The 115,343-nt window shown below is 34.9% G+C and carries 106 protein-coding genes and 1 tRNA gene (1 of these 107 only partly in view); 42 read left to right on the top strand and 65 right to left on the bottom strand.

The annotated features are described in order from the left end of the window. Together dnaK and Y10_RS14185 are read left to right on the top strand one after the other, a co-directional pair. Window positions 1–1,898, top strand: partial view of a molecular chaperone DnaK gene (gene dnaK / locus Y10_RS14190; protein ID WP_281766069.1) — the 3' portion only. The gene continues 19 nt to the left of window position 1, outside the view; the window shows 1,898 of its 1,917 coding nt (coding positions 20–1,917); the start codon falls outside the window, past its left edge; it ends in the stop codon at window positions 1,896–1,898. 307 nt (window positions 1,899–2,205) lie between these two features. Beyond that, the gene (locus Y10_RS14185; RefSeq protein WP_281766068.1) at window positions 2,206–2,580 is read left to right on the top strand and encodes a hypothetical protein; all 375 of its coding nucleotides are present in this window, start codon (window positions 2,206–2,208) and stop codon (window positions 2,578–2,580) included. Window positions 2,581–2,666: 86 nt separating this feature from the next. Here the strand turns inward: Y10_RS14185 and Y10_RS14180 are convergent, their stop codons facing one another. Further along, window positions 2,667–3,533: an alpha/beta hydrolase gene (locus Y10_RS14180; RefSeq protein ID WP_281766067.1), complete on the bottom strand. Its 867-nt coding sequence runs from the start codon at window positions 3,531–3,533 to the stop codon at window positions 2,667–2,669. Between the two features lie 267 nt (window positions 3,534–3,800). Between Y10_RS14180 and Y10_RS14175 the strand changes: the two genes are divergently transcribed. Next, on the top strand, window positions 3,801–4,004 hold the full coding sequence (locus Y10_RS14175; RefSeq protein WP_281766066.1) for a hypothetical protein: 204 nt from the start codon (window positions 3,801–3,803) through the stop codon (window positions 4,002–4,004). Window positions 4,005–4,119: 115 nt separating this feature from the next. Here the strand turns inward: Y10_RS14175 and sucC are convergent, their stop codons facing one another. The 3 genes from sucC to Y10_RS14160 all read right to left on the bottom strand — a co-directional run bounded on the left by sucC (window position 4,120) and on the right by Y10_RS14160 (window position 6,909). Further along, window positions 4,120–5,313: an ADP-forming succinate--CoA ligase subunit beta gene (gene sucC, locus Y10_RS14170; protein WP_281766065.1), complete on the bottom strand. Its 1,194-nt coding sequence runs from the start codon at window positions 5,311–5,313 to the stop codon at window positions 4,120–4,122. 156 nt (window positions 5,314–5,469) lie between these two features. Then, window positions 5,470–6,288: a phosphatase PAP2 family protein gene (locus tag Y10_RS14165; RefSeq protein ID WP_281766064.1), complete on the bottom strand. Its 819-nt coding sequence runs from the start codon at window positions 6,286–6,288 to the stop codon at window positions 5,470–5,472. A 156-nt stretch (window positions 6,289–6,444) separates the two neighbouring features. Further along, the gene (locus Y10_RS14160) at window positions 6,445–6,909 is read right to left on the bottom strand and encodes an Lrp/AsnC family transcriptional regulator (RefSeq protein WP_281766063.1); all 465 of its coding nucleotides are present in this window, start codon (window positions 6,907–6,909) and stop codon (window positions 6,445–6,447) included. 162 nt (window positions 6,910–7,071) lie between these two features. Between Y10_RS14160 and Y10_RS14155 the strand changes: the two genes are divergently transcribed. Continuing rightward, the gene (locus Y10_RS14155; protein ID WP_281766062.1) at window positions 7,072–8,199 is read left to right on the top strand and encodes a 5-methyltetrahydropteroyltriglutamate--homocysteine S-methyltransferase; all 1,128 of its coding nucleotides are present in this window, start codon (window positions 7,072–7,074) and stop codon (window positions 8,197–8,199) included. 34 nt (window positions 8,200–8,233) lie between these two features. Here the strand turns inward: Y10_RS14155 and Y10_RS14150 are convergent, their stop codons facing one another. The 14 genes from Y10_RS14150 to Y10_RS14085 form a co-directional block, all read right to left on the bottom strand. Continuing rightward, entirely contained in the window at window positions 8,234–8,968 is a 735-nt protein-coding gene (locus Y10_RS14150) for an acetolactate decarboxylase (RefSeq protein WP_281766061.1), read from the bottom strand. Between the two features lie 207 nt (window positions 8,969–9,175). After that, entirely contained in the window at window positions 9,176–9,721 is a 546-nt protein-coding gene (locus tag Y10_RS14145) for an REP-associated tyrosine transposase (RefSeq protein WP_281766060.1), read from the bottom strand. A gap of 655 nt (window positions 9,722–10,376) precedes the next feature. Continuing rightward, complete coding sequence (locus Y10_RS14140) at window positions 10,377–10,805, bottom strand: hypothetical protein (protein WP_281766059.1); 429 nt, start codon at window positions 10,803–10,805, stop codon at window positions 10,377–10,379. Window positions 10,806–10,928: 123 nt separating this feature from the next. Further along, the gene (locus tag Y10_RS14135) at window positions 10,929–11,981 is read right to left on the bottom strand and encodes an NAD(P)-dependent alcohol dehydrogenase (RefSeq protein WP_281766058.1); all 1,053 of its coding nucleotides are present in this window, start codon (window positions 11,979–11,981) and stop codon (window positions 10,929–10,931) included. 18 nt (window positions 11,982–11,999) lie between these two features. Further along, window positions 12,000–13,028 carry an LLM class flavin-dependent oxidoreductase gene (locus tag Y10_RS14130; protein ID WP_281766057.1) on the bottom strand — a complete coding sequence of 343 codons (1,029 nt, stop codon included), beginning with the start codon at window positions 13,026–13,028 and terminating at the stop codon, window positions 12,000–12,002. Window positions 13,029–13,083: 55 nt separating this feature from the next. Further along, window positions 13,084–14,169: an L-dopachrome tautomerase-related protein gene (locus tag Y10_RS14125; protein WP_281766056.1), complete on the bottom strand. Its 1,086-nt coding sequence runs from the start codon at window positions 14,167–14,169 to the stop codon at window positions 13,084–13,086. A gap of 11 nt (window positions 14,170–14,180) precedes the next feature. Continuing rightward, on the bottom strand, window positions 14,181–14,831 hold the full coding sequence (locus Y10_RS14120; RefSeq protein WP_281766055.1) for a nitroreductase: 651 nt from the start codon (window positions 14,829–14,831) through the stop codon (window positions 14,181–14,183). Window positions 14,832–14,842: 11 nt separating this feature from the next. Continuing rightward, window positions 14,843–15,931 (bottom strand): RnfABCDGE type electron transport complex subunit D, encoded by a 1,089-nt coding sequence (locus Y10_RS14115; protein ID WP_281766054.1) that lies wholly within the window; start codon window positions 15,929–15,931, stop codon window positions 14,843–14,845. Continuing rightward, entirely contained in the window at window positions 15,928–17,190 is a 1,263-nt protein-coding gene (rsxC, locus tag Y10_RS14110) for an electron transport complex subunit RsxC (protein WP_281766053.1), read from the bottom strand. The genes Y10_RS14115 and rsxC overlap by 4 nt, the downstream gene beginning before the upstream one ends. Window positions 17,191–17,197: 7 nt before the next feature. Next, complete coding sequence (locus Y10_RS14105) at window positions 17,198–18,124, bottom strand: FAD:protein FMN transferase (protein WP_281766052.1); 927 nt, start codon at window positions 18,122–18,124, stop codon at window positions 17,198–17,200. Then, window positions 18,105–18,419 (bottom strand): hypothetical protein, encoded by a 315-nt coding sequence (locus Y10_RS14100; protein ID WP_281766051.1) that lies wholly within the window; start codon window positions 18,417–18,419, stop codon window positions 18,105–18,107. Before Y10_RS14100 ends, Y10_RS14105 begins: the two co-directional genes overlap by 20 nt. Before the next feature lie 121 nt (window positions 18,420–18,540). Continuing rightward, window positions 18,541–19,659, bottom strand: coding sequence for an aldo/keto reductase (locus Y10_RS14095; protein WP_281766050.1), 1,119 nt, complete (start codon window positions 19,657–19,659; stop codon window positions 18,541–18,543). A 25-nt stretch (window positions 19,660–19,684) separates the two neighbouring features. Continuing rightward, window positions 19,685–20,632 carry an aldo/keto reductase gene (locus Y10_RS14090; RefSeq protein ID WP_281766049.1) on the bottom strand — a complete coding sequence of 316 codons (948 nt, stop codon included), beginning with the start codon at window positions 20,630–20,632 and terminating at the stop codon, window positions 19,685–19,687. A gap of 20 nt (window positions 20,633–20,652) precedes the next feature. Further along, a complete protein-coding gene (locus Y10_RS14085; protein WP_281766048.1) occupies window positions 20,653–21,636 on the bottom strand; it encodes an aldo/keto reductase in 984 nt (327 codons plus the stop codon). A gap of 231 nt (window positions 21,637–21,867) precedes the next feature. Between Y10_RS14085 and Y10_RS14080 the strand changes: the two genes are divergently transcribed. Continuing rightward, complete coding sequence (locus Y10_RS14080) at window positions 21,868–22,719, top strand: AraC family transcriptional regulator (protein ID WP_281766047.1); 852 nt, start codon at window positions 21,868–21,870, stop codon at window positions 22,717–22,719. Here the strand turns inward: Y10_RS14080 and hisS are convergent. The 3 genes from hisS to Y10_RS14065 are packed head-to-tail and all read right to left on the bottom strand — an operon-like array spanning window position 22,709 to window position 25,425. Further along, on the bottom strand, window positions 22,709–24,082 hold the full coding sequence (gene hisS, locus Y10_RS14075) for a histidine--tRNA ligase (RefSeq protein ID WP_281766046.1): 1,374 nt from the start codon (window positions 24,080–24,082) through the stop codon (window positions 22,709–22,711). The genes Y10_RS14080 and hisS overlap by 11 nt on opposite strands. A 57-nt stretch (window positions 24,083–24,139) precedes the next feature. Beyond that, window positions 24,140–24,631 carry a hypothetical protein gene (locus Y10_RS14070; RefSeq protein ID WP_281766045.1) on the bottom strand — a complete coding sequence of 164 codons (492 nt, stop codon included), beginning with the start codon at window positions 24,629–24,631 and terminating at the stop codon, window positions 24,140–24,142. Window positions 24,632–24,666: 35 nt separating this feature from the next. After that, complete coding sequence (locus tag Y10_RS14065) at window positions 24,667–25,425, bottom strand: DUF3108 domain-containing protein (RefSeq protein ID WP_281766044.1); 759 nt, start codon at window positions 25,423–25,425, stop codon at window positions 24,667–24,669. Between the two features lie 103 nt (window positions 25,426–25,528). On the opposite strand from Y10_RS14065, the gene Y10_RS14060 reads away from it, so the two are divergent. The 6 genes from Y10_RS14060 (at window position 25,529) to Y10_RS14035 (ending at window position 31,168) form a co-directional block, all read left to right on the top strand. Continuing rightward, complete coding sequence (locus Y10_RS14060; RefSeq protein ID WP_281766043.1) at window positions 25,529–26,083, top strand: hypothetical protein; 555 nt, start codon at window positions 25,529–25,531, stop codon at window positions 26,081–26,083. 23 nt (window positions 26,084–26,106) lie between these two features. Next, window positions 26,107–26,832 (top strand): 23S rRNA pseudouridine(2604) synthase RluF, encoded by a 726-nt coding sequence (gene rluF / locus Y10_RS14055; RefSeq protein WP_281766042.1) that lies wholly within the window; start codon window positions 26,107–26,109, stop codon window positions 26,830–26,832. Between the two features lie 249 nt (window positions 26,833–27,081). Continuing rightward, window positions 27,082–27,390 carry a helix-turn-helix domain-containing protein gene (locus Y10_RS14050; RefSeq protein ID WP_281766041.1) on the top strand — a complete coding sequence of 103 codons (309 nt, stop codon included), beginning with the start codon at window positions 27,082–27,084 and terminating at the stop codon, window positions 27,388–27,390. Further along, window positions 27,380–28,606, top strand: a complete 1,227-nt coding sequence (gene dcm / locus Y10_RS14045; protein ID WP_281766040.1) for a DNA (cytosine-5-)-methyltransferase — start codon at window positions 27,380–27,382, stop codon at window positions 28,604–28,606. Before Y10_RS14050 ends, dcm begins: the two co-directional genes overlap by 11 nt. Then, the gene (locus Y10_RS14040) at window positions 28,606–29,775 is read left to right on the top strand and encodes a hypothetical protein (RefSeq protein ID WP_281766039.1); all 1,170 of its coding nucleotides are present in this window, start codon (window positions 28,606–28,608) and stop codon (window positions 29,773–29,775) included. The genes dcm and Y10_RS14040 overlap by 1 nt, the downstream gene beginning before the upstream one ends. Then, entirely contained in the window at window positions 29,768–31,168 is a 1,401-nt protein-coding gene (locus Y10_RS14035) for a Sau3AI family type II restriction endonuclease (protein WP_281766038.1), read from the top strand. The genes Y10_RS14040 and Y10_RS14035 overlap by 8 nt, the downstream gene beginning before the upstream one ends. A 381-nt stretch (window positions 31,169–31,549) precedes the next feature. Here the strand turns inward: Y10_RS14035 and leuB are convergent, their stop codons facing one another. Genes leuB through Y10_RS14015 form a run of 4 tightly spaced genes read right to left on the bottom strand, consistent with a single transcriptional unit; the run spans window position 31,550 to window position 35,827 of the window. Continuing rightward, on the bottom strand, window positions 31,550–32,671 hold the full coding sequence (gene leuB, locus Y10_RS14030; protein WP_281766037.1) for a 3-isopropylmalate dehydrogenase: 1,122 nt from the start codon (window positions 32,669–32,671) through the stop codon (window positions 31,550–31,552). Window positions 32,672–32,677: 6 nt separating this feature from the next. Next, complete coding sequence (gene leuD / locus Y10_RS14025) at window positions 32,678–33,259, bottom strand: 3-isopropylmalate dehydratase small subunit (RefSeq protein WP_281766036.1); 582 nt, start codon at window positions 33,257–33,259, stop codon at window positions 32,678–32,680. 1 nt (window position 33,260) lies between these two features. Continuing rightward, entirely contained in the window at window positions 33,261–34,646 is a 1,386-nt protein-coding gene (leuC, locus tag Y10_RS14020; protein ID WP_281766035.1) for a 3-isopropylmalate dehydratase large subunit, read from the bottom strand. Window positions 34,647–34,654: 8 nt separating this feature from the next. Further along, window positions 34,655–35,827 (bottom strand): 2-isopropylmalate synthase, encoded by a 1,173-nt coding sequence (locus Y10_RS14015; protein WP_281766034.1) that lies wholly within the window; start codon window positions 35,825–35,827, stop codon window positions 34,655–34,657. Between the two features lie 155 nt (window positions 35,828–35,982). Here Y10_RS14015 and Y10_RS14010 point away from each other — a divergent pair, with 155 nt between their 5' ends. Continuing rightward, window positions 35,983–37,527, top strand: a complete 1,545-nt coding sequence (locus Y10_RS14010) for a hypothetical protein (protein ID WP_281766033.1) — start codon at window positions 35,983–35,985, stop codon at window positions 37,525–37,527. A gap of 74 nt (window positions 37,528–37,601) precedes the next feature. Here Y10_RS14010 and Y10_RS14005 read toward each other — a convergent pair whose 3' ends face one another. Genes Y10_RS14005 through panB form a run of 4 tightly spaced genes read right to left on the bottom strand, consistent with a single transcriptional unit; the run spans window position 37,602 to window position 40,757 of the window. After that, entirely contained in the window at window positions 37,602–38,669 is a 1,068-nt protein-coding gene (locus tag Y10_RS14005) for a hypothetical protein (RefSeq protein ID WP_281766032.1), read from the bottom strand. A 58-nt stretch (window positions 38,670–38,727) separates the two neighbouring features. After that, window positions 38,728–39,432, bottom strand: a complete 705-nt coding sequence (locus Y10_RS14000; protein WP_281766031.1) for an RluA family pseudouridine synthase — start codon at window positions 39,430–39,432, stop codon at window positions 38,728–38,730. Window positions 39,433–39,434: 2 nt separating this feature from the next. Then, on the bottom strand, window positions 39,435–39,938 hold the full coding sequence (locus tag Y10_RS13995) for a cupin domain-containing protein (protein ID WP_281766030.1): 504 nt from the start codon (window positions 39,936–39,938) through the stop codon (window positions 39,435–39,437). After that, the gene (gene panB / locus Y10_RS13990; RefSeq protein WP_281766029.1) at window positions 39,939–40,757 is read right to left on the bottom strand and encodes a 3-methyl-2-oxobutanoate hydroxymethyltransferase; all 819 of its coding nucleotides are present in this window, start codon (window positions 40,755–40,757) and stop codon (window positions 39,939–39,941) included. A gap of 61 nt (window positions 40,758–40,818) precedes the next feature. Between panB and Y10_RS13985 the strand changes: the two genes are divergently transcribed. Beyond that, on the top strand, window positions 40,819–41,277 hold the full coding sequence (locus Y10_RS13985; protein ID WP_281766028.1) for a Cif family virulence factor: 459 nt from the start codon (window positions 40,819–40,821) through the stop codon (window positions 41,275–41,277). Between the two features lie 54 nt (window positions 41,278–41,331). Here Y10_RS13985 and Y10_RS13980 read toward each other — a convergent pair whose 3' ends face one another. The 3 genes from Y10_RS13980 to Y10_RS13970 form a co-directional block, all read right to left on the bottom strand. Beyond that, window positions 41,332–43,245 (bottom strand): endonuclease, encoded by a 1,914-nt coding sequence (locus Y10_RS13980; protein ID WP_281766027.1) that lies wholly within the window; start codon window positions 43,243–43,245, stop codon window positions 41,332–41,334. Between the two features lie 26 nt (window positions 43,246–43,271). Then, window positions 43,272–44,489, bottom strand: coding sequence for an RsmB/NOP family class I SAM-dependent RNA methyltransferase (locus Y10_RS13975; protein ID WP_281766026.1), 1,218 nt, complete (start codon window positions 44,487–44,489; stop codon window positions 43,272–43,274). A 126-nt stretch (window positions 44,490–44,615) separates the two neighbouring features. Continuing rightward, window positions 44,616–46,358: a T9SS type A sorting domain-containing protein gene (locus Y10_RS13970; protein WP_281766025.1), complete on the bottom strand. Its 1,743-nt coding sequence runs from the start codon at window positions 46,356–46,358 to the stop codon at window positions 44,616–44,618. 212 nt (window positions 46,359–46,570) lie between these two features. On the opposite strand from Y10_RS13970, the gene Y10_RS13965 reads away from it, so the two are divergent. Then, window positions 46,571–47,620: a WD40/YVTN/BNR-like repeat-containing protein gene (locus Y10_RS13965; protein ID WP_281766024.1), complete on the top strand. Its 1,050-nt coding sequence runs from the start codon at window positions 46,571–46,573 to the stop codon at window positions 47,618–47,620. 84 nt (window positions 47,621–47,704) lie between these two features. On the opposite strand, the gene Y10_RS13960 is transcribed toward Y10_RS13965, so the two are convergent. The 7 genes from Y10_RS13960 to Y10_RS13930 all read right to left on the bottom strand — a co-directional run bounded on the left by Y10_RS13960 (window position 47,705) and on the right by Y10_RS13930 (window position 54,725). Next, a complete protein-coding gene (locus Y10_RS13960; protein WP_281766023.1) occupies window positions 47,705–48,160 on the bottom strand; it encodes a hypothetical protein in 456 nt (151 codons plus the stop codon). Between the two features lie 7 nt (window positions 48,161–48,167). Next, entirely contained in the window at window positions 48,168–48,674 is a 507-nt protein-coding gene (locus Y10_RS13955; RefSeq protein ID WP_281766022.1) for a hypothetical protein, read from the bottom strand. 33 nt (window positions 48,675–48,707) lie between these two features. Then, window positions 48,708–49,253, bottom strand: a complete 546-nt coding sequence (locus tag Y10_RS13950) for an RNA polymerase sigma factor (protein ID WP_408733626.1) — start codon at window positions 49,251–49,253, stop codon at window positions 48,708–48,710. A gap of 360 nt (window positions 49,254–49,613) precedes the next feature. Then, entirely contained in the window at window positions 49,614–51,446 is a 1,833-nt protein-coding gene (locus Y10_RS13945; protein WP_281766020.1) for an ABC transporter ATP-binding protein, read from the bottom strand. Then, on the bottom strand, window positions 51,446–53,164 hold the full coding sequence (locus Y10_RS13940) for a phospho-sugar mutase (RefSeq protein WP_281766019.1): 1,719 nt from the start codon (window positions 53,162–53,164) through the stop codon (window positions 51,446–51,448). The genes Y10_RS13945 and Y10_RS13940 overlap by 1 nt, the downstream gene beginning before the upstream one ends. A 28-nt stretch (window positions 53,165–53,192) precedes the next feature. Beyond that, a complete protein-coding gene (locus tag Y10_RS13935; RefSeq protein WP_281766018.1) occupies window positions 53,193–54,167 on the bottom strand; it encodes a glycosyltransferase family 2 protein in 975 nt (324 codons plus the stop codon). Between the two features lie 33 nt (window positions 54,168–54,200). Next, a complete protein-coding gene (locus tag Y10_RS13930; protein WP_281766017.1) occupies window positions 54,201–54,725 on the bottom strand; it encodes a DUF4199 domain-containing protein in 525 nt (174 codons plus the stop codon). Between the two features lie 174 nt (window positions 54,726–54,899). Between Y10_RS13930 and Y10_RS13925 the strand changes: the two genes are divergently transcribed. Both Y10_RS13925 and Y10_RS13920 read left to right on the top strand, forming a co-directional pair. Further along, the gene (locus Y10_RS13925) at window positions 54,900–55,151 is read left to right on the top strand and encodes a type B 50S ribosomal protein L31 (protein ID WP_281766016.1); all 252 of its coding nucleotides are present in this window, start codon (window positions 54,900–54,902) and stop codon (window positions 55,149–55,151) included. Window positions 55,152–55,285: 134 nt separating this feature from the next. Further along, window positions 55,286–56,458, top strand: coding sequence for a GlmU family protein (locus Y10_RS13920; RefSeq protein ID WP_281766015.1), 1,173 nt, complete (start codon window positions 55,286–55,288; stop codon window positions 56,456–56,458). Here the strand turns inward: Y10_RS13920 and Y10_RS13915 are convergent. From Y10_RS13915 to Y10_RS13900, 4 genes are all read right to left on the bottom strand, one after another. Continuing rightward, window positions 56,440–56,733, bottom strand: coding sequence for a hypothetical protein (locus Y10_RS13915; RefSeq protein ID WP_281766014.1), 294 nt, complete (start codon window positions 56,731–56,733; stop codon window positions 56,440–56,442). The genes Y10_RS13920 and Y10_RS13915 overlap by 19 nt on opposite strands. Before the next feature lie 13 nt (window positions 56,734–56,746). Further along, a complete protein-coding gene (locus Y10_RS13910) occupies window positions 56,747–58,381 on the bottom strand; it encodes an ABC transporter substrate-binding protein (protein ID WP_281766013.1) in 1,635 nt (544 codons plus the stop codon). 71 nt (window positions 58,382–58,452) lie between these two features. Further along, window positions 58,453–59,844 (bottom strand): hypothetical protein, encoded by a 1,392-nt coding sequence (locus tag Y10_RS13905; protein WP_281766012.1) that lies wholly within the window; start codon window positions 59,842–59,844, stop codon window positions 58,453–58,455. A 339-nt stretch (window positions 59,845–60,183) separates the two neighbouring features. Further along, window positions 60,184–61,335, bottom strand: coding sequence for an ABC transporter ATP-binding protein (locus tag Y10_RS13900; RefSeq protein ID WP_281766011.1), 1,152 nt, complete (start codon window positions 61,333–61,335; stop codon window positions 60,184–60,186). A gap of 141 nt (window positions 61,336–61,476) precedes the next feature. Here Y10_RS13900 and mtaB point away from each other — a divergent pair, with 141 nt between their 5' ends. Together mtaB and Y10_RS13890 are read left to right on the top strand one after the other, a co-directional pair. Beyond that, window positions 61,477–62,814, top strand: coding sequence for a tRNA (N(6)-L-threonylcarbamoyladenosine(37)-C(2))-methylthiotransferase MtaB (gene mtaB / locus Y10_RS13895; protein WP_281766010.1), 1,338 nt, complete (start codon window positions 61,477–61,479; stop codon window positions 62,812–62,814). Between the two features lie 55 nt (window positions 62,815–62,869). Beyond that, window positions 62,870–63,619: a septal ring lytic transglycosylase RlpA family protein gene (locus Y10_RS13890; RefSeq protein WP_281766009.1), complete on the top strand. Its 750-nt coding sequence runs from the start codon at window positions 62,870–62,872 to the stop codon at window positions 63,617–63,619. A gap of 70 nt (window positions 63,620–63,689) precedes the next feature. Here Y10_RS13890 and Y10_RS13885 read toward each other — a convergent pair whose 3' ends face one another. Genes Y10_RS13885 through recF form a run of 3 tightly spaced genes read right to left on the bottom strand, consistent with a single transcriptional unit; the run spans window position 63,690 to window position 65,544 of the window. Further along, window positions 63,690–63,986, bottom strand: a complete 297-nt coding sequence (locus Y10_RS13885) for a DUF721 domain-containing protein (RefSeq protein ID WP_281766008.1) — start codon at window positions 63,984–63,986, stop codon at window positions 63,690–63,692. Further along, window positions 63,986–64,414 carry a hypothetical protein gene (locus tag Y10_RS13880; protein ID WP_281766007.1) on the bottom strand — a complete coding sequence of 143 codons (429 nt, stop codon included), beginning with the start codon at window positions 64,412–64,414 and terminating at the stop codon, window positions 63,986–63,988. The genes Y10_RS13885 and Y10_RS13880 overlap by 1 nt, the downstream gene beginning before the upstream one ends. Window positions 64,415–64,464: 50 nt before the next feature. Beyond that, window positions 64,465–65,544 (bottom strand): DNA replication/repair protein RecF, encoded by a 1,080-nt coding sequence (gene recF / locus Y10_RS13875; protein ID WP_281766006.1) that lies wholly within the window; start codon window positions 65,542–65,544, stop codon window positions 64,465–64,467. Window positions 65,545–65,674: 130 nt separating this feature from the next. On the opposite strand from recF, the gene Y10_RS13870 reads away from it, so the two are divergent. From Y10_RS13870 to Y10_RS13840, 7 genes are all read left to right on the top strand, one after another. After that, window positions 65,675–66,463 (top strand): tetratricopeptide repeat protein, encoded by a 789-nt coding sequence (locus Y10_RS13870; RefSeq protein ID WP_281766005.1) that lies wholly within the window; start codon window positions 65,675–65,677, stop codon window positions 66,461–66,463. Then, on the top strand, window positions 66,463–66,948 hold the full coding sequence (gene ribH, locus Y10_RS13865) for a 6,7-dimethyl-8-ribityllumazine synthase (protein WP_281766004.1): 486 nt from the start codon (window positions 66,463–66,465) through the stop codon (window positions 66,946–66,948). The genes Y10_RS13870 and ribH overlap by 1 nt, the downstream gene beginning before the upstream one ends. Window positions 66,949–67,119: 171 nt before the next feature. Next, a complete protein-coding gene (locus tag Y10_RS13860) occupies window positions 67,120–67,416 on the top strand; it encodes a hypothetical protein (protein ID WP_281766003.1) in 297 nt (98 codons plus the stop codon). Further along, the gene (gene mutL / locus Y10_RS13855) at window positions 67,409–69,322 is read left to right on the top strand and encodes a DNA mismatch repair endonuclease MutL (RefSeq protein ID WP_281766002.1); all 1,914 of its coding nucleotides are present in this window, start codon (window positions 67,409–67,411) and stop codon (window positions 69,320–69,322) included. Before Y10_RS13860 ends, mutL begins: the two co-directional genes overlap by 8 nt. A 10-nt stretch (window positions 69,323–69,332) precedes the next feature. Then, window positions 69,333–70,073: a rhomboid family intramembrane serine protease gene (locus Y10_RS13850; protein WP_281766001.1), complete on the top strand. Its 741-nt coding sequence runs from the start codon at window positions 69,333–69,335 to the stop codon at window positions 70,071–70,073. A 3-nt stretch (window positions 70,074–70,076) separates the two neighbouring features. Then, complete coding sequence (locus Y10_RS13845; protein WP_281766000.1) at window positions 70,077–70,982, top strand: rhomboid family intramembrane serine protease; 906 nt, start codon at window positions 70,077–70,079, stop codon at window positions 70,980–70,982. Window positions 70,983–70,994: 12 nt separating this feature from the next. After that, window positions 70,995–72,038 carry an endonuclease/exonuclease/phosphatase family protein gene (locus tag Y10_RS13840; protein WP_281765999.1) on the top strand — a complete coding sequence of 348 codons (1,044 nt, stop codon included), beginning with the start codon at window positions 70,995–70,997 and terminating at the stop codon, window positions 72,036–72,038. Window positions 72,039–72,046: 8 nt separating this feature from the next. On the opposite strand, the gene Y10_RS13835 is transcribed toward Y10_RS13840, so the two are convergent. The 8 genes from Y10_RS13835 to Y10_RS13800 all read right to left on the bottom strand — a co-directional run bounded on the left by Y10_RS13835 (window position 72,047) and on the right by Y10_RS13800 (window position 78,541). Beyond that, a complete protein-coding gene (locus tag Y10_RS13835; protein ID WP_281765998.1) occupies window positions 72,047–72,355 on the bottom strand; it encodes a DUF6122 family protein in 309 nt (102 codons plus the stop codon). Between the two features lie 2 nt (window positions 72,356–72,357). Beyond that, window positions 72,358–72,981, bottom strand: a complete 624-nt coding sequence (locus Y10_RS13830; protein ID WP_281765997.1) for a WbqC family protein — start codon at window positions 72,979–72,981, stop codon at window positions 72,358–72,360. Between the two features lie 9 nt (window positions 72,982–72,990). Beyond that, window positions 72,991–74,541, bottom strand: coding sequence for a signal peptidase I (gene lepB, locus Y10_RS13825; protein WP_281765996.1), 1,551 nt, complete (start codon window positions 74,539–74,541; stop codon window positions 72,991–72,993). Between the two features lie 29 nt (window positions 74,542–74,570). Further along, on the bottom strand, window positions 74,571–75,275 hold the full coding sequence (dapB, locus tag Y10_RS13820) for a 4-hydroxy-tetrahydrodipicolinate reductase (protein WP_281765995.1): 705 nt from the start codon (window positions 75,273–75,275) through the stop codon (window positions 74,571–74,573). A 2-nt stretch (window positions 75,276–75,277) separates the two neighbouring features. Then, window positions 75,278–75,880 (bottom strand): DUF5683 domain-containing protein, encoded by a 603-nt coding sequence (locus Y10_RS13815; RefSeq protein WP_281765994.1) that lies wholly within the window; start codon window positions 75,878–75,880, stop codon window positions 75,278–75,280. Next, a complete protein-coding gene (locus tag Y10_RS13810) occupies window positions 75,870–76,781 on the bottom strand; it encodes a ParB/RepB/Spo0J family partition protein (RefSeq protein WP_281765993.1) in 912 nt (303 codons plus the stop codon). The genes Y10_RS13815 and Y10_RS13810 overlap by 11 nt, the downstream gene beginning before the upstream one ends. Beyond that, complete coding sequence (locus Y10_RS13805) at window positions 76,782–77,555, bottom strand: ParA family protein (RefSeq protein ID WP_281765992.1); 774 nt, start codon at window positions 77,553–77,555, stop codon at window positions 76,782–76,784. A gap of 104 nt (window positions 77,556–77,659) precedes the next feature. Next, window positions 77,660–78,541 (bottom strand): SDR family oxidoreductase, encoded by an 882-nt coding sequence (locus Y10_RS13800; RefSeq protein WP_281765991.1) that lies wholly within the window; start codon window positions 78,539–78,541, stop codon window positions 77,660–77,662. A gap of 374 nt (window positions 78,542–78,915) precedes the next feature. Between Y10_RS13800 and Y10_RS13795 the strand changes: the two genes are divergently transcribed. The 9 genes from Y10_RS13795 to uxuA are packed head-to-tail and all read left to right on the top strand — an operon-like array spanning window position 78,916 to window position 92,355. Beyond that, a complete protein-coding gene (locus Y10_RS13795) occupies window positions 78,916–80,217 on the top strand; it encodes a BNR repeat-containing protein (protein WP_281765990.1) in 1,302 nt (433 codons plus the stop codon). A gap of 22 nt (window positions 80,218–80,239) precedes the next feature. Then, entirely contained in the window at window positions 80,240–81,472 is a 1,233-nt protein-coding gene (locus tag Y10_RS13790) for a glycoside hydrolase family 88 protein (protein WP_281765989.1), read from the top strand. After that, window positions 81,473–83,335, top strand: coding sequence for a glycoside hydrolase family 2 protein (locus tag Y10_RS13785; RefSeq protein WP_281765988.1), 1,863 nt, complete (start codon window positions 81,473–81,475; stop codon window positions 83,333–83,335). 4 nt (window positions 83,336–83,339) lie between these two features. Next, a complete protein-coding gene (locus Y10_RS13780) occupies window positions 83,340–84,320 on the top strand; it encodes a glycoside hydrolase family 43 protein (protein ID WP_281765987.1) in 981 nt (326 codons plus the stop codon). A gap of 19 nt (window positions 84,321–84,339) precedes the next feature. Then, window positions 84,340–86,937, top strand: coding sequence for an alpha-L-arabinofuranosidase C-terminal domain-containing protein (locus Y10_RS13775; RefSeq protein ID WP_281765986.1), 2,598 nt, complete (start codon window positions 84,340–84,342; stop codon window positions 86,935–86,937). 25 nt (window positions 86,938–86,962) lie between these two features. Further along, window positions 86,963–89,134 carry a family 43 glycosylhydrolase gene (locus tag Y10_RS13770; RefSeq protein ID WP_281765985.1) on the top strand — a complete coding sequence of 724 codons (2,172 nt, stop codon included), beginning with the start codon at window positions 86,963–86,965 and terminating at the stop codon, window positions 89,132–89,134. Between the two features lie 6 nt (window positions 89,135–89,140). Then, window positions 89,141–90,358 (top strand): DUF4861 family protein, encoded by a 1,218-nt coding sequence (locus tag Y10_RS13765; protein ID WP_281765984.1) that lies wholly within the window; start codon window positions 89,141–89,143, stop codon window positions 90,356–90,358. Beyond that, window positions 90,342–91,172 carry an SDR family oxidoreductase gene (locus tag Y10_RS13760; protein WP_281765983.1) on the top strand — a complete coding sequence of 277 codons (831 nt, stop codon included), beginning with the start codon at window positions 90,342–90,344 and terminating at the stop codon, window positions 91,170–91,172. The genes Y10_RS13765 and Y10_RS13760 overlap by 17 nt, the downstream gene beginning before the upstream one ends. A 1-nt stretch (window position 91,173) precedes the next feature. Beyond that, window positions 91,174–92,355 carry a mannonate dehydratase gene (uxuA, locus tag Y10_RS13755; protein WP_281766190.1) on the top strand — a complete coding sequence of 394 codons (1,182 nt, stop codon included), beginning with the start codon at window positions 91,174–91,176 and terminating at the stop codon, window positions 92,353–92,355. 6 nt (window positions 92,356–92,361) lie between these two features. Here uxuA and Y10_RS13750 read toward each other — a convergent pair whose 3' ends face one another. Continuing rightward, window positions 92,362–93,360, bottom strand: coding sequence for a GntR family transcriptional regulator (locus tag Y10_RS13750; protein ID WP_281765982.1), 999 nt, complete (start codon window positions 93,358–93,360; stop codon window positions 92,362–92,364). Window positions 93,361–93,584: 224 nt separating this feature from the next. Between Y10_RS13750 and galK the strand changes: the two genes are divergently transcribed. The 6 genes from galK (at window position 93,585) to Y10_RS13720 (ending at window position 100,284) form a co-directional block, all read left to right on the top strand. After that, window positions 93,585–94,769 carry a galactokinase gene (gene galK, locus Y10_RS13745; RefSeq protein WP_281765981.1) on the top strand — a complete coding sequence of 395 codons (1,185 nt, stop codon included), beginning with the start codon at window positions 93,585–93,587 and terminating at the stop codon, window positions 94,767–94,769. After that, window positions 94,750–95,808: a UDP-glucose--hexose-1-phosphate uridylyltransferase gene (locus Y10_RS13740; RefSeq protein ID WP_281765980.1), complete on the top strand. Its 1,059-nt coding sequence runs from the start codon at window positions 94,750–94,752 to the stop codon at window positions 95,806–95,808. The genes galK and Y10_RS13740 overlap by 20 nt, the downstream gene beginning before the upstream one ends. 175 nt (window positions 95,809–95,983) lie before the next feature. Further along, window positions 95,984–96,622 (top strand): YiiX/YebB-like N1pC/P60 family cysteine hydrolase, encoded by a 639-nt coding sequence (locus tag Y10_RS13735; protein WP_281765979.1) that lies wholly within the window; start codon window positions 95,984–95,986, stop codon window positions 96,620–96,622. A 253-nt stretch (window positions 96,623–96,875) separates the two neighbouring features. Beyond that, entirely contained in the window at window positions 96,876–97,511 is a 636-nt protein-coding gene (locus Y10_RS13730; protein ID WP_281765978.1) for a porin family protein, read from the top strand. 895 nt (window positions 97,512–98,406) lie between these two features. After that, window positions 98,407–98,468 (top strand) — tRNA-OTHER (locus tag Y10_RS13725). A gap of 712 nt (window positions 98,469–99,180) precedes the next feature. Next, window positions 99,181–100,284, top strand: coding sequence for a slipin family protein (locus Y10_RS13720; RefSeq protein ID WP_281765977.1), 1,104 nt, complete (start codon window positions 99,181–99,183; stop codon window positions 100,282–100,284). A 33-nt stretch (window positions 100,285–100,317) separates the two neighbouring features. Here the strand turns inward: Y10_RS13720 and Y10_RS13715 are convergent, their stop codons facing one another. The 10 genes from Y10_RS13715 to Y10_RS13670 form a co-directional block, all read right to left on the bottom strand. Then, window positions 100,318–100,938 (bottom strand): porin family protein, encoded by a 621-nt coding sequence (locus Y10_RS13715; RefSeq protein WP_281765976.1) that lies wholly within the window; start codon window positions 100,936–100,938, stop codon window positions 100,318–100,320. A gap of 28 nt (window positions 100,939–100,966) precedes the next feature. Then, window positions 100,967–101,977, bottom strand: coding sequence for a DNA topoisomerase IB (locus Y10_RS13710; RefSeq protein ID WP_281765975.1), 1,011 nt, complete (start codon window positions 101,975–101,977; stop codon window positions 100,967–100,969). Between the two features lie 130 nt (window positions 101,978–102,107). Continuing rightward, window positions 102,108–102,920: an SDR family NAD(P)-dependent oxidoreductase gene (locus Y10_RS13705; RefSeq protein ID WP_281765974.1), complete on the bottom strand. Its 813-nt coding sequence runs from the start codon at window positions 102,918–102,920 to the stop codon at window positions 102,108–102,110. 102 nt (window positions 102,921–103,022) lie between these two features. After that, on the bottom strand, window positions 103,023–103,409 hold the full coding sequence (locus Y10_RS13700; RefSeq protein ID WP_281765973.1) for a hypothetical protein: 387 nt from the start codon (window positions 103,407–103,409) through the stop codon (window positions 103,023–103,025). 4 nt (window positions 103,410–103,413) lie between these two features. Next, window positions 103,414–104,463 (bottom strand): nucleotidyltransferase family protein, encoded by a 1,050-nt coding sequence (locus tag Y10_RS13695; RefSeq protein WP_281765972.1) that lies wholly within the window; start codon window positions 104,461–104,463, stop codon window positions 103,414–103,416. Next, window positions 104,450–105,571: a phosphoenolpyruvate carboxykinase (ATP) gene (locus tag Y10_RS13690; RefSeq protein WP_281765971.1), complete on the bottom strand. Its 1,122-nt coding sequence runs from the start codon at window positions 105,569–105,571 to the stop codon at window positions 104,450–104,452. Before Y10_RS13690 ends, Y10_RS13695 begins: the two co-directional genes overlap by 14 nt. An 84-nt stretch (window positions 105,572–105,655) precedes the next feature. Next, window positions 105,656–105,856: a hypothetical protein gene (locus Y10_RS13685; RefSeq protein ID WP_281765970.1), complete on the bottom strand. Its 201-nt coding sequence runs from the start codon at window positions 105,854–105,856 to the stop codon at window positions 105,656–105,658. 62 nt (window positions 105,857–105,918) lie between these two features. Then, window positions 105,919–108,834, bottom strand: a complete 2,916-nt coding sequence (locus Y10_RS13680) for a lamin tail domain-containing protein (protein WP_281765969.1) — start codon at window positions 108,832–108,834, stop codon at window positions 105,919–105,921. Window positions 108,835–109,527: 693 nt separating this feature from the next. Then, entirely contained in the window at window positions 109,528–109,737 is a 210-nt protein-coding gene (locus Y10_RS13675; protein WP_281765968.1) for a hypothetical protein, read from the bottom strand. Window positions 109,738–109,813: 76 nt separating this feature from the next. Beyond that, window positions 109,814–113,554 (bottom strand): lamin tail domain-containing protein, encoded by a 3,741-nt coding sequence (locus Y10_RS13670; protein ID WP_281765967.1) that lies wholly within the window; start codon window positions 113,552–113,554, stop codon window positions 109,814–109,816. 316 nt (window positions 113,555–113,870) lie between these two features. Here Y10_RS13670 and Y10_RS13665 point away from each other — a divergent pair, with 316 nt between their 5' ends. Together Y10_RS13665 and Y10_RS13660 are read left to right on the top strand one after the other, a co-directional pair. Then, window positions 113,871–114,641 carry a helix-turn-helix domain-containing protein gene (locus Y10_RS13665; RefSeq protein ID WP_281765966.1) on the top strand — a complete coding sequence of 257 codons (771 nt, stop codon included), beginning with the start codon at window positions 113,871–113,873 and terminating at the stop codon, window positions 114,639–114,641. A 72-nt stretch (window positions 114,642–114,713) separates the two neighbouring features. Next, the gene (locus Y10_RS13660) at window positions 114,714–115,340 is read left to right on the top strand and encodes an NAD(P)-dependent oxidoreductase (RefSeq protein WP_281765965.1); all 627 of its coding nucleotides are present in this window, start codon (window positions 114,714–114,716) and stop codon (window positions 115,338–115,340) included. The last annotated feature ends 3 nt before the right edge of the window (window positions 115,341–115,343 follow it).

Here is a 115,343-nt window from a genome sequence, read left to right as displayed (position 1 = left end):
TAGATTTAGGGACTACCAACTCATGTGTATCTGTAATGGAAGGTAATGAGCCAGTAGTGATTCCTAATGCAGAAGGTAAAAGAACAACTCCGTCTGTAATTGCATTTGTAGATGGTGGTGAAATTAAAGTAGGTGACCCTGCAAAACGTCAGGCAGTTACCAACCCTCATAAAACTATTTATTCTATTAAACGTTTTATGGGTAACAAATTTTCTGAATCTCAAAAAGAGGCAGATAGAGTACCTTATGCAGTTGTAAAAGGAGATAATGATACCCCACGTGTAGATATTAACGGACGTTTATATACACCTCAGGAATTATCTGCAATGATTCTTCAAAAAATGAAGAAAACTGCTGAAGATTATTTAGGTACAGATGTAAGTGAAGCGGTAATTACGGTTCCTGCATATTTTAACGATGCGCAACGTCAGGCTACTAAAGAGGCTGGTGAAATTGCAGGTTTAAAAGTTCAACGTATTATTAACGAGCCTACTGCGGCTGCGTTAGCATACGGACTAGATAAAAAATCATCAGATCAAAAAATTGTTGTTTTTGACTTTGGTGGTGGTACGCATGACGTTTCTATCTTAGAATTAGGAGACGGTGTATTTGAAGTATTAGCTACTGATGGTGATACTCACTTAGGTGGTGATGATGTTGATGAGGCTATTATTAACTGGTTAGCTGATGAGTTTAATGCTGAAGAAAGCATGGACTTACGTAAAGATGCTATGGCATTACAGCGTTTAAAAGAAGCTGCTGAAAAAGCTAAGATTGAGTTATCTTCTTCTTCTCAGACAGAAATTAACTTACCTTATATTACTGCTACAGCTAGCGGACCTAAACACTTAGTGCGTTCTTTATCTAGAGCTAAGTTTGAGCAATTAATTCATGATTTAGTTGAAAGAACTATTGCTCCTTGTAAAAAAGCATTACAAAATGCAGGTTTATCTGCTAGTGATATAGACGAAATTATTTTAGTAGGTGGTTCTACTCGTATTCCTGCTGTTCAGGAAGCAGTTGAAAAATTCTTCGGTAAAAAACCTTCTAAAGGGGTTAACCCAGATGAGGTTGTTGCTGTAGGTGCTGCTATCCAAGGTGGGGTATTAACAGGAGATGTAAAAGACGTATTATTATTAGATGTTACTCCACTTTCTTTAGGTATTGAAACTATGGGAGGTGTAATGACTAAATTAATTGAGGCTAACACTACTATCCCTACTAAAAAATCGCAAGTATTCTCTACAGCTGCTGATAACCAGCCATCTGTTGAAATTCACGTGATTCAAGGGGAGCGTCCTATGGCTGCAGATAACAAAACAATTGGTAGATTCCACTTAGATGGTATTCCACCAGCGCCAAGAGGAGTACCTCAAATTGAAGTTACTTTTGATATTGATGCCAATGGTATTATCAACGTATCGGCTAAAGATAAAGGAACTAATAAAGAGCAAAACATTAGAATTGAAGCTTCATCTGGTTTAACAGAAGAAGAAATTGCTAAAATGAAAGCTGAAGCTGAAGCAAATGCAGATGCCGATAAAAAAGCAAAAGAAACAGTTGATAAACTAAATGAGGCTGATGGAATGATTTTCCAAACGGAAAAACAATTAGGTGAGTTTGGTGATAAATTATCTGCTGATAAAAAAGCGAACATTGAAGGAGCTTTAGAAGAGCTTAAAAAAGCATACGAAACTAAAGATCTAGCTACAATTCAACCAGCGTTAGACAAAATTAACGAAGCTTGGAAAGTAGCCTCTGAAGAAATGTATAAAGCACAAGCAGAAGCACAACAAGGTGCACCAGGACAAGACCCAACAGGTGGAGCTGGAGCCGGAGCAGGTGATGCTAACCAAGGAGACGACGTTCAGGATGTAGATTTTGAAGAAGTTAAATAATTCGTTTTTCGAAATTTAACTTTCTAAAATATATACAAAAGCCGATGATTTTTTCATCGGCTTTTTTTGTGTTTAAATTTCTGGTTTTCAGTTTTTTGTAATACGTGTTTGTTGGTAGGTAATAGTAAGGATTGTTTAAATAGGGTATTAATACGCTGTTAGTTTGCGTAGCAATGTTAGATATTTGAATAAGCAATAGAAACAAAAATATATATGATAAGTAGCTACTGTTTTGTTAGAGATTGTGAAAGGCGTAATCCGAAAAGCCTTTGTTAAACAGAGTAGGAATATCTAAAAACTAAACAAAATGAGTAATACTATTAATGTTACAAAATGTGACAATGAAGTTATTTTTGTCGCTTATCAATATGGAGCTAGTTTTGAATTGGCTAGAATAATAAGTGGAAATTCTAATCCTGTAGATGTTACCTTAAATATTGAGGCAGGAGCATATCAAGGTATGCCTTTTTTCAATGGCATATCAAATGCTTTGAAATCAGAGCAAAGTTTAAACCTGGGGTCGGGTGATTATAATTTGGTAGCTATTGGTATTAATTGGGGAGGTCCCCAAGAGTTTTCTTTTGATTTTAATGGAAAAAACTATTCACTGCCATTAGATAGCAATCCTTCTCCTGCTTCAGGAGTAGTTTGGAGTACAGAAGCTATCCCATTTTCGGTATAGATGATACCTAGTCAAATAAAAATACATGTTCTTATAAAGCCGATGATTTTTTCATCGGCTTTTTTGTTTTGATTCTTGTTAGTCTTTTACCAAAAAGAACCTCCTAAAAACTCTAATACTTCCGGGATGTCCGATCTCCAGAACTGCCATGTATGCGCTCCGTCTTTAATGCGCAATTGGTGATACACTTGTTTTTTGCTTAGTGCTAAATGCAGTAGCAGACTGCCTTTAAGTAAAAAATCTTGATCGCCACTACTAATACGGATTCTCACTTTTTCAAGTTCCGATTTTGGGGTTTCCTCTACAATGTTTAAAATGGAGTTTTGGTACCAGTATTTGTTGAGTCTTTTTTTAGCTTTAATGTCGTGACCAAAAATATCACCAAATACAATCTCCCATTTTTCATCATCATAAGTGATGATATCTTCGTCATCATGAATACCGGCACTCATAGGAGCTACGGCAACAAATAAATCGGGATATTTAAGTGCGTACAACATACAACCCCAACCACCCATTGAATGACCGGTAATGGCTCTACTATATTTATTTTTCTTAATACGGTATTGATTTTCTACTGCAGGGATAAACTCCTTAATAAAAAAATCTTCGTAGTTGTTGGTACCGTCATAATTGTTTACATACATGCTTACGCCAGCATCTGGCATTACAATAATCACCGGAGGTATTTTACCAGATTTGATGGCTTCATTGGCATAATAGGCAATGTTTCCTTTATCAATCCATGTGGTGTGGTTATCACCGTAACCGTGTAACAGGTAAATTACCGGGTACGAACGCTGGTCTGTATTGTAATTTTCTGGCAGATAAATGGAATACGAGACCGCTCTTTTAAGAAGGTTACTTTGAATACTGTCTTGCTTTATAGCTTGGGCATTCATAAGTGTAACCATACAAATGGTCATAAACAATAGTACGTGTTTAAACTTCATAAGGTATATTTATAGTTATTAGTAGAGAAGAGCATTCCCTATACCTTATAGCCCATAAAGTAATATAGTAGAATGGGCATTGGAGCAGCGGCTTTCCGATACTAAAAATGCTTTTCACTTGTAGATAGTTATATCCTACAATATAGTAAAAATACCCTGATATATTAAGTGAGTAATGTTGTTTATAATAGCTCTAAATTTATCTTAAAAGGACATTTGCTTTAGTAGTTTTTGCGTACCTTGGTGCATATTATAAATAACATTTTTATGAAAAGTATCTCATTTAATGCACATAAATTAGGAGTGCCATTTTTAGCCTTTATAGCAGTAACATGGTTGGCTGCTTTAACGGTATTGGTATTGCAAATAACAAAAATGTATGAGGTATTTAATACCCGTTATACATTTGTCTACGGTGTTTTCTTTGTGGTACTAACGCAGGTGTATGTTAGGTTGGTTAGAAAGAAGTAACTTAAGATTTTATGGTTTCCATTAGTAAGACGCTAGAAGAAGCACACAACAGCGATACCAAACAAAAAAAGGAAGCCAATTGGCTTCCTTTTCTATTTATATGTTGGTGTTTAGCTTATGCTAAAACCTCTTTTACTTTATCAGCAGCTTCTTGGAACATAACTGCAGAGTGTACTGCTAAACCAGAATTATCAATTAATTCTTTAGCAATTTCTGCATTGGTACCTTGTAAACGTACAATAATAGGCACTTTAATAGCGTCTCCCATGTTTTTGTAAGCATCTACAACCCCTTGCGCCACACGGTCACAACGAACAATACCACCAAAAATATTAATTAAAATAGCTTTAACGTTAGGGTCTTTTAAGATAATTCTAAACGCTTCTTCAACACGTTTAGCATCTGCCGTACCTCCTACGTCTAAGAAGTTAGCTGGCTCACCACCTGCTTGCTTAATTAAATCCATAGTAGCCATTGCAAGTCCTGCACCATTTACCATACACCCAACGTTACCGTCAAGGTCTACATAGTTAAGTCCTACTGCTTTTGCTTCTACTTCAATTGGATTTTCTTCAGTAATATCACGCATTTCAGCAATATCTTTATGACGGTAAAGTGCGTTATCATCAATAACCACTTTCGCATCTACTGCTAAAATTTTATCATCAGAAGTTTTTAAAACCGGGTTAATTTCAAATAAAGAAGAATCCGATTTTGTATAAGCTGTATATAAAGAGCTTACAAATTTCACCATTTCTTTAAATGCAGCACCGCTTAAACCTAAGTTAAAAGCAACTCTACGTGCTTGAAACCCTTGTAATCCAACAGATGGATCAATTTCTTCAGTAAAGATTAAGTGTGGAGTTTTCTCTGCCACTTCTTCAATATCCATACCACCTTCTGTAGAATACATAATCATATTCTTACCAGAACCTCTGTTTAATAAAACAGACATATAGAATTCAGAAGTTTCGCTATCTCCAGGATAGTACACATCCTCAGCAACCAATACCTTTCTTACGTGTTTTCCTTCTGGTGGAGTTTGTGGAGTAACTAAGTCCATACCAATAATATTACCGGCAATTTCTTCTACTTCCTGAAGGTTTTTAGCAAGTTTAACACCGCCACCTTTACCACGTCCTCCGGCATGTACCTGAGCTTTAATTACGTACCATCCGGTTCCGGTTTCGGCTGTTAGTTCTTTTGCTGCTGCAACGGCTTCTGTAGCATTGTTGGCTACAATACCACGTTGTACGCGTACACCGTAAGATGCTAGTATTTCTTTACCTTGATATTCATGTAAATTCATCTGTAGCTATTTTAAAAGTATTGTTTTTAAGATTGTTTTTATAAACGTTATCTACAAAAATAGAAAACAGAATGGTACTACACTAAATATTACGAAAAATTATGGTAAATATTTATACCTAAGGGAGATTCCTTAATTTTTTAATAAAAACAACGTCTAAAAACGATAGCTAATACCAAGGGCTTGTACGTTGTTTCCGTAAATATCAACCTCGGATGTGGGGTACAACCTTACCTTTCTATCTTTTTTATGAAGTGCTGGTACTGCATACCCGGTTAAGGCTCCTAAACCATATCCTAAAAGAACATCGGTTAAAAAATGTTGCCCTGCTTCTAAGCGGTAATACCCAACTGCTGCAGGTATTACTGCCGCACCTGTCCAAACAAAAAAGCGTGCGTTAGAGTTGGGGTGATAATCAGCAAATACTTTTGCAGCAAAAAATGTAGCAGTTGCCGTAGCGGCTACGTGTCCTGAAAAGAAAGAACGTTGCCCAGAACTAGAAGTTCTTTTTTCCATAGGTGCATTTTCACTATATACATACGGTCTGCTACGGTTTACCAAACCTGCCGAAATGGTATACATGGCAGCCGTAGTACTTAAACTTTCTATATACAAACCTATAATGGTTAACGACTCATCATTAATTTCATCATCTAAAAGCAGCGCAAAGGGCATGGCAAATGAGGCGTAAAATGGTAAATAGCTTGCCTTATCTGCATTTTCACTAAAGTTACCAGCAGCCCAGCTATCTATATCATTAATGTCATCAGGGTTTAAGGTTTCTAAATAACTTTCAGAAATTTCTTTTTTATTTTGAATAAGAACAAAACCGTATGCACTACCTCCTAAACCAGCTGCGGTCCACGGGCCGTCAATAGCCCAGTTCCAGTCATATACATCTGAACCACTTTCTTGAGCAGTACCTTTAAAATTTACACTCAAACAAATTAAAATAACAACGCATAATCTTCTCATAGCAAAAACTTTTCTTTCAAGGTATTTTGCTTGCGTTATGTTTTTGCCTTGTTTAACAGCTTGTTAAAACCTTTTTTAGAAGGGATTTAGATATGAAATTATAACATTATACTAATTTTAGTATAAAATAAGATGGGTTCTTAAAAAATTAAGGATTTAAAAAATTCCAATGCCATGCGTGTTTTTTATTTCAGACATTACAAAGGTACTATGTGTGCTACCAATACTTTTTACCGCTCCTAGTTTGTTAAAAACAAAATCTTGGTAATGCTTCATGTCTTGCGCATATACTTTTAGTAAAAAATCAAACTCACCTGAAATATTATAGCATTCTACCACTTCTTTAAGTTTTAAAATGTCGGCAACAAATTGGTTGCCCACTTCCTTGTCGTGTTTTTTCAATTTTATATTACAGAATACAATAAACCCTTGGTTTAATTTATCGGCATTTAATAGGGCTATGTATTTTTTAATATATCCTTTTTTTTCAAGGCGTTTTACCCGCTCAAATACAGGGGTGGGAGACAGGTTTACCTTTGCAGCAAGTTCTTTGGTAGTAAGTTTTGCATTATGATGTAGTGTTTTAAGTAGCGAAAGGTCAATAGTATCTAAGTTGTCCATAGAATATAGTTCTCATTTAAATATGCCAAACATAGGGTAAAGGTATAAAATTCTGTATTTATTAAAGGTGTAGATATTATATCTGTATTTATATGTGAGTTATTGCATTTTTATCTTTCGAGATAGCTTTGTGAGGTGTAAAATTCTAAATAATTATATGATATGTGTACATTACATAAGGCACCTTTTAGGGCAGATACAGTAGGAAGTTTTTTAAGACCTGAGCGTTTAAAACAGGCACGACTAGATTATAGCGCCAACCGTATTTCTAAAGAAACATTAATAAGTATTGAAGATGAAGAAATTCTAAAATTGGTAGCAAAGCAGAAAGAACTAGGACTTAAAGCTATAACTGATGGCGAGTTTAGACGCTCATGGTGGCATTTAGATTGTTTTTGGTTTTTTGATGGTATTGATAAAATAACCTTAGATGCGGGGTATAAGTTTCAAGGAGTAGAGAGTAGACCAGAGTCTGCTGTAGTAACAGGGAAAATTGGGTTTACAGCGCACCCGTTTGTAAAACATTTTGAGTTTTTAAAAACAGCCGTTGGCACAGACGACGCAGTGGCAAGGCAAACCTTACCAGCACCAGCACAATGCTATGCTGAATTATTTAGAGGTGACAATGCTAAAGCCGCGGCAAGTATTTATCCTATTATTGAAGATTTACAAGCTGATTTAATTGCGGCATATAAACAATTAATTTTAGCTCTATATGATGCGGGTTGCAGAAATTTACAATTAGACGATTGTACATGGGGTATGCTTTGCGATGCTAATTTTTGGACCACGATGGTTACTACAGAATACAATCCTGAGAAGTTAATAGATTTATATTTACATCTTAATAACTCGGTATTGGAAGGCTTACCAGAAGATTTAACTATAAACACGCATGTGTGTAGAGGTAACTTTAAATCTACATGGGCAGCTTCTGGCGGATATGACCGTGTGGCTAAAAAATTGTTTGGAGAAGAATTGGTGAATGCTTATTACTTAGAATTTGATACGGAAAGATCGGGAGATTTCGGTCCATTGAAGGAGGTAGCCCCTCATAAGAAAGTTGTGTTAGGCTTAGTAACTTCAAAAGATGCAACATTAGAAAATAAGAGCGCTATAATAAAACGAATACATGAAGCAGCAGAATATGTACCACTAGAGAATTTGTATTTAAGTCCTCAATGCGGATTTGCTTCTACAGAAGAGGGAAACTTACTTACTGAAGAACAGCAATGGGATAAAATAAAACTTATAAAAGAGATAGCGGACGAAGTTTGGGGAACTTTATAAAATACAGAGGGCAGTAATAAACTGCCCTCTATTTTTATTGTTTCGGAACATATAAGGTAAGGGCATCAATTTCTATGGCATCTAAATGTCCCATTTGTTTTTCATCTTTAGTAATAAGGTGCATGTGTACATAGGAGTCATGATGCGTAAATACTGCTTGGTGTTCGGTAGAAAAGAAACCTACTATAGTAACGGCTTTGTTGCTTATAGGGTACGTTACTTGTCCTTTATGAGCATCGGCACGTGAAGCTACTTTGGTACCGTCGGGTAAATTTTGTACGTGTATAGTAGCATTGTTTACAGTACCTTCTAATTTAAAAGGAAAAGGTCTTTTATAAGTGGTACTTATAGTATCAATAAAGTGTTCTAAGGCTTTACTATTTTTAATGGTATCTGGTACTGTAATAGTAGTCCAATCTGTGGCATTTGCATATACAAAAAAAGGTGCTGAAATAGTTGAATTTTTAGTAACACTCATAGTAGTGTCAGAGGTTACGGTAGCCACATAGCTATTTCCATTATTAACAAGTATCTCCCCTTTAAGATAGGCTACAGGACCCAAACCATATAAACCAGTTTTATTGCTTATAGTGTCTAATAATATGGTTCCTTGCAGTTGCCCCTTACGCATTACATTTTTCATAGCTCCTGAAATTTTTACTTCGGGTGGCGTACTGCTTCTTTCTTTCTTTTTATTTTCTGCGCATCCTATAATTGAATAACCAAAGAAGCTTAAAATGGCGATTTTTAAAAGTAGTATTCTGTTCATATAACGCAAGATAGTAGTTTTTTATTTTTAGGATATGTTTTTGATGTGAGTGTAAGAATGCTAGTGGTAGCCTTTGAGGTTAAAAAATGAGCGCTCCTGCTAGCGTCACGCTAGTAGCGGTACGAGTAAGAAGAGTATGTTTTGAGATTTGAAATGTAGCACATCACTAAATAAAAGATAATAGTCATAAGTTGACTAACTAAAGTGTTAATGAATATCAATTTCTAATACGGTATGATCTTCTGAGTAGTTTCTTGCACTACTGTATTTGTAATCTTCAGGTTTAACAACAAGTCCTGCCTCAACAGGATTTTGATGTATATAATTTAATTTTTGAGTGAAGACATGAGGGCTCCATATTTCAATTGGTTGATTGTGTTGCTGCCAAAATTGTTTGTTAGTTACGGTAGGGTTTTTGGAACCAGCTTTTTTCATCATGTATAAAAGCCATTCTTTTCTGCTTTCTTGAGGATTTTCTTTTATTACTTTAATAAGTTGTCTAGAGGTATAACCTTTAAAATCTCTTAGTAATTCGGATGGATTATCTTCAGTAGCACTGAATATTAAATGAATATGACTAGGCATAATACAATAAGCATATATCAACATACCCTTATTTTTCCGGCAATAAGTTAGACTTTTAGTTATTATATCAAAGTATAACGGTCTAACAAAAATATCTATCCAATAAACTGTGGCAAAGGAAACAAAATAACACCCGGAAGGGTTAAGAAATTTGTAGTTTCTACTCATTTAACAATACTTTTTAATTACATAATTAAGTAGAATTGAATTAGCTTTTTTACTGAATTCAGTAATTAAAAAGATTTATTTATGTACTTAACAGGTACGCCACTAGCTAGAAGCTAGCGGTAGCCTTTGAGGTTAAAAAATGAGCGCTCCTGCTAGCGTCACGCTAGTAGCGGTGTGAGTAAGTGGTATATTTAGTTAGTTTTTTAGTTTGAACATCTGGTACGCCACTAGCAAGATGCTAGCGGCAGCCTTTGAGGTTAAAAAATGAGCGCTCCTGCTAGCGTCACGCTAGTAGCGGTGTGAGTAAGTAGTATATTTAGTTAGTTTTTTAGTTTGAACATCTGGTACGCCCCTAGCAAGATGCTAGCGGCAGCCTTTGAGGTTAAAAAATGAGCGTTCCTGCTAGCGTCACGCTAGTAGCGGTGTGAGTAAGTGGTATATTTAGTTAGTTTTTTAGTTTGAACATTTGGTACGCCCCTAGCAAGATGCTAGCGGCAGCCTTTGAGGTTAAAAAATGAGTGCTCCTGCTAGCGTCACGCTAGTAGCGGTGTGAGTAAGTGGTATATTTAGTTAGTTTTTTTAGTTTGAACATCTGGTACGCTACTAGCTAGAAGCTAGCGGTAGCTATAGGCCTTGCCTTAAAATGAGTTTACTTTTAGCGCTTTGTATATTTAAAGGCAACTTCCGGATTTTTCTTTTCCCAGAAGTCTATCATTTTATCACGTAAATCACTAGACTCAAAAAATGTAAAAAATACTCTGCGCTCATAACCATGTTCTTCTATAAGGATGTTGTCATCATTAATACCAACTACTTTTGTATATTCAATGGTGTGTTTTTTATCTAACAATATGTGGTCTTCATTAAACCATATAGTTTTACTTTTTATAATATGGCTGATAATTTTAAAATATAGTACAATTATCACAATGCTCAATACAATAGCAAGCACTAATATTGCTGCGATGTAAGCATATATAGCAAAACCAATAAATCCGCAAAAAATGATTGAAAGTGTTATTTGAAATAGTAATCCTGTTGAATTTGGAATACTGTAGTAGTGTTGATTATTGTAGTGTATCATTTTTTAGGGCTTATATTTCATTTTAAACTTAAAGTCTAAATATAAAAAATACCTCACAATGAACTATAAAAAAAAGCCATCTTAAAAAAGACGGCTTTTCCTGCTATTAACAAAAATAGAAGCTTACGCTTCTTTTAACGATTTCATATCAATTACAAAGCGGTATTTTACATCTGCTTTCACCACTCTGTCCCATGCATCATTTATATTTTGCATGTCTATCATTTCTACATCCGATACTACATTATGCTCGCCACAAAAATCTAGCATCTCTTGTGTTTCTTTAATACCACCAATCATAGACCCTGCTATATTTTTACGTTTAGAAACTATTAAACCAGCATGCATTGAGTCTAATGGTTCTATAGCACCTACTAATGCCATTGTGGTATCACGTTTCATTAAGGTAATATATGGGTTTAAATCGTGACGTACTGGTATGGTATTTAATAAAAAGTCAAATGAATTAGCATGTTTTTGCATGTCTTCTTCACTGGTAGAAATTAAAACCTCGTCTGCTCCTAAGGCTGCAGCGTCATCGGCTTTGCCCGGAGATCTGGTAATCATTACCACATGACATCCCATAGCATGCGCAAATTTAATTCCCATGTGGCCTAAACCACCCAAACCAATAACACCTACTTTATCTCCTTTTTTTACATTCCAGTGGCGTAGTGGAGACCAAGTTGTAATCCCAGCACATAATAGTGGGGCTACTTTTTCAGTATCTAAGTTTTCGGGTACACTTAATACAAATTTTTCATCTACTACAACGCCTTCAGAGTATCCTCCAAAAGTATGTCCGCCAATGTGTTTATCTTCACTACCGTAAGTAAAGGTAGCACCGTTCTCACAATACTGTTCTAAACCTTCTTTACAAGAGTCACATGTTTGGCAAGAGTCTACCATACAACCAACCCCTACAAGGTCACCTTCTTTAAATTTAGTAACGCTTTCTCCGGTTGCGGTTACTCTACCAATAATCTCATGACCAGGAACTACCGGATATTTTGCCGGCCCCCATTCACTACGAGCAGTGTGTATATCACTATGGCATACACCACAGTAAAGAATATCAATTTTAACATCAGTGGCTAACACATCTCTGCGGTCAATACTTAGTTGATCTAAGTCTGCCGTAGCACTTTGTGCACCATACGCTTTAATTGTTTCCATGTTGTTTTTTTTAGAGTTTTATAGTAATGCTTTTTTAACTTGTGGTACTACTTTAGTACCGTATAATTCAATGGCTTTCATTAAGTCTTTATGACTTGGTCCGCCAACATCTATATGTGCAACCCATCTGGTTAAGCCAAACATTTCTATGGTATTTATAATTTTATCGGCTACCATATTAGGTTCTCCCATATATAAGGCTCCTTCCGGACTCATGCCTCCAAGAAATTGCATTTGAGAATACGGTGGCCAACCACGCTGTTTCCCAATTCTATTCATTTGAGCGGCATAGTACGGAAAATATTTTTCAGTTAAATCGTCTTTATTTTCAGTAAAAAAACTATGAGAGTGTACACCAATTTGCATTTTCTCTACATCGTGCCCGTGCTTTACATATTGTTCTTTATAAAATTCTATAAGCGGTTTAAATTGTTTTGGCATACCACCAATAATAGCAAAAATTATAGGTAAGCCTAAACGTGCTGCACGGTATACAGATTCTGGAGTACCCCCAACGGCAATCCATACATTTAAAGGTTGCTCTGGTCTTGGGTAAATGGTTTGACTATTTAAGCTGGGTCTAAACTTTCCTTTCCAATTAACCACCTCATTATCTCTTAACTGAAGTAATAAGTTTAGTTTTTCTTCAAAAAGCTCATTATAATCATTAAGGTTCTGACCAAAAATAGGGAATGATTCTGTGAAACTACCACGTCCGGCAATAAGTTCGGCTCTTCCGTTAGAAAGTAAATCTACTGTAGTGTAATCTTGGTATGCTTTTACTGGGTCGGCAGAGCTTAAAACCGTTACCCCACTGGCTAATTTTATATGCTTTGTAACAGAAGCTAAAGAGGCCAGTACAATTTCAGGAGTAGAAACCGCGTAATCGGGTCTGTGATGTTCTCCTAATACAAAGCTATCTATTTGTAGCTCATCTGCTAATTTTACTTGTTCAATCATTTGGTTCAATCGTTCTTGTGCCGATTGAAATTTACCTTCAGTTTCATTGTAGGTAAGGTCTCCAAACATTCCAATTCCTAATTCCATGGGTTAAGCGAATTTTGTTTTAAGTTACAAGAATTTCTTTTTGTTTAATATTAATTTAGGGTAATTTAACTTTATATACCTTGTACGGATATTCTGTGCGGTCTTTTCCGTTATTCCATTGCGGTAATCGTTGTAACTGCGAGCAAGAAAAATATAAATATCCATCTGTGCCAATGCCCAATGAGTCTGGCCATAGTAAGTTTTGGTCTTTAATAAGTGTATGCAATTTCCCATCTGGACTCATATATGTAATGGTGTATGATGTTGAGGTAGTTAGGTAAATATTACCTTTTTTATCTGCCACCAATCCATGAGTAATACCAACGGCTCCCATATCTTCTACCTTAGAAGCTAACTGGGTTTTTGTTAAAGTAGCATCGGCTAAATACTTCGTTTCAACTCTAAAAAGATTTTCCTTGTTGATAGGTTTAAAATAGAAGTATTTCATGTCATGGGTAAGCGCTATTCCATTTACGTTAGAGCTAAAGGGTTTACCATCTGCGTTTACCATAGGAGTTCCTTTGTAAGTAATGGTTATTTCGTCTGCCAAGGTAAAAGAAGATTCTTTTAACACCACACGACTTTTACCAGTTGTAAGGTCTAGTACTACAATGGCAGCTTGCCCGGGGTCTGATAAGTATGCAAGTTTATGATTGGTATCTACACGTACATCGTTTAATGCCGTAACCGATTTATCTAGGTCTTCAAAAAAATAGCTTCGTACTACCTTATTGGTTTTTGTGTCTATTTCTACCAACTTGAACAAACCATCTGCTTGTTTTCCATCTTCTCCAAAAATAGAGCTTTTAGAGGCAGGTTTGGTATCTAAAGCCCAAAGATGATTGTGGTTATCCACATACAAGTCTTGCACCCTCACAAAATGGTTTTTATAGTCTCCTTTGGTATTGTAACTTTTGTTGGGGTACGCGGTAGGTTGTCCGTTCTTGAGTTCAGTAAGTGTATATTTACCAGCTCCATCATAATTTGGGAACGCTACAAAAATTCGGTTGTCAGTAGTAACACTTACCCCAATAGGCATACTTTTGCCAAAGGTAGCTACGGTTTCTAGTTTAGGTTTCTTTTGGGCTTGTGCAGTAGTTAGTGTACACAAGCAAGTTAATAACATTAAAATCTTCTTCATAGTATCAATTTTTATTCAATTATTTTCACGCGTTCTGCGTAACGTTTAGGAGCTGTTGGTTGTTCAGCAGGGTATCCTAAAGCTACGTTAATAGCTACCTCATATCCTTCTGGGATGTTTAATAGCTCTAAAATATCTTTATTTTCTGGTAAGGTTAGTACAGGTACTAACGATCCTATAGGGCAAGTACCTAAATCCATGGCATGCGCACTTAATAGAATGTTTTGTAAAATTATACCACAATCTAACATACTGTAGCTGTTGCTACTATCTCTGGCAATAACAATGAGGGTAGGAGAGTTATGAAAAATGCTAAAACTAGGTTCTCTCCAACGGCTTGCGCTTCCTTGAAATTCTTTACCCTCAGCATATTTTAAAAATCGGTTATTAATTTCTGTTAATACTTCTTTATTCTGAATTACACGTACTTCCCAAGGTTGTTTATTTAAAGCACTTGGCGCAAAAATGGCACTTTTCATAATAGTGTCTAATAACTCTTTGCTTACTTGTTGATCTGTATATTTTCTAATAGATCTTCTGGTTAGTATATTATTTAGTATGGCTTCTTTTTGTGTTCCGTTATAGGTTACCTTTTCAACAGGTTTTTCTGAGCAAGCAGAAATAATAATAGCAGAAATAAGTAATATGAATAATTTTTTCATGGTATGATGGTTTATATCGGGTTCGTTATATTTTTTATAAATGAGAAATTAAATTTTAAAACTATGTAGGCTATATAGATGTATATAAGGTATGACACCATATCATAATAGTGTAAAGAAAGTATGGCTAGCGTACAACCTAAAATGGATAGGGTTAGATAAAAAATGTGTTCTACCCTTTTCTTATAATCTAGCTTTTCTCCCCAAACTTTGGGTCTAAAAACTTCGCTAATTTTATAGGAGAATCCGTTTAGTAACAGAATAGCGTACGACATATACTCATAGCTTACTTTTCCTATAATAAAGATGAAAGCCACCAAGCCTATCATACTTCCGTAATATAGTTTACCATAATTGTTGGTAGGGCTACTAGGCATATCGGTAGCCATAAATAGTGTGCCCAATAGTACACCTGCAATGGAATAGGAATAGTTTTGTCCGTTTTCAATAAACCAAAAACTACCAAAAAAGACCGCTAAAAGCGCCAAAGGAATATGCCAACTAATACGCTTTCTTAATAATAAGTAAAATCCGCCTAGAGCTATCAACGCAATGGAATATTCTCCCATAGCACCATTGGTTTTATAAACCAAGCCAGATAGATAGGAGGATAGATATTCATTACTTAATCCAGGGAATAGATTAGTAGCAGGAGTTTGTATATAATCTTTTGTAGCCCAAATACCAGCAGAGGTCATTACAACCGGGAAAAATACTGCCATAAATTCTCTTCCTATCAATGCCGGATTAAATCTGTTTTTACCGAGTCCGCCCCAAGTAATTTTACCAAATAATATGGCGGCTACAGCACCAAAAGCTACCATGTACCATGGGGTAATAGGCGATAAGGTAAAACAAAGTAACAAAGCGGTTACTATGGCAGAACCATCTAATGCCGACCTATACTGTTTAAGTAATAAAGCTGAAAAGATAACATCGGTAGCAAGAGCACAACCGCTGGCAATTAATAATAGCCACATAGCCTGCATACCATACGCAAAGTAACCTGCTATAACTAGGGGGAGTAAGGCTATAATAACATCTAACATAACAAAAGATGTGTTTCCTTTTTTAGGTTTTATGTACGGATTTAAACTCATAGGCTAGTGGCTTTTAAAAGTTCTTTACCCTTGAAAATACTGTTCATTAAGGGAACATCACTAGGGCATATATAGGCACAAGCACCGCATTCTATGCAATCATTTACATGGAAGTTCTTCAATTGTAGGATATCTTCTGTAGTGCTGTACCGGGCAAATTCCATGGGCATTAAGTGTTGCGGACAAACATCTACACAATAGCCACATTGTATGCAATTGTATCTTTTATTAGTAGGGTTAGGGATAATTAATATTCCACCTGAACCTTTATTAATTCCAATCTCAGGTTGTTGCACTGCTTTCCCCATCATAGGGCCACCTAGAATAACTGTTTGAGAAGTTGCATTCCAAGTAAGTCCAATGGTTTCTAAAATATAAGAAACAGGTGTGCCAATAGCTACTTCATAATTACCAATATTCTCCGCTTTTTCACCAGATATGGTAACTATTCTGTTCGTATAAGGTGTGCCTTTATAAAAAGCATTGTAAATAGCCCAAAGCGTACCCACATTGCTCACTACAATACCATAATTAGCAGGAATACTCCCTTTAGGTATTTCTTTTCCGGTAACCGATTTTATCAATTGTAATTCGCCACCTTGCGGATATTCGTTAGGTAATAGTTTTATTTTTACAGGTATGTCTTGGTTTTTAGCCGTTTGCAGTATGAGTGGTTTTAATTCTTTATGTTGTTTTTCTATGCCAAAAACAATAGCAGAAGCTTTGATAACTTTTTGCATGAGTTGTATCGCTTCGAGTAATTGTTTGGTATAGTTTTTTAATAAGGTATAGTCTGCTGATAAATAAGGCTCACATTCGGCGGCATTAATGATAAACGTATCAATAGGTTTGCTACCTGTATTGTATTTTGTGTGGGTTGGAAATTTAGCACCACCACTACCTTCTATACCAAAATCTAGTAACGTGCTTAAAATTTCATCTTCAGTTATGTTGTTAATAGTAAATTGCTTAGCAGGTATAGCAACTTCTTTAAAATCATTTTCTAGCATTAAATAGGATTGGTTATCAATATTAACCTCCCCTCTAATGTACCCAGAAGCAGGAGCATGAATACTAGAAGCAAAGACACCCTCTGATGCTGCCACTTTTTGATGTTTTTTTACATAAGAATCTTTTTCAACAATCGTGGATAATGTGCCCTTATAAGTAGTAAGGGGTAAATACAGCATATTGGGGGCAGCCAATTTTTGTATGGGTATTTTTTTAGTAGTGCTTTTTAGTGAGGGAATGTGAATCATATATTAATTACGAAGCATTATTAAAATTAAAATCATGGAATTTTTCATTACCATCTATTAGATAGGCTTTAAACAGGTAATGTTCAGCTAATTTTTTAGCGGTTGCTATGAACTCTTCTGGTGGTACACTAAAAAGTGCAGTTGATAATACATCTCCTATAAATGCATTTTCAGAAATAAGGCCAAGTTGTAAGTTGTCAGACGGATAGCCCGTTTTTGCATTTAAAATGTGTCCGTACTTTTTACCGTTTATGTTGATGTAGTTTTCATTTCTTGCAGATAATGAAAAACAACCATTACTTAACGTAATGGTTGCTTTTTGCTTATTGGTGTCGAAGGGGTGGGGTAAATTTATTTTCCAATTAGGGTGTGTATCATCTGTTAATGCTGCTATAGTACTGCCACCGGCATTTATAATAGCATCGGTTATTCCATGTTCTTTCAGTAGTTGTATTACACAATCTACAGCATAAGCCTTTATAAAAGAGCCTGTAATAATTTCTTGAAAGTTAGCAATTTTAACTTTATTTTCTTCTATTTCTATGTAATTATAATTAACACTATTTAGTGTGTTTTTAATTTGTTCTTTGGTAGGTATTTCTGTAGTAGTATTTTTATAGAACCTCCATAGTTTTATAAGCGGCATGGTTGTAATATCATAAACCCCGTTTGTGAGTTCAGCTACTTTTTTAAGTTCTTTTAATAGGTATATAGTAGTAGCGTCTACTTCAGTAAATGAACCTGCATTGGTGTTTATTTGATTGAAAAAAGATCCTTGTTGGTACGAATTATAGGTTTTGTCTATGTTCTCTAATAGATTGAATGCTTGGTTTAAAATAGCTTCACCATAGTGCATAGGTATTTTAACCTTGATATGGCAATAAAACAAAAAATGAGTTTGTGTTATGTAGCTTTTATTGACTGTCAGAGGCATTTTCATCATCATTTGTTTCAACGGTTGTTTTGCCTTTGTTCAATGTTTTGAAATTGAAATTCCCTAAGTTGATTACTTTAAAATAGTAATTAGGGTTTTTCCACTTACCAGTAGCAGCATCATATTCTAAACGTTGTGTTTCAAAACGTTTTGCTATACCATCATTCACGTGCTTTTTTTCGTCTTCAAGTTTTTCTTTTTTTCTAGATTCTTGAAGTTCATCCCAGAAATTTCTATTTCCAAAAACAAGCAAGCCTAATCCTATAATGTATAGTAGAATATATTTTAATTTCATTAAATAGTATTTAGTGCTAAGGTAACTCCTACATTTGTATATACAAATGTTAAAAAGTTAATACTAAGTTAAAGCCCATGTTAATTAACACGGGCTCTTTATAAATAAGTTTAATCTATAACTAAACAGGTGCATTTTGTTCAATTAATTTTGCGTCTTTTAATTCAGCCCACAAATCAGCTGGAACTTTTACATCAAAAGATTTTGCATTTGCAATAGCTTGTTCAGGTAAGCTAGCTCCAGGTATAACAGAGCTTACAGTTGGGTGTGCAGCACAGAATTGTAATGCTACCGTACGTAAATCTACATTGTATTGTTTTACAATATCATTTATTTTATCGCGCTTTTTTACCATTTCTTTTGGCATATCTCCACCATAATTAAAACGCTCTCTGTTGGCTAAGAAACCTGCATTAATAGGCCCACCAATAACCGCTTTTACGTTTTTCTTATCCATAGCCGGAAAGGTTTCGTTTAAGGCTTGTTTATGGTAAACTAAAGAGTACTGAATAGCTACTAGCATAATGTCTGGGTCTGCTACCTCTAAGCATTTTAATATTGGGTCTGGTTCATTTACACCCATTCCCCATGCTTTTATAATACCTTCTTCACGCATTTTAGTAAGTTCTGGGAAAGCCCCTTTTTGAGCAATTTCAAACTGTTTTTCCCATCCGCCAAGGTCTTTATCATTACCTGGAGAAAGGTCATGTACAAATACCACATCTATAGAAGATAGCCCTATACGGTGTAAACTATCTTCCACTGAACGTCTTACCCCATCAGCAGTATAATCATAGCGGTGTTTAAAATTTAAACGTCCTTTCCACAGTAAATCTGGGTTAGGGGTAAAGCTATCATTAGGTTCTAAAATTCTACCTACTTTGGTAGATAAAATATAATCTTCTCTTTTTTTATCAAATAGGTAATGACCTAATCGTCTTTCGCTTAACCCTAAACCGTACCAAGGAGAGGTATCAAAATAGCGTACACCACTGTTCCAAGCAGCGTCTAAGGTTTCCTCTATTTGTTGGTTGCTGTTTTCATGCCATCCGTTTCCAAATCCTACTCCTCCTATACCGTGTTTAGAGGTGAAGTTCAGTTTTTCTTTACTCATACTTTGATTTTCAGTATTTGTTACTAATGAATTATTGTTTGCCCAATTGGCAAATGGAGTAGCAGCAATGGCAGCAGATGCCATTGCTGTTTTTGTAATAAAATCTCTTCTAGAATTTTTTTTCATGTAAGGGGGAATATAGTTGTTGCTTTTATTTGCTTGCCGTATCTAACAAATCAATATCCGATTGATCTAATGCTAATTCAGGGGCATCAAAAAGGGTTTGTAATTGCTTGGTGCTTGTTGCACTAGCAATAGGAGCTCCTAAATTTGGTTTTGCTAGTAACCACGCTAAAGAAACCGTAGCTGGGGTAGTATTATGTTTTTCAGAAACTTTATCTAAAGCATTTAATACAGCAATACCTTTTTCATCTAAATATTTTTTAACGCTTTCTCCACGCACACTTTTTGAAAAATCTTCTTCAGAACGGTATTTACCCGTTAAAAATCCAGATGCTAGTGCCCAATATGGGAACACCGTTAAGCCGTATTTTTCTGCTAGTGGGGCATACTTGGTTTCATAGTCTGTACGCTCTACTAAATTGTAATGTGGTTGTAACGCTTGGTATTTAGGTAACCCATTTTTTTCGGCTACTTCCATAGACTCTATCAATCTTTCAGGAGATACGTTAGAAGCTGCAATGTATCTTACCTTGCCGGCTTTTATAATTTCATCATATGCTTCTAAGGTTTCCTCAACAGGCGTTTTTTCATCGTCAAAGTGAGTGTAGTACAAATCAATATAATCTGTTTGTAGGCGTTGTAAAGATTTGTCTACTGTTTCTAAAATATGTTTTTTACTGGTATCTACAGGGTGTGTACCAGAGGCTCCACCAACTTTGGTAGCCATAATTATGTTATCTCGGTTACCTCTTTCTTTCATCCATTTTCCTAAAATGGTTTCAGATTGTCCGCCAGAACCACCATCTACCCAGTGCGAATAGATATCGGCGGTATCTATAAAATTAAATCCCTTATCTGTAAAGGCATCTAGTATTTCAAAAGATTTTTTTTCGTCTAATGTCCAACCAAATACATTACCTCCTAAGTTTATAGGAGCAACTTCTAAATCGGTATTTCCTATGATGATCTTTTTCATATTATTGTTTTAATTTTTGTTTATAATTCTTTCACCAAGCCATCTATAAAATCAAATTCTTCTTGATTTAATTCAACGTTGGCAGCACGTGCATTTTGTACCGATTGTTGCGCGTTTCTTGCGCCTGCCAATGCTACAGTAATACCAGGTTTTTCAATAGTCCAACGTAAAACAAGTTGTGCTAAAGTGGCATCTTTTTCAATAGCAATAGGTTTAATTTCGTCTAAAAAGTCATTTGTTTTTACAATGTAGTCTTCTGTAAAATGTTTATGATGTGCTCTGTGGTCGCCCTCTTGAAATTTGTATCCCGGAGTTATTTTTCCTGTTAATAATCCTCTTTCTAGTGGACTATAGGCTAACACGGAAGTTTCACTTTGAATGCAATAGGGGAGTACTTCTTTATCAATATCTTTAGATACCATGCTATATGGAATTTGATTAGAAGCAATAGATACCACAGCATCTGCAGCTTTTAGTTGCTCTACATTGTAATTACAAACACCAGCATGTCTAATTTTACCTTGCTGAATTAATTTTTCAACGGCTTCAAACGTTTCCTCTATTGGCGTGGTTACATCTGGCCAATGAATTTGATAAAGGTCTATATAATCGGTGCCTAATCTTTTTAAGCTGTCTTCACATTCTTTTATAACACTTTCTTTGCCTGCATATTTGTAGATATCAATAGGGTCACCATTATTATTTTTACTTTTAAAAGCAAAATCTCCTTTGGTTTCGTCCCAGCGCATTCCAAATTTTGTTAAAATTTGTACTTTATCTCTTGGGATATCTTTAATGGCTTCACCAACAATTGCTTCGCTAGTACCTTGTCCGTATATGGGGGCTGTATCTATAGAAGTTACCCCCTCTATATAGGCGGCTTTGATGGCTTCAATAGCATCTGATTTTTCTGTTTTACCCCACATCCATCCACCGGCAGCCCAAGCTCCGAAAGTAATAGCAGATAATTCTAAATCAGTTTCATTTAATTTTCTGTAAATCATAGCATTTTTATCTTTTATTATTCAATGTTGTGTATGGTAAGTTTGTTTAAAGGATGAGCGTTTCATCTCATATCATCGGCTACTTTTTTTTACGGCGAGCCATGTTGTAATAGCAAGGTAGTTTTGCTGTTTTTAAATGAGATTTTCTCATAGTGTAATTTTAGTCTAAATAACAACAAGATTACGTTAATAGGGTTGTAAAAATCTGTGAATTTATTGTAAATTTAAATTATGGAAAGATATAAGCAGTTTGATAGATTAATTGTAGATGATTTTACTACAAGTGTTTGGGAGCATCCCTTGCACAATCATAATCATTATGAGTTAATTTTTATAGTAAGAGGAAAAGGGTTACATCATTTAAACAAGCACTTGGTACCTTATCAATCTGGTTATTTATATTTATTAGGGCCTGAAGATGTGCACGAATTTATGATAGAGGAAGAAACAAGATTTATTTATTTTAAGTTTACCAATCTTTATTTGGATACATTTGTTTCAGGTGAACCCTCTGAATGGAATAAAGATATTGATTGTTTATTAAACTTACCACAGATAAAACGCGGAGATTTATTGCACAATGAAGCTGATAAAAAATTGGCTGAACAATTATTTATTTTAATAGCTGAAGAATATAAAAAGAATGAGGTGCTAAGTAAGCGTATTATATTTCAAATGTTTAAAGCTATTTTGTTAGTGTTAAAGCGCAATAAAAATAGTTGCGGTAGTAAACAGCAACGCAATTCGCAACCAGAAATAACTGAAGCTTTGCTAGAGTATATAGAGTTAAATATCTACGAGCCAAAAAGTTTAACCTTAAAAATGATTGCAGAACATTTTAATTATTCCCCTAATTATATAGGCTCTTTTTTTAAAGAGAAGGTTGGTACCTCTTTAAAAAGTTATGTACAGCAATACAGGTTTAATTTATTAGAGCAACGCCTAAAGCATAGTGCTATAAGTAATAAACAATTGGCTATAGAGTTTGGCTTTACAGATGAAAGCCATCTCTATAAATTTGTAAAAAGTTATTCCGGTAAATCCTTTGCCGAATTAAAAAATTCTTCGGTAGTTATGATTTAAAAATAGACAATATTTGTTCAAAACCATAGGTGGTTTGCTCACCTGTTTTCATATTTTTAAATGTAAAACAATTCTCTTTTAGTTCTTGAGATCCAATGGTAATTACATATGGTACATTACGTTTATTGGCATACTTAAATTGCTTTGCAGGTTTAGCCGAGTCAGGGTACATATCTGCTTTATAACCAGCTTTACGTAATTGTTGCATTAATTTAAAAGAGGCTAGTGCTTCTTGCTCACCAAAGTTGATAAATAACACCTCTAAGCTATTATTTACCGTGTCTGGGAATAATCCTAATTCTTCTAAAACTAAAAAGATACGGTCTAACCCAAAGGAGATACCTACACCACTGATGTCCTTAAGTCCAAAAATTCCGGTAAGGTCGTCGTAGCGGCCACCCCCACCAATAGAACCAAGTTTAACCTCTTTTGGTGCAGCAACTTCAAAAATAGCTCCTGTATAGTAGTTTAATCCTCTAGCTAGGGTAACATCTATATCTAAAGTAGCGGTTTGTAAACCTAGTGTTTCAATACTATCTGCAATAAAAGTAAGTTCTTCTACACCTTTTAATCCGGTTACAGAAGCAGCAAGCATACTTTCTAATTGTGCTAACTTTTCTTTATTACTTCCTGTAAAGTTAAATAGGGGTTGTACCTTGGTAATGGCTTCTTCAGAAATACCTTTTTCTAGCATTTCTTTTTTAACGCCATCTTCCCCAATTTTATCTAGTTTATCTAAAGCAACTGTAAAATCAATCAACTTGTCTTGCGCTCCAATTACCTCTGCAATACCCGATAGTATTTTACGGTTATTCATTTTAATGGTAACTCCGTTTACTGCTAAATCAGTAAACACGGCATCGTACAATTGTACAAATTCAACTTCTTGCCAAAGCGATTTAGACCCTACAACATCGGCATCACACTGAAAAAATTCACGGTAACGACCCTTTTGTGGTCGGTCTGCTCTCCATACAGGTTGAATTTGAAAACGCTTGAAAGGAAAATCAATATCGTTCTGATTCATTACAACGTACCTTGCAAAAGGTACGGTAAGGTCATAACGCAATGCCTTTTCTGAAATTTGACTAGCCACTTTGGTAGAATCTTTAGCCGCTAAGTCTGCTTCGTTGGTTTTTTTCAGGTAATCACCTGAATTTAGAATTTTAAAAATTAAACGGTCACCTTCATCTCCGTATTTACCCATTAGGGTATCAGAGTTTTCAAAAGAAGGAGTTTCTATAGGTTGAAAACCAAACCCTTGGAAATGCTTTTTGATAGTATCAAAAATATAATTTCTCTTTGCTATTTCAATTGGAGAAAAATCTCTAGTTCCTTTTGGTATACCTGGTTTATTTGCCATTGTTCTGTTTCATTTTTAAAGACAGCAAATATAAGCAGATATCATACAGAAACGAAATTATTTAAAGGTGGGTTGCTCAAATTGAATTTCTTCTTCCTTAGCAGAATTAGAAGGAACTGGTTTTTCTAGTTCTTTAGTTTGCTTTAGTACTTTTTGTACGGTGTCTATAATTTTATTACGAACGCTATCTACTTCTTCAGGACTAAGAAATTCATTATTTATAATACCCTCTTGTTCCAACAGTTCTAATTCTAAATTGGCATCCAATTTTATTTTTTCACGCTCTTGTTCCGTGGTTGTATCTATTTGAGTTTCGTCTTTAAAAATTATTGGTTTAGCAATAAAAATACCCGTAAGTACCACGTTTAACACAATTAATACTTTCGGTAGGTTCTTTTTAAATTTTGTTTTAGAAAGAAATAATAAAATGATGGCCAATATAAGTGCCAAGGCAGCAAATATAACAGGTAAGCTGCCCAAAGGTAAAAATAGGTTTGCAATACAAAATAGGGTTAGTAAAACGGAGCTTATACTAAAAATTCTTCTCATAATTGTTTTAGATGTAATAGTTTGCGAGTTAGTCATTAAATGCCACTCGCACTTTTTAATTTTATTTGACCTGTACCTACGGGTATGTTAAATTTAATAAGTACGGGAATCTTTTTTTCATCTGCTGTTACATAAATTAAGTTGGCATTGGTACCTTTTAATTTATTGGTATTGGCATATACCGCTAATTTATAACACTCTTTTTTGCCTAGGGCATCTGTGGTTATGGTTTCTTTGCCTAAATAGTTAAACACCACTTCATACTCCTTTTGGTCAAAAATAATGGTGAGGGTTACTTTATTACCAGGTTTGGCTTTGCTAATATCAATATTTCTTAGCTGATACAAGGTAGCAATAGCATCACTGGTGTTTAAAGTAATAGCAACCTCTTTCTTTTGCTCTGGGGTATTTTTGCGTTTAAAAGTGGCTTGTACTTTTTTATTTTTATAATCAAAAATATACTTTTCACTTTTAGTATAGCCGCCTTCATTAATGTTTCGGTAATACAAAATAGGCTTTAATGTACTTGTATTTACATACGATTGGTATTGATCGCGTATTTTAAAATAAGTATCCCATTTGGTGTATGTAGTAGCGGTACAATTTAAGTGAAAAAGGTTTTTTTCGGGTACTTTTTCTACTGCCATCACAACCTCTGCAAAAGAGGTCATTAATCCGCTCATGTTATAAGATGCTGTGTACACTAATTTTTCACCACTCTTTATAGTAGTATTTTGAGCTTGCAGGCAACTAATTCCTATTAGTATTGCCCATACGAAAAATGCCGGTTTCATTTACATAAGTAGTAACACTATAGCGTGTTTTACCGCTCAAATATAGAATATTGTATAATAGGTTGCTGATAATTTTATTATACTTTAGCAAAAATTATTGATTATGAAGGTAACCATTCTTACTCCTATGGAAATAGAGAAGGAGAAAACCTTAACGGCACTAGCACGTTTTACAGATTTAAAGCATGAATACCATGTAATGGTATGCGGTATTGGTAGGGAAAGTATTGCCAAAACAATGATGACTTTACCCGAGTCTGATGTTACCGTATTACTAGGGTTTGCGGCTGTAATTGGTAAAAGTGCTATTTTACCTGAAAGCCTACAACTAGGAAAACCAGTTGAGGTAACCGCAGGATCTTTATACGGGTACGAAGGGCAACTTTTTGAAAATGGAAGTATTAAGGTAGAACCCTCTAAAACAAAATTGCCTTGTTTGTTTTCGTTAACGTCTGATAAGTTTGTAAAAACAACAGATTTAACCATAGGTACTTTGGTAAATATGGAAGATTATACGTTTATGCATTTAAAAAAGAAAGATGATTTTATAGTGCGTATTATATCTGACTTTTTACCGCATGATAAGCCTATTGACTTTTTTAAAGAAGTAGAGGCTATTGATTTTAAAGAGGCTATTGAAGCCATAGAGAATAGATAGAGAAGAATTAAAATAGGAAGACTGTGTCTGAACCAAAAAGAATAAATAAGTATTTAAGTGAAATAGGATATTGTTCTCGTAGAGCTGCCGATAAACTAATTGAGCAGGGAAGGGTAACAATTAATGGAAGCGTACCAGAAATGGGAACTAAAGTACTCCCTAAAGATACCATTTGTGTAGATGGTAAGGAAGTACAAAAGGGAAATAAAGAGTTTGTTTATTTGGCCTTTAACAAGCCTGTTGGTATTGTATGTACTACCGATACCCGAGTAGAGAAAAACAATATTATAGATTATATTAATTACCCGGAACGTATTTTTCCTATTGGAAGGTTAGATAAGCCTAGTGAAGGACTTATATTTTTAACCAACGATGGCGATATTGTAAATAAGATATTAAGAGCCCGCAATAACCACGAGAAAGAATACTTGGTAACCGTTGATAAACCTATTACCGATGATTTTATAAAACGTATGGGAGGGGGTATTCCTATTTTGGGTAGAGTTACCCGTAAATGTAAAGTGGAGAAGGTGAGTAAGTATCAGTTTAGAATTGTGCTAACCCAAGGACTTAACCGACAAATTAGAAGAATGTGCGAATACCTTAATTATGAGGTAACACAGTTAAAGCGTATTCGTATTATGAATATTCAATTAGATGTACCGGTTGGGCAGTATAGAAACTTAACTAAAAAAGAATTGGCAGAATTAAATAAATTAACGTCTAATTCTTCTAAGACGTTTGAATAATGCCGAGCTTGAATTTCAAGACCATCAATTCAAGTGAAAATTTGATAAGATTGTGGTGTTAAGAATAGGTGTTGAAGTTAGTAATGCGTCAATTCGAGTGATTTTGTGTAGTGAAACGGAACAAAATTGTATCGAGAACCGAATTTTCAACTTTTAATTACTACCCGAAAAAATAATTTGAACTAATCATTGATAGACCAAAATGTTTTTTTATATTTGGACAATGTTTGTCTAAAACAATTTTGTCTAATGAAAACACTAGGAGAAACTTTAAAGGATGCTAGGGAGATAAAAGGACTTATTCTTAGGAAGGTAGCTGCTGAAGTAGATATAGACCAGTCCTTAATTAGTAAGTTTGAGAAGAATGAGAGAAAGCCTACGTTGGAGCAAATCGTAAGACTAGCTAAGTTTTATGAGCTTTCTGAAAGTGAGCTAGTCATCGATTGGTATTCAGAAAAGATAGCAGATGAACTAAAATATACTGAATCAACTTCTGAGATTTTAAAAGTAGCTGAAGAAAAAATTAAATATTATAAAAGCCAAGAAAATGGAAAATAAGAAGGTAAAGGTAGTAGAGTTGTTTGCAGGTGTTGGTGGTTTCCGTCTTGGACTTGAAAAAAGTAATTACGAAGTTGTTTGGAGTAACCAATGGGAACCTTCAACTAAGATACAACACGCTTCAATGGTTTATGAGGCTCGTTTTGGAAAGGTAAATCATTCTAATCAAGATATAGCAACTGTACCTACTCAGGAAATACCAGACCATGATCTATTATGTGGAGGATTTCCTTGTCAAGATTATTCAGTAGCAACAACTTTACATAATTCAAAAGGGCTTACAGGAAAAAAAGGTGTTTTATGGTGGTCTATCCATAGAATTTTAGATGAGAAAAAGAATAAACCAAAATATCTTTTTTTAGAAAATGTTGATAGACTTTTAAAATCTCCAGCAAATCAGAGAGGCCGTGATTTCGCTGTAATGCTTCAAAGTCTAAATGAATTAGGGTATGCAGTTGAATGGCGTGTAATAAATGCAGCCGAATATGGTATGCCACAAAGAAGAAGACGTATTTTTATAATTGGTTATCATAAATCGACAGAAGCCTATAAGAATCTAAAAAAATCTAAGAAAATTGATTGGTTGCTTGAAGAAGGAACTATCGCAAAGGCTTTCCCGGTAGGCATTACAAATTCGCTACAAAAATTTGAATTAAAAGGAGATTTAGTTGAAATTACAGAAAATTTTAACAAAGCAGGGAAGTTATCACCTTTCCAGAATACTGGACTTTTAGTTAATGGTAAAGTTTTTACAACTAAAACAGAACCTAATTACTATGGTAAAAGAACTGTTTTAGGAGACATTCTACAAAATGGAGAAGTAACATCTGAATTTTTCATTAACGAAAATGATAAACCAAAATGGGAATACCTAAAAGGTGGTAAAAAAGAAAAAAGAAGAACTAAGGACGGATTTGAATACAATTATAGTGAAGGCGGAATGATCTACCCAGATGCTTTAGACAATGCTTCAAGAACTATTATAACCGGTGAAGGAGGAAAATCACCTTCAAGATTTAAGCACGTAGTAGTTTCTGATAGAGGTTTAAGAAGATTAACACCAATTGAATTAGAAAGATTAAATATGTTTCCAGATGACCATACTAAGTTGGAAGGAATTACAGACACAAAGCGAGCATTTTTTATGGGAAATGCTTTAGTAGTTGGTATAATTGAAAGAATTGGAGAAGAACTTTATAAACAGATGAATTTTTAATGGCAGGGTATTTATTTAGTTTAAATAGTATAGAATCACTAATCGAATTTATAAATTTAGGAGTTTACTCAACTTTAATATCACCCCCAAATAATAATATTTGGAGAATTCAACACGAAGGAACCTTTACCGATTATTGCTCTATGAAAGAAGGAGATAATGTCTACTTTTTTTTCGAGAGAAAAATTTATGGAATTGGTCAATTGATAAACATAAATGGTAGTTGTAAATTTCTAAACTATCCTAACGCCAATTCACCTAATAATCAAGATTATTTTGACATTCAAAATGATTTGCTCTTTGATAATGGAGAAAATAGTGTAAACAATAGATTTGTTTGCACATTTGAACCTTTTCCATTTTTTTTTCAAAATGGAATTGATATGGATGAAACATTATCTTCTGCTCCAGAAAAATTTAAAATTTTAAGAGCCTTTTGGAAATTAAGTTTTATTAAGTTTTCAGATACCGAAAATCAAGCATTCAAAGATATAATATTACGAAGGAATATTGATGCTATTAATAATCCTGATAATACCAATACATTTGAAAGTAACTATCTAATTAATCATGATTTAATTAGAGAAAAAACAAACAACAATATTGATTACCAATTAAACATAGCACCCTTCTTAAATACTATAAATAACCAAAACGGTAGTTTAAGACACGAAATGGCTATTGAGGCATCTCTTATCTACCAGATTACAAACAACTTTGAGAACACCGTTAATATATTCGGTTCTTGGGATTATATTTCTCATCAAGTGATTGCTTCACCATTTAAACCTGTTGACTATATGGATAAAATGGATGTCTTTGGTTATAAATATATAGAAAATCAAAATCCAACTATTTCAGATTATTTAGTAGTAGAAATTAAAAGAGACGAAATTAATTCTCAAGATATATTACAATTGATGAAATATGTTGATTGGATAAAAAATGAGTATGCATATGGTGATTATAGTATGATCAAAGCTTTTATGCTCGGTTTTAGCTATACAGATGAAGCTTTAGAAACTTATCTTGAAAATGTTGAACGTAAATTTATTAAAGGAGTAAGACCATCTGTTTCTACTGAATGGAATAACGTAAAACTAATTCAATACAGATTTAATCAGGAAAATAATTTATTAGATTTTGTAGATGTCACACCAAATGAATAACAAAGACAATTTTGATATAAATTCAGTAGACTCAATAATTGAATTTGCTAAAAACTTAAAAAATAAAACGTTAAGACAAGCTTGCGGGGAAGAAATTGAAAAACACGGTTACAAAGGGAAAGGCAATTTTGGTCAAATATTAGAGAAGTTCTATTTCGGTTACGAACCAAATTCTGATGCAGAACCTGATTTCAAGGAAGCAGGATTAGAGCTTAAATCAAGTCCTTTAAAAATTTTGAGAAATGGTGAATTTCGCTCCAAAGAAAGGCTTGTCTTAAATATTATTAACTATTTAGAAGTATTTAATGAGGATTTTGAAAATAGCTCGTTTTGGAAGAAAAATGCTCATTTACTTTTAGTGTTTTATCTGCACGATAAAGATTTAGACTTGCTTGATTACCTTATAAAATTAGTTGACGGTTGGCAATACCCAAACGAAGATTTGAAAATAATCAAACACGATTGGGAAACCATAAATCAAAAAATAAAAGACGGAAAAGCACACGAATTATCAGAAGGAGACACATTTTATCTTGGTGCTTGTACAAAAGGTTCAACAGCTTTAAAATCATACAGAGAACAACCTTTTAATAAAGAAAAAGCCAAACAAAGAGCTTACTCACTAAAGCAAGGATATGTAAATCATATAATTGCTAACATCGCCCAAGAAGAAACTGCCGTTTATGGAAAATTAATTGAAAAGCCTGAAATTCTTGATGAAGTGCAATCTATCGAAGATGTTGTCATTTCAAAATTTAAACTTTTTTATGGAAAATCAGCAAAACAAATTGAACAAGAATTAGGTTTGAAATTAAATCAAAAAGCTAAAAGTTATTTTGCTAGCTTGACGAATGCCATATTAGGTCTTGAACTTGGACAGAAAATAGAGGAATTTGAAAAGGCTGATATTAGGGTTAAAACTGTTCGTCTTAAAGAAAACGATTTGCCAAAAGAAGATATTTCATTTCCAACTTTTGAATATGAAGAATTAATTGAAACAGATTGGGAGGATTCATATTTCAAAAACATTTTAGAAAGCAAGTTTTTCTTTGTTTTCTATCAATTTGAAGGTGAGAGTTTAATTTTAAGAAAAGTGAAGTTTTGGAATATGTCGCAATCAGACATTACAGAAGCAAAATCTGTATGGGATAAAATGAAAACAACCGTTTCTAAGGGTAAAATTGTAAAAGAAGTAACTGATAAAGGTGTCCGAAAGACCTATTTCCCCAAGAAAACGGAAAATAGAATTAGTCACGTCAGACCACACGCAAGAAATGCAGGAGACACTTATGGCTTACCAATTGCAGACAAACTAACGGGATTAACAAAATTCACAAAGCATTGTTTTTGGTTAAATGCAAGTTACGTAAGAGATGAAATTTATGAGAAATAACCCAATTCAAGTTCAAGCACATTGCAATCCTTATTCCTGCGAGAGGATAGAGCTTTCACGCCAATGATGACGGAACGAAAAAAGAAAAATCTATTGTAATGGTTGAGAGTTTAAAGAATTAATGAACTTCTTAAAATAGATACTTTAATAATCAAAAAAGGACTATTATTTCATTTAGGCTGAAATGTAATATTTGAAAAAGGAAAATAATAAACACTCCACTTAGAACAATTAAAAACTCAGGAATTCAAACCTATAACCACCTTCTTAGAAGTTATGGTTAATCCATAAATTTCATAACCTCCACCACCCACTAAATTAATCACAAAAAAAACCGACTCTTTTCAGAATCGGTTTCTATGTGTTTATTTTTTTGGAAAACTAGATAATAGTAGATCTTCCAAAATCTATATTCTCTTGGTTGATGTTGGTGGTTTCTTCATCAATATTTACAATGGTATTTGCAATATATTCTCCTACACTTTTGGTACCATAGGTACTTTCTTTGTTCAGGTCTGAAGTTACTACTTGTTTTTCTAAAGCACGCTCTACGGCTTTGTTTACTACAAAGGCTTCTTCATGTAACCCTAAATGGCTAAGTAGCATTGCGGCACTTAAAATAGAAGCAATAGGGTTAGCTATGTCTTTACCTGTTGCTTGTGGGTACGAGCCGTGAATAGGCTCAAACATAGCGCTTTTTTCTCCTACAGAAGCCGAAGCTAATAAACCAATAGAACCGCCAATAACACTACCTTCATCAGAAATAATATCACCAAACATATTTTCGGTTAGAATCACATCAAACTGACTTGGGTTTAAAATCATCTGCATGGCTGCGTTATCTACAAATAAAAAGTCTAAAGCTACATCTTCATAACTTTTAGAAATGTTGGTAACCACACGTCTCCATAACCTAGACGACTCTAGTACATTGGCTTTGTCTACCAAGGTTACTTTTTTCTTTCTTGTTCTGGCAGCTTTAAACGCAAGGTGTGTAATACGCTCAATTTCTGCTTCGCTATATTCACAAAGGTCAGAGGCAACGGTACCATCTTCACTTAGTTTCTTTTCGCCAAAATAAATACCGCCGGTTAACTCACGGTAAATAACCATATCGGTACCTTCAATAATATCCTTTTTAAGAGGCGATTTATCTATTAAGGTAGGGTACGCCTTTACAGGTCTAATGTTGGTAAACAACCCTAACTCTTTTCTAAGTTTTAAAAGTCCTTGTTCAGGTCTTACCTTTGCATCGGGGTTGTTATCGTACTTAGGGTCTCCAATAGCACCAAATAATACCGCATCACTATTTCTACATATCTCCAGTGTTTTTTCGGGTAGCGGGTCTCCTGTTTCGTCAATAGCAATAGCACCAACTAGTGCTTCTTCAAACTCAAACGTATGCCCGTGTAAGTCGCCAATGGCTTGTAACGCTTTTACCGCCTGTTCTGTAACTTCTGGCCCTATACCGTCTCCGGCTAATAATGCAATTTTAAACTTCATACACCTTTATGCTTTTTCAGCTTCAAAAGCTTCTATTTGTTCTTTTTTACTAATTAAGAAATCTATATCGTCATACCCATTCATCATACACATTTTTTTGTAGGCGTCTATTTCAAAACTTTCAGAAGCTTCGTTAAAGCTAATGGTTTGTTTTTCAAGGTCTACCGTTACTTGTGTTTCTGGTTTGGCTTGTACGGCGTCTAAAATCAAATGTAAGAATTCAGGCGTAACTTGAATAGGTAATAACCCATTATTTAACGCATTTCCTTTAAAAATATCAGCAAAGTAGCTAGATACAATTACTTTAAAACCGTAATCGGTTAAAGCCCAGGCAGCATGCTCTCTACTACTACCACAACCAAAGTTATCTCCGGCAACTAAAATACTACCGGTGTAGGTGGTATTGTTTAAAACAAAGTCTTCTTTTGGGTTGTTGTCTTTGTCATATCTCCAGTCTCTAAAAAGGTTGTCACCAAACCCAATTTTGTTGGTGGCCTTTAAAAAACGAGCCGGGATAATCTGATCCGTATCTATATTTTCTATAGGTAATGGAATGGCGGTTGTAGTTAATTTTACAAACTTTTCCATGTTAATTCAATTGTTTAGTTATATCGGTAATTTTTCCGTTTACTGCCGTAGCAGCAGCCATTAGCGGACTTGCTAAAATGGTACGTGCACCAGGGCCTTGTCTACCTTCAAAATTTCTGTTAGAAGTAGATACACAATATTCTCCTGCCGGTACTTTGTCTTCGTTCATACCTAAACAAGCAGAACATCCTGGTTGTCTAATTTTAAAGCCCGCAGCTTCAAACACCTCGGTAAGTCCTTCTTCTCTAATTTGTTTTGCCACTTGCTGAGACCCCGGAACAATAAGCGCATTTACATTTTCGGCTTTCTGTTTTCCTTTAATATAGTCGGCAACAATTCTAAAATCTTCAATTCTAGAGTTGGTACAACTACCAATAAACACATAGTTTACCGCTTTGTCTAATAAAGATTCTCCTTTCTCAAAGCCCATGTATTGTAAAGATTTCTCAAAAGAGGCATCTTTAATATCCGCAGGTATGTGTCCGCTTACTTTAATACCCATTCCCGGGTTGGTACCATAGGTAACCATAGGGGCAATGTCTTCCGCATCAAAACTATATTCTTTATCAAATACAGCACCTTCATCGGTAGGTAAGGTTTTCCAGTACGCTACTTTTTTATCAAATTCTTCCCCTTTAGGAGCAAATTCTTTTCCTTTTACGTATTCAAAGGTGGTTTCATCTGGAGCAATCATACCGCCACGAGCTCCCATTTCAATACTCATGTTACAAACCGTCATTCGACCTTCCATACTCATTTCTTCAAATACATTACCTGCATATTCGCAGAAATAACCAGTACCGGCGTTGGTACCTATTTTAGAAATGATATACAAAATTACATCTTTAGGTAATACCCCTTTAGCCAATTTACCATTTACGTTTACACGTAAGCTTTTAGGTTTTTGCAGCAATAAACATTGGCTGGCAAATACTTGTGCTACCTGGCTAGTACCAATACCAAAAGCAATAGTACCAAAGGCACCATGGGTAGAGGTGTGGCTATCTCCGCAAACCATTGTCATACCTGGTTGGGTAATACCAAGTTCCGGAGCCATTACGTGTACAATACCTTGGTATTTATGCCCTAAACCGTATAAGGTAACCCCATGCTTTTCGCAGTTTTTAGTAAGCTGCTCTACCTGATTTTTAGAAAGTGCATCGGCAATTGGTAAATGCTGATTTTCTGTTGGTACATTATGGTCTGCCGTGGCTACTACTTGGTCGGGTCTAAACAACGGAATGTTACGTTGTTCCAATTCATTAAATGCCTGAGGGCTTGTAACCTCATGGATTAAATGTTTGTCTATATACAAAATTTGGGGTCCATTAGGTACGGTATCTACCACATGGCTATCCCAAACTTTATCAAATAATGTCTTTTTCATTGTTATAATTAAGCGGTTGCTTTAATATCTATTTTGTGAATTTCCATGATTTGGTGAATGTCCTCATCAAGAATTTCTTTTTTCTTATCGGCAAAAACTAAAAACTCTTCGTATACAATGTCTAATTGCGACTTGGTAAGTTCATACCCTACTTTTTTAGCACGGTAAGCCAATGCGGCTCTACCACTTCTTGCTGTTAATACAATAGCCGATTCTGTTACACCAACTTCTTCTGGGTCAATAATTTCGTATGTCTCACGGTTTTTAATTACCCCATCTTGGTGAATACCAGAGCTGTGTGCAAAGGCATTAGAACCTACAATGGCTTTGTTTGGTTGTACCGGCATACCCATGCCTTCAGATACCATTCTGCTGGTACTGTACAGTAACTTGGTATTAATATTAGTATCTAAGTTTAAGTATGGGTGCTGACGCAAAATCATAACTACTTCTTCTAACGAAGTATTTCCGGCACGCTCTCCAATACCGTTAATGGTACATTCAATTTGTCTAGCTCCGTTAATAACCCCTGCAATAGAGTTAGCGGTAGCCAACCCAAGATCGTTGTGGCAATGGCAACTTAAAATAGCCTTGTCTATGTCTTGTACGTGGGTTTTAAGGTATTTTATTTTGTTTCCGTATTCTTCTGGTAAGCAATATCCGGTAGTGTCTGGTATGTTAAGCACAGTTGCACCTGCTTTAATCACCTCGGTACATATTAATGCTAAAAATTCATTATCGGTACGGCCGGCGTCTTCTGCATAAAACTCCACATCATCTACAAAGGTTTTAGCGTAAGCAACGGCATTTACAGCCCTTTCTAAAATTTCGTCTTTTGATGCTTTAAATTTATGAGTTATGTGAGATTCTGAGGTTCCTATACCTGTATGAATACGTGGTTTTTTAGCATTTTTAAGGGCTTGGGCAGCAACTTCAATATCTTTTTTTACTGCTCTTGTTAAACCACAGACCGTGGCATTTTTTACTATCTTAGCTATCTCGTTGACCGAATTAAAATCACCGGGACTTGAGATAGGAAAACCTGCTTCTATGACATCTACCCCCAGTTCATCCAGTCGCTGTGCTATAACCAATTTTTGTTGGGTATTTAACTTGCAGCCAGGGACTTGCTCGCCATCTCTTAAGGTAGTGTCGAAGATTTGTACTTTTTCAATGCTCATGTCGATTATTTAACATTAATTTTATAATATAGATACGAAAATAAATGTTGTATCCGATACCTGTGCTTACACGTGCAAAAAGGTTACAATGCTAAAAATAAAAAATAATATTTTAATTTACTGGTTTTCAGTATTTTAAAAATATATTTCATACGATGACTAACGCTTCAAAAGACAACTTATTCATACTGGTAAAGTCCCTTTCCAAGTCTGAAAAACGACAGTTTAAACTGTATGTAAATCGGTTAGGAGTAAATGCCAATGCAAAATTCTTGGCGTTGTTTAATTTGTTAGACAAATTAAAGAGCTATGATGAAAGTGCTATTTTAAAAAGTGGTATTGTTAAAAAACAACAACTATCTAATTTAAAAGCACACTTGTACAAGCAGATTTTGGTGAGTTTACGCTTAAATCCGGTAAATCAGGATATTCGTATTCAGTTACGTGAGCAAATAGACTTTGGTACCATTTTATACCAAAAAGGACTGTATAAGCAGAGTTTGAAAATTTTGGATAAGGCAAAGCACATGGCGTTAGATAACCAAGAGAAAAACTTAGCGTATGAGGTTATTGAACTTGAAAAAATAATAGAATCGCAATACATTACACGTAGTATAAGCGGTAGGGCAGATGAGCTTGTTGTACAGGCTAAAGAAATTAGCCAGAAGAATGTACTGGCTAGTAAATTATCTAACCTGTCATTACAATTATATGGGTTAATGCTTAAAATGGGATATGCAAAAAGTGATGAAGATATTACCAATATCACAGCATATTTTAATGCCCGATTACCTGAGTATGATATAGAAGATTTAGATTTTAGGGAGAAACTTTGGGTGTATAAATCGCATTTATGGTATTCGTTTTTAATTCAAGATTTTTTATCGTGTTATAAATATGCTACCAAATGGGTAGATATGTTTTACGAAAATCCATCGATGATTTATTTAAACCCTGTATGGTTTTTAAAGGGGAATAATTATTTGATGGAGTGCCTGCAATTGGTAAAATACAGATCGTATTTTAAAATGGCATTGGAGCGTTTGGAAGAAACCATTGCATTACCCGATTTTCCCCGAAATGAGAATGTGCAATCGCTAAGTTTTATTTACTTATACAATAACCGTTTTAACTTTCATTTTATGGAAGGTAGGTTTGCTGAGGGAGAGCATTTGATAGGAGAGGTCTTAGAACAGATAGATACACATAAAAACTCTATTGACGAGCACCATATTATGATTTTTTATTATAAGATAGCTTGTATGTATTTTGGTATGGGGAATAATAAAATGTGTATTAAATACCTGAAACTTATTATAGATAATAAGAACCTTACCATGCGGGAAGATTTAATGTGTTTTGCCAGAGTACTAAGTTTGGTAGCACACTACGAAGCAGGTATGGACTATCATTTAGAGGTGCAGTTAAGAAGTACGTATAAGTTTTTAATTAAGATGAACGATTTGCATGCGGTGCAAAAAGAAATGATTAAGTTTTTAAGAAACTTAGGTAATATTTATCCGCATGAGTTAAAACGTGAGTTTATAAAATTACACGAGCGCTTAAAACCCTATGAAGATCATCCGTATGAAAAACGTGCGTTCTTATATTTAGATATTATTTCGTGGTTAGAAAGTAACATACAAAACCGACCTGTAGCTGAAATTATACAAGAAAAAGCAGCGCACTATATTCGTTAGGTAATCTATGTCTTTAAGCTTTTGAATAAAATACTATTAAAAATACCACCTGTGCTATTTTAATAGTAGCACAGCTACTCTATAAAATATTTTTGTACATAGGTAGGTGTTGGCATTTCTGATTGAGAAGCATATGTGAAGGCTGATTTTTCTTCTCCGGTAAGCCAATCTACCCAACCCCATTTGCCTTGTTTTTGCATGGCTAAGTACAGTTGTTGTCTACCAGTTTGTGTATCGGTAATGGTAACCTTAGCATAATTGTCATAGATGCAGGGTACGGTTTCTTTGGCAGCTTCATCATATTGCCAACTAGAAAGGTAAATACCTACTTTGCCATTTTTAAACACACCTGTAAAACTACCGTTCCAATCAAAAAAATCAATTTTATCATAAGCGGCAGGTATTAGGGTTCTATAACTTTCACTATACACAAAAACCTGATACATACCCCATTTTTTGGTGTCTTTGTTTCTAGCTATAAGTGCGCCGTCTCCATTTTGGTTATCATGTTCTATTAGGTCGGCATTTAAAATTTGTCTGGTTGCTTCTAGTTCTTCTAATTCATATGAATTCATTACAGTAAGCGGAACCTCTTGATAGGTGTTGTATATAGGCGGAACAATATAGATTTTATCAAACCAATCTATGAGCCCCCATTTGCCCTTTTCTTTTACTACTAGGAACGGCAATGGTCTTAGTTCAAAAGGATCTTCTTCTTCCTCTGGAATTCGGATGGTTTTAATAGCTTCAAACGGAAAGGTTAATTTTTCTAAGGCATTATGTACTTCAATAGGGTACAGGAAAATATCGTATGCATCGTCTTTTTTTACAATAGTATATTTAAAGTTGTATTCAGAAAACCATCCTATCGAATCAAAAATAGCAGGAGCTAGTGTATCTGCCCGAAAGTAATCCTCGGTCCAAAGTTCATCTTTAGCTCTATTGATGTTGAAAAGCCCCCATTTTTTATTGGTACGTAGTTGTATCTGTGCCGCAGAGGTATCGTACTCATCATAGGGGTCTGTATCCCAAATTATTTTTTTTGCCTTTAATAATTTGCAAATTTCTTTATCGGTAAGCTGGTCTTGGGCATAGCTGTTTACGGCAAGTAATACAGTAAAAATTAGGGTTACAATTTTCATCTAGGTTGTTTTGGTTTTTTATGCGTGCTATAAATATAACCAATTTAACCTTAGTTTATTATGCTTTTTCTGCGGCTTGCCACAAATTTTCTTCTGGTACAGGGGCAACTATGGTTAGAGCCTCTTTACTAACAGGATGAATTAAATGTAGTTTACGAGAGTGTAAATGAATGCTACCATCTGGGTTACTACGGTCAAACCCATATTTTAAATCGCCTTTAATAGGGCAGCCAATGGCAGTTAATTGAGAACGTATTTGATGATGACGTCCTGTTTCTAACGCTATTTCTAATAAATAATACGCATTTAATTTTTTAAGCATGGTGTATGATAGTATGCCCTTTTTACTATCTGGCACTTCTTTACTATGTGCGTATGATTTGTTTTGTTTGGGGTTGCGCTTTAAAAAATGAACCAACCTATCAGTAGTTTTAGGAGGTTGATTTTTTACCAAAGCCCAATACGTTTTTTCGGCTTCCTTACCTGCAAATAATTTGTTTAGTCTAGGGAGCGCTTTAGATGTTTTTGCAAACAGCACAATACCTGTGGTAGGGCGGTCTAAACGGTGTACTACCCCTAAATATACATTGCCAGGTTTGTTGTATTTGTCTTTAATATATTCCTTTACTACTTCAGATAGCGGCTTATCTCCGGTTTTATCACCTTGCACAATATCGCCCGCACGTTTGTTAATCACAATAATATGATTGTCTTCATACAAAACCTGAAGGTTATGTTTGGTAGATATTGTTTTGGTAGCCATAGTTAAGCGTTTGTAAATTGGGTAATAAGGGTTTTGTGTTGCGGAAATTGTGCCACTAGTTCTGCACGTGTAGGAAGTACAAAATCTCTAAAGTCAAAGCCAGGAGCAACGGTACACCCCACTAGAGCATAAGCATCTGTAGCTAATACCTTAGCGGCAAACCAATAGTTTTTAGGTACTACAAATTGCGGTACTTCGCCTTTGCTAAAATTGTTACCTATGTGTACTTCAGACGCCTCTCCGGTATCCGATATCATCACTAGCTGTATAGTGCTTCCTTCATAAAAATGCCAAATTTCATCTTGGTTGATTTTATGAAAGGCAGAGAAATCTTCAGAGCGTAATAAAAAATAAATACAGGTACTTACATTTCTACTACCAGAAAAAGCATCAGAAAGGTGATTTTCTGCAATGGTTTCTTCACTGCGATAGGTTTCTCTAAAAAAACCACCTTCCGGATGCGCCTCCAGTTGTAATTGTGTTATAATTTCCTGTGCTGTATTCATTTAGTATTGTTCGTTATCGCTAGGGAAGTCTTTAGATTTTACATCTGCTACATATTGCCCTACGGCATTGGTCATTTCGTCATATAAACTTAAGTAACGTCTTAAAAAACGTGGATTAAATTCATGTGTCATCCCTAACATATCGTGTACTACTAACACTTGTCCGTCTACGCCGTTACCCGCACCAATACCAATTACCGGAATGGTTAAACTCTCGGCAACTTCTTTGGCTAATTTAGCAGGTACTTTTTCTAATACCACGGCAAAACATCCCATTTTTTCTAAAAGCTTGGCATCCGATTTTAATTTCTCAGCTTCCGCTTCTTCTTTAGCACGTACGGTATACGTTCCAAATTTGTAAATAGATTGTGGTGTTAGTCCTAAATGTCCCATTACCGGAATACCTGCGTTTAAGATACGCTTAATAGATTCTTTAATTTCTTTACCACCTTCTAATTTAATAGCGTGTGCACCACTTTCTTTCATAATTCTAATAGCAGAACGTAACGCTTCTTTTGGGTCACTTTGGTAACTACCAAATGGTAAGTCTACTACAATTAAAGCTCTTTCTGCACCTCTAACAACCGAAGAGGCATGGTATATCATTTGGTCTAGGGTAATAGGTAGGGTAGTTTCGTGCCCGGCCATAACGTTACTGGCAGAGTCTCCTACCAACATTACGTCTAAGCCTGCATTATCTAATATTTTAGACATGGTATAGTCGTAAGCTGTAAGCATAGAAATTTTCTCTCCGTGTGCTTTCATTTCTCCTAACGACTTTACCGTTATTCTTTTATATTCTTTTTTTGCGACAGACATTGTTTTTATCTTAAAAATTCGAGCAAAAATACTAAATTGTAATTTTTAAAACCGTTAAATTATGAAATACCTATTGTTTGTTTGTATTTCTGTGATGCTAACAGGAAGCATGAAAGCGCAAGACACCCAAAAGAAAGAAGTAACCGATACGGTAAAGGAGTTTTTTAAAGCCTTTCATGCACAAGATACTGTGGCGTTACGTGCTTTTGCCTATGGCTATGTAGAGTTGCAAAGTATTGCTAAAGATAAAACTGGTGCTACCCAATTGCACAACGAAACCTATGAGACTTTTGTAAAATCTATAGGAAGTATACCCGATAATGTTACGTTTGAAGAACGTATTTTAAATTATGATATTCGAGTAGATGGTGATATGGCAAATGCTTGGACGCCTTATGAGTTTTATTTGAATGGAGAATTTAGCCATTGTGGGGTTAATTCTTTTCAGTTTTTAAAAACCGAAGAAGGATGGAAAATAATTTACCTAGTAGATACCCGCAGACGTGAAAGCTGTAAGTAAGTAAACTATTTAGTAGAAATAAAAAAGGCTTCCGTTAGGAAGCCTTTTTCTATATTATTTGATCACCAGTTTTTTGGTTACAGCACCTGCTGAGGTTTGTAACTGTACCAGATAGATGCCTTTTGATAGGTTCGCTATAGATACTTGATGATTGCGTATGGATTGAACGCTTAAAACATTTTTACCTAATACTGAATAGAAATCTATTTGTGTAACGGTAATATTTTGTGGAATATCAAAGTTTACAACCGTACCGTGTACCGGGTTAGGGTATAAGCTAATAGACGCTTTGTCTAATGCTACCGCATCGGTACCTAAAAACACCATCGTATGCGACCCTAAAAAGCAGGTGTTAGATGCAAAGGTGTTCCACTCTGATGGTGTATACGTAGTATTAGGATACGAAATAGATTCATTACGCACTAAGGTTGTGTTTTGTGCAAAGTTGCTACTGTTTCCTAATTCACCAATAATATCAATCAATGCACCGTTTTTGAATAATCCAATAGCGTCATTCCCGTTAAATCCGGTAATGGCATTGTTTAAATCGTCTGTTTCAGAGGTACAAACGGTTAAACCACCGTTACCAATAACATACACATCGCCATGGGCTATGCTAGCACCAGAAGGGAAGTTGTAAGAGGCTGTCCATCCGGCATTTCCATTAGCACTTAACTGAATGCTATAATCATCAAGACTCACCGCGGTACCTGTAAAGTTTCCTATTTCTAGGGCTTTGTTACTACCACTTCCTTCAATATATTCAGTAAACAATAATTCGCTTGCTGTAGTACCGTTATCAGCAGTTGTCATAAAGCAAACTTGGGTACTTGCGTTAGATGTATTTCCGGCAGCATCTACTGCATATACATTAAAACAATATACCGTTTCATAACTTACTAGGGCGGTGGTGTAGTATGTATTACTCGTAGTTCCTACATATGTACCATCCATATATACTTCATAGGCTGTAACGCCTACGTTATCGGTAGCAGCACCCCAGGTTACCTGTAAGGTTGGTCCGGCTTGTTGGTTTACTGCTGAAATCACCGGAGTACTTGGTGGAGTAGTATCGGTAGTGGAACCACCTCCCCAAATTTCATTGATATATTCAGGATGATCTATAAACGGATTTCTATTCCCTTGATAGTTGTAAATGTTGTTATTACGATCTATTTCTTTTTGCGAAACGGGATCTTGTGCATTCCAAGCTAATAAAATGCTTAAGAAAGGCTCGTCTAAAACTTGATCGGAACTTCCGTTAAACATATCGTAAGACGACCAGTTGCTTACCTGATCTTCATAACGGGTAATAAAATAAAAATAAATACGAGCAATATCGCCTTTAAATTCATCAATAGGTTCAAATACGGTTCCGGTATAACCAGCAGAAACACCACTGTTTAAGTTACCACCTAGCTTAGACCCGTTTTGTGTTGGGTTGCTAATACCACTTTGCGATACCAAATTATTATCATTTACTATTCCAAAAGGGTAGTTACTTCTAAAACCATTTACTCTACCATCGGTAGGTAATAAGTGGTGCGCATCGCCTCTCATTGGAGAAGCCTGACTAAAAACCGATTGTGGAATTACGTGTTCCTTATTATAACAATCACCTTCAGAATTGTAGTTACCACATTCATCTGAGGTAGGAGTGTAGTTATAAGGGTCTGTACCATTAGGGTTTTCCGAGTATGGGTCTAAAATACTATTGTCGTTTTCATAATAGGTGTCAAGGTCATACATACTAATAAAACTATCCATAGCATTGTATCCTTGGTCGTTGTGTAGGTATTCTGTGGTAATGTCAGAATCATTTACATCGTCTATTATTTTCTTCAGTTGGGTTTTTAAGGTATATCCTGTTAAACCAGTGGCGGTGTCATAATATCCGGTTGGTATTTGGGCATAGCCTGTTACCGTAGCCAACAAAAGGGTACTTAAAAAAAGTAATTTTTTATTCATTTGCATTCAATCTTAATCTCAACTAATTAGTTTGTTTTTCTTTCTAGTAATGCCATATAAAAGCCATCAAATCCACTTTTATGTGCCAATACTTTCTCGTCTTTTACAAAGGTAAAGTCTTTTCCACTTTCCGATGTTAAGAAGGTTTTAACCTGTTCTTGATTTTCCGATGGAAGCACCGAGCATGTAGCATACACTAATTTACCTCCTGGCTTTACCATTTTGGCATAGTCTTGTAAAATTTGCTGTTGCGTTTTTTTAATTTCGGTTAAAAACTCAGGTTGCAGTTTCCATTTAGCATCCGGATTTCTTCGCAACACCCCTAAACCACTACACGGCGCATCTATTAACACACGGTCTAAAGAATTGTGTAACTTTTTAATTACTTTGGTATTCTCTATCCAACGGGTTTCTATATTATGAGCACCATTTCTTTTAGCACGGCGCTTTAAAACTTTTAGTTTATTCTCGTAAATGTCCATGGCAATTATTTGCCCTTTGTTTTGCATAAGAGCCGCCAAGTGTAACGATTTTCCTCCGGCACCTGCACAAGTATCTGCTACACGCATGCCTGGTGCAACCTCTAAAAAGGCAGCTACTTTTTGTGAAGAAGCATCTTGTACTTCAAACAACCCATTCTGAAACGCATCTGTGGTAAAAACATTGGTGCGTTCCTCTAATACCAATGCATCAGGGTAAGCTTTTAAAAACGATGTTTTTATTTCACTCTCAGCTAAAATATGTTGTAAGTCTTTCTTTGTAGTTTTTAAGGTATTGGTTCTTAAAATTACATCAGCTTGTTGGTTAAGAGCATGTAACTCTTTAGTCCAAACAGCATTTCCTAATTCTTTTTCACCAAGCGCATCTAACCAATCGGGTACCGATTCTTTTAACTTTCTAGTTTTAGAAAGTTCATCAAACTTCCCTTTAATACGGCGTGTTGGGGTACCTGCCAATTGTTTCCAATCGGGTAGGTTAATACCTTTTAAGGTAGCCCATACAGCAAATATGCGCCACAAATTTTCTCTGTCAAATGGTTCTCTAACCTCGGCTATTTCGGCATATAAGCGTTTCCAACGTACAATGTCGTACGTTGTTTCTGCTACAAAAGCTCTATCTCTGGACCCCCAGCGCTTATCTCTTTTAAGTAGTTTTTCCACTACTTTATCTGCATACTCACCTTCATTAAAAATAAGGTTTAATCCGTCTATTACGGCAAACACTAAGTTTCTGTGTAATCTCATGTATTCTCTTAATTGAGTTGCAAAGGTATTGCTTTTAGTGTAATGTTGTTAACTATGCACCAACTTCTTGCTTAATGAGTTACTAGATGGTTGCGATTATACCTTTTTTGCCTAGCCGAAAGATACTTATTCCTTCACCAACTTAGTGGTATGGGTAGCACCATTTGGTTTTGTAAAGGTTACTAGATAAATGCCCGTTGGGTAATGTGCCACTGCTATAGTAGGGTTGGTAGTAGTTATGGTACCCGTAGCCAGTTGTTTCCCCTCTAGGGTAGTAATGCTGTAAGTTAAGGCTTCTTGGGTGGTAATATGTAAGGCATCTTGCGCGGGGTTGGGGTATACCTCAATACCTGCATCTATCACTGTGGTTGTTTTTAATGGCTGACAAGCTTGCATGGCATATTTGGCAATAAAATAATCGGAATAACCACCATTACTATAGGTAGCCCCTCCATTGGCATCATACATGTCATAACCAATATACCCCCCTACAAGCAAATCTCCTGCGGTATCTATTTCAAGAGCCCAACCATTGTCATAATTACCGGGTGTACCATTTATATGGTCTACCATAAGGCAGTTGCCAGTGGTAGCATCTAATTTAGCCAATACCACATTGGGGTTGTCTGCCACAGAACTGGTAATCTGGTCTGATACATTTCCCCAAGTTAATAAATCAGTAGCCCAAAAGGTGGTGTATAAATCACCATTATATAAGATTAAATCTCCTAAATTACTGGGTGTCCTATCATGATGTGTGGACCAATATACTGAACTAGCGTCACTGTTGGCTTTTAAAACAAATCCTAGGATACCACTATCTGATGTACTAACTCCTAAAAAATTATCCATATTATACCCCACCATTTTAAACCCTATGTACATATCGTTGTTGACATCAAAGTCAATCCCATGAAAGAAGATAGTACCTTGTTGTTGCCAAGTATTTTCACGAACCCATAAAAACTGACCTGTAGTATCAAATCCTGCAATGAGTGCACCACTTGTAAGCGGTGTTCCATTATCAAAAGAAATGGTGGCAGGATCAGTAGATTTGGTACTAGATAAAACATAGTTTCCCGAATACGGATTGCGGTACATTTTTAGATTGGTTTTATAGCCATTATCGTTTACTGCAATGGTTAAGGGAACCGCTTCTATAAAATTACCTTGTAGATCGTACTTAAAAATAAAAAAGTTAGACCCGGGTTGGGTATTGATAAATGCTCCATCGGCATAGCTTCCCGGTGGTAAAAACAGCAACCAATGAATCTCCCCAGTATCTGTCAATACAAAATTAAAGGACCGAGTATCGGCACCTGCACTACTACCCGTGGTAGGAGCTTGTGGTTCTTTCACCCAAACGGTATTTCCGTTGGTATCAAATTTGGCAATAAAGAGTAGCGTACAGTTTCCTGGTTCATTATTCAATACCACATCATGTACTTGATTAGGATATCCTGTAGAACCGTTACAACCTCCAAAGTTTCCAGCAACATACACATTTCCTGAAGGGTCTACGGCTAAAGCATCTATATTTTCCGTGCCCCCGCCACCAATAACTCTACTCCATTGGTAGGTACCATCACAACTGTATTTAGAAATAATATGGTCTGCATTGCCTACATAATCTCCATAGTACGGTATTGGGTTCCCTTCAATAGTGGTGGAATTTCCATCAGCGAGTCTGGATAAAATATATACATTACGCTGTGCATCGGTACCAATATCTAAGGTGCCCTCTGGAGTGGTTGCAGACAAGCTAGAACTTGACGAACCCCCCGCCTTAATCCATTGCCAGTCTTGGGCAGTAGCAGTATAAGTAAAACATGCGGTAAGTATGGTTAGTAGTAGGTAGTGTTTTTTCATGGAAACGGTTTGGTTTAAAAATACTTAAAAAAGTAATACCAAACATATTTCTGTAGGTTTTATCTTAAAATTGTGCTAAAGTGTTATGAAAATACATAGATAAACAGCATCTTTCTAACCTTAGAAAACAACATAAAATACTTAATTATAAGGAGTGTTTGTATACCATATTAACCTTAATTTTAAGTAGACCTAATAGTATGTTAATAGTAATGAGAAAGTTTAGTGTTTTAGTAGCAATACTCCTTGCAATGGTAGGGTGTAATAAAAAAGAAATTCCCCTGCATAATTTTAAAGAGGTTGCCATTACACCTGTATATACAGATGCTGTAAGCATACGTACTTTAGAGTTAATGAACGATGGCGCTACTGTTGCCTTTGCAGGAGACGGTGGGGTGTTTGGTACGTTTAATACTAATACCGGTAAAGTACGGGGTAATGAAATTGAATATGTTGGGGTACAACCTGAGTTTAGAGCTACGGCACATACTAAAAATGACTTTTTTATGATTAGTGTAGGGAATCCTGCTTTATTATACAAAACCGGAAAACAGGGGAAAATGGAATTGGTATATACCGAAGTGCATGAAAATGTGTTTTACGATAGTATGAAATTTTGGAATGATATGGAGGGGATAGCCGTAGGGGATGCCACCGATGGCTGCGCTAGCATTATTATTACCAGAGATGGCGGAAACACTTGGGAAAAATTAGCTTGTGATATAGTACCTGAAATAAAAGATAAGGAGGCTTTTTTTGCAGCTAGCAATACCAATATTGTTGTGTATGGTAACGAAACTTGGATTGCCAGTGGTGGTGCCAGAAGTGCTATCTTATATTCACCAGATAAAGGGGCAAGTTGGGAACTTTTTGAAACTCCGTTTGTAAGTGGTAAAGAAAGCAGCGGAATTTTTTCTATAGATTTTTATGATCGTATGCACGGTTTTGCCGTGGGTGGTGATTATGTGGATACCAGGCTAGACGAAAATAATAAAGCTGTTACTGAAGATGGTGGGCGTACTTGGAAAATTGTAGCTAATAACGATGGAGTAGGCTACAAAAGTTGTGTGCAATATGTGCCTAACGGAAATGCTAATGAATTGGTTGCCGTAGGCCGTACCGGAATTAGCTATAGTAAAAATGCAGGACAAAATTGGAAAAAGTTAAGTGATGAACCATTTTATACCTTCCGTTTTTTAAACGACAGTGTAGCCTATGCTGCGGGGAATGCTATTATTGCCAAGCTTACTTTTAAGAAATAATACATAAAAAAAAGATGAAGCGGCAACTTCATCTTTTTCTTCTGATAATCATTTAAAAACAAATCTTATAAAGTATAAACATTTTTAATGCTTTCCGCCTTTATCCTTTTTACCTTTTAATTTCCAAAGGAGTTCGCGCATAAAGTCGTCTTCTATTTTTTTAAGTAACACAATTTCTTTTGCCGAGAGAATTTTTTTTAAGTCGGCATTCATTTGTTTGTGTTGTTTTAGTAATTCATTTTCCAGATAAATAAGTCTGTCTATTAACTGTTGCGCCTCTTCTTCACTTAGTTTTTCAATGCTTTCTTCATTCAATTGGTGTTTCACAATTTTTCGTTCTTCGTGGTGCAGTTCAAAAATGCGCTCGTCATATTTGTTGTACACCGGCCAAAATTTTTCAGCTTGTTCTGGTGTTAACCCCAAATGATCTGTTATGTACGCAATTTTCATAGTCTTTATTTTCTCTTTATAGTCGGGTTTTTGTGCCCAGCCTACTGCTATAAAGCCTAAGAATAATGCTATAAATACTTTTAACTTCATATATTTTTTAGTTTTCATCTTGTGTTATATCGTATATAGAAAGGTAATCGATAATATCTTCATCACTTACCATGTTGCTTGTAATGCTAATATCTGAAATCTCGTCGCTAAATACTTCGCCCACATCATAAGAGTTTACTGGTAAGTAGCCTTCTTCAATAATGGTTTCTAATTCGGTGGCGGTAAGGGTTTGGTTGCTAGTTATGGTACGTGAGTTGAATACCCATACACCAATAAGAGCGGTAACTGCTATTGCTGCCGCACTATATGCAAACTTTTTAATTCTCTGAAAAGTAAAGAACTTAGCTTTATTTTCAGTTTCTATTTTGGCTAAAATAGAAATCTCAACATCTTCAAAATAAGCATCTGGCACTTTAAAACCACTACTTTTTGGTAGCTCGGCAGGTTGCTTTATTTGGGTAATGGTATGCATCAAGTTTTCCTCAAACTTCTCAAAGTAATTATCAGGAAGTTGAAAGCCATCTTTTTTGCTATGTGAAAAATCTTTTTTCATTACACTAATTTGATGTTTTTTTTGTCAAAAGGTTTAATCTTCTGTAAGATAGTCCTCTAATTTTTTTACCGCATGATGATATGATGATTTTAAAGCGCCTACTGAAGTATCTAAAATTTGCGACATTTCCTCGTACTTCAACTCTTCAAAATATTTCATATTAAATACTAATCGTTGCTTTTCAGGTAGCTTAGCTATTGCTTGCTGTAACTTCAATTGTATTTCTTCTCCTTCAAAATAGCTGTCTGCCTGTAAATTTTGTACCAAGCTATTTTGTAACTCTTCATCGGTTATGTTGGCCATTTTTGCTTTTTGTTTTAAAAATGTAAGCGACTCATTAGTAGCTATTCTATACATCCATGAAAACAAAGCACTTTCCCCTTTAAAGTTATGTATGTTACGGTATATTTTTACAAAGGTGTTTTGCAACACATCATCAGCATCGTCATGGTTAAGCACTATACGTCTGATATGCCAATACAAACGTTCTTTGTATTGAGATACCAATTGCTGAAACGCCCTGTTTTGGGTTTCTTTGTTTTGTAATGCCGCTATAAATAACTGTTCTTCAACCAAAATTTAACCGGTTTGTACTTTTTCTTTAAAACGCAACCTTATATATAAGGCTTGTAATTGTGTTTACAATTTAGACAATAGAAATGAAGAAAGGTTTAATGGGAAGGAATATTTTAAATAAAAAGTGTATTTCATCGAATAAATGACACACTTTATAGATATTACTAAGACTTTTCCTATATTTGAAATGTAGATAAGTAAGTAAGAAATTTATCGCTATTAATTTTCATAGAAAAGGCGCTGTTCATGAGGGTGGAAGCGCCTTTTTCATTTTTATAAATATAAATTTCTTGTAAGTTTTTACTCGGTGATTGAGCTAAAAATAGTCTTCTTGTTAATGTGTAAGACTTTACTATGAGGTAGTTACGTAAAAGATTGCATCTCTACTAACTTCTTGTAGTGTCCGTTAAGAGCAATTAATTCTTTGTGTGATCCTTGTTCTATAATTTCTCCTTTTTGCATTACCACAATTACGTCTGCATTTTGAATAGTAGAAAGTCGGTGTGCAATAACAATAGAGGTTCTGTTTAACATCATTTTCTCTAAGGCATCTTGTACCAGTTTTTCGCTTTCAGTATCTAGGGCAGAAGTAGCTTCGTCTAATATCATAATTGGCGGATTTTTTAATACCGCTCTGGCAATAGATAAACGCTGTTTTTGTCCGCCACTTAATTTACCACCACCATCACCAATATTGGTATTAAAACCATCAGGTAATTCTGAAATAAAGTTGTAAGCGTTTGCAATTTTAGCAGCTGCAATCAATTCTTCTTCAGTAGCATTAGGTTTTCCTAATTTTAGGTTGTTAGCCACTGTGTCATTAAATAAGATAGAATCTTGCGATACCATACCTTGTAAACTGCGTAACGATGCCAGTGTCATATCTCTAACATCTACACCATCAATAGCAATACTACCTTTGTCTACATCGTAAAAACGAGTTACTAAATTGGCAATGGTACTTTTACCACTACCAGATTGCCCAACTAGGGCTACAGTTTTCCCTTTTGGAATAGTAAGGTTGAAGTTTTTTAATACCGTAACCTCTTCATTGTACGAAAAAGAAATATCTTTTAGTGTTATAGTACTATCAAAGCCTTGTTTTTCTACGGCATTAGGTGCATCTGTAAGTGTATTTTCAGTTTCTAAAAATTCTAAGATACGTTGTGCTGCACCGTCACCTCTTTTTAAAGAGTAACTAGCTTTAGAAAAAGCTTTTGCCGGAGTTAGAATATTATAGGCTAACGAGATGTACCCAATAAAAAAACTTGCCTCCATGGTTTGGTCTACAAACACCAAGTAACCACCATACACCAATAATATAGCAATAACAACAATACCTAACAACTCGCTTAAGGGAGAAGCTAAATTTTGACGGTTCAAAACTTTATTAGCATAGTTGGTGTACCTTGTAGTTGAGTCTTCAAACTTTTCTTTAAAAACGCCCTCGGCATTAAAAGCCTTTACAATACGTAAACCTCCCATGGTTTCTTCTAGTATAGATAAAAAGATACCTTGTTCTTTCTGAACTTTAAGAGAACTCTTTTTTAATGATTTACCTATTCTTGAAATAAGAAAACCAGCTACTGGAATAAATACAAAAACAAACAGCGTAAGTTTAGCACTTAATACAACCATAGCAATTAAAGAGAACAGTATGGTTAGGGGTTCTCTAACAATCATTTCTAGCATAGATAGTACAGAGTTACGTACTTCTTCTACATCACTTGTAAGTCTTGCAATGGTATCTCCTTTAGTTTTTTCTGAATAGAATGATAATGGAAACCTAATTACTTTTTCATACAAGGTGTCTCTTAAATCTTTAAGAATGCCGTTTCTTAAAAAAGTAATATTGTACATAGCAAGGTAATTGCTAAGGTTTTTAAGCATAAACATAAAAATGATAATGCTAACCATTATCATAAGAACCTTAAAATCCCCGTATTTATCAATAAGATTAAGTACATGATAGTTTAAAGAATTTTCTAAATATTCTTTAATACTAAATAACCCATCATAAACGGGTTTTTTAATTACTTCATGCTGATCTTTAAATATTACGTTTAAAACAGGAATAAGCGCTACAAAGGACAACGTCCCAAATAGCGCATATAAGATGTTAAAAAATATGTTTAAATAAGCGTATTTTTTATAGGGTTCCGCAAAGCGGAGTATCTTTTTAAAATATGGATTCATTAACTCAATTTCATTTCTGTGATAATAGCATCAATTCTATCCTCTAAAACTTTTTCGGTATCCTTGAATGCCTCCGCATTTTCTAAAGTAGTATTTACGCTAAAATAGAATTTAATTTTAGGCTCGGTACCACTTGGTCTTGCTGCAATTTTACTTCCGTCTTCTGTATAATAAATCAATACATTAGATTTTGGAATGCTAATTTCTTCTTTTTCTCCGGTAACGGTATTGGTAGCAATAGAAGTTTTATAATCTTCAATACGTACTACTTTAGAACCATTAAGAGTTTCAAATGGGTTTTCTCTAAGATCTACCATTTTCTGTTGGATTTCTTGCATACCGCTAATTCCTTTTTTCACTAAAGAAATTAAACGCTCTTTGTAAAAACCAAATTCTACATACGTAGCAATTAAATCTTTGTAGAAAGAGCTGCCATGTGCTTTTGCATTGGCTGCAATTTGGCATGCTAAAAGGGTAGAGGTAACTGCATCTTTATCACGTACAAAGTCACCCACCATAAAACCAAAGCTTTCTTCACCACCACCAACAAATGTTTGCTCTGGGAAGTCTTTAATCATTTTAGCAATCCACTTAAATCCGGTAAGGCCTAATTTGCATTCTACACCATAAGCCTCTCCTAATTTAGACATCATAGGAGTAGATACAATAGTAGAAGCAATAAACTCATCTCCTTTAAATCCTTTTTCTTTCCAACGGTCTAGTAAAAACTTGGTCATCATAACCATAGTTTGGTTACCGTTTAGTAGAATCATTTCTCCTTCTTCGTTTCTAACCGCAATTCCTAAACGGTCACTATCAGGGTCGGTACCAACTACCATATCCGCACCAATTTCTTCAGCTTTCGCTAGCGCCATTGTTAAGGCTTCTGGTTCTTCTGGGTTTGGTGATTTTACAGTAGGGAAATCTCCGTTTGGTACAGCTTGTTCTTCAACAATAGTAACGTTAAAACCAGCTTTTTCTAAAACGCCTGGTAGGGTAGTAATAGAGGTTCCGTGTAATGAGGTAAATACAATTTTAAAATCTTCTTTACCAGCAACATCAAAACTTCCGTTTTCAATAGAAGCGTTGATAAAAGCTTCATCAACGTCTTTGTCTATATATTCAATTAAATCTTCGTTACTCTCAAAGTTGATAGCAGAAAAATCTAATGCGTCTATCTCTTTAATTAATTCAGCATCTTGTGGTGGTACTAATTGTCCTCCATCTGTCCAGTATACTTTATATCCGTTATATTCCGGTGGGTTGTGAGATGCTGTTAATACAATACCACAGTGGCACTCTAAATGTCTTACTGAGAAAGAAAGTTCAGGCGTAGTTCTTAAATCAGAGAATAAGAATACTTTAATACCGTTAGCAGAAAATACATCTGCAACCACCTTAGCTAAGGATTTAGAGTTATGACGACAGTCATAAGCAATAACAACTTTTAAATCTTCACCAGGATACACCTTTTTAAGGTAATCGCTTAAACCTTGTGTGTTTTTACCTAAAGTATATTTGTTAATACGGTTAGTACCAACGCCCATAACACCTCTCATACCTCCAGTACCAAACTCTAAGTTTTTAAAGAAACTTTCGTTTAACTCTTCTTGGTTATTAGCAATTAAGTCTTCAATTTTAGCTTGTGTTTCTTTGTCAAAAGTGTCTGTTAGCCACTGCTTAGCAGTTTGTAAACTTTTTTCAAACGATGTTTCCATAGTAGTTTTTAAAAATTGTTAAGATAAATTAATATTTTTTTGAACTTTCCAGTGTAGTAAGGTTTAGTTTGTGGGCTATTTTATAACTAGTGTGTTCTTGTTTACTTCTTAAAATCATTTCTGTAATAAAGCCTGCCAAAAAAAATTGGGTTCCGATCATCATAGTTACCAAAGCCAAATAAAATTGTGGTCTATCGGTAAGCAATCTCCCTGTGGGGTGAATAAAAAGTTTATCAATACCCAAGTAGGCTGCAAAACAAAATCCAATGAAAAACATTAGAATACCCATAGCCCCAAATAAGTGCATTGGTCTTTTTCCAAATTTAGAAATAAACCAAATGGTAAGCAAATCTAAAAGCCCATGAATAAAGCGTTCTGCACCAAATTTAGTTTTTCCGTATTTTCGGGCTTGGTGTTGTACAGGTTTCTCATCTATTTTATAAAATCCTGCGTTTTTGGCAAGCACCGGAATGTAGCGGTGCATTTCTCCGCTTACATCTACGGTTTTAATAACTGTGCTTTTGTAAGCTTTTAATCCGCAGTTAAAGTCGTGTAGGTGTAACCCAGAGGTTTTTCTAGCTGCCCAATTAAAGAGTTTAGAAGGTAAGTTTTTGGCTATCACAGAATCGTGACGTATTTTTTTCCATCCGGAAATTAAATCAAAACCTTCTTCTTTTATAAGATGGTATAGTTCGGGTATTTCATCCGGGCTATCTTGTAGGTCGGCATCCATGGTAATAACTACGTCTCCTATAGTTTCTTTAAAACCAGCATTTAAAGCCTGAGATTTTCCGTAGTTTTTAAAAAAACGTATGCCTTTAACGTTCGGGTTGGTAACACTTAAGCTTTCAATAATATCCCAGCTTTGGTCGGTACTTCCGTCGTCTATAAATAGTATTTCGTAAGAATATTGATTGGATTGCATTACGCGTACAATCCAATCATGTAATTCTTTAAGAGATTCTTCTTCGTTAAGTAATGGTATTACTACCGATATGTTCATATGCTTCTTTAAATAGAAGTCAAAAATAGCAAATTAGAATGAGTCTTCTGTTTTTTTCATGATTAAACCTGAAATTAACGAAATCACAAAACCAACAAAACAATTCCATAAAATACCTGCACCTACAATAACCCCTGGAGAAGAAAAGAATTCTACCATTTTACGAGAAGCATCTAATTGCTCTTGTGTCATGTCTGGATTCATTTCTAAAGATTTTTGTAATTGCTCGTCAGTAATTGATTTTACTAATTCAGGATCAATAAATTCGTTAAAAGCCACTTGGTATAATGAAGTTATAACTCCTGCAATTACAGCAATACCCATACCTATTTTAAGTGCTTGACCTAATGATAAAAAACCATTGTTATTTTTTTTGAACGTATTAAAGCCAGCAACAATTAAGGCTATCATTAAGATGAACCATAAAAGATTAGCAGCCCAGCCAGTAGATTTAATTAAACCTGCTACATATAATATAGCTGAGGCTAGAACAGTACCTACGCCTACAATGACTCCGTTAGAAATCATTATTTTAGTTGAATTAGCTTGCGTTTCCATGTTAGATTAGATTTTTATTTATTACTTTAGTGCAAAGAACGTGAAAAATGTTACAGGATTAGAGGCGTAAAATATTTATTAGTAAAAAAACTAAAAAATATGTTGTCAGTTAGTTTTAATTGATTACATTTGCACCTCGAAATTTGATAATAGAATTAAAATCAGGCATAAGCGATGAGAAAAGATATACATCCAGAAAATTATAGATTAGTGGCTTTTAAAGACATGTCTAATGATGACGTTTTTATCACTAAGTCTACTGTAGAAACTAAAGAGACTATTGACGTTGACGGTGTTGAGTATCCAGTTTTTAAAATGGAGATTTCTAGAACATCGCACCCATTCTATACAGGTAAATCTAAACTAATAGATACTGCTGGTAGAATTGACAAGTTCAAAAACAAATACGCTAAATTCAAAAAGTAATTTTCTGAATTTAACGCGTTTATCAAAATATTTAAAAGCCTTGCAAAATGCAAGGCTTTTTTATTTACTGCTTTTTTGTGGGCGAACACAATCTTAATTGTATATTTAGACTCTTATAAAATAGCATTAGAGTCATGAACTATATACTTTTTGACGGTCCTTACCGAAATGCATTACTACCTTTTACCTTTACAAGGCCGGTTGCTGATATTAGAGTGGGAATTTTAACCATTAGAGAAAAATGGGAAAAATATTTAGATACTACCACAACAACCATTACCGAAGAATATTTGTCGGATAAATTTCCGATGGTGGAGCTTGAGGCTAATGTGCTTATTAATGCTTCTTATTTACCAAGTGCAGAGTTGGTGGCGGTTATTAAAAACCTAGAAGAAAATCAAGCAATTTTTTATGAAGACGATATTGTGGCATTCTATGCATTAGAAGCGCAAGAGGATATTGATTTTGATGCTTTTGACGCTATTGAGTTTGAAGGAGAATTGATTAGTATACAACATACCTGGGATATTTTTTCTTTGAACGGGGTAGTGATGGAGCAAGATTTTGACTTGTTAACTTTAGGGCGCAAAAGTAAGCCTATTCCTAGTAGTAATAATGTTATAAGTCCTGAAAATATATTTTTAGAAGAAGGTGCTAAGCTTGAGTTTTGTACCCTAAATGCTTCTACTGGTTCAATTTATATTGGTGCTAATGCTGAGATTATGGAAGGCAGTATTATTAGGGGTGGTTTGGCATTGTGTGAAGGAGCGCAAATAAAAATGGGTGCTAAAATTTACGGACCTACCACTGTAGGGCCTTTTAGTAAAGTTGGTGGAGAGGTAAATAATTCGGTACTATTTGGGTATTCTAACAAGGGGCACGATGGCTTTTTAGGAAACTCTGTGTTGGGTGAATGGTGTAACCTTGGTGCAGACACCAATAACTCTAACTTAAAAAATAATTATGAGCCTGTAAAATTATGGAGCTATGAAACGGAACGTTTTGAAAAAACTGGTTTACAGTTTTGTGGTTTAATGATGGGCGATCATAGTAAAAGTGGAATTAATACCATGTTTAATACGGGTACCGTAGTAGGGGTGAGTGCTAATATTTACGGTAGTGAGTTTCCTAGAAATTATATACCTAGTTTTTCTTGGGGTGGTGCGCATGGGTATACAACCTATAAAATAGAGAAAGCCTTTGCTACAGCAGAGCGTGTAATGGGTAGAAGAGATATATCTTTAACCGATGCAGATAAAGATATTTTACAATATATTTTTGAGTTGACCTATCCTAATAAGGAATGATAATTCATTTCGTGAAAAAATAAAAAATAGATAAGGGCGCAGAGTAATACGCCAAAGATAATACCAAAAGCTGTCAGTTGTTTTTTTCTGATAGCTTTTTGTTTTAATTGAAATCCTTCAGAAAATTTAGCTAATTTTTCTTTGTCTATGGTTTTGTATTTGCTTTTAGACGAGGTGTAGTGAGCACCTGTTTTGTTCTCATATCTTTTCAATTTGCTTTTGTGTTTTCGCTTATTGGCTTTTTGAGATCTTTGTCCGTCTACTGCAAAACCCATGGTGCTAGTTTTCTTATTTGGTTGGTTTTTTCTTTTGTACTTTCTTTAAAGTTAGCAAATTAATTCCGTTTCCTCCAAGACCTGTAATATTTTTTTGTACAAAGCGTATGCTTTGGTCGTAGTATAAGGGTACTACTGGGGCATGGTGTATAACCAGACTATCCATTTTTTTGTAAAGGGCTACTCGTTTTTCTGTATTGGTAGTTTTTACAGATTCTTCATACCATTGGTCAAATTGGTCATTTTTAAAATGCGTGTAATTAGGGCCTTCCGGTGTAAAGTTTTTGCTGTAGAAAAGTGATAGGTAATTTTCTGCATCCGGGTAATCGGCAATCCAACTGGCTCTAAAAATAGCTAATTTACCTGCTGATTTACTCTGTTTTAGGGCAGATGCGGTTAATAAGTCTATTTGTGTTTGAATACCTAGTTTTTGCAATTCACGTTGTATGTACTCGCATAAATCTAGGTAATTAGCATCGGTGGATATGCTTATTTTAGGTGTGTTGATACCTGTTTCTTGGGAGAATTCGGTAATCAATTGTTTTGCTTTTTCTGGGTTGTAGTGGTAGCCGTTGGTGGTACCAAAACCTGGTAGGCCATTAGGTATAAATCCATTTTCTGCTGGAGTGCCTATGTTATTACGCAGGTAGGTAATCATCTTTTCTCTATCGAACCCGTAATTAATAGCTTTTCTAATTTTTAAAGATTGATTTTCAGGAATGTCTGCTTCCATGTAAATACCCAGATACTCGGTATTTAAGTAAGGAGCAGAAATCATTTGAATCTCGTTACTATATTTTGGTTGTAGCTTTCCGGTGGTAGTAAGCAGTTCGTCTTTGTACGAGGCGTCTAGTGCATTTAGAAAGTCAATGTTACCTTGTGCAAATTGTAAAAATTCACTTTGCTTGTCGGGTAAAAAGGTAATGGCAACAGCTTCTAGGTAGGGTAGTTGGTTGCCTTTGGTGTCTTTTTCAAAATACAAAGGATTTTTTCGGAGTACTAATTTTACATTTTCTTCCCATCGTTTAAATTTAAACGGTCCCGTACCAACAGGGTTTGCTCTAAAGTTAGTGCCGTAAAAGTCAATAGCTTCTTTGGGTACAACAGCGCAATACTTAGTGCTTAATAATCCTAAAAACGCTGGGAAGGGTTGTTTTAATTGTATGGTGAATACGGTGTCGTTAATGGCGGTGTAGTGGTCTACATAATTCATTACCCATCTACCAGGTGAAGCTACTTTTTCATCTAACAGCCTGTTAAAGCTATATTCAAAATCTGATGCAGTAACCGTGCGTGTATGATTTTTGTTTTTAAAAACTTCACTTTTATGAAAATACACATCATTTCTAAGGTGAAATGTGTAGGTAAGTGCGTTTTCAGAAATGCTCCAATGTTTTGCTATATCGGGCTGAATGTTTAAGGAATCGTCTAGTTGTACCAGACCATTAAACAATTGGTTTACTGCCCAAATATTAGCCTGTACTCTTGAAAATGCCGGGTCTAAAGAGGTAATGTTACTGTGTTCATTGTATCTAAACACCATGCTGTTGTCATAAGGAGCTTTCTTTTCAGAGCAAGAAAGTATAGTTGCAAGTAGTATGCAGGGTAAAATAATTTTGAAAGTAAATAAAGTGTGTATGCGGTTCATATAAACAAGCGCTGCTGTTATCTGTTATAAAAAAGAGCAGCTTTTGCTAAAGCTGCTCTGTAAAAATATAATTATTTTTCGGGTGATGCTTTCCATTTGCGTATTATATTGCTGTAGAAGTATAGGTATATAAGCGTAAGTAGTGTTACTGTAGGTATCCAAAATACATCTAGCCAATCAAACATGGTGTAGCAATCTTCATAAGTATTAAATTTTGCTATGTGTTGTGTTCTACGCAAATCGCATGCTTCTGTTTGATAAGCGGTAACGAGTCCTATAATCATACCTATGAAAATAGGGAAGCTAACAATACTTATATTCATGCAGATGCCGGTAACTATTTTTCTAAATTTTCCTATTCCGTTAATGCTTACTATAAAAGCAGCTAAGAAAATAAACAGTGTTAAGTATGTGGGGAGGTAACCATTAAAATCTGAGGTTATAAAAGCAAAAGCAGCTGAAAGTAATATTACTAAGATGCTTAGAATGATAGTGGTAATAACAGAGAAAATAAAAGTTCTGGTAGAAGATACCCTAAACATAAACAAAGGGGCGGCTAAAAAGAAAGTAGCAGCAATTACAAAAAAGATACTGAAATCTAATATGGTAGCATGTTTTATTTCATCAATATTTTCAAGTGTTGTTTCTAGTTGGTTGCTATTAAGGTAGTGTTTGGTTAGGTGTTTTTTAAAGTATAGGTCGTTTTCTTTATTGCCTGTTGCTGAATAATTGTAGCTGTAGGATTGGTTGTACTCATTTGGTTTATTTTGTTTAATGAATTTGGATACCTCAAATTCATTTTCAGGGTTGTATACCAGTTGAAACCATTTTTCTGCAGAAAGATCTGTGTCTATCTTGTATTTATGGCATAGTGCTAAAAAATCAGAAAATAAGGTTTTTATTTCTTGAGGTGTTGAGGTGGTTATTAGTTTATGATGAGCTTTGTTATTAGCTACTTTTCTCCAAATATCTCTAATGTCTTTGTAATCGTAATAAGTGCTATCTTCAGGAGTGTATAGCATTCCAGATACGTTTAGTAAACTTAATTTTTTAGGGTTGTCTGTAAGTGTGTAAATGTTTATGCGTTTATTTGATTGGTATAAACGATATTCGTCTTCATTAATACTTTCTTTATAGTCGTATGCAATGCTAAAATCATTGTCTACTTTTTCTTTTGATGTTATAAGGGTACGGTAAGTTTCAAAATAGTATTCTTTAGTGTAAGTGTCGCTTGAGTCAATATAAGTGTTGTGACTGTTTCTGTATAAGGTGTCAAAAGGAGAAGGGTAATAGCGGTTGGTGATTTCATACTTATCCCAATTATCTGCTATAAAGGGGTAGGTTTTATTGGCTAAGGTAACTTCTTTTGCAAATATGTCATCGGTAAAATGAATACTAGCATACGTTTTTAGTCCGGCTAAGTAAGAATAATAAAAAGAGGTGCTTACAAAAAAGATGAACATATAGCAAAGAAATTGCTTAAATAATCCGGACTTTTTAGTGGGGTAAAAGTTTTTAAAGCTATTGTTTTTAAATAGGTAAATAAGCCAAAAAACTATAATAAGTAAAGAGACAATGATGTTGAAAAATATAGTACCATTTTCAAAAAAATGATTGAGTACGCTTCTTTTATGTAATGAGGTGGGGGAAAGTAGGTAGATGAACCCTAGTATGTAAAAAATAAGATGTACGCCTAAGCTTATTAAGGTAATCCAGAGCAAGCGTGTGTTCCAAATAATCGGGTAGCGTTCTAATAAATATTGATTGGTGGTATGTATGAATTTTTTCATGGTTGGTGGTTGTTATGATACAAAAAATCTTCTTGTAGAATTACTAATGTTTCTTACATAGGTTACTTGCTCTTGGCTTTCTCCTAATGCTTTTAAAACCTTATTAAAAGGTACATCTGGTTCAAATTCTGCTGTAAAAACACCACCGTTAAAGGTTAGTTTTTTAAGAGCTAGTTCTTTAAATAGCTCCAAAAGTTGTGTTCTGTTAGTGGTAGTGTCAATTTCTACAATAAGAAGTTTTTGAGTGTCAATTTCTTCTTCAGTATTGTCTTTGTATTTTCCGTTTTTCAAGAAAATTACTTTATCAGATACTTTTTCAACCTCGTATAATTGTTGCGAACTTAAAATAAGTGCAATAGGATTGTTAACCGAATTACAAATGGCTTTTAAGTCTTCTAAAATTACCTGTTGCGCTAATACATCAAGGTTGGCCAAGGGTTCGTCTAGTAATAATATTTCTGGTTGTCTTAAAAGGGTTCTGGCAAGTTCAAACCGCATTTTGTACCCAGAAGATAGTTCACTCCACTTTAAATGTTTGTAGTTCCATAACCCTAACCGGGCAATCATCATTAGTACACGGGTTTCGTTTTCTGCGGGTGAAACGCCATAATTTGCCAATACAAATTTTAAATTGTCTTTTAAGCTACCGTACCAAACATCGGTTCTTTGTGGTATGTAAATTAATTTGGTACGTAAGTCAAAGTTACTTAGTTTTTTGTCTTTAAATTCAAATTGTAAGCTTCCTTGGTTGTGGGTTATTTCTTTAGCTAGTATTCGTAAGAGGGTGGTTTTCCCGTTTCCGTTTTCACCTACTAACCCGTATACTTGGCCTTTTTTAATAGTTACCGAAACAGGACCTAGTGTAAACTTATGGGTACCATAGCTTTTCACTAAGTTGGTAGCGGTTAAAATAGGAGAAGTAACTGTGGTTTCTTCAACAGGTATATTTTCTGCCTTACTTAAAAGGGCTTTGCATTTTTCTATAAGTGGCTCAACTTCTTGTGGGTGCTGTTCTTTCCAGTCGGTAATAGCAATGGCCTCGTTGTATAAGTCCATGTGTTGCGTGTCTATAATGCAGTCTAGAAATTTACGATATCCAAGGGTAATATCTTTATTATCCAAAAAATGGAATACCTCGGCTATTCGTAGCGCGTGTTTATTCATAGTTGTTTGTTTATTAATGGGTTAGGTGTGTAACTTAATCTGGTTAAAAATTAGTTACTTAGTTGTAATTATGTACCTTTGCAAATTACAAAACTTGTTTTGATTATTAATAAATAACGATATAAGAACGAGATTATTTTGATGGAGCAGAGAAAGAACGTAGCGTTTTATACCTTAGGTTGTAAATTAAACTTTTCTGAGACTTCTACCATTGCAAGAAGTTTTCAGGATGAAGGGTTTAACCGTGTAGAATTTGAAGAAGTAGCTGATATTTATGTGATTAACACTTGTTCGGTTACTGAAAATGCAGATAAACAGTTTAAGCAAGTAGTAAAGAAAGCATTGAAGAAAAACGAAAATGCTTTTGTTGCTGCTGTAGGGTGTTATGCCCAATTGAAACCAGAAGAGTTGGCTGCCGTAGATGGAGTAGATTTGGTGTTGGGTGCTACTGAGAAATTTAAAATTACCGACTATATAAACGATTTGTCTAAAAACGATTTTGGAGAAGTGCACAGTTGTGAAATTCAGGATGCTGATTTTTATGTAGGTAGCTATTCTATTGGAGACCGAACCAGAGCGTTTTTAAAAGTACAAGATGGGTGCGATTATAAGTGTACCTATTGTACCATTCCGTTAGCACGTGGTATTTCTAGAAGTGATACTATGCAGAATGTATTGAAAAATGCAGCTGAAATAGCTATGAAGGGTATCAAGGAAATTGTGTTAACCGGAGTGAATATTGGTGACTATGGTAAAGGAGAGTTTGGGAACAAACGCCATGAGCATACGTTTTTAGATTTGGTTACAGAGCTTGATAAGGTAGAAGGTATTGAGCGTCTGAGAATTTCTTCTATTGAGCCAAATTTATTGAAAAATGAAACCATAGATTTGGTTGCTAAATCTAGGGCTTTTGTACCGCATTTTCATATTCCGTTGCAAAGTGGTAGTAACGAGATTTTAAAGAAAATGAAGCGCCGTTACATGCGCGAGTTGTACGTAGATAGAGTTACGAAGGTGAGAGAGGTAATGCCACATGCTTGTATTGGGGTAGATGTTATTGTTGGTTTTCCTGGTGAAACCGACGAGCTTTTCTTAGAAACCTATAATTTTTTAAATGAATTGCCTATATCTTACTTACACGTGTTTACGTATTCTGAGCGTGATAATACCGAGGCGGTTTTAATGGAGGGTGTAGTGCCTAAAAAGGTGCGCGCAAAACGTAGTAAAATGCTACGTGGATTATCGGTTAAAAAGCGTAGAGCATTTTATGAGAGTCAAATAGGTACAACAAGAACCGTGTTATTTGAAGGTGAAAATAAGGAAGGATATATTCATGGGTTTACCGAAAACTATGTGAAGGTAAAGGCTCCTTGGAATCCGGAATTGGTAAATACCTTACATACGGTAAAACTTACCAAAATTGATGATGATGGGATGGTGCGTTTTGAGTTTGTTGCTGATAAAGTAGTTTCTGCTTAAAACAAATTTGTAATATTTGTTTTATATTGGGCTGTAAATATTGACCCAAACACAAATGCGAAATTTTATTTTATTACTACTTATTTTATGTGCGCAAATTGGTATAGCGCAATCTGAAACTGGTAAGGCTTCTTTTTATGCCAAAAAATTTAATGGAAGAACTACGGCTAGTGGTGAAATATACCATCATATTTTGCCAACAGCGGCGCATAGAACCTTGCCATTTGGTACAAAGGTTAGAGTTACTAATTTGGTAAACGACCGTTGGGCTATTGTAACTATTAATGATAGAGGTCCTTTTGTAAAGGGGCGGATTATAGATGTGTCTAGATCGGTAGCCGAAAAGTTAGATTTTATAAATGCCGGAGTTACCGATGTGCGTATAGAAATAGTTTCTGGAGATGGAGATGTAGCGCAAGAAGTAACCAATACAGAGGTAGTAACTACAAGCACAACCACCACAAGTACTGGTGGTGTAACAACAGAAACTGTTACCGTAACCAGTGGAGCGGCTGAGGTGATAATGGAACCAGAGTTTTACGAACTTGATATAGAAAAAGTACGCCCAGATTGGATGGGAATACAAATAGGTAGTTTCAGAGAGTTGGCTAATTTGATTAAGTTAGCAGACAGTCTTAAAAATAAGTTTAAGCGTGAGGTTACTGTTCAGGTTAAAAGTGTAAACGGCGTAAAGGTATATGCATTAATTATTGGTAAGTTTCCGGAACGCGATAAAGCAGAACGCTTTATGGAAAAAGTAGAAGAAGATTATCCTGATTGTTTTATTGTGGATATGACAAAATAATAAAAGTTTAAACCATAAAAAAAGAGCATCCTTTGGATGCTCTTTTTTTTGTTTTATGAATAGCCTGTAACTATCTTAAAATTAATTCTTTTACAAGATCTTTTCCTAGATTTTCGTTAATCATAGAAATAATTTTTTGCTTCCCATAACTAAGCTCTTCTCTTAGTACCGATGAGGTAAGCGATACGTATAATGTTTCATTTTTCAAGAAAACATCTTGAGTGTAATTGGCTACACCATTCCCCATGAGTTCTACCCAAGCATTGCGTACTTCAATTTTATCCATTCCTTTCTCAAGTTGGTTCTCCTTGATAAAAGATTGAAGCGCTTCACTTAAGCTAAGGTTTTCATTATATCGTTTGGTCATTATTCTATAGTTATGTTTTCGTATCTTTTATAATAGTAAGTATTTCCGGTAGGGTTCTTTACCGTAAAATGATTTTCATCTAAATCAATAAGTTCTTCTTGCCATTCATCTAGCGCATTTTTGTACTTAAAAATAAAATGATCTCCTTCTTGTTGTAAGGTGAAAAACTCTTGGTTGTTATTGGTTGTAAAGGTTCCGTCTAGTGATGGGTTTACCTTGGTTCTAGAGCCAGAGAGGCTGTCGGTTATCTCAATATAATCAACGGTTGTATTTACTTTATATTGCTTCGTGGAACCGTCAGAGGTAGTTACTTGTTCTATCTCCCAATATCCGTTTAGCGTTTCTAAGTTGGCTTTGGTAATGGTATTACTGCAGCTTAAGATAGTAAAACTAATGCTAATAAAAAAGAATAATTTTATAGATTTCATGAGCTTAGGTTTTGGTGCAAAGGTATTGGTTGCAATTTAAAAACCGTTGCCTAAAGTTTAAAAATTTGATAAGACTGATTGGTTTTTTTTACTACCTCTTCGGTACGTTCTGTATGCGTGTCACTTATAAAAATTTGTCCGAAGGTATCATCGTTTACTAGTTGCACTATGTGGGTTACACGGTGCTCGTCTAGCTTATCAAAAATATCATCTAGTAAAAGTATGGGCTTTACCTGAGCTCTGTTTTTAATAAAATCAAACTGCGCTAGTTTTAAAGCTATAAGAAACGATTTTTGCTGTCCTTGACTACCAAACTTTTTTATAGGGAAGGTATCAATTTCAAATTTTAAATCGTCTTTGTGTATTCCTACACTGGTGTATTGTAGTACCCTATCTTTTTTTAAGTTGCTATCTAACAGTTCTTCAAAAGTAGCTTCGTGTAGCTGACTATCGTACACTAAGTTAATTTGCTCGTTGTTGCCAGCTATTAAATTATATCTGTTTTTAAAAATAGGAATAAACTCATTTAAAAAAGCTACACGTTCTGCATATATGCTATTGCCGTAGGTTTGTAATTGTTCGTTATAAACTTGTAGGCTTGTAGCATCGTACGTGTTGTTTAAGGCAAAATATTTTAAAAGGGCATTGCGTTGCGATACAATTTTGTTGTAACTAATAAGGTTGTGTAAGTAAGTGTGGTTAGATTGTGATATTACATTATCTATAAACTTTCTTCGGGTTTCACTGCCCTCCACAATTAAATCGCTATCTGCTGGAGATATCATAACAAGCGGAATAAGCCCTAAGTGTTCAGATAGCTTATCATATGCCTTTCCGTTACGTTTAATGCTCTTTTTTTGTCCTTTTTTTAAACTGCAAACAATGCGTTCTTCGGTACCTTGCTTGTGGAAGGTGCCGTCAACTACAAAAAAATCTTCACCGTGTTTAATATTTTGAGACGCTATAGGGTTGAAATAACTTTTACCAAATGCCAGATAATATATCGCATCTAATACCGTTGTTTTTCCTACACCGTTATTTCCGGTAAAACAATTGATGTTGGCATCTAACAAAAAGTCTTTAGATGCAATGTTTTTGTAATTAATTAAAGACAGCTTATTTAATATCATAATTAAACCGAATGTAGCAATACTTTATTCATTTGCAAATCAAAAACAAAATATTAAGAAAATATCAATAAAAACACCTTTTATATTTTAATAAAAATTATATTTTTGCGCCACAAATATAATTTAGGCTATGGCTACATATAATAAAAGAGGTTATAAAAGTAAGGCTAAGAAAGAGAAAGATTTCGTAGAAGAGCCAGAAGTACATGCCGAAGAGTTGGACAGTACAACGGCGGAAGTTTTTAATACATTAGACGAGGGAGCTAATAAAACAGAAGAATGGGTTGAGAAAAACCAAAAGTATGTTTTAGGAGTTATTGGTGTTATTGTTTTAGCCGGACTTGTATTTTTTGGATATACTAAATTTATTGAGGCTCCAAAGGAAGCAAAAGCATCTAACGATATGTTTTATGCACAAGAATACTTTGGTATGGCAATGACAGAAGAAACTGCTAAAGACTCTTTATTAAACCTTGCACTTAAAGGTGGAGAAGGAAACTACGGTTTTTTAGATATTATTGAAAACTATAATGGTACTAAGGCGGCTAATATAGCTAACTATAGTGCTGGTATGGCATATTTAGAGTTAAAAAACTACGAGAAAGCAATTCAGTATTTAGATGAGTTTAAATCTGATAATGTAATTTTAGCTCCGTTAGCTAAAGGTAACATTGGAGATGCTTTTTCTCAGTTAAATGATTATAGCAATGCGTTAGACTATTACGAAAAAGCTATTAACGATAACGATAATGGGTTTACAACTCCTTTATATTTGTTTAAAGCTGGTATGTTAGCTAAAGAGCAAGGAGATGCAACAAAAGCGTTATCTTACTTTAAAAGAATTAAAGAAGATTATCCAGAATCTCAACAAGCAACTAGTATTGATGCATATATTGCATTAGTAGAAAGCGCAAAATAATGGCAACAGAAAATAAAAATTTATCGGAATACGATAAAGCTACAATCCCAAATGCGAAAGACTTTCGATTTGGGATTGTTGTTTCTGAATGGAACGATACCATTACAGAAGGGCTTTATAACGGAGCTTTAGCAGCGTTATTAGACTGTGGAGCGGAAGAGGAAAATATTATTCGTTGGAATGTTCCTGGTAGTTTTGAACTTACCTATGGAGCCAAACGAATGATAGAAACAAAAGATGTTGACTGTGTAATTACTATTGGTAGTGTAATTAAAGGGGAAACCATGCACTTTGATTTTGTATGTCAAGGTGTCACACAAGGAGTGAAGGATTTAAACGTGTTATATGACACTCCTGTTATTTTTTGTGTACTTACCGATGATCACATGGAGCAGTCTATAGACAGAAGTGGTGGTAAACATGGTAACAAAGGTACCGAAGCAGCTATAGCAGCTATAAAAATGGCACACTTACGTACACTGTAATACGTAACAAAATATATTTTTAAGATACTGATTAACTTGTAGAAAGGTTAATCAGTATTTTTTTTATAGCTATAGAAGGGAGTTCGGCACTTTATTTGTTAACATTTTTTAGCATAGTATATATAAGTTGTGCTATGTATTTTAATTAATTTTGAATATATAGTAAGAGGTATGAAACTTCGAGTATTATTTAAGCAGCACAGAAATAAATCGTTCAACTACAATCCTAGGTATTATGATGAGCGCAAAGAACGATTGGATAGCATTAAAAGTAAATATGAAAAAGTGCCTGATACCGAGTACAAGCTGAAGAGAAGAACGTCTTTTAGAGAAGATTGGAAAACTCAGCGTAAAGAATTAAATGATAAAAATTCGCGTATAAGGTTGATTGTTATTTTTATTTTCCTTTTAATGGCGGCGTATGTTGTATTAAGATTTTCAAATATAGATAAATTACTGAATGGCTGATATTATCCAGTTATTACCGGATCATGTAGCAAACCAGATTGCAGCAGGGGAAGTTGTACAACGACCTGCGTCTGTGGTGAAAGAGTTACTTGAGAATGCTATTGATGCGGGAGCTACAGAAATAAAATTAGTAATAAAAGATGCCGGGAAAACCCTGGTACAAGTGATTGACAACGGTGTAGGGATGACCGATACCGATGCACGCTTGTGTTTTGAGCGTCATGCTACTTCTAAAATTAAAAAAGCGGAAGATTTGTTCTTGCTGAATACAAAAGGTTTTAGAGGGGAGGCATTGGCGTCTATTGCCGCTATTGCTCATGTGGAGTTAAATACGAGACAAGAACAAGAAGAAGTTGGCTGTCAGATAAAAATTGAAGGAAGTAAGGTGGTATCTCAAGAGCCTTCTGTGGCACCTAAGGGTACTAGTTTGTTGGTGAAAAATTTGTTTTATAACATTCCGGCAAGGCGCAATTTTTTAAAGTCGGATGCGGTAGAGTTACGCCATATTATAGATGAATTTCACAGAGTAGCACTAGCACACCCTGATATTCGTTTTGATTTTTACTCTAACAATGCAGAACTTTTTAATTTACCTCCATCAAATCAGCGTCAGCGTATTGTAAATATTTTTGGTGGTAAAACCAACGAGAAGTTGGTGCCTGTAAATGAAGTTACCGAAGTTGTAACTATTTCAGGGTTTATTAGAAAACCTGAGTTTGCAAAGAAGAGTAGAGGAGAGCAGTTTTTCTTTGTGAATGATAGATATATTAAAAGTCCGTATTTGCATCACGCAATTAATTCGGCTTTTGAAGGGTTGTTAAAAGATGGTTTGCAACCTGGGTACTTTTTGTTTTTAACAGTAGACCCGCAAACTATTGATATTAATATACACCCTACAAAAACTGAAATTAAGTTTGATGATGAGCATACCTTGTATGCTATTTTACGGTCGGCTGTTAAACATAGTTTAGGGCAATTTAATGTGGCGCCCGTATTAGATTTTGATAGCGACCCTAATTTAGATACGCCTTATGGCTACAAGGATAAAAAAATAAGCATGCCAACCATAGAGGTAGATGCTAATTTTAATCCGTTTAAAGAGGAGGTTTCTAATGATACTAATTCAGCGGTTACATCTAAGAAGTCATCTTCGTTTAGTTCTGGTAGTGGCGGGCATTCTTTTAAAAGAGATGCACAGCCAAGTTGGGAGAGTTTGTATGTTGGCTTAAAAGATGATGATGAAGGGGAAAGTGTTACCATAGAGTCAGAACGGTTTTCATCTGTTCAATTTGAGTCGGAAGAAGTGACTGGTAAATTGTTTGATGATAGTGAGTTGACTAGTAGTAAAGCTACCACGTTTCAGTTACAAAAGAAATATGTTGTAACCACTATAAAATCTGGTATGGTAATTATAGATCAAACCAGAGCACACCAAAGAGTATTGTATGAGCAATACTTAAAAGAAATAACCATTAACGAAGGGGTAAGTCAGCAATTGATATTTCCTTTAGAGTTACATTTTGGGAAGGTAGAAATTTCATTACTACAAACCCTAAAAGAGCGTTTAGAAGGTACTGGTTTTGCTTTTGAGAAAATGGAAGATGATGTGGTGGTTATTAATGGTATTCCATTACACGTTACTGAAAGCGAAGTGCCTATTATATTAGAGCAGCTAATAACCGATTTTGGTGATGATATACCAGATAGTGGGTTTACCCAAACCGATATGTTAGCAAAAACATTATGCAAAACATTGGCTGTACGTGGCGGGGAAACCTTAACTAATGTAGAGCAAGAGAACTTGGTGAATAATTTATTTGCTTGTACAGAGCCAACAGTTTCACCATTTAACAAGCCTGCGTTTATAACCATGAGTGCGGGTGATATAGAGAAAAAGTTTATGTAAATTAAATTTTATGGGAAGAATGACAGAGGTGGTAAAGCACCTTATTATAATAAATGTGTTGTTTTTTGTGGTAACCTTCGTTATGAAGAATTGGCATTTAGATGTCTATTTAGCGTTGTGGTTTCCAGAAAACTCTAATTTTAAAATTTGGCAAATAGTAACACATATGTTTATGCATGGTGGTCTTATGCATATTTTGTTTAATATGTATGCTTTGTTTGCCTTTGGGTCTCCGTTAGAGATGATGTGGGGTAAAAACAAGTTTTTGTTTTTCTATTTGTCTGCGGGTATTGGTGCCGCGCTTATTTATACGGCAGCTAATTATTATTTTTATAATGAGGGAATGTCTGCGCTCATTACCAATGGTTACGATAAGGTAGAGGTATTGAGAATACTTTCTGAAGGTAAGTATGATACTGATTGGGGGCAATACATGTCGCCAAATACTTTGGATAATTTTATTGCTGCGGTGGCTAGCCCTGCAGTAGGTGCATCGGGTGCTATTTATGGTGTTTTGGTAGCATTTGCTATGAGTTTTCCTGATGCTAGATTAATGATGATATTTTTACCAATTCCTATAAAGGCTAAGTACTTTGTACCTGGTATTATAGTTATGGACTTGTTTTTTGGTTTAACAAGTTATTCAATGGGGCCGGTAGCGCATTTTGCACACGTGGGTGGCGCCATTATAGGGTTTGTGATGATGTGGTATTGGAGAAGAAATCAATTTGATAATAATAGGTGGAATTAAAACATGCAGAATAGTTTAGGATATAAATATAGTATGCTTGCTCCTTCGGGAAAAATGATTGTTATAAATGTAGCGGTCTTTATTGTTATGTCGTTGGCGGTGTTCTTGTTTCAATTAGAAGTGCCGGGAACGTATAATGTTTTTGAAAGATGGTTGGGCTTGTTTTCAAATCCTATGGTAGTGCTTACCAGACCTTGGTCTTTGCTAACCTATTCATTTTTACATGGGTCTATAATGCATTTGCTAGGAAATATGCTGGTGTTGTATTTTACAGGTAATATTTTCTTGAATTTATTTAACGGTAAGCAGTTTTATAATGTGTATTTATTGGGTGCTTTAGCAGGTGGTTTACTCTATGTGTTAAGCTATAATTTATTTCCTGTTTTTTCAGGAAAGAATATTCCGTTAGTAGGTGCCTCGGCATCGGTAATGGCTATTTTAATTTTTGTATGTACCTATACTCCTAATCTAGAGGTTCGCCTTTTTGGTATGTTTACTTTAAAGCTTTGGTATATTGGTGCTTTCTTGGTAGTAATGGATTTATTGTCGGTAAGTGTTTCTAACCCAGGCGGACATATAGCGCACTTAGGTGGTGCGTTGTTTGGTTTTATTTATGCGAAACAATTACAGCAGGGTACAGATATAGGGGCGTGGTTTTCTAATTTAATGGATGGTATAGCGAATCTTTTTAAAGGTACTTCTGGTAACGGAGGTAAAAAGGCTAAGTTTAAAAAAGTATATCGTAATAAAGGAAATCAGTCTAGTAAGGATGCTAAGGTTTTTAATAACGATAAAAATATACATCAGAAAAAAATAGACGCTATCTTAGACAAGATTAGTAAAAGTGGTTATGATAGTCTTACCAAAGAAGAAAAGGACTATTTGTTCAGAGCTGGTAAAAATAATTAATAGTACATACTCTTGAAAAAACTCTCCCTCTTTGATAAGTTTATTTTCTTTATAAATAGCTTGGTAGCTGCTGCTACATTGATATCTTATTTATTGCCGTATTTGCCGCCTAAAAGCTTTGGTGTGGTTTCTGTTTTGAGTTTGGTGTTACCTGTGCTCATCTTGGCGAATTTTTTATTTTTTGTGTACTGGTTACTTAGGTTTAAGAGGCAAATGTTGCTGTCTGTATTTGTATTGTTGTTAGGGTTTGGTTATGTGAAATCTACTTTTGCATTTGGGCATAAACAGGAACCTGCAACCGCAAATGATTTTACAATGATGACCTATAATGTAAGGGGGTTTAATTATACCAAATGGAGTAAGCAAGAGGGGATTAGTGATAGTATAGCTAAGTTGGTTGCAACTGAAAACCCAGATGTAGTTATGTTTCAGGAATTTCATAAGCCTGTGTTTAATGTGTATGATAAAATGTTTCTGCACAAAACAGCAGTATTTAGAAGTGGGCAAAACGGACAAGCTATTTTTTCTAACTATAAGATAGTTGATACAGGTGAGTTTAATTTTAAGGAGTCTAGGAATAATATTATTTATGCTGATATTTTAATTCATGCCGATACAGTGCGGTTTTATAATGTGCATTTAGAAACGAATAGAGTCACCAATGATATTGAAGGAGGATTGATGGAGGCAGATAAGAGTAAAATGGCGTATACGCTTTCTAACTCATTTAAAATTCAGCAACAACAAATAGATGCTTTAATAGCGCAGCTTAAAGAGTATAAAGGTAAAGTGGTGATTGCGGGCGACTTTAATAATACTGCCTATTCTTACATTTATAATGAGCTTAAAACGGAGTATGATCTGCAGGATAGTTTTGAGGTAAAAGGGAGTAGTTTTGGGAATACGTATGGTTTTAAATATTTTCCTTTACGTATAGATTTTGTACTTTCAGATAAGAGTTTAGAAGTAAAAGCTCATAAAAACTATGATCAGTACTATTCAGATCATTATCCGGTAAAAGTAACTTTTGGGTTAGATGCTCCTGTGGCAGACTAATGGTTTTTCTACATTAATAAACAGTCTGTGGCATCTGCCAGCATATGCAGTAAAAGCGCTAGGCCAAAAATGCGTGTTTTTTTATAGATAAAAAGAGTAATGTAGCAAGCTATGGCTATATAAGAGTGTAGCGGGTGAAAGCCAATACTACATCTGTTAGGGTCAAATACAGGGGTTGCTAATAAGTGGTCTAAATCAATTATGATAGCGCCTAGTAAAATAACAGTAGCCTTTTTAAAGTCTTTTTTGTAAAAAAGGTATGCTATTAAAATAGGCACTACAAAATGGATTCCGTAATGTATAATGCTCCTAAGCATTATTATAGTGCTATGTTTTGTTCTTCAAGGTAAGTGAGTGCGTTGGTACCTTCGTTAAATAGTAAATCTAACGTGCTTAAGTTAGGTATAAAACCATGTTTTTCTTCAAATACTTGAGTGTAAGGTGTAATATCTTGTCCTATTTTACTTTTAGCGTTTACCAAGGGTCTAAAGTCTTGTTGGTCTTTAGGTGTTGCAAAATATTCTTCCGTAAATTGAAAGTCAGCTTCAAGCTGAAGACAGTCCATAATAATTTCGGTAGTTTTTAAATTGAAGTCAAACAAAAACTCTTGTTTTTTTTCAAACAGATGCGCAAATTCATCTTCATAAAATTCAAAGAAAGGAGAGGTTCTGTAAGCACTTTCAATGCTTTTCCAGTGCTGTTTTTGCCATTGAAAATCGTTCTCAATTTTTACATCCTTATATAATTGTCTACCATTATTTCCTAAATGTTTTATAGGAATACTTAACAATTGCTTACCGTTGGCACCATAAATATACATGCGGTTACGGTAAGTTTGTTTTTGGTAGTTGTCACCTTTCTCAAATACGGTTTCCGTAGCTTTTGCTAGCAGCACGAACTGAGATATAGATGGAAAATATGAAGGATGTAAAAGAACTTTCATGTATTTAATTTATGCTTTCTTTTTTTTCTTTTTTCTAAAAAAGTCAAATGCAAACCAAGCCACTACTAAAGCTAAAAAGTATTTTAAATAAGATACTGGTTGGCTATCTCCGCCACCATCTACGGTAGTAAACAATCTATCCCAACGTACTTTTCCACCAGCGCTGTCGTAACTGAACCATACAAATACAGGTTTACCTAAAATATGATCAAAAGGAACAAAGCCCCAGAATCTACTATCTTCAGAGTTATGGCGGTTGTCACCCATCATCCAGTAATAATCTTGACCAAAGGTATAAGTATTGGTTTCTTTGTTGTCTATTGAAATAGTGTTACCATTAACAGTTAGTTCATGCCCTTCATATTCTTTAATAAGATACTCGTAAAGAGGTAAATTATCTGTAGTTAAGGTAATAGTTTCACCTTCTTTAGGTAATGTAATGGGGCCGAAGTTATCTTCGTTCCAAGGCATTGTTGGCGTGTGTGGAAAAACAAACGGATTGTATTTGCCTTTAGGTTCAATTTGTCTTACAACACTATCAATACCGCTGTTTTGGCTTAATGTGTTGGCTACCTCTTCTGTAAGCGATTTAAAAACATAAGCTCTAGCCCCAATTTGTCCCATTGGGTCTGTTACGTTGTAACGTTGGTACATAAGGTCAGGGGAAAGGCGTACACCTTCTTTTGTGTATACAGTATACGAGTATTGTGGTTTAGCACGTTCTCCTAATTTGGTTCTTGTACCATTTATATAGATGTAGCCATCTTTAATTTCTAATTCATCACCTGGTAAACCAACACATCTTTTAACGTAGTTTGATTTCTTGTCTAATGGTTTGTCTACATGGATCTGCGAAGGATCTCTAAAAAAACGAACCGTATCTACTGGCCAGTTGAATACTACTATCTCGTTGCGTTTAACATCTTGAATACCTGGTAGTCTAAAATAAGGGTATTGAGGTTCTTTTAAATACGAACGTACTTTTAGCCCAGGAATGGTATCATGTACCATTGGTGCAGCAACTGAAGTCATAGGGAGTCTTGCTCCGTAATGAAATTTACTAACAAAAAGAAAATCGCCTACTAATAATGTTTTTTCTAACGAAGAAGTAGGTATCACAAAAGGCTGCATAAAATAGGTGTGTACAAATGTAGCCGCTATAACTGCAAAAATTATAGAGCTGGTCCATTCTCCTGCAACGGTACGTGGTTTAGTGCTTCTATCCTCAATATGGGTGACATCTAACGCGTAGTTTACATAAAAAATGTAAAAGCCTAAGGTTACCAATACTAATGCGGTATCTTTTGGGGTATTTTTACCAAAGCTTCTAATAGTTTCTACCCAAATAACCGGTAGAATAATAATATTAATAATAGGAATGAATAAAAGTAATACCCACCACCATGGTCTGTTAATGATTTTCATTAAAATAATGGCATTGTATACAGGAACAGCTGCTTCCCAAGATTTTCTACCTGCCTTTACATATAATTTCCAAGTACCTAAAAAATGGATTACTTGAATAATTAAAAATGTTACAAACCATTGATATAGTGTCATCTTTATTTTCTTTTAAGGTAATGTGTTTATTATTTGATGTTTAAAACATCTTTCATGGTAAAAACTCCTGTTTTGCCAACTATCCATTCTGAAGCTAATACAGCGCCAAGGGCAAAACCTTGTCTGTTGTGAGCTTCATGACTAATGGTAATGGTGTCTATTTCAGAAGTATAATTAATGATATGTGTGCCTGGCACATCTTCAATTCGTTTTGCTGTAATCTCAATATCAGTATCAGCAGGATTTTCTAAGGTCCAATTGTTTTTGCTGTCGTAGTTTTTTATAATTCCTTCAGCCAAAGAGATTGCTGTACCACTAGGCGCATCTAACTTTTGGGTATGATGAATTTCTTCCATGCTTACATTGTAGCTAGAAAGCCCATTCATTAGCTTAGCTAAATGTGCATTTAATTCAAAAAAGATATTTACTCCAATACTAAAATTAGAACCATAAATAAAGGCACCATCTTTTTCTTTACACAGGGCAACAACTTTATCATAGTCTTGTAACCAACCTGTAGTACCACTAATAACGGGTACGTTGTTGTTTATACATTGGGTAATATTGTCTAAGGCAGTGGTTGGAATACTAAAGTCTATAGCAACATCTACATTATCAAGCTCAAAAGAGGTGGTTTTACTATCAACTTTTAAAGTGATTTCATGTTCTCTATCTACAGCAATTTTTTCAATTGCTTTTCCCATTTTTCCGTATCCCAGTAAAGCTATATTCATGGTTAGAATTGTAAAGTTAACGATAAGCCCACATCTGGAGTGCCATAAAAGGTAGACTGCTCCATATAGGGGTTCAAAGTTAAGTCTTTATTTATATTAAATTGTTTTAAATGTGCATCTACGTTGGCGTCTATAATCTGAAGTGCATATACACCAATAAATATTAATAAGGAAAGATCTCGGTTTCCTTGGTAGTAATCTTGTCCGTTTTCTAGGCCGTTGTTAGTAACATCGGGTCCTTCACCATCGCCGTTTAAGTCGTAGTAAGGGTCGTCAGTATATCCGGCACGTCTTCTTTTAAAAGCATCACGGTAGTTGTGATATTCTTTATTGTTGGTAACATAAAAATATCCTGCGGCACCTAACCCCCCATATACTAAAGGAAGTTTCCAGTAACTACGGTTGTATATTTGTCCTAGCCCTGGTAAAACAGCTGAATAAAAAGCTGCTCTTGATGGAGCTAACGGATCGTAAGGTCGTTTACTTTTAATTTCTACGAAAGGTCCAGTTTGTAATGTGTCTGGATCTTTTTCGTTCTTCTTTTGTGCAAAGGTGGTAAACGTGATAAAAATAAAAAGCAGTGAAATAAAAAATTTACAATTCACCTGATATTAGTTTTTTAATGCGTTCAAAATCATCATTAGAGGTAAAAGGAATAATTAATTTACCTTTTCCATTCTTATCCACTTTAACGTCAACTTTTGCAGAAAAGTATTCAGTAAATTTCGGAATACTGTTTTCTACAAACTCAGGTACCGGTGCAGCAACTGGTTTAGAAGCAGGTTTTTGTCCGCTTTTACCCAGTTGGTAGTCTTTTACTAAAGCTTCAGTAGCTCTTACAGAAAGTGATTCTGCAATAATTTTTTCGTAAATGCTTAACTGTGCTTTTTTATTTTCAATGTTTATAAGGGCTCTACCGTGTCCCATGCTTACAAAACCATCTCTCATACCAGTTTGTATGATAGGGTCTAGTTTTAGTAAACGTAAGTAATTGGTAATGGTAGAACGTTTTTTACCAACACGGTCACTTAATTGTTCTTGTGTTAAGTTAATTTCGTCAATAAGACGTTGGTAAGACAATGCAATTTCAATAGGGTCAAGGTCATGACGTTGAATGTTTTCAACCAGTGCCATAGCCAACGATTCCTGATCATTTGCAATACGTATAAAAGCAGGGACGGTAGTTAAGCCGGCTAATTTAGAAGCTCTTAAACGACGTTCCCCTGAGATTAATTGAAACTTATTAAAATCAGTTTTACGAACCGTAATAGGTTGAATTACTCCTAACTCTTTAATGGAGATAGATAATTCTGTTAAGGTTTCTTCGTTGAAATTAGTTCTCGGCTGAAAAGGGTTTATTTCAATTGACTCAATATCAAGCTCAATAATATTGCCTAACACCTTATCTGCATTTTTATCTGAAGCCGATTTGATATCGTTTTCAGGATCTTTTAATAATGCCGATAATCCTCTACCTAAAGCTTGCTTCTTTACTGCTTTTGCCATTTATACCTTTTCTTTATTTTTCTTAATTATTTCGTGAGCCAAATTTAAATAATTTGTAGCTCCTTTACTGGTAGCGTCGTAGTTAATAATGGTTTCACCAAAACTAGGAGCTTCGCTTAAACGTACATTTCGTTGAATAATGGTTTCAAAAACCATTTCACTAAAATGCTTCTGAACTTCTTCTACAACCTGGTTAGATAAGCGTAAACGAGCATCGTACATGGTTAGTAATAAACCTTCAATATCTAAATCAGGATTGTGAATTTTTTGAACACTTTTAATAGTGTTTAAAAGTTTTCCTAAACCTTCAAGGGCAAAGTATTCACATTGAATAGGAATAATTACCGAATTAGATGCTGTTAACGCATTTAATGTTAATAGCCCTAAAGATGGAGCACAATCAATAAGAATATAGTCGTACTTGTCTGCAATAGCATCCAAACTTTGTTTTAGCATATATTCTCTTTGATCTTTGTCTACCAATTCAATCTCAATAGCTACTAAATCAATATGCGCCGGAATCAGGTCTAGGTTTGGAGAATCTGTTTGAACAATAAGTTCTTCAATATTGTGCGTATGCTCTAAAAGTTGATAAGTACCTAGTTCAATAGATTCAACATCTACTCCAAGTCCTGAAGTAGCATTAGCCTGTGGGTCAGCGTCAATTAGTAATACCTTTTTTTCTAGTACTCCTAAAGAGGCTGCTAAATTTACTGAGGTGGTAGTTTTACCTACTCCTCCTTTTTGATTGGCAATTGCAATTATTTTACCCATTTTGGTTAAGAGGTTTTAAAAGGTAAAAATACAATTATTTGGTGTTTTTAAAAATGAAAATTATTAACAAGAATATATTTATTTTACCAATTACTGAGATATCCTTAAGAATTGCTTTTTTTAGCACGTATCATTTGCTCTAACTGATCCCACATTTCTTCTGGGATGGCTTCTAATAAATTAAACTGACCTGCACCTTGTAGCCATTCTCCACCATCAATGGTAATTACTTCTCCATTAATATATGCTGAGAAATCGGAAACCATATATGCAGCTAAGTTGGCCAGCTCTTGGTGTTCTCCTACACGTTTTAGGGGTACTTTTTTGGCTAAATCAAATTTATCTTTTAAATCACCTGGTAATAATCGGTCCCACGCACCTTTGGTAGGGAAGGGGCCAGGAGCAATAGCATTACTACGAATACCATACTTAGCCCATTCTACTGCCAAACTACGCGTCATGGCAAGTACTCCGGCTTTAGCGGTGGCACTGGGTACCACATAGGCAGAACCTGTCCAAGCGTAGGTGGTAACTATATTGAGTATGGTACCTGGTTTTTTATTATTAATCCATTGTTTACCAGCTGCCAAAGTACAGTTTTTGCTGCCTTTTAAAACAATGTCTATAATAGTATCAAAAGCGTTTGCTGAAAGTCGTTCAGTAGGAGAGATAAAGTTACCTGCGGCATTGTTTACTAAAATGTCTACCGAGCCTACGACTTCTATAGTTTTCGCTACCATAGCTTCTACTTCCTCATAATTTCTAACATCGCACGCTATGGGAATGCACTGCGCATTGGTGTTTTCTGTTAATGCTACTGCTGTAGCGGTTAATTTATCAAGGTTTCTGGAAGTAATAATTACATTGGCACCAAGTTCTAAAAAGTAAGCTGTCATAGCTTTTCCTAGTCCGCTACCACCACCGGTAACAATAATATTTTTGCCTGATAATGCTTCTGCCGGAAGCATCTTTTCTTTGTAATTCATGTTGTTGCAATTTTAGAAAGAAGCTGTGTATTAGTATAAATTATAGGTGCTTCTTTTACAGTTGTGTCTGAAATTTAATAATTAAATTGATTGGTTTATAATGTTGAAGCTTATAAATATTGTAAATAACGGCTTGTTTTTAGGTGCTTAAAACTTGTGTGCCTTGTGTTTACAAGGGCTGGCGCTGTAGAAGGTGTAATTAGGTTAAAATGAAATATTAACAAAATATATGTTTCTTGATTGTGTAAATGTTATTTTTTTACAAGATATTTTATCAATAATTTTAAAAATGTAAAATTTACACTAATTTTACAAGGCTTGAATCTTAATAAATAGTAGATTCTTATTTTAAGATTGTATATAATTTAAGAATAATGAACTTAACCAAACTAATAAGTCTCAAAATATTAGGGGGCTTGGCCTTAAGCTTACTGCTTTTTACTAGCTGCGGAAGCAATAAAACCACTACGGTACCCATAGGTTTGGGGTGGAGTAATAACTCAGTTAATACAGTGGTGTTTAGAAATAGTGCTTTAACTACCTATAAGAAGTATCAGTTTACTGCCTATTATAACCCTGAGGGGAAACTTGTATTAGCAAAGCGAAAATTACAAAGTAAAGAATGGGAAGTATACACCACTAAATATAGTGGAAATGTAAAAGATGCCCATAATACCATTAGTATAGCGGTAGATGCTAGCGGATATTTGCATGTTAGTTGGGATCACCACAACACCAAACTTAGGTATGCTAAAAGTGTAACCCCTTTAGGACTGCAACTAACAGAAGAGTTATCTATGACAGGACTACAAGAAATGAGTGTTACTTACCCAGAGTTTCATAATTTACCAAATGGTAAATTATTGTTTTGTTACCGTTCAGGGGAATCTGGTAGAGGTAATATGGTAATTAACGAATACGATGTAGTTGATGAAGTATGGAAACAATTACAAGATAATTTGTTAAATGGAGAAGAACAGCGTAGTGCTTACTGGCAAATGGCTATTGGAGAAGATGGGGCGATTCACCTTTCATGGGTATGGAGAGAAACCTGGGATGTAAGCACCAACCATGATATGTGTTATGCGGTTTCTTATGATGGCGGTAAACATTGGCAGAATTCTAAAGGAGAAAGCTATCATTTACCTATAACCAAATCGACTGCTGAAATTGCATGGCAAATACCTCAAAATAGTAGTCTTATTAATCAAACTTCCATGACGGTAGATACTCAAGGGAATCCTTACATAGCTACTTATTGGGAAACTGATGGAGTACCACAATACAAAATTGTATATAGAAGAAATAGTGATTGGAAGCTGCTAGATACTGATTTTCATAAAGAGCCTTTCTATCTGGGAGGAGGTGGTACGAAAAGTATACCTATTGCCAGGCCAAAAATAGGTGTTGATGATACCAATATATACCTTCTTTTTAGAGATGAAGAAAAAGGAAACAAAATTCAGCTTGCACATACACCACAGGATACAACCAACTGGGAGATTGTTGAAATTAGTAAAAACGGTGTTGGGCAATGGGAACCTAATTATGATGAAGAATTATGGAAAACGAAGCGTGAATTACATGTGTTTTCTCAAAAAGTAATTCAGGTAGATGGAGAAGGATTAACAGAAATAGCTCCGCAACCTGTTGAAGTGATTGAAGTAAAATTATAAATGAAATAAAAATAACCATCGAATGAAAAAACTCTTTCTAGGTATATGTATGGTTGCAGTTTTTATGTCGTGTGATAAAAAAACAACGGATAAGACTGCCAAAGCAACCGATACAGATATGTTGTTACAAAAAATAGATACTGCCTTGTTGCAAGCAACCAAACAGTATGAGTTTTTAGCGGAGCAGGTAAAACCAGGTCAATATCCAAAAACGTATCATAAGGATAAAGATACGCTTGAAATAAGTGATTCTGGTTGGTGGTGTAGCGGGTTCTATCCCGGTACCATGCTGTACTTAATGGAAGAAAACCAATCGGAAAAATTAGGTGCAGAAACAAAAGCATTTTTAACGGATTTACAAAGAGAGCAATTTAATACCACTACGCACGATTTAGGTTTTATGATGTTTTGTAGCTACGGGAATGCAGAACGCATTCAACCAAATGAAAGCTACGAAACTGTTTTAATGAACAGTGCAAAGTCATTAGCTAGTAGATATAACGATACGGTGAAGGCTATCCGCTCTTGGGATAGTGCTCCTTGGAACAAAGCCGGGGAAGATGATCTAGTAGTCATTATAGATAATATGATGAATCTAGAATTATTGTTTTGGGCTACTGAGCATAGTAAGGATAGTACTTATTACAACATAGCGATGAATCATGCGAATACCACTATGAACAATCATTTTAGACCGGATTATAGCTCATACCATGAGGTGATTTATGATGAACATACAGGAAAGGCTAAAGCACATTTGACCAACCAAGGAGCGGCAGATGCATCTGCTTGGGCTAGAGGTCAAGCTTGGGGTTTGTACGGCTATACGGTAATGTATAGAGCTACTAAAGACGAAGCCTATTTAAAAATGGCTACCCATATAGCAGATTTTATTTTACAGCATCCAAACATGCCAGCAGATAAAGTTCCGTATTGGGATTTTAATGCTCCAAACATACCAAATGCTTTAAGAGATTCTTCTGCAGCTGCCGTTATGGCTTCGGCATTATTAGAACTAAGTACCTATACAGAAGGAGCTCAAAAAGATGAATATTTAGCAAGTGCTACAACTATGTTAGAAACACTATTGTCTCCTGAATATTTTGCTACTTTGGGTGAAAATGGAGGGTTTATCTTAAAACATGGAGTGGGGAATATGCCTAATTATACAGAGATAGATACACCATTAACTTATGGCGATTATTACTTGGTGGAAGCCTTGTTGCGCTACAAAAAACTAAATACTACTAAATAAATGAAATATTACTTTTTGCTAATAGCTTGTGTGTTGGGCAGATTAACACTACAGGCACAAGAAAATTTAATCATTAATACCGAGGGAAGAAACTCGGTTTCCTTAAACGGAACGTGGAGTTATATTATAGACCCGTATGATACCGGTTTTTATGATTATAGATTTAACGAACGTAGTGAGGATGATCTTGGAGCGTATTGGAATAAACCCGTGCTTAAAAAGAAAACTGACTGGACAGAGCACGGATATAATGATACATATACATTAGAAGTTCCTGGTGACTGGAATTCTCAAGATCCTATTTTTACGTATTACGAAGGGGCTGTTTGGTATCAACGTACCTTTGATAAGCCTGCTATAGCTGCTAATGAACAAGTGTACTTGTATTTTGGTGCTGTAAACTATGAAGCTCATGTGTATTTAAATGGTAAAAAGTTAGGAATGCATAAAGGAGGATTTACTCCGTTTAATTTTAAAATTCCGGCTGATTTATTACAAGATACAGATAATTACTTGGTGGTTCGTGTAGATAATAGACGTCACAAAGATGAGGTACCTACAGTAAACACGGATTGGTGCAATTATGGAGGGATTACACGAGATGTAAAATTGCTTGTGATGCCCGAGTATTTTATAAAACAATACCATATTCAACTAGATCAGCAACAAGATATAGTGAAAGCCAAAAAGAAAAAACGTTTTCAGGTATCGGGTTGGGTTAAGCTGAATGAAGTAATGGCTTCTGGAAAAGTGCATGTTGAGATTCCTGAATTAAAAGTAGATAAAGAATTTGAAGTTACAGGAGATTCTGTGAAGATAGCTTTTGAAGTGAAAAAAATGCAGTTGTGGGATACTGAAACACCTAAACTTTACAACGTTTCTTTGGCTGTTAATGACGAAAAAGCGATAACAGATAAAATTGGGTTTAGAAAAATAGAGGTAGAAGGAGATAAGATTCTTTTAAATGGTGATGAAGTTTTCTTGAGAGGTATTTGTATTCATGAAGAAATACCACAAGATGCCAGACGTGCAACTAGTAAAAAAGATGCTGAGCAAATATTTGGGTATGTGAAAGATTTACATGCTAATATGGTAAGGTTAGCGCATTACCCTCATAACGAGTACATGCCTAGAACAGCAGACTCTTTAGGAATTTTGGTATGGACAGAAATACCTGTGTATTGGACTATTGATTTTGAAAATGATGAGGTGCTAGAAAAAGCAACCAATCAATTAGAAGAAATGGTTGCTAGAGATAGAAATAGAGCTTCTGTAATTATTTGGTCTGTGGGTAACGAAACGCCACGTAGCGATGCCCGTAATACCTTTATGAGTACATTGGCTAAAAGAGCTAAAAAATTAGATGATAGTAGATTAATTTCTGCGGCTTTAGAAGTGCATTACAATGCAGGTACCAATTTTGTAGATGACCCGTTAGGAGCGTATACCGATATTGTTTCGTTAAACGAGTACCTAGGTTGGTATGGCGGCTTACCTGATGCATGTAGAACAGCTAATTGGGAAACTAAATACAATAAACCATTTTTTATTAGTGAAACTGGTGCCGGAGCTAAAGGAGGATTTCATGATGAAAAGGAAATGCGTTTTAGTGAAGAGTACCAAAAATGGTATTATGAAGAGCAAATACAAATGTTTAAAACTCGTTTTCCAGAGAATTATAAAGGTTTAGCTCCTTGGATTTTGATAGACTTTAGGTCTCCTAAACGTAACAATCCTGTTTATCAAGAAGGGTTTAATAGAAAAGGGTTAATTGATGAGAATGGAAACAAAAAGCTTGCTTTTTATGAGTTGCAAAAGTATTACAAGGAAATAGAGGAAAAAGAGAAGGCTTCAAAAAAATAAGTGTATGAAACGTTGTTTATTTTTATTAGGTGTTATAAGTATAGCGCTTATTGCTAGAGGGGCTGCTCAGCAAGTGCGTGCTTTAGATGAGATAGTGCTGAGTGATCCGTGTATTCTTGCCGATCAGAAAACCCAAATGTACTATATGACAGGTACTGGAGGGAAATTATGGAAGAGTAAAGATTTAAAATATTGGGAAGGGCCTTTTAATATAGCTAAAACAGATTCTACCTCATGGATGGGACCTAACCCAATGATATGGGCTGCTGAGTTACATAAGTACCAAGGTAAGTATTATTACTTTGGCACTTTTACTAATGAAAACATCATTATAGATACCGTTAAAGGAAGAGAGATTCCAAGACGTGCCAGTCATATTTTGGTGAGTGATACTGCAGATGGGCCATACGTGCCGATGAAAGACAAAACCTACCTGCCTGCAAATAAGCCAACCTTAGACGGTACCTTTTGGGTAGACAAAAATGGGAAGCCTTATATGATATACTGTTATGAATGGTTGCAAAACTGGCAGGGTACTATGGAAAAAATTGAATTAAAGTCCGACCTTAGTGGTTCTGTTGGTGAAGGGGAATTAATGTTTAAGGCTAGCGATAGTCCGTGGAGCGAAGAGTATAATGAAGAAGGTAAATTAGTACCTAGTAAAGTTACTGATGGACCGTATTTATTTACCACCGAAACAGGAAGATTGGGAATGATTTGGACGAGTTGGATACATGATGTATATACACAAGGAGTAGCTTATTCTGAAAGTGGAACCTTAGAGGGGCCGTGGATTCATGGAAAAGAACCTATTACACCGCCAAACTTCGGACATGGAATGTTGTTTAAAACCTTAGATGGGAAGCTGTTAATGTCTGTACATAGTCACCGAAGTGAAAATGGTAGATATATACGCGTGCCGCATTTGTTTGAGGTAGACCTTTCAGGAGATACTATAAAAGTAGGAAAGCAATACAAGCCTTAGGTACCAATAAATAACTAGAATGAAGAAAATCAATATAAACAAATTTAGCTTTTATTTTATGGTGCTACTGCTGTTGGCAGTAGTACCTGTAAAGGCAGAGAAGGTTGAAGATAATCCTGGTAAGGTATATCTATTCTCCTATACCAACCATGAAGATAGAAGTAGAAATGGCTTATATTTTGCTTGGAGTACAGACAAAGTAAACTGGCATGCTATTGGACCAGAACATCCTTTTTTACAATCAGATTATGGTGCATGGGGTTCTCAGAAAAAAATGGTTAGTCCGTTTTTGTTTAAAGATCAAGAAAACCTGTGGCATTGCATATGGAGCGTGAATACTACCGATTTTACTTTTGCACATGCAGCTTCTGAAGACTTGGTACATTGGAAAAGACAGTCGTACCCTCCATTAAACACAGAAAAAAATATTCTAGCGCCTCAAATTAAATTTACGGGTAGTTTGTATGAAGTTCAGTGGAAAAGTAAGGTAGGTGCTGAGGTAACCTACCATAAGGTAACTACTAGAGATTTTAAAGAATACAGCAAAATTGAAAAAGCTAGCTACGACACTACGCTTAAAAGCGAGGTTGTGGTAGATGGTATGTCTTTTGAAGGAGTAATTACTGAAGTAGAATGGAGCGAAGTGCAAACATTGATAGATGCAAAAGATTTATCGGTCTATAAAAGCAAACGTTATAGTGAAACTACTCAACAGGATACTAAAAGGTTTGACGGCTTAGCTAATGTAACTGCCCAGATAACAATTCATAAGGATAGAAAAAAGGCAATTAGTCCATTATTAATGGGGATCTTTTTTGAAGATATTAACTATGCTGCCGATGGTGGTTTGTATGCTGAATTAATTCAGAATAGAGATTTTGAATATACCCCAGCAGATACAAAGTTTAGAGACTATACATGGAATAGTTTAAAAGCATGGAAATCGGAAGGTATAGAGGTTACTATAGATAGTATAAGCCCTATACATGAAAATAACCTACACTATGTTACTATAAAGCGAAATGATGAACTTGGTAAGTTGGTAAATGAAGGTTTTGATGGGATACCTTTAAAAGCGAACGAAAAATATTATTTTTCGTTGTTTGCCAAAACTTTTGAAGGGGCTACTAAATTAAAAATTAGTTTGGTAGATACTTTAGGTAAGGTATATACCACCAAAACAATAAATGCAACCAGTAAAAACTGGAAAAAGTATCAGACTACACTAAAAGTAAAGGAGTCGGCTAGATATACACAATTGGTTATAGAACCTATGAGTAATCAAAAGGTAGGCTTAGATTTTATTTCTTTATTTCCTGCTGAAACGTTTAAACAACATAAAAATGGATTACGTGCAGATTTGGCTCAAACCATTGCAGATATAAACCCAAAGTTTGTTCGTTTCCCTGGAGGATGTGTGGCACATGGCGATGGACTCGATAATATTTACAGATGGAAAAATACCATTGGGCCTTTAGAAACCAGAAAGCCACAACGTAATATTTGGAATTATCACCAATCGATGGGACTTGGATATTTTGAGTATTTTCAATTTTGTGAAGATATTAATGCAACACCACTACCGGTAATTGCAGCAGGTGTACCTTGTCAAAATTCTAGTACAGGCGGAGCAGGTCAGCAATGCGGTATTCCAGAGGAAGAAATGGTAGCTTATATTCAAGATATTTTAGATTTAATTGAATGGGCTAATGGAGATAAAAATTCAGAATGGGGAAGCAAACGTGCAGCAGCTGGTCACCCAGAGCCTTTCAACTTAAAATACCTAGGTATAGGAAATGAAGATTTAATTACCGATGTTTTTGAAGAGCGTTTTACTCAAATATTTAATGCTATTCAGAAAGCATATCCTGAAATTGTAGTAATAGGTACCGTAGGGCCTTTTTATGAAGGAACCGACTATGATGAAGGTTGGGAACTAGCAAATAAGTTAGAAGTACCTATGGTAGATGAGCATTATTATGTGCCACTAGGGTGGTTGATTCATAATCAAGATTACTATGATGCATACGACCGAAATAATGCGAAAGTATATTTAGGAGAATATGCATCGCACTTACCAGGTAGACCCAGTAATATGGAAACAGCACTTTCTGAGGCACTATACTTAACAGCTGTAGAAAGAAATGGCGATGTGGTAAAAATGACATCGTATGCACCTTTGTTGGCTAAGGAGAACCATACCCAATGGAAACCAGATTTGATCTATTTCAATAATTTGGAAGTTAAACCAACTACCGATTATTATGTACAAAAATTATACGGACAAAATGCTGGAACTATTTATTATGATACAGATGTAAGTATACCTTTTGCTAATGAAGACATTACCAACAGAGTAGGGGTATCTGTAGTACAAGACGAGGAAAGCGGAGATATGATTATAAAACTAGTAAGTATGTTACCTGTGCCAGTAACGGCTAATTTAGACCATACCCAATTTGTAATGAATAGTAATGCCACATTAACAGTATTTGCGGGTGCACCTGATGCAATTGACGTTATACCGACAACAGAAGATTTTAAAATAGGAAAAGAATTTGAGTATACGTTGCCACCTTATTCTTTTACAGTAATACGTGTGCAAACACAACAGTAATTTTTGGAAGTAAACAATTTAAGATATGACCAGTAACTTGTTATGTAAATTTAAGTATATACTACTTGTAGTATTAATTTCTGGAATGGCTTTTTCCTGTGGAGAGCCAAAAAGTAAAGCGGATGATTATACCGCTTATTTATTTACCTACTTTATAGGAAACGGACCAGGCGAAGAATCCATTCGCTATGCAGTAAGCACCGATGGCTACAATTATAAAGCATTAAACGGAAACCAACCGATTGTTTCTAATGATGATATTAGTACTACTGGCGGAGTAAGAGATCCGCATATTTTAAGAGGTGCCGATGGTAAAACTTTCTATATGGTAGTAACCGATTTATATGTACCAGAAATGGGTTGGAAAAACTATGCTATGGTACTTATGAAATCTACCGATTTAATTAACTGGACCTCTTCAGTAATTAATATTCCTGAATCATTTCCTAATGAATACGGAGATGTGTATAGAGTATGGGCACCGCAAACTATTTATGACGATGCTACGGGTAAATACATGGTGTATTTTTCCATGAAACAAGGAGACGACCCTGATAAAATTTACTATGCATATGCTAATGAAGATTTTACTGCATTAGAAGCAGCACCAAAACAACTGTATTATCCGCCTGCTAATAGCAATAATAAGGCTTGTATAGACGGAGATATCATTAAAAAAGATGGTAAGTTTTATTTATTCCATAAGGCAGAAGATGGTAAGCCTGGTATTAAATTAGCAATTTCAGATAAGCTGACTGAAGGATATGAATTAGTGAGTAATGAGCGTGTAGATGCAGAAACCAATCCGGTGGAAGGAAGCGGAATTTTCCAATTAAATGAAACAGGAGAGTATATTCTAATGTACGATTTATATACGCAAGGGGGATATCAATTTACAAAGAGTACAGATTTAAAAAACTTTAAAGTAATTGATGAGTCTATAAGTATGAACTTTCATCCACGTCATGGTACGGTAATGCCAATTACAGATGAAGAGTTAAAAAGATTAATGGCAAATTACACATCATATGATGATCCGTTAATTGATGCGAATTCTGAAAAATTAAAAACCATCAATGTAGATGTAAACGGACCAGCCAAGACCATTCATTTACCAGTAAAAATAGGTGTAGATTTAACCAGTTTGGACCCTAAGTTTTCAACCTTTGAAGGCGTAACGATAACACCTGAAGGTCCGCAAGATTTCTCAAAAGGAGCAGTAGCTTATACGGTTACCATTGAAGGTAAAGAAAGTAAAACTTTTAACGTAACAGCATCGGAAGATCATAACCCGGTATTAGAGGGGTATTATGCAGACCCTGATGTGTTGTATGCAGAAAAAACAGGTAAATACTATATTTATCCAACGTCAGATGGTTTCCATAACTGGTCGGGTACCTATTTTAAAACTTTTTCTTCTGAAGATTTAGTAAGCTGGAAAGATGAAGGTGTAATTTTAGATTTGCACAAAGATGTAAGTTGGGCAGACAGAAATGCTTGGGCTCCGTGTATTATAGAAAAGAAAGTGGACGGCGCTTATAAATATTACTACTATTTCACCGCAGCGCAAAATATAGGTGTAGCAGTGGCAGATGACCCTACAGGGCCTTTTGTAGATAGTGGTAAAGCACTAATTGATTTTAGACCTGAAGGAGTTAAAGGCGGACAAGAAATTGACCCAGATGTGTTTATGGATCCGAAAACAGGAAAATCATATTTATATTGGGGTAATGGTTATTTAGCTGCTGTAGAGTTAAATGATGATATGGTATCTATTAAGAAGAATACCTTAAAAAATCTTACTCCCGATACTACATTTAGAGAAGGTACTTATGTGATTTACAGAAATGGTAAATACTATTTTATGTGGTCTGAAGATGATACCAGAAGTCCTAATTACAAAGTGCGTTACGCAATTGCAGATGGGCCATTAGGACCCTTACATATACCAGAAAACAATATTGTGATTCAGCGAAATGAAGAAGCACAAATTTTAGCTACCGGACATAATTCTGCCATTCAAAAACATGATACAGATGAGTGGTTTTTGGTGTATCACAGGTTTAACTACCCAAAAGGTGAAGAGATGGGGAGCAGAGCTGGTTTTCATAGAGAAGTGTGTATAGACACGTTAAAGTTTGATGAAAATGGTTATATCATTGAAGTTATTCCTACCTTAGAGGGAATTAAAAAATAATCTCCAATGTTTTTAAAATATTATATAAAGCCGATTGCATTACTATGTTTAGTTAGTGTAATCGGTTGCACTGCTACAAAAAAGGAAGCAGATGCAGTAACTGTTGAGGTAATTAACGAACTACATTTTAACAGAACTGAAATTGTTTCTGTTTCCATAGAAGAACTTCAAAAGCAATTTTCTTCTTTTAATGAAGATGCAATTAGAGTTAAAAAACAAGGAACTGATAACTTTTTAACTACCCAATGGCTAGATAATGACCAAGATGGTAGTAATGATGTGCTTTTGTTTCAAGCAACTGTAAAGGCAGAAGAAAGTGTGTATTATACCATTGTTATGGATAGTACTGTTACCACACCAAAAAGTGATGTAGTAGCCTATTCTCGTTTTGTGCCAGAGCGTACAGATGATTATACGTGGGAAAATGATAAGGTTGCCTTTAGAACTTACGGACCAGATGCTCAGTTAAGAGTAGAGGAAGGTAGAGAAAACGGAACCCTTTCTAGTGGTATAGATTTATGGTTGAAACGAACTGATAAATCTGTAATAGATAGTTGGTATAAAGGGTATCAAACAGACCCTATGTATTATCATCATGATAGAGGAGAAGGATATGACCCCTACCATGTGGGTGCGAGTAGAGGCGATGGAGGAATTGGTGTGTGGGAAAATGATACCTTATATGTATCTAAAAATTTCATTTCCTATAAAACCATCGCTTCTGGACCTTTACGTACCGTTTTTGAATTGAGTTATGCTCCTTGGAGTCCGTATAATATTCAAGAGACCAAACGTATATCGTTAGATTTAGGAAGCAACTTTTCTAAGTTTCAAATTAGCTTAAAAGCAGAAAAAGAAGTGCCAAATTATGCTATAGGTATTACTACTCATGAAAATGTAGGTGAGTACAAGTTACAAGCCAAAAAAGGATGGATACGTAATTGGGAGCAAATTGATGATGCTCATGTAGGTGAAGGTATTGTTATGAATCCGAAAGAAATTGATAGTGCTTTTGCTAGAGTTACTAAAGTTAAAGATCAAAGTAATTTACTTATAGTAGCAAAGCCAACAACTACCTTAGAATATTATGCAGGTTTTGCTTGGGAAAAAAGTGGCCAGGTGAAATCGGTAGCAGATTGGGATGCTTTACTACAGAGACAAAAACAAATTATAGAAAATCCATTAATTGTAAATACTAGAAAAAAGAATGTTACTACAAAATAAAGTTGCTGTAATAACCGGAGGTACCGGAGTTTTAGGGAGTGCCCTAACAAAAGCAATAGCAGCCGAAGGTGCTAAAGTTGCTATTTTGGGTAGAAGTCTGGAAAAAGGAGAAAAGTTAGCGGCAGAAATTAAAGCTACCGGTGGTACAGCTTTAGCGCTTAGTGTAGATGTTTGTGATAAAGCTACCATAGAAGCTGCACATAAAACAATAAATGAGAAATTAGGATTGGTTGATATTTTGTTAAATGGCGCAGGTGGTAATCATCCTGATGGAGTTACCAAAGATGAGTTTTATGATAATACAACCCCAAAAGATGATGATTTTCAAGATTTCTTTAAATTAGGATTGGGCGGAGTAGAACATGTGTACAATCTAAACTACATGGGTACTTTTATACCAACACAAGTGTTTGCCAAAGATATGGTAGGTAGAAAAGAGTGTAGTGTTTTAAATATATCATCTGTTAGTGCGGGGTTGCCATTAACTAAAGTGCCGGCTTATAGCGCAGCAAAAGCCGCTATTAGTAATTTTACACACTGGTTAGCAGTATATTTTGCTAAAGAAGGTATACGTGTGAATGCCTTGGTACCTGGATTTTTCTTAACAGAACAGAACCGTACCTTATTAACTAATGAAGACGGTAGCTTAACTTCTAGAGGAGAAAAGATTTTATCGCAGACGCCTATGGGGCACTTTGGAGAACCTGAAGATTTAGTGAGTACGGTGTTATGGTTATGTAATCCTGCATCTAAGTTTGTGACAGGGATTACAGTACCTGTAGATGGAGGTTTTACAGCATTTAACGGAGTTTAGTATGGCATTAGAGCAAACATGGAGATGGTATGGGCCTAACGACTCAGTGCCTTTATCTCATATAAAAATGGCCGGTGCCACTGGTATTGTAAATGCATTGCATCATATACCTAATGGAACAGTTTGGTCGGTAGCAGAAATACAGAAGCGTAAAACGGTTATAGAAAGTAGCGGACTCACATGGTCGGTAGTGGAAAGTATACCAGTTCACGAGGATATTAAAAGGCGTACAGGAGATTATAAACTGTATATTGAAAATTATAAGCAGAGTATTAAAAATTTAGCTGCTTGTGGTATAGATACGGTATGCTATAATTTTATGCCAGTACTAGATTGGACACGTACTGACTTAAGTTTTGAAATGCCAGATGGTTCTAAAGCCTTGCGATTTGATAAAATTGATTTTGCTGCTTTTGAACTCTTTTTATTAAAGAGACCTGCCGCTGCTGAAGCGTATTCACAAGAAGAATTAGAAAAGGCTGCAGTGAGGTATCATGGTATGAATACCAAGAAAAAGACGTTATTAATAAACAATATTATAGCGGGTTTACCAGGTGCTGAAGAAGGATATACGCTAGATAAGTTTCAGGAAGTTTTAGATAGCTATAAGGGTATAGATGAAGAAGTATTAAAAGCTAATTTATATGCTTTTTTAAAAGAAATTATTCCGGTTGCTGAAGAGGTAGGGGTGCTCATGGCTATTCATCCAGATGATCCTCCGTTTCCTATTCTGGGATTGCCTAGAGTGGTAAGTACAGAAGCAGATGCTACTGAATTGCTAGAGGCTGTAGATTCAAAGTATAACGGACTTTGTTTTTGTACTGGTTCTTATGGTGTAAGACCTGATAATGATTTGGAGGGTATGGTACAACGATTAGGGCACAGAATTAACTTTGTGCATTTAAGGGCTACCAAAAGAGATGAAGAAGGTAACTTTTTTGAAGCTAATCATTTAGAGGGAGATGTAGATATGTATGCGGTTATGAAGGCTCTGTTAGAAGAGCAACAGCGCCGTATAAGTGAGGGCAGAACAGATGTACGTTTACCTATGCGCCCAGACCATGGACATCAAATGTTAGATGATTTAGAAAAACATACCAACCCAGGATACTCTGCTATTGGTCGTTTACGAGGTTTGGCAGAGTTAAGAGGGTTAGAAATAGCATTGCTTAAGGCAAAATAAAAAAAATTATAAAGAGCCTCTTATGATAAGGCTACTTTTGTTTTCAATAACATCTTTTTTTTGCCCTACCACCATTTCAGCCATAATACTTCCCATAGAATTAAAATCGGTTGAAATGGTGGTTATACCATTAGCTACAACTTTTTTCAAAGGAGTATCATTGTAGGATATAATGCCAATTTCTTTTCCTATTTCTAAGCCTTTTTCTTTTATCTTTTCAATGGCTTTTACCAAATCTCTATCGTCTGGTATAATAAAAACTTCTCCAGGTGAAAGTTCATATTGTTTTATATCAGAAATAATTTCAGCTTTAAATTGATGATCCTTGCAAAACTTTAGAAACCCAATTTTCATACCTGTAGGCTGCTTAAAGTCGGGAAATATAAAAATGAGTTTTTGGTACTTCTTTAAGGCATCTTTACCAGTAAGTAAAGCATTGTAAATATCCTCTACAAAATTTTGATGAACAGACGGGTATTCCTGCAGTTGTTCATTGGTTTGGTCTAAAATATAAACGTTGTTTTTAGGAAGCTTTTTAATATGAATGTGTGCATCTTTTAAAATGGTAGGCATTATAACATACTTATTATAATCACCATTATTCTCGTCAATCAACTTTTTAAAAACCTCAATATTAAAGTAATGAAAGAAAATGTCAATATTAGCAAAGTTGCCCATAGTTTCTTTAAAAGAGTTGTATAAGTCTTCTTTAAAAGAGTTCAGTTCATCAAATAAAAGAAAGATGCGTTGCTCGGTAGTAAACTCTTCACTTTTAATATAATATCCTTTTCCTGGCATGGCGGAAATAATGCCTCGTTTTTTTAAATCATTATAGGCTTGTAAAACAGTATCTCTAGATAATGAAAACTCCAAAGCTATTTTATTAATAGAAGGCAGTTTGTCTTTTCGCTTCAATCGTTTTTCAGCAATAGCCGTTTCTACAGAATATATAATTTGCTTGTACTTAGGTATGTCTGAGTTTTCAATAACATTGATAAGCTTCATAACAGGGTAAATTTTAAACTGGTAGCTAATTTAGTAAAACTAGTAGGTACTGGTGTGGTGTTTTTTGTTAATATTTTATATTTGCTATGTAATCATTAAAAAACACGGTTTTAATATAAGAATGTGTTTTTGTATTCTAGGTGTTTTTGATGATGTGTTAATTTGAATTGATGAAATTATTAATTTTTACAATACCCTTGTAGAAATAATAGAAAGAAAAGAAGATGGATAAAAACAGTCTTATACAATCAGTTTCCAAAAGTTATGAGGAGCAGTTTAAAGCAGCTCCTGAACATATTTTCTTATCACCAGGACGTATCAACATTATTGGTGAGCACGTAGATTATAATGATGGATTTGTATTGCCGGCAGCTATTGATAAATATGTTTGCTTTGCAATTACTACCAATACCTCTACAGAATGCAATATTATTGCGCTAGACCTAGATGATAAGCTTACGTTTAATATAGAAGATGAGGTAACACCATCTGATAAAATGTGGGTAAACTTCTTTTATGGGGTTTTAGCACAAATTAAAGAAAAAGCACCATTATCTGGTTTTAACATTGTGTTTAGTAGCAATGTACCAATGGGTGCAGGGTTGTCTTCTTCTGCAGCATTAGAATGCGGATTTGCTTATGCCTTAAATGAGCTTTATGATTTAGGACTTACTAAAACAGATATTGCCTTAATAGGGCAAAAAGCAGAGCATACTTTTGTAGGTGTTAATTGTGGTATTATGGATCAGTTTGCTAGTGTATTTGGGAAAGAAGATCATGTGATTCTGCTAGATTGTAACACTATGGAGCATGAGTACCATAAAGCAGATTTTAAAGATTATAGCATATTACTTTTAGATAGTAAAGTAAAACATACGCACTTAACTTCTGGTTATAACGACAGAAGAAGAGAGGTAGAAGAAGGGTATGCTGTACTTAAAAAAGAGTATCCGGCAATTACTTCTTTTAGAGATGTAACCGAGTATATGGTAAATGCAGTAAAAGAAGAGTTAGGTGCTGTTAACTACAAACGTTGTTTGTTTGTGGTAAAAGAAATAAAACGTGTAAAAGATGCAGTTGATGCTATTGAGGCACACGATTTTAAAAAATTAGGTGCTTTAATGTTTGAAACACACCACGGGTTATCTGAAAATTATGAAGTAAGCTGTGAAGAGATAGATTACTTGGTAAGTTTAGTTGAAAATGATGAGAATGTAATAGGTTCTCGTATGATGGGTGGTGGCTTTGGAGGCTGTTCTATCAACTTAGTGAAGAAAGAAGCTGTTGACGGAATTATTGAAAAAGCTAGTAAACTGTATAAAGAGAAGTTTAATATAGACCTAGAGGCTTATAAAATAGCCATATCTCAAGGAACAACAATTTACAAAGATGAGCACGCAAGCATTTGATTATAACGAACACCCACACCGTAGATTTAACCCATTAATTGGGGAGTGGGTTTTAGTATCGCCACACAGAGCTAAACGACCATGGCAAGGACAAAAAGAGAGTGCTGCTGAGGTAGAAAAACTTCAGTACGATCCTTCTTGTTACTTATGTGCCGGTAATGAGCGTACCAGTGGAGCGGTAAACGAACAATATACAGACGTTTATGTTTTTGATAACGATTTTCCATCGTTGTTACAAGTAGATGTAGAAATGCCGGAAGAAAATAATCCGTTGTTTCAAATTGAACCACAGAAAGGAATTAACCGAGTTATATGCTTTTCCCCTAGACACGATTTAACCTTACCAGAAATGGAGGTTGAAGCAATTGAAAGAGTTGTAGATGCTTGGAAAGAACAATACATAGATTTAGGAGGACGTGAGTTTATCAACCATGTTCAGATTTTTGAGAATAAAGGTGCTGTAATGGGATGTTCTAACCCGCACCCACACGGACAAATTTGGTCGCAATCATCTATACCTACATTAGTGGCTAAAACCCAGGCAAACCTTAAAGCGTATTACGCTAAAAACGGAACAAGTCTTTTAGAAGATTATGTAAAGTCTGAATTAGAACGTAAAGAACGTATTGTTGTAGAAAATGAACACTTTGTTGCTTTAGTACCATTTTGGGCAATATGGCCGTTTGAAATTTTAATCATTAGCAAAAGACATTTTGGAAATATAACTGAAATGACTGCTGAAGAAAGAAAGGCTTATGCTGCAATTATCAAGGCTACAACAGTAAAATACGATAACTTATTTGAAACATCTTTTCCATATTCATCGGGTATACACCAAACCCCAACAGATGGAGAAGAGCATCCTGAATGGCATTTCCATATGCATTTTTATCCACCATTATTACGCAGTGCTACTGTGAAGAAGTTTATGGTTGGGTACGAAATGATGGCAGAAGCACAACGTGATATTTCACCAGAAAAAAGTGCTGCTATGTTAAGAGAGCTTTCAGAAGTGCATTACAAACAGAAAACTAACTAACTACCACATCATATAGTTTAATATTTGTTTTTAGATTAGTATTAATTACTAACACCAAAAATCCTCCCGTGTGCCTTTGGGAGGATTTTTTTTATGTGATCCTTTTTCGTTTTTTCTGAAAGAAAACCATTTAGCCATACTTGTTTAGTACATTTGTCTTTTAGATTTTATTTCTATGAGAAAGAAGTTTCTTTTGTACGTGTTATATATGTGTTGTCCAATACTGGTTTTAGCCCAAAATGTAGCTGTTAAAACCGGCGATATTTTGTTTAGAGAGAGTTCTACAAGTAGTTTATCTGAAGCCATAGATAACGTTACACAAACAGGTAAAGAAACTCACTATTCACACATGGGTATTGCAGAGGTGGTGGGCGATAGTATTTATGTACTACACGCAGCGCCAGAATGTGGTTCTGCCAGAGTACCTTTAGAGGAGTTTATGCACCCTAAAGAAGATAGTATAAAGTTGTACCGAAGAGTTACTGCATATAGACTAAAACAACCTTATCAAAAGTTTATACCTAGTGCTATTGAAAAGGCTAAAACCATGATGGGAAAGCCTTATAATTACTCTTACGTTATGAATGATAGTAGTTACTATTGTTCAGATTTTGTATACCGCTCTTTTCAAAAGGATTCCATTTTTAAGTTAAACCCAATGACATTTAAAAATCCAAAAACTGGTGAATTTCATCAGGGTTGGATAGATTTTTATCAAGAACTAGGTATCCCCATTCCCGAGGGTAAACCTGGTTGCAACCCTAATGGAATGGCAGCCAATGATAAATTAGTACTATTAGGAGTTTTGAAATAGCATAAAAATCAGTTGTGCATATTATTTTTTATAACCATTTTTGTATAAATAAAACCAATAATTAATCATACTGCATCTTACCTTTAATGGAAAAAAGTTCTTTCCAGAACTGTCATTACAAACAACAGCATTGATTAATTATTTTAATAGCGTTGCGATAATTTGATGAGGTATAATAATTATGAATGAATATTATTAAGTGGCATATTTCTTGCAATAACTTTAAGAATTGTAACCAATAAATAAATAAATAATGAAAAATCTTTTTTTAAGCTTACTGGCAGTAGCCGGGTTCTTTTCAGTGTCTAATGCTCAAGACCAAGGCGATTTTGAAGTAGGAGCTAACCTTGGTTTTGGTAGAGCCATTGTTATTTATTCCTCAGATCTTAATGGTGGTACAGAGGGTACTTTTGGTATTAACTTTGGAGCTACAGGAGAGTATTATTTTTCAGATAGATGGGGGCTTAAAGCAAAGCTATTATACGATGCCAAAGGTTGGGGTAATGGATATGTGCAAAACATAGACACTGGAGAAATGTATTACACCGATTTTAGTTTAAACTATGTAACTATTCCGGTAATGGCTAACTGGCACTTTGGAAGAAGGAGAAATTGGTATTTGAATTTTGGATTGTATACAGGATTTTTGCTTAGTGCAGAAGATGATGAACATGGAAATGATATTAAAGATGCCTTAAATGCTACGGATGTTGGTTTAGCTGTGGGGATAGGGTATAAAGTTAGACTTAATAGTAAAACGAGTATCTACTTTGCTTATGATGAGCAATACGGTTTTACAGATGTTTTCGCCGATGGTTCCTCTTCAGGTTTTTCTACTCAAAATGACAGAGGTTCTTTTGATATTGGAGTTTTATTTTTATTAAATTAATAAATTATATATTTGCATTATAATGAGAACAATACGTAAACATACTAGTTTTTCAATGCCACAGGCATTTCTATTAGCAGGGTATAAAGCATATCCGAATGGGCGTTTTGGTTCTTGTTGTAAGATTTTAAATAGATAAATGATATAAGTACATCTAATTTATAACAAAGCGCTCAATGAAAATTGAGCGCTTTTTTTATGTTTTTGAAGGAATGAAAAATATTTATGCAAAAAAAATACATAGCTGTTGAAAATATACTTTTTAAGTAACTATCTCATTTTAAATTGTATACTAATCTGCTGATATGCGGACAGGAAATCTATTGCCTATTTTAAATTTAAATAACTGATAACCAGTGTTTTAAATAAATATTTTTCTTGTGTAATTAAAAAATAGTTTACATCTTTGCCCTGTCAAAAAAACAGAAATAGCAATTAATAACAAGAAGCGATGTTTAGCAATCCATATAAGAGTTTATTACAACATATACTAGGAAGGTTTTATTGGCTTCGGATCTTTTCATAACAACGTATCAAATGAGAAATCCGGAGCTAATAACCAAAATGTTTCGGATTTTTTATATCCTCTCTATAAAATTTATAATTCGAAACAACTACGCAGAATAACTGCGCTGATGGTATAGATATTTGAATTGTAATTAAAACACAATCATAAACTACTTCGAGGCTGGTTCTCGGAGTGTCCAATCTCGATTATCGAGTAAGATATTAAAGATTTCAATGCAGACCTTGTTGCGTGTTTCTAATAGCACCATTGTATAAAACGTTGCGGAGACGTATGATGATTTTATATGCAGTCTGGTTTTGAAGGTACGCTATTACCATATCAATAGCTCCTCTATGTGTTGCGGGTTCAAATCCCGTCGTATTATTGAAATACGTAGTTCAATTGGTAGAACAATAGATTTTTTTGCATGGGTTCGACTCCCATCGTATTATTTGGATACGTAGCTCAGCGGTTAGAGCACTACACGTTGGATGTAGGTTAACTCAAGCTAATTATCTTGTAAAACTGATTACCATGAAAGGAAAAGTAATGTTTCTGAACTTGGTTTTTTAACCACCTAACCAATTAGTTAAAAAACAGTTCGGGGCATACCAGAGAACAGAACGATTTAGTATTCTGCGCATGTGGCTGTTTAAAATCAACGGTCTTATGTTTTAGTAAGATGTTCATTTGTAACAAAAGCGTGCAACCAATAGTAAATGTTTGTTTTCCGTATGATTTGGATAAGTTTAGGAGCATTACTTTCTATTAGAGTTAAAGAAAAGCATGTATTTGTTCATTTTGTCTTGACACAAATCGAAGATTCACGAGATCTTAAAACAATAAGAATGTACGAGCTAAAACGAACCAAAAAGTCAAGGTTTACTATAAAAACCTAAGAAAGTACTACGGCATTACCAGCCACAGATAAAATACAACTCGCTATCGCTCAAACAGTATTTTATCTAAATCCAACGCTGCTGCCTTGATTTTCAAGATTTTTATAGGTAGACCAAATTTGTCAAGATTATTGAGAGAATGAATTGGTAGAATATCTATTCAAATAAATATAGAAAATCAGAGATAATTATTGTTATAATTTGATGATTAAAGAAAACCCGGGATAGTTGTAAATAAAATGTGTAACCAAAAAAATGAACCATGAAACGAATTAGAATTAACAAAGGAAACGTAGGTTTGGTATTTAAAAAGGGAGATTACCAACGTGTACTTACAGCAGGTATACACTGGCTTGGTTTTGCAGAAAGTGTAACCATAGCAGATGAACGATTCCCTTTTAAGCCTACCAAAGCACCTGAAATTTTGCTACAAGATAAACAACTGGCAAGTATGTTGCATGTGGTAGATGTAAAGGATAATGAGATTGTATTGTTGTATGAAAACGGTAGATACCGTGGGGTATTAATTACCGGTATTCATTACTACTGGAATACCCTTAAAGAGTTTACCTTTTTAACAGTGGATAAAAGTAAAATTTACATTACTGAGCAAATAGATAAAATGTTGTTTAGTAGATACGAGCTATCTCAGCATGTAAGAGTTTTTGAAGTTGGAGCAACTGAAAAGGCAGTAATGATTGTAGATGATGTTTACGTAAAAACGTTAGGCGCTGGTACGTACCGTTTTTGGAAGAACGATACTACCATTAAAATAGTGAAAACTGATATGCGTGTGCAACAAATGGAAATTGCTGGCCAAGAATTGTTGACCAAAGATAAAGCCGCTATTCGTGTGAACTTCTTTGCGCAATATAAGGTAGTGAACATAGAAACCGCTTTACTAGAAAATAAGGACTTTGAAAAGCAGGCTTACATTGCTATGCAATTGGCTTTAAGAGCATACATAGGTGCTTATACATTAGATGAGTTGCTAGAGCAAAAAGAGGGTATTGCAGATGCAGTTTTTGCAGAGATTAAACCCGTAGGTACTAAACTTGGAATAGAAATTTTAAGTTGTGGTATTAGAGACGTAATTCTTACGGGAGAAATGAAAGATATTATGAACCAAGTGCTTATTGCGCAAAAGCAAGCACAGGCCAATGTAATTACTCGTAGAGAAGAGACGGCATCTACCAGAAGTTTGCTGAACACAGCTAAACTAATGGAAGAGAATGAGATGCTTTTCAAACTTAAGGAAATGGAGTTTGTAGAGAAAATTGCAGAAAAAATTGGAGAAATTACTGTTTCTGGTAATGGAAGTATTGCTAAACAGTTGATGGATGTTTTTTCTGTGCATGGTAAATAGGTAAAGGCACCGGAGATAAATCTTCAGGTGCTTTTACAATTTATAATTAACACCTATTTGATATACATTACTAAATCCTTCATTACGTTCTATAAAACCGTACCCAAACCTACCTTCTAAAATTAGCTTTTCTGATAGGGTATAGGCCAAACCAAAAACACCAGCCATTTCAAAAGTATCATACGATGTGTTTGTATTGCTACTATTGGTATTTGGGATAAAGTGATCACTGCTTATTACAAAACCCGGTTGGGGGCCTGCTAAAACGGCTAATTTTTCTAAAAATTCATATTGTAACACCAACGGAATGGTAATTAATTGTTGGTTGATAGAAGTAGTTACAGTGTTTCCGTTATTTGTGATATAGGTAATGTCATAAATACTTTCCATATCCATATTTCTGTTAGAATAGAGAACCTCTGGCTGAAATTGAAACTTTTCTGAAATAGGAAAGGAAACAAATACTCCCAAGTAAAAACCTGGCTTTGAAGAAAAATCTATAGGATAATCTCCATTATCTGCCATGCGAGAATAGTTATCCACCTTAAATTGCGAAATGTTAGCTCCTGCTTTAAGTCCATATCTTATATTTTGAGCATTTAGTGAAAAACTACTGCCTATACTTATAAACAAAAACCAAAAGAAATATCTCATAAATAGTTTTTTCTTAAAGATACTTATTTTAATTTTCTAATATAGTTAAAGCAATAGCCTCATGTTTTTTTAGGTAGGTGTTGGTATATTTTTTTGCAGGAGTTTTTGCTTCGTAGGGTGCTATACCTTGTGTAACTAAATTATCTAATACCTGTGGGTGAATGTAATAAGCTCTAGCAGTAGCCACTGTATTACCTAGTACTTTTGCTACATTTCTAACAATTGCGGTTTCTAATTTTCGGTTTTTGCCTTTATTACAAAAGTCAACCGCATTTTGGTATTCATCAATGGCTGATATCGTGCCACCCCACGTTCTAAAATCTTTGGCAGAGAAATCTTGGCCGCTAATATCTTTTATGTAACTGTTTACATCTTCAGAGCAAATTCTGTGCGTTTTACCACCTTCTTTGTATCTAAAAACTTCGTAGCCAGGTAATTCATTTATTTCTTTCAGAAGGGAAATCAACCGTTTGTTAGTAATATCTATTTTACGGTATTTATTACTTTTAGCTTTGTATTCAATATGTAATTTGTTGGGGGTAATATCTAAATGTTTTCTTCTGATAGTAGTTAGTCCATAGGTTTCATTTTCATTTAAGTAAAAGTCGTTACCAATTCTTAGGTAGCTGCAATCCATTAATTTTACAGCTAGAGCCAATGTTTTTTTATAACTAAAATCGGGTAGTTTAAGGTCTTTGTTTATGGCTCTACGCATTTTATCAATGGAGTTACCAAAGTCATACACCTTATCAAACTTGCATTGCTGTCTGTATGTAACCCAATCTACATGGTAAATATATTGTTTACGCTTGCGTTGGTCGTTACCAGTAGCCTGTATATGTCCGTTTTCATGGGTACATATCCATGTTTTCTCCCACATGGGAGGTATGGTAAGTGACTGTATACGTCTTAGTGTGTTCTGTGCGGTTACGGTCTTTTCCTGCGGATCTAAATAGATGAATTTTTTCCCGCTTTTAATGCGTGTGTAACCAGGTTCGGTATCAGAAACATAAATTAAATTTTCAGGACAATTTTGCATTATGATTAAGGTTTTAAAAAGGGTATTAGCACTATGCTAATACCCAAATCTTTTTGCTCAATTAGTGATGTTTTAATTTTTAATAGTATTTGGGTTAACCCCCAAAATAACCTACTAATAGAGTATAATTTTATCCAAAGGCAGACTCTACTGCACCAGAGTCTACACGGTAATTACTACCATTTACATAGCTTGCCTGTTCAGAACATAAGAAACTGATAACAGCTGCAACTTCTTCTGGTTTTCCTCTACGTCCTGCTGTTAGATGTGGTCTGTCATTTTCTAAAAAGTATTCTACGGCTTCCTCCATACTAGTATCTCTTTCTTCCGCTAGTTGCTCCATCATGGCATCGGTCATTGGGGTTTCAATAAATGCCGGTGATACAGTATTTACCAAAATACCTTCTTTACCGTAGCTTCTAGATAGGCATTTACTTAAATTAATAACCCCTGCTTTACAAGCATTGTATGGACTCTCATCTACATAGGGTTGAAAAGCATTTTCAGAGGCAATTAATATAATTCTACCCCATTTTTTTTCTCTCATTTGAGGTATAAAGGCACGGCATATACGTACGGCTCCCATTAAATCAATGTCAATTGTTTTTTGCCAATCTTCATCTGTAAGTTCTAAAAAATCCCCTGCAGCCCCTCTGGCTCCAGCACAATTTACTAGAATATCGGCACCGCCATATTCTTTTTTTACCATCTCAGCAAAGGCATCTACAGCTTTAAAATTGGTTAAATCACAAGCCTTTGAATAAACCACAGCGTCGCTATTGTGATTTTTGATTTTTGATTTTGCCTCTTTTAAATCTTCTTCATTAATATCAGTAAGAATTACTTTGACCCCTTCACTAGTTAAAATTTTTGCAGTTTCTAGTCCTATACCAGAGTCACCACCAGTAATAACAGCAGTTTTGTTTTCAATATTCAAATTCATAAGCTCTTTTTATTTTCAATTTACTTATGAAAATGATTCTACTGGACTTGATTAGTAATTTTTAACGTAGCCGTTTTAAAAAATGTTAATAGATGGAGGGTTTTATTCGTGTAGTTTTATCCACTCGATACTGTCATTGGTAGCAAATTTAATGACCAAATTTTTGGTGTGTAGGGTAACAAAACCAAGTTTGTTTTGTTCAATTAAGTAATAAAAGTAATTGTTATTTTCCCTATCTGGAGTACCTAATGTTTGTAAAATTTCAGATTTAGTTAAATGTCGTATGCTATCATTGTGCAATACGCTATCTACCATAATTGGGCGGTAGGTGTAGTTGTTACCATGTTTTTCCTTCCACTTGCTACCATTAAAATTAGTAGTATGCATCATATTAGTTTCTTTTTCAGTAGCCTCTTCACTACAAGCACCTATAACGAAAATTAATGCCCCTAAAAAAATCACATATTTTAATTTATTGAACTTAGCCATAAAACTACTTTTTAAAAATTTTACGGAGGTAATATTTAAAGATATGAATATTATAAAAGGTTTTAAAATAGCGTTTGATTCTACCTTTTTTTAGATAGGTCTCTTTTAGCTCTTCTACTTTTTTAGCTTTGTCTTCAGGGTTTTCTATATGTATCAAAACGTTCTGTAAGTAACTTTCTGTATCGTTATTTTTAGCATATACTATTTGATTACTATCTAAAATATACTGGCAGGTGACTAAAAAAGCATTTACAATTTTCTGATATTTTGGTGCTACAGAAAATGCACTTGTTGATGGTGTCTTATATGATAATAAATAAACGTCGTAAAAATTTCTAAGTGGTACCGAGTATACTTGATATCCGTAATCTTCTACGTAGTTGGAGGCTACACTATGCCATAAAAGTGCGGGGTATTGCATTATAGAGAAGCCAGATTTAGTAACTTGTATATTACTTTTAGCAAATGTGTAATCTAAAGAGTCTTTTTGTAAAATTTTAAAGTGTATTTCTAAGGCAGCTATTTTTTCTTCATGCACAAAACGAGGTAAGTGCTTACTATAAAAGGTTTTGTTTAAAATGTCGGTGTCAGAAGTATAACCGTTACTAGTTAGTACTTTAATAATCGGGTCGGTTTCTTTTTTTTCAATGATAAGGTCTATATCTCCAATCATGCGCTCTCCAATATCTTCGTAGAGTCCATCTACTAAACATGCGGTACCTTTTAAAAAAATAGGAGTAATATTGTGAGCTACTAAAAGGGTATTCAAAGATTCAACTTCAGCTAAAATTTGCTCATTTCTTTCTTTATTTAAACCATAAATATGCTCCATAAAAGCAACCAGATCTTCTGGTAAAAGCTTTAAAAAATTTACAGCTTTAAAATTTACATATAAGGCAGGAAAAACATAGTAAGCTGTACTTATTTGTACAATTAACTCCCAATCTATTTCCTTAGATTTTATTTTTTGTTCAATATATGCTCTATGGGTAGTTTCCTTTTTAAGTGTTAGGCACTTGCCTATAAATAATATGTTGTTTTTAATGGTTACCATCCAGTATATCTTTTAGAGTAGCTAATAAATCTTCTGTTTTGGAGTAGGTTAGCTGATAGGTCTTAACAGTGTTAAACCAATTTAAAAATATTTCTGCATTTTCTGGCTCCGGAGATAACCAAGAGTCTGGTACCAATTGCTGAAAAGCATCTGTTTTTGTTATTGGTGCTACTTGTAAATTAGAGCCTGCTTTGTATTTAATAAATATAAGGTTATGGCAAGGGTAAGTAATAGTAATATGTGAGTCAGTTGGAATAAAAGTTACCGTTTTGCCTAATCTGTTTTTAAAACTTGGCTTTTCCATTATATCAGGATAGTAATTAGCTAAAACAGGTAAGCTTTTTTCTTTAACAGATATGGCGGCCGGAAAAGGGTAGATGTTTTGTAGTGCAGAGCCCATAGGTACAAAATCGTCTGCAATACAATTAAATCCGTTGGCATGAGCAATGGCTAGGGCAGTGCTTTTACCGTTGCCAGAATCTCCTAATAACATAGCGCTTTTACCATTGTATGATATAGCCGAGGCGTGAAAAACACCTAGCCATTCTCTCTCTGGTTTTTTATATGCTAACATCATTATATACATAGATAATTTACCTTGTAAGTAATGAAAATTATCTTCCGTATAATTGTTATTAAATATTTCATCTACTTGTAGTGAAAATGTATTGTCAGACTCAAGAATGGTAATTGTATGGTTGGGTTCTTTAACCTTTTTTGTAACTAAATGTGCAAACTTAAGGTGTATTTCATTCATTACATATTCACTTCCATAATGAAAGCAAAAGGTTGCATTGTTAATAGTGTAGTAATACGTTTTGTAAAAGGTAGCTTCAGGTATTTCAAAAGTACTTTGAGAATGATCGTCCACAGGGAGGGTAGTAGTTATTAGTTGTGTAAGTTCGTCAATTACTTCATGTACTTTTTCTACTGATAAACCAGTTTCATTTTGTATGTGTTGTGTAACAATCTCTAATGGTGTATCTTGATCTATATGTTCAATAATGTCGGCAAGAAATGGATCAAAAATACTATACTGATTACTATTTTTAAACCATACAAAAGCTTTATCTTCTATAGGTTTTATTAGTACGGAGTTCTTTTTCATGGGGTCTGCTTTTAATTACTAAGGTACATATAAAATAAAAAGTCTTAGCAGGGCTAAGACTTTTTATTTTGTAATGTGATTATTTTACTTTTCTGGGGGGAAAAGCAAAGGTGCTTTAAATCCTTCACCAGGTTCAGTTGGACTTTGAGCCTGAGATTTTTTAGGACTAAGCATAATATAAGTTCCTAGTGCTGTTACAGCAGCATACTTACCAAATTTTCCCATTTTCTTTAATGCCTCTTTACGAGTCATTAATTCTTGATTTTCGTTTGAGTTCGTTTTCATATTTATGCGTATTGGGGTGTTAGTGGCTGCATAAAAATTACACAGCCATTAATCCAAAAGATTTATTTTTTAAGTATGATTTTCTTGTTTTCTTTAAAAGTGCTAGCCTCTAAAGATAAGATATATGTACCTGGTGTTACATCAAAAGAAACATCTTGGCTGTTAGCAGCAAGTATTTTCTTGCTAGTAACTTGTTGTCCAAGCATGTTGAATAAATGTAAGGTAGCATCTTCTTCTAAATTAACTACAGTAACAGTAGCACCGCTAGCAATTATTTGTGTATTATTTGTTGTAATACTATCTGTTGCAAGAGCTTCATTTGTTAGGCTAATGAAGAAATCTCCTGTTCCGTTGTATCCAGTAGGTAAGGTAACTTGGTAATCAGCGCCAAAAGTATCTAATTGCGTAGTTGTACCATTTAAGTTGTCTTGTAAATATACATGAACTCCTGCTGGTAAATTTTCAATTTGCGATAAACTAAAAGTTACTGTACCTCCATTGTTAGCAATAACTCCAACTGGAATTAGCATTTGATTAAATCCTGTAGTAGGTAAGGCTTGTATAGCAAGCTTGTTGTTTACATCGTTAGCTACAGAAGTGGTATATACACCAAAGTTTGAAGCTGTACCAGAAAACATTGAACTATCATAACCGTTATCAAAGCTAGTTGTAGCATCAGATACTAAATAAATATCGGTAGCAGAAATAGCGTTAACACTGTTGGCTACTTGTAATTTAAACATACTTAAAGTTTCTGGCTGAACATTAGCATGTGTATAGCTATTGGTAGTTTTGTAAAAAGTACTTGTTTCTACAGTTTGCATGTCAGTTGTAAAAGAGAAGTTACCACTACCACTAACTATAAATCCTTGCATTGGTGCAATATTAGTACCATTTAAAACATTAATAGTTACAAATTGATTATTCTCCCAAAACCATAAAGTGTTTTCATTTAAAACACCTGAATTTTGGTCTAATAAATCTGCAACCGTTACATATGATGGGTAAGGGTTACCTATTAAGTTAAAATCTCTAACACCACCAGCAGCTAAGGTTACCGCAATATTGTTAGTAGGAAACTCACCAGTTAAACTTACTGTTGCATTACTTGAAAGTAACGTAGAATATCCTGTACCAGAAAACCATGTACCATTTGTTGCGTTAGTTGCGTAAACATAACTATCACTTGAGGTAGTATAAGAAGCCAATCCTAAGTTACTACCAGTACCACTAGCTAAAGGAGCAGAAGAAATGTAATCTTCTAAAGAAGCTTCAACTACTGGAGTAGATATGTAATGCCATGTATTTGTAAGGTCTCTTTCTACCGTAATAATACCTTCAGCAGCATCAGTAACTACAATTGGAACACCAGAACCAATAGTAAGTTCTGAACCATTACCAATTAATAAACTATTTATTGTAATAGAACCTGTTGCAGCAGTTGGCTGGTTTGTTAATGATGCAGCAGTTGGAATGTAAACAGCATCAGAACTATTAGGTACCGTATTGTTAGACCAGTTTGCGGTATTAAACCAGTCTGTATCAACAGCGCCGGTCCATTCATTCACACGATATCCAGGAGTACCGTAGTCACCATTACCGTATTCAACAGTAGCGGTGTACCAGTTACTTCCTAAATCATTATCGGTACTGTTGTAGTGTTCTGAATTTAGTTCCATAGATGCCCCAATTGGGTCTGGGAATGTAGCTCCATCATCGTACGCCACTCTATCAATTAAGTCGTCGTTACATGAAATAGTAATACGATCTGAACTGTTTCCTAAATTAAATGTAGTAGGGTAGGTATAATCTAGTGTAACACCTCCATTAGCAGCAGTGTCTGAATTTTTACCAAATACTACAAACGCTCCTGGTGCAACTACCAAAGAAGTAGTTATTGTAAATTCTTCTGGAGCATAGTTAGAACCAATTGTAAGTCCTATCATGTCAATGTCATGATCAGTAGTGTTATATACTTCAAAATACTCACCATACGCATCATCTACTGCGCTTGGGTTTTGCATTATTTCTGTAATAATAAGATCTCCTTCGTTAGGGCAAGGATCACAAATAACATCTGATATAGTATCAGATAAAGTAATTCCATCACAGCTACCACCGTTTATTACAATATCCCAGTAGTCACCTTCAGTTAAACCAGAAATGGTTATAATACCATTAGTAACCGTTGTAGGATTATCACCACCAATTGTACCAACAGTTGAGGTTGTTACAGATTCAATTGTCGGGTTTGCATCGGTAAAAGGAATTGAAACGATTACTTGATCATTGTTAGCTCCTAAAGTTTCAGAGGTACAAGTGTAAGTTGGGGTGGCAAAAGTAATATTACAAACACTTCCAGGGGTAAAGGTAAAATCAGTATCATCAAATACTAATGAAGAAGCATTTCCGTAGGTAATCCAGTTAGAGTTGTCATTGATTAAATAAAGAAAGCCATCTTTATCTTGGTCATTTCTAGTCTCAACATATTCACCATTTACTGCACCCATATAAATTGCAGTATAACCAAGGGTTAAATTAGTGCCAGTAAGTGTTCCTGCTGAGGTAGCATCTTCACCAGCAAAACTTAAAAAGTTAACGTTGGTACTGTTGTAAGTGTTGTCATCCGTTTGATAAATGAAAACACCATCACCAGCATTTCCGAGTACAAAACTTCCAGTAAGGGCTGAAAGGGTACCTTGATCTGCTCCGGTAATACCACTCATACCACTAGTGGTTAGGGTAAATACATCACCAGCCGAAATGGTTGGTGTAATCCATTCTAAGAAGCCTTCTCCTGTATTAAAGGTTGCTCCATTCCATTCTTCGTCTGTAAAGAAAACCGTTTCTCCAGAAGGAATGTCTGATAAGGCAGCAATGGTAACATACTCATCGTTGGCATTAAAACCAACAATGGCAAAATCACCTGCTGTTAAGGTTTGTCCCCATGAGCAAGTAAGAGCTAGGGAAAAAGCCATGGTTAAGTAAAGGGACAATAAAGTCCTGGGTAATTTGATCGCCATAATTTCTATTAATTTTTAGTGCTTTAACAAAGCAGCTTTTCAGGAACAAATGTAAGAAAAACGTTTTGATTTGATGTTAAAATTACTTTACAGTATAAAAATACTTTGTTAAATATATTGAAGCATAATCAGTTGGAGTAAATAAAGTAGTTTTTATGTATAAAAGTGATTGTTGAGGTGTTGAGAGTTTTTGTTTGTAATGTGTTGTTAATCAGTATTTTATTTAATTATTTGTTTTTGATATTTCTATTAGAAATGATTTTTTGTTATAATAATTTAATTAAAGGCTGATTATTATGAAGATTAAACAATTATGAATATGTTTTATTTTGTTTTTGTTAATTTATGATAAAATGATTAAATCGTGAAAATGGAATGTTTAGAGGGTATTTTGCAATGTTTGTTTTATATTTTAAAGATATAATTTTTTAGCATTAACTTTCTGTTTATTAGTAATTTAATTAGGTTTTTTGTGGCTTTTAGCTGTATCTTTTACCTTAGGTTTTGTTTTTTTAACAGGAATTGTCTTAAAAAATTAATATCAAAAGTAGATATGTGTTAAAGTGCTGTTTTTTAATGTTTTAAACGAAAAAAAGGAGCGATTAAAATCGCTCCTTTTTCAAAGTGTTTACTATGCAAAATGTTAGTTTAGTTTTTGTTCAGTTCGTCAAAAAGAACTGCCTCTCTAAATCCAGTTCCTGGTGTAGCAGGACTTTGGGCTTGAGATTTTTTAGGGTTTAGCATAATGTAAGTTCCTAAAGCTGTTACTGCTGCATACTTACTGTAAGTTCCGATTTTTTTAAGAGCTTCTTTTCTCGTGATAAGCTCTTCTTGTTGATTTTCTTTTTTAGTAGCCATAATACTAATAGGTTTATGTATTGATATACAACTTAGAAGAACCTTCTATAAATTCTTCTAAGTTGTTGGTCTTAATTTAATTTCTGATAATAATTTTCTTAGTAATTTGAGCATTCTCAGTTTCTAAAGAAACAATGTAGGTTCCTGTTGTTACTGATACTTGGATTGATTGATTATTTGCACCTTGCAGGTTAGTTGTTTGAACTTTTTGTCCTAACATGTTGTAAACATTTAAGGTTGCATCTTGTTCAAGATTTAAAATTGTAACTACATTTCCTTTTGTAATTAATTCTGCTGTAGTAAGAGAAACGTTATCTGTGGCTAAAGCATCGTTAGTAATGTTTAAAAAGAAATCTCCAGTTCCGTTATAACCTGCTGGTATGGCTACTTCATAATAAGCTCCAAAAGTATCTAATTGTGTAGTGGTACCATTTAAGTTATCTTGTAAATATATGTGAACCCCAACTGGTAAGTCTACCATTTGAGATAAACTGAAGGTTACAGAACCACCATTTGAAGATATAACACCTACAGGAACTGACATTTGTGCATAGCCTGATGTTGGTATAGCTTGAATAGCCAATTTATTAGTAACATCGTTAGCAGCAGTAGTTGTATAAACGGCTAAAGCAGGGTTAGCGCTAGAGAACATAGAACTATCATAGCCATTATCAAATCCTGGTGTTGCACCTGGTACAAAATAAATATCTGTACTAACGTTTTGAACGTTGTTGGTTAGTGCAAGTCTGAACATTCCAATTTCTTCCTGGTTTACATTTTCTAATGTATGCGTATCGTCACTTGTAGTTTTGTAGAAAGTTGCTGTGTTGGTTGTTTGCATATCTTTTGTAAAACTAACAGCACCAGCACCACTAACAAAGAATCCTTGTGACGGAGCAATGTAACCAGCGTTTAATGTGTTTAAAGTAACATATTGTGTACCATCCCACATCCAAACTGTATTTTCATTTAACACTGCACTGTTAGCAGAAAATAAGTCGTCAATAGTTATATAAGCAGGATAAGGGTTACCTACCAAACCAAAATCGTAGGTACCACCTGAAGTAATAGTTGTGGTTATATCTGTAGTTGGTATAGTACCTGTAAAGCTTACCGTAGAAGCTCCAGATAATAAGGTTGTATAACCGTTACCAGATGTCCAGTTGCCTGTAGTAGCTGCTGTTGAATATAACCAACTATCGGTAGCAGTATCATACGATGCTAAACCTATATTACTACCAGTACCAGTAGCTAATGAATTATCAGCAATAAAATCTTCTAGAGTAAAATTGGCTACCGGAGAAGAAACTAAATGCCATGCATTTGTTAAGTCTCTTTCAACTGTAACAGTACCTTCTGAAATTCCTGTTACTACAATAGCTGCACCTGATGCAACTGTAAGTGTAGCACCAGAACCAATAGTTAGGTTGCTTATTGTAACACCACTTGTAATAGTAGGTTCGTTAGTTAAACCAGATAATACTGGTATAGCAACAGCATCTTCTGTAATAGGTACTTGAGTATCTTCCCAGTTAGAAGCATCTGTCCAAGCTGTACTTGTAGCACCTGTCCAATAATTTCCTTTGTATCTTGGTGTGCCGTAGTCACCGTCACCAAACGGAATTAGAGATTCAAACCAATTAGCTCCATTGTCATTATCTGTACTGTTATAACTAGCAAAGCTTAGTTCCATAGCTGATCCAGTAGGGTCAGGGAAAGCCGTACCACCGTCATATACCACTTCATCAATAACATTTCCAGAACCTGGGCAAGATATGGTTACTTGGTCTGCTCCGTTACCTAAGTAGAATGAACTGTGGTATTCATAGTCTACTTCAACACCACCATTAATAGCTGTATCAGCACTTTTTCCAAAAATCACATATCCACCAGCTGGTACAATAACAGAAGTATCTACTGTAAATTCTTCCGATGCGTTATTAGATCCTATAACAAGACCAAGCATATCAATTGCCGCCCCTGTAGTATTGTATACTTCAAAATATTCTCCATTGTCATCTGAAACAATATTAGGGTTTTGCATAATTTCAGTAATAATTAAATCACCTTCTGTAGCAGGGCAAGGTAAACAAATAACATCAGAAATAGTTCCTGAAAGTGTGTTACCGTCACATTCTCCTCCGTTAATGGTTAAGTCCCAAGCATCTCCTTCTGCTAAACCAGTAATAATAATGGTACCATCTGCAACCAAAGCAGGGTCATCACCACCAATAATAGCCCCAGTAGCTGTAGTACTTAAAGAGGTAATTGTATTCTCAATACCTGTATATGGGATACTAATGGTAACAGTATCTGCACCGTTGGTAATAGCATCACATTCGTAAGAAGCTTCTCCTAAAGCTATATCACATATAGCACAGTTAGAAGTAGGTCTTGTACCCAATACTGGGCAACTACCATAAGATTCTAATTCCACGTTATAAAGAGACCATGAAGAATATGTTCCGTCGTTATCGTAGTATTGAATAGCAATAAAAATATCGGTACCAGAAACAGACGATAAATCAATATTTTGGTCACCATCATTTGCTATAGTAGCAAGGGTGTTCCAAGAAGTACTTGTAGGGCAACCAGAGTAAGCAGTAGTATATTGTACTAATAAATCTGTTCCAGAATAGCTTTCAGAGCTTTCAAATAATAAAGATAAGTTAGTAACACCAGTAGTGTCTAATGGTCCAAAAACTAACCACGTATCAGATTCCTCAGTACATCCAGATCCACAATATCCATTCATGCTATAACTTCCTGAGCTGTATGTCCACTCGTCACCTTGCGTGTTCATAGTTACAGGAACCAATTCAAAAAGCTCGGCACCTGTGCTTAAATCAAAACAAGTAGTAGGGGCTGGGTCACAAATGGCAGCACCAACAGTTTCAATTATTGCAAGACCATCACAATCTCCTCCGTTTATTATAATATCCCAAGCGTCACCTTCAGATAATCCTGAAATTGTTATTGTTCCATCTGCAACAGTAGTAGGGTCATCACCGCCAATTACACCAGCACTAGAAGTTGTAACAGAAGTTATGTTAGAGCTGCTTCCTGTGTAAGGAATGCTAATTAGAACAGTATCATTATTATTACCTAAAGTATTACTGTTACAAGTATACGTTGCTTCTCCGAATGAAAATGCGCATGCTGATGGAGTAAAACTAAAATCAGTAGTGTCGTAAGTCATTGTAGAACCAGAAGTAGACCAGTTAGTAGGATTATAAATTTCAGCTAAAAAACCTGCTTGATCCAGACCAGTTCTTGTGCCGTCATATCTACCGTTATCTCCACCAAAATATATAGCAGTAGTGCCTTCTGTTAATCCAGGGGCTATAGAACCATCACCTGAATCTTCTCCAGCAAAGCCTAAAAAGGTATAATCATTACCGTTATAGGTGTTACTAGCAGATTGGTATATGTAAACTCCATCACCACTATTGCTTAAAGTAAAAGCACCTGAATGTCCGGTTACAGAAATAGTTCCAGATCCTTCAATATCTGTTACTCCACTTGTTTTAAACATAAAAACATCTCCTGCAGTTATGTTTGGAGTAGTAAAACTGAAAAAACCTTCTCCAGAGTTAAAAGATCCAGAGGTAGAAGCTTCTTCATCTGTAATGAAAATAATCTCGCCTGCATTTATGTCTTTTAATGCAACAAGGTAAACGTCTTCTGAATCTACTCCAACTCCGATAATAGCAATATCACCTGGAGAAAGGGTTTGAGCCTGCAATTGCGTAAAACCAAAAAATAAGGAAATACATAAAACAAGTAACCACTTGGTTAAAAGTAATTGTTTTTTCATAGTAAAATTAATTATTTCATTTTAGTGTTTGTGAACATGTAAGTTCTAAGGTTATTTTTTTGGAGCGTTCAAATGTAGGTAATTTGATAACTTAAAATCGGGTCAAAAATAACAATTTACCTAAACTTAACTACTTGTTAATAAAGGCTTTCGTCGTGTTTTTATGCTTTATAACGAAAGTGTTATTGAACGATTTTTTGTCGCTTTTTAAAGATTAAATTTGCAAGAGATTATTTGGTTTGTAACTGTTATGTGTAACAATGTGTTTTTAGCTATTGTAATATCTTTTATACATTTGCATCTATAGCCGTAATCAGTGACTCAGTACTATATTAAACCAGCAGAATCAATCTCACTCTTTGTAAAAAACATTGTGATTTTAGAAAACTTAGATGCTTCTAAGAAAAATTCTATTCCGTTTTTTGCCGATGGATGTCCGGGGTTAATGTATTACAATGCACCAAAAGGTTTGGTGGTAGCACCACATAACAAACAAATGCCACCTATATTTTTATATGGGCAAACCATACAGCCTATTACATTAGAGTTAGATGGTACTTATGTCATTGTTATTTTTCAGTTATATCCTTTTGTACTTCGCTCCTTTTTTGAGGTAGCTCCTAAAAGCATTAATGATGATTGTTACTATTTGGATGACGAAAAAGAATTTTTGCTAGGTGAATTGGTGGAGAAGCTTAAAAAACAAGATATTGATACTTGTGTACAAACTATTACGGAGTTGTTATTGTTTTATTTTGAAAAGAAAAAGCAACAGTTAGATTTTGATGTGTATCAAGCAATCGATTTGATTTTTGCTTCAAAGGGACAACAAACAGTACAGTCAATTGTAAATTCGTTAGGTATAAACAGAAGAACTTTAGAACGTCGCTTTTTGTTAGAAACAGGATTATCACCTAAGCAATTTGCTAAAGTTATACAATTTCAAACCTCATTAGTACATCTTACCTCTAAAGATTATAGCTCACTAAGTGATGTGGTATTTGAAAACGGATTTTCAGATCAATCTCATTTTATTCGTGTTTTTAAAGCTTTTACAGGTAGTACACCTAAAAAATTTACATTATAAGCAGTGTCGCTTTTATTCTATTTTCTTTTTACAGTATCGTTCAATTTTGTACCGTAATTAAAAAATAAGAAAATGAAAATTATTGTATTTGGTGCCAATGGTGCCGTAGGTAGCGAAATTGTAAAACAGGCACTAGAGCTTGGCTATATAGTAACTGCATTTGTAAGATCAGCTGAAAAGTTAGGGGCTTTACATCATAAGAATCTTAGAATAGAACTAGGCGATGCTGCTCAAAAAGAAGATGTAGAAAAAGCAATAAATGGGCATGATGCTGTGTTGTGTGCTTTGGGTGATGGGAGGAAAGGAATCATTCGTACCACAGGAACCCGAAATATAATCGTTGCTATGGAACAATTACATGTGCAACGCTTTATTTGTCAGACTACGTTGGGTATGGGGGATAGCTATCATAATTTAAATGCATTTTGGAAGTATTTCATGTTCGGTTTCTTTTTAAAAAGGGCATTTGAAGACCATAAGCAGCAAGAGCAATTAATTGCTAATACTAATTTAGCCTATACGCTAGTGCGTCCAAGTGCTCTAACAGATGGAGGTATAACAAATCAGTTCAAGCGCGGTTTTGGAGCTGATCAGAAAAAGTTAACCTTAAAAATTAGTAAGGCAGATGTAGCCAGTTTTATGTTAGCACAACTGCAAAGTAAACAATACATTCAAAAGTCGGTTAGTATTTCTAATTAGCGT

The organism is Neptunitalea lumnitzerae (assembly GCF_027924185.1).
Taxonomy (GTDB): Bacteria; Bacteroidota; Bacteroidia; order Flavobacteriales; family Flavobacteriaceae; genus Neptunitalea; species Neptunitalea lumnitzerae.
The sequence above is the reverse complement of the archived record's forward strand: the minus strand, read 5'-3'. Positions and strand labels throughout refer to the sequence as shown.

Coding starts and splice junctions, on each gene's coding strand:
- Y10_RS13710 (WP_281765975.1), bottom strand. CDS start 101,977: ATGCAAAATTGTCCTGAAAATTTAATTTATGTTTCTGATACCGAACCT.
- Y10_RS14065 (WP_281766044.1), bottom strand. CDS start 25,425: ATGAAACCGGCATTTTTCGTATGGGCAATACTAATAGGAATTAGTTGC.
- Y10_RS13660 (WP_281765965.1), top strand. CDS start 114,714: ATGAAAATTATTGTATTTGGTGCCAATGGTGCCGTAGGTAGCGAAATT.
- Y10_RS13720 (WP_281765977.1), top strand. CDS start 99,181: ATGAAACGAATTAGAATTAACAAAGGAAACGTAGGTTTGGTATTTAAA.
- Y10_RS13765 (WP_281765984.1), top strand. CDS start 89,141: ATGTTTTTAAAATATTATATAAAGCCGATTGCATTACTATGTTTAGTT.
- Y10_RS13935 (WP_281766018.1), bottom strand. CDS start 54,167: ATGAACATATCGGTAGTAATACCATTACTTAACGAAGAAGAATCTCTT.
- leuB (WP_281766037.1), bottom strand. CDS start 32,671: ATGAAGTTTAAAATTGCATTATTAGCCGGAGACGGTATAGGGCCAGAA.
- Y10_RS13715 (WP_281765976.1), bottom strand. CDS start 100,938: ATGAGATATTTCTTTTGGTTTTTGTTTATAAGTATAGGCAGTAGTTTT.
- Y10_RS13910 (WP_281766013.1), bottom strand. CDS start 58,381: ATGAACCGCATACACACTTTATTTACTTTCAAAATTATTTTACCCTGC.
- Y10_RS13980 (WP_281766027.1), bottom strand. CDS start 43,245: ATGAATAAAAAATTACTTTTTTTAAGTACCCTTTTGTTGGCTACGGTA.
- Y10_RS13900 (WP_281766011.1), bottom strand. CDS start 61,335: ATGAATAAACACGCGCTACGAATAGCCGAGGTATTCCATTTTTTGGAT.
- Y10_RS13890 (WP_281766009.1), top strand. CDS start 62,870: ATGCGAAATTTTATTTTATTACTACTTATTTTATGTGCGCAAATTGGT.
- Y10_RS14115 (WP_281766054.1), bottom strand. CDS start 15,931: ATGAGTTTAAATCCGTACATAAAACCTAAAAAAGGAAACACATCTTTT.
- Y10_RS13795 (WP_281765990.1), top strand. CDS start 78,916: ATGAACTTAACCAAACTAATAAGTCTCAAAATATTAGGGGGCTTGGCC.
- Y10_RS13920 (WP_281766015.1), top strand. CDS start 55,286: ATGAACTATATACTTTTTGACGGTCCTTACCGAAATGCATTACTACCT.
- Y10_RS13750 (WP_281765982.1), bottom strand. CDS start 93,360: ATGAAGCTTATCAATGTTATTGAAAACTCAGACATACCTAAGTACAAG.
- Y10_RS13735 (WP_281765979.1), top strand. CDS start 95,984: ATGAGAAAGAAGTTTCTTTTGTACGTGTTATATATGTGTTGTCCAATA.
- Y10_RS13880 (WP_281766007.1), bottom strand. CDS start 64,414: ATGAAATCTATAAAATTATTCTTTTTTATTAGCATTAGTTTTACTATC.
- Y10_RS14000 (WP_281766031.1), bottom strand. CDS start 39,432: ATGGCTACCAAAACAATATCTACCAAACATAACCTTCAGGTTTTGTAT.
- Y10_RS13955 (WP_281766022.1), bottom strand. CDS start 48,674: ATGAAAAAAGATTTTTCACATAGCAAAAAAGATGGCTTTCAACTTCCT.
- Y10_RS13775 (WP_281765986.1), top strand. CDS start 84,340: ATGAAGAAAATCAATATAAACAAATTTAGCTTTTATTTTATGGTGCTA.
- Y10_RS13995 (WP_281766030.1), bottom strand. CDS start 39,938: ATGAATACAGCACAGGAAATTATAACACAATTACAACTGGAGGCGCAT.
- Y10_RS14090 (WP_281766049.1), bottom strand. CDS start 20,632: ATGAAAAAGATCATCATAGGAAATACCGATTTAGAAGTTGCTCCTATA.
- Y10_RS14080 (WP_281766047.1), top strand. CDS start 21,868: ATGGAAAGATATAAGCAGTTTGATAGATTAATTGTAGATGATTTTACT.
- Y10_RS13850 (WP_281766001.1), top strand. CDS start 69,333: ATGGGAAGAATGACAGAGGTGGTAAAGCACCTTATTATAATAAATGTG.
- Y10_RS14035 (WP_281766038.1), top strand. CDS start 29,768: ATGAATAACAAAGACAATTTTGATATAAATTCAGTAGACTCAATAATT.
- Y10_RS13695 (WP_281765972.1), bottom strand. CDS start 104,463: ATGGTAACCATTAAAAACAACATATTATTTATAGGCAAGTGCCTAACA.
- Y10_RS13685 (WP_281765970.1), bottom strand. CDS start 105,856: ATGAAAACGAACTCAAACGAAAATCAAGAATTAATGACTCGTAAAGAG.
- Y10_RS13835 (WP_281765998.1), bottom strand. CDS start 72,355: ATGCTTAGGAGCATTATACATTACGGAATCCATTTTGTAGTGCCTATT.
- mutL (WP_281766002.1), top strand. CDS start 67,409: ATGGCTGATATTATCCAGTTATTACCGGATCATGTAGCAAACCAGATT.
- Y10_RS13760 (WP_281765983.1), top strand. CDS start 90,342: ATGTTACTACAAAATAAAGTTGCTGTAATAACCGGAGGTACCGGAGTT.
- Y10_RS14125 (WP_281766056.1), bottom strand. CDS start 14,169: ATGAAGAAGATTTTAATGTTATTAACTTGCTTGTGTACACTAACTACT.
- Y10_RS13925 (WP_281766016.1), top strand. CDS start 54,900: ATGAGAAAAGATATACATCCAGAAAATTATAGATTAGTGGCTTTTAAA.
- ribH (WP_281766004.1), top strand. CDS start 66,463: ATGGCAACAGAAAATAAAAATTTATCGGAATACGATAAAGCTACAATC.
- Y10_RS13690 (WP_281765971.1), bottom strand. CDS start 105,571: ATGAAAAAGAACTCCGTACTAATAAAACCTATAGAAGATAAAGCTTTT.
- Y10_RS13790 (WP_281765989.1), top strand. CDS start 80,240: ATGAAAAAACTCTTTCTAGGTATATGTATGGTTGCAGTTTTTATGTCG.
- Y10_RS13670 (WP_281765967.1), bottom strand. CDS start 113,554: ATGAAAAAACAATTACTTTTAACCAAGTGGTTACTTGTTTTATGTATT.
- Y10_RS13845 (WP_281766000.1), top strand. CDS start 70,077: ATGCAGAATAGTTTAGGATATAAATATAGTATGCTTGCTCCTTCGGGA.
- leuC (WP_281766035.1), bottom strand. CDS start 34,646: ATGAAAAAGACATTATTTGATAAAGTTTGGGATAGCCATGTGGTAGAT.
- Y10_RS14180 (WP_281766067.1), bottom strand. CDS start 3,533: ATGAAGTTTAAACACGTACTATTGTTTATGACCATTTGTATGGTTACA.
- Y10_RS14100 (WP_281766051.1), bottom strand. CDS start 18,419: ATGAAATTAAAATATATTCTACTATACATTATAGGATTAGGCTTGCTT.
- Y10_RS13830 (WP_281765997.1), bottom strand. CDS start 72,981: ATGAAAGTTCTTTTACATCCTTCATATTTTCCATCTATATCTCAGTTC.
- Y10_RS14150 (WP_281766061.1), bottom strand. CDS start 8,968: ATGAACAGAATACTACTTTTAAAAATCGCCATTTTAAGCTTCTTTGGT.
- Y10_RS13740 (WP_281765980.1), top strand. CDS start 94,750: ATGAGCACGCAAGCATTTGATTATAACGAACACCCACACCGTAGATTT.
- Y10_RS14085 (WP_281766048.1), bottom strand. CDS start 21,636: ATGATTTACAGAAAATTAAATGAAACTGATTTAGAATTATCTGCTATT.
- Y10_RS14185 (WP_281766068.1), top strand. CDS start 2,206: ATGAGTAATACTATTAATGTTACAAAATGTGACAATGAAGTTATTTTT.
- Y10_RS13800 (WP_281765991.1), bottom strand. CDS start 78,541: ATGAATTACAAAGAAAAGATGCTTCCGGCAGAAGCATTATCAGGCAAA.
- Y10_RS14060 (WP_281766043.1), top strand. CDS start 25,529: ATGAAGGTAACCATTCTTACTCCTATGGAAATAGAGAAGGAGAAAACC.
- rsxC (WP_281766053.1), bottom strand. CDS start 17,190: ATGATTCACATTCCCTCACTAAAAAGCACTACTAAAAAAATACCCATA.
- Y10_RS13680 (WP_281765969.1), bottom strand. CDS start 108,834: ATGGCTTTTTCCCTAGCTCTTACTTGCTCATGGGGACAAACCTTAACA.
- dcm (WP_281766040.1), top strand. CDS start 27,380: ATGGAAAATAAGAAGGTAAAGGTAGTAGAGTTGTTTGCAGGTGTTGGT.
- Y10_RS13705 (WP_281765974.1), bottom strand. CDS start 102,920: ATGAATTTGAATATTGAAAACAAAACTGCTGTTATTACTGGTGGTGAC.
- Y10_RS13785 (WP_281765988.1), top strand. CDS start 81,473: ATGAAATATTACTTTTTGCTAATAGCTTGTGTGTTGGGCAGATTAACA.
- Y10_RS14105 (WP_281766052.1), bottom strand. CDS start 18,124: ATGCCTCTGACAGTCAATAAAAGCTACATAACACAAACTCATTTTTTG.
- hisS (WP_281766046.1), bottom strand. CDS start 24,082: ATGGCAAATAAACCAGGTATACCAAAAGGAACTAGAGATTTTTCTCCA.
- Y10_RS14135 (WP_281766058.1), bottom strand. CDS start 11,981: ATGGAAACAATTAAAGCGTATGGTGCACAAAGTGCTACGGCAGACTTA.
- Y10_RS13970 (WP_281766025.1), bottom strand. CDS start 46,358: ATGAAAAAACACTACCTACTACTAACCATACTTACCGCATGTTTTACT.
- sucC (WP_281766065.1), bottom strand. CDS start 5,313: ATGAATTTACATGAATATCAAGGTAAAGAAATACTAGCATCTTACGGT.
- Y10_RS14070 (WP_281766045.1), bottom strand. CDS start 24,631: ATGAGAAGAATTTTTAGTATAAGCTCCGTTTTACTAACCCTATTTTGT.
- Y10_RS14050 (WP_281766041.1), top strand. CDS start 27,082: ATGAAAACACTAGGAGAAACTTTAAAGGATGCTAGGGAGATAAAAGGA.
- Y10_RS13870 (WP_281766005.1), top strand. CDS start 65,675: ATGGCTACATATAATAAAAGAGGTTATAAAAGTAAGGCTAAGAAAGAG.
- leuD (WP_281766036.1), bottom strand. CDS start 33,259: ATGGAAAAGTTTGTAAAATTAACTACAACCGCCATTCCATTACCTATA.
- lepB (WP_281765996.1), bottom strand. CDS start 74,541: ATGACACTATATCAATGGTTTGTAACATTTTTAATTATTCAAGTAATC.
- Y10_RS14040 (WP_281766039.1), top strand. CDS start 28,606: ATGGCAGGGTATTTATTTAGTTTAAATAGTATAGAATCACTAATCGAA.
- panB (WP_281766029.1), bottom strand. CDS start 40,757: ATGTCTGTCGCAAAAAAAGAATATAAAAGAATAACGGTAAAGTCGTTA.
- Y10_RS13770 (WP_281765985.1), top strand. CDS start 86,963: ATGACCAGTAACTTGTTATGTAAATTTAAGTATATACTACTTGTAGTA.
- galK (WP_281765981.1), top strand. CDS start 93,585: ATGGATAAAAACAGTCTTATACAATCAGTTTCCAAAAGTTATGAGGAG.
- Y10_RS14005 (WP_281766032.1), bottom strand. CDS start 38,669: ATGAAAATTGTAACCCTAATTTTTACTGTATTACTTGCCGTAAACAGC.
- dapB (WP_281765995.1), bottom strand. CDS start 75,275: ATGAATATAGCTTTACTGGGATACGGAAAAATGGGAAAAGCAATTGAA.
- Y10_RS14015 (WP_281766034.1), bottom strand. CDS start 35,827: ATGAGCATTGAAAAAGTACAAATCTTCGACACTACCTTAAGAGATGGC.
- Y10_RS14160 (WP_281766063.1), bottom strand. CDS start 6,909: ATGGACAACTTAGATACTATTGACCTTTCGCTACTTAAAACACTACAT.
- Y10_RS13975 (WP_281766026.1), bottom strand. CDS start 44,489: ATGAGATTACACAGAAACTTAGTGTTTGCCGTAATAGACGGATTAAAC.
- Y10_RS14155 (WP_281766062.1), top strand. CDS start 7,072: ATGTGTACATTACATAAGGCACCTTTTAGGGCAGATACAGTAGGAAGT.
- Y10_RS14120 (WP_281766055.1), bottom strand. CDS start 14,831: ATGAAAAAATTATTCATATTACTTATTTCTGCTATTATTATTTCTGCT.
- uxuA (WP_281766190.1), top strand. CDS start 91,174: ATGGCATTAGAGCAAACATGGAGATGGTATGGGCCTAACGACTCAGTG.
- Y10_RS13905 (WP_281766012.1), bottom strand. CDS start 59,844: ATGTTCATCTTTTTTGTAAGCACCTCTTTTTATTATTCTTACTTAGCC.
- Y10_RS13730 (WP_281765978.1), top strand. CDS start 96,876: ATGAAAAATCTTTTTTTAAGCTTACTGGCAGTAGCCGGGTTCTTTTCA.
- Y10_RS13780 (WP_281765987.1), top strand. CDS start 83,340: ATGAAACGTTGTTTATTTTTATTAGGTGTTATAAGTATAGCGCTTATT.
- Y10_RS14145 (WP_281766060.1), bottom strand. CDS start 9,721: ATGAGTAGAAACTACAAATTTCTTAACCCTTCCGGGTGTTATTTTGTT.
- Y10_RS13915 (WP_281766014.1), bottom strand. CDS start 56,733: ATGGGTTTTGCAGTAGACGGACAAAGATCTCAAAAAGCCAATAAGCGA.
- Y10_RS14175 (WP_281766066.1), top strand. CDS start 3,801: ATGAAAAGTATCTCATTTAATGCACATAAATTAGGAGTGCCATTTTTA.
- Y10_RS14095 (WP_281766050.1), bottom strand. CDS start 19,659: ATGAAAAAAAATTCTAGAAGAGATTTTATTACAAAAACAGCAATGGCA.
- Y10_RS14010 (WP_281766033.1), top strand. CDS start 35,983: ATGACTAACGCTTCAAAAGACAACTTATTCATACTGGTAAAGTCCCTT.
- Y10_RS14130 (WP_281766057.1), bottom strand. CDS start 13,028: ATGGAATTAGGAATTGGAATGTTTGGAGACCTTACCTACAATGAAACT.
- Y10_RS13860 (WP_281766003.1), top strand. CDS start 67,120: ATGAAACTTCGAGTATTATTTAAGCAGCACAGAAATAAATCGTTCAAC.
- Y10_RS13930 (WP_281766017.1), bottom strand. CDS start 54,725: ATGGAAACGCAAGCTAATTCAACTAAAATAATGATTTCTAACGGAGTC.
- Y10_RS13675 (WP_281765968.1), bottom strand. CDS start 109,737: ATGGCTACTAAAAAAGAAAATCAACAAGAAGAGCTTATCACGAGAAAA.
- Y10_RS13960 (WP_281766023.1), bottom strand. CDS start 48,160: ATGAAGTTAAAAGTATTTATAGCATTATTCTTAGGCTTTATAGCAGTA.
- mtaB (WP_281766010.1), top strand. CDS start 61,477: ATGGAGCAGAGAAAGAACGTAGCGTTTTATACCTTAGGTTGTAAATTA.
- Y10_RS14165 (WP_281766064.1), bottom strand. CDS start 6,288: ATGAGAAGATTATGCGTTGTTATTTTAATTTGTTTGAGTGTAAATTTT.
- Y10_RS13700 (WP_281765973.1), bottom strand. CDS start 103,409: ATGGCTAAGTTCAATAAATTAAAATATGTGATTTTTTTAGGGGCATTA.
- Y10_RS13965 (WP_281766024.1), top strand. CDS start 46,571: ATGAGAAAGTTTAGTGTTTTAGTAGCAATACTCCTTGCAATGGTAGGG.
- Y10_RS13885 (WP_281766008.1), bottom strand. CDS start 63,986: ATGACCAAACGATATAATGAAAACCTTAGCTTAAGTGAAGCGCTTCAA.
- recF (WP_281766006.1), bottom strand. CDS start 65,544: ATGATATTAAATAAGCTGTCTTTAATTAATTACAAAAACATTGCATCT.
- Y10_RS13945 (WP_281766020.1), bottom strand. CDS start 51,446: ATGAATCCATATTTTAAAAAGATACTCCGCTTTGCGGAACCCTATAAA.
- Y10_RS13940 (WP_281766019.1), bottom strand. CDS start 53,164: ATGGAAACATCGTTTGAAAAAAGTTTACAAACTGCTAAGCAGTGGCTA.
- Y10_RS13805 (WP_281765992.1), bottom strand. CDS start 77,555: ATGGGTAAAATAATTGCAATTGCCAATCAAAAAGGAGGAGTAGGTAAA.
- Y10_RS14140 (WP_281766059.1), bottom strand. CDS start 10,805: ATGATACACTACAATAATCAACACTACTACAGTATTCCAAATTCAACA.
- Y10_RS13810 (WP_281765993.1), bottom strand. CDS start 76,781: ATGGCAAAAGCAGTAAAGAAGCAAGCTTTAGGTAGAGGATTATCGGCA.
- Y10_RS13985 (WP_281766028.1), top strand. CDS start 40,819: ATGAAATACCTATTGTTTGTTTGTATTTCTGTGATGCTAACAGGAAGC.